General features: G+C 44.6%; 104 protein-coding genes, 3 tRNA genes and 1 other annotated feature (2 of these 108 only partly in view). Of the genes, 43 read left to right on the top strand and 64 right to left on the bottom strand.

What is annotated here, in order from left to right; translation table 11 throughout:
• On the bottom strand, window positions 1–509 hold the 5' portion of the coding sequence (gene nrfB, locus L1D60_RS08515) for a cytochrome c nitrite reductase pentaheme subunit (protein WP_239840692.1). 76 nt of this gene lie to the left of the window's left edge; only the first 509 of its 585 coding nucleotides appear in the window; it begins with the start codon at window positions 507–509; its stop codon lies off the left edge, out of view.
• Window positions 510–991: 482 nt separating this feature from the next.
• On the opposite strand from nrfB, the gene nrfA reads away from it, so the two are divergent.
• Window positions 992–2,422: an ammonia-forming nitrite reductase cytochrome c552 subunit gene (gene nrfA, locus L1D60_RS08510; RefSeq protein ID WP_239840691.1), complete on the top strand. Its 1,431-nt coding sequence runs from the start codon at window positions 992–994 to the stop codon at window positions 2,420–2,422.
• A 169-nt stretch (window positions 2,423–2,591) separates the two neighbouring features.
• Window positions 2,592–2,936, top strand: a complete 345-nt coding sequence (locus tag L1D60_RS08505) for a rhodanese-like domain-containing protein (protein ID WP_239840690.1) — start codon at window positions 2,592–2,594, stop codon at window positions 2,934–2,936.
• Between the two features lie 94 nt (window positions 2,937–3,030).
• On the opposite strand, the gene L1D60_RS08500 is transcribed toward L1D60_RS08505, so the two are convergent.
• On the bottom strand, window positions 3,031–3,657 hold the full coding sequence (locus tag L1D60_RS08500; protein WP_239840689.1) for a tetratricopeptide repeat protein: 627 nt from the start codon (window positions 3,655–3,657) through the stop codon (window positions 3,031–3,033).
• 161 nt (window positions 3,658–3,818) lie between these two features.
• A complete protein-coding gene (gene gyrA, locus L1D60_RS08495; RefSeq protein ID WP_239840688.1) occupies window positions 3,819–6,464 on the bottom strand; it encodes a DNA topoisomerase (ATP-hydrolyzing) subunit A in 2,646 nt (881 codons plus the stop codon).
• Between the two features lie 258 nt (window positions 6,465–6,722).
• Here gyrA and ubiG point away from each other — a divergent pair, with 258 nt between their 5' ends.
• The 4 genes from ubiG to yfaE all read left to right on the top strand — a co-directional run bounded on the left by ubiG (window position 6,723) and on the right by yfaE (window position 11,760).
• Window positions 6,723–7,466: a bifunctional 2-polyprenyl-6-hydroxyphenol methylase/3-demethylubiquinol 3-O-methyltransferase UbiG gene (gene ubiG, locus L1D60_RS08490; protein ID WP_239840687.1), complete on the top strand. Its 744-nt coding sequence runs from the start codon at window positions 6,723–6,725 to the stop codon at window positions 7,464–7,466.
• A 505-nt stretch (window positions 7,467–7,971) separates the two neighbouring features.
• Window positions 7,972–10,248, top strand: a complete 2,277-nt coding sequence (gene nrdA, locus L1D60_RS08485) for a class 1a ribonucleoside-diphosphate reductase subunit alpha (RefSeq protein ID WP_239840686.1) — start codon at window positions 7,972–7,974, stop codon at window positions 10,246–10,248.
• Between the two features lie 100 nt (window positions 10,249–10,348).
• Entirely contained in the window at window positions 10,349–11,482 is a 1,134-nt protein-coding gene (gene nrdB / locus L1D60_RS08480; RefSeq protein ID WP_032549288.1) for a class Ia ribonucleoside-diphosphate reductase subunit beta, read from the top strand.
• Window positions 11,482–11,760, top strand: coding sequence for a class I ribonucleotide reductase maintenance protein YfaE (gene yfaE, locus L1D60_RS08475; protein ID WP_239840685.1), 279 nt, complete (start codon window positions 11,482–11,484; stop codon window positions 11,758–11,760). The genes nrdB and yfaE overlap by 1 nt, the downstream gene beginning before the upstream one ends.
• A 114-nt stretch (window positions 11,761–11,874) precedes the next feature.
• On the opposite strand, the gene L1D60_RS08470 is transcribed toward yfaE, so the two are convergent.
• Window positions 11,875–13,110 (bottom strand): CinA family nicotinamide mononucleotide deamidase-related protein, encoded by a 1,236-nt coding sequence (locus L1D60_RS08470; RefSeq protein WP_239840684.1) that lies wholly within the window; start codon window positions 13,108–13,110, stop codon window positions 11,875–11,877.
• A 210-nt stretch (window positions 13,111–13,320) separates the two neighbouring features.
• On the opposite strand from L1D60_RS08470, the gene L1D60_RS08465 reads away from it, so the two are divergent.
• The 4 genes from L1D60_RS08465 (at window position 13,321) to L1D60_RS08450 (ending at window position 17,341) form a co-directional block, all read left to right on the top strand.
• Window positions 13,321–14,229: a DUF3943 domain-containing protein gene (locus tag L1D60_RS08465; RefSeq protein WP_239840683.1), complete on the top strand. Its 909-nt coding sequence runs from the start codon at window positions 13,321–13,323 to the stop codon at window positions 14,227–14,229.
• A gap of 217 nt (window positions 14,230–14,446) precedes the next feature.
• Window positions 14,447–14,959 carry an ACT domain-containing protein gene (locus tag L1D60_RS08460; RefSeq protein ID WP_239840682.1) on the top strand — a complete coding sequence of 171 codons (513 nt, stop codon included), beginning with the start codon at window positions 14,447–14,449 and terminating at the stop codon, window positions 14,957–14,959.
• A gap of 223 nt (window positions 14,960–15,182) precedes the next feature.
• On the top strand, window positions 15,183–16,799 hold the full coding sequence (locus tag L1D60_RS08455) for a Calx-beta domain-containing protein (protein WP_239840681.1): 1,617 nt from the start codon (window positions 15,183–15,185) through the stop codon (window positions 16,797–16,799).
• Complete coding sequence (locus L1D60_RS08450) at window positions 16,799–17,341, top strand: DUF1566 domain-containing protein (protein WP_239840680.1); 543 nt, start codon at window positions 16,799–16,801, stop codon at window positions 17,339–17,341. Before L1D60_RS08455 ends, L1D60_RS08450 begins: the two co-directional genes overlap by 1 nt.
• Window positions 17,342–17,397: 56 nt before the next feature.
• On the opposite strand, the gene nspC is transcribed toward L1D60_RS08450, so the two are convergent.
• The 8 genes from nspC to uvrY form a co-directional block, all read right to left on the bottom strand.
• On the bottom strand, window positions 17,398–18,537 hold the full coding sequence (nspC, locus tag L1D60_RS08445; protein WP_239840679.1) for a carboxynorspermidine decarboxylase: 1,140 nt from the start codon (window positions 18,535–18,537) through the stop codon (window positions 17,398–17,400).
• Window positions 18,538–18,738: 201 nt separating this feature from the next.
• Window positions 18,739–19,992: a carboxynorspermidine synthase gene (locus L1D60_RS08440; protein ID WP_032549298.1), complete on the bottom strand. Its 1,254-nt coding sequence runs from the start codon at window positions 19,990–19,992 to the stop codon at window positions 18,739–18,741.
• A gap of 8 nt (window positions 19,993–20,000) precedes the next feature.
• The gene (locus tag L1D60_RS08435) at window positions 20,001–22,922 is read right to left on the bottom strand and encodes a pyridoxal phosphate-dependent class III aminotransferase (RefSeq protein WP_239840678.1); all 2,922 of its coding nucleotides are present in this window, start codon (window positions 22,920–22,922) and stop codon (window positions 20,001–20,003) included.
• Between the two features lie 1,184 nt (window positions 22,923–24,106).
• Window positions 24,107–24,182 (bottom strand) — tRNA-Gly (locus L1D60_RS08430).
• A 25-nt stretch (window positions 24,183–24,207) separates the two neighbouring features.
• A tRNA-Cys gene (locus tag L1D60_RS08425) sits at window positions 24,208–24,281 on the bottom strand.
• Window positions 24,282–24,550: 269 nt separating this feature from the next.
• Window positions 24,551–25,108, bottom strand: a complete 558-nt coding sequence (gene pgsA, locus L1D60_RS08420) for a CDP-diacylglycerol--glycerol-3-phosphate 3-phosphatidyltransferase (RefSeq protein ID WP_032549299.1) — start codon at window positions 25,106–25,108, stop codon at window positions 24,551–24,553.
• 46 nt (window positions 25,109–25,154) lie between these two features.
• A complete protein-coding gene (gene uvrC, locus L1D60_RS08415; protein ID WP_239840677.1) occupies window positions 25,155–26,987 on the bottom strand; it encodes an excinuclease ABC subunit UvrC in 1,833 nt (610 codons plus the stop codon).
• Window positions 26,988–27,002: 15 nt separating this feature from the next.
• Window positions 27,003–27,647 carry a UvrY/SirA/GacA family response regulator transcription factor gene (gene uvrY, locus L1D60_RS08410; protein ID WP_032549301.1) on the bottom strand — a complete coding sequence of 215 codons (645 nt, stop codon included), beginning with the start codon at window positions 27,645–27,647 and terminating at the stop codon, window positions 27,003–27,005.
• 439 nt (window positions 27,648–28,086) lie between these two features.
• Here uvrY and L1D60_RS08405 point away from each other — a divergent pair, with 439 nt between their 5' ends.
• Window positions 28,087–30,450, top strand: a complete 2,364-nt coding sequence (locus L1D60_RS08405; RefSeq protein WP_239840676.1) for a DNA polymerase II — start codon at window positions 28,087–28,089, stop codon at window positions 30,448–30,450.
• 114 nt (window positions 30,451–30,564) lie between these two features.
• Here L1D60_RS08405 and L1D60_RS08400 read toward each other — a convergent pair whose 3' ends face one another.
• Window positions 30,565–31,332 carry a nucleotidyltransferase domain-containing protein gene (locus L1D60_RS08400; protein ID WP_239840675.1) on the bottom strand — a complete coding sequence of 256 codons (768 nt, stop codon included), beginning with the start codon at window positions 31,330–31,332 and terminating at the stop codon, window positions 30,565–30,567.
• 137 nt (window positions 31,333–31,469) lie between these two features.
• Between L1D60_RS08400 and yeiP the strand changes: the two genes are divergently transcribed.
• The 3 genes from yeiP to L1D60_RS08385 all read left to right on the top strand — a co-directional run bounded on the left by yeiP (window position 31,470) and on the right by L1D60_RS08385 (window position 32,959).
• Entirely contained in the window at window positions 31,470–32,039 is a 570-nt protein-coding gene (gene yeiP, locus L1D60_RS08395) for an elongation factor P-like protein YeiP (RefSeq protein ID WP_239840674.1), read from the top strand.
• Window positions 32,040–32,048: 9 nt separating this feature from the next.
• The gene (locus L1D60_RS08390) at window positions 32,049–32,378 is read left to right on the top strand and encodes an HI1450 family dsDNA-mimic protein (RefSeq protein WP_032549305.1); all 330 of its coding nucleotides are present in this window, start codon (window positions 32,049–32,051) and stop codon (window positions 32,376–32,378) included.
• Window positions 32,379–32,476: 98 nt separating this feature from the next.
• Window positions 32,477–32,959, top strand: a complete 483-nt coding sequence (locus L1D60_RS08385; protein WP_032549306.1) for an RNA methyltransferase — start codon at window positions 32,477–32,479, stop codon at window positions 32,957–32,959.
• 168 nt (window positions 32,960–33,127) lie between these two features.
• Here the strand turns inward: L1D60_RS08385 and rluB are convergent, their stop codons facing one another.
• The 3 genes from rluB to L1D60_RS08370 all read right to left on the bottom strand — a co-directional run bounded on the left by rluB (window position 33,128) and on the right by L1D60_RS08370 (window position 35,866).
• Window positions 33,128–34,168, bottom strand: coding sequence for a 23S rRNA pseudouridine(2605) synthase RluB (gene rluB / locus L1D60_RS08380; RefSeq protein ID WP_239840673.1), 1,041 nt, complete (start codon window positions 34,166–34,168; stop codon window positions 33,128–33,130).
• Window positions 34,169–34,328: 160 nt separating this feature from the next.
• Window positions 34,329–34,949, bottom strand: coding sequence for an L-threonylcarbamoyladenylate synthase (locus L1D60_RS08375; protein ID WP_239840672.1), 621 nt, complete (start codon window positions 34,947–34,949; stop codon window positions 34,329–34,331).
• Window positions 34,949–35,866, bottom strand: a complete 918-nt coding sequence (locus tag L1D60_RS08370; protein ID WP_239840671.1) for a PHP domain-containing protein — start codon at window positions 35,864–35,866, stop codon at window positions 34,949–34,951. Before L1D60_RS08370 ends, L1D60_RS08375 begins: the two co-directional genes overlap by 1 nt.
• 118 nt (window positions 35,867–35,984) lie before the next feature.
• On the opposite strand from L1D60_RS08370, the gene L1D60_RS08365 reads away from it, so the two are divergent.
• From L1D60_RS08365 to trpA, 7 genes are all read left to right on the top strand, one after another.
• Window positions 35,985–36,110, top strand: coding sequence for a Trp operon leader peptide (locus L1D60_RS08365; protein WP_239840670.1), 126 nt, complete (start codon window positions 35,985–35,987; stop codon window positions 36,108–36,110).
• Window positions 36,057–36,171 (top strand) — a sequence feature (Trp leader region). Its footprint overlaps the gene before it by 54 nt.
• A gap of 125 nt (window positions 36,172–36,296) precedes the next feature.
• Window positions 36,297–37,892: an anthranilate synthase component 1 gene (locus L1D60_RS08360; RefSeq protein ID WP_239840669.1), complete on the top strand. Its 1,596-nt coding sequence runs from the start codon at window positions 36,297–36,299 to the stop codon at window positions 37,890–37,892.
• A gap of 2 nt (window positions 37,893–37,894) precedes the next feature.
• Entirely contained in the window at window positions 37,895–38,503 is a 609-nt protein-coding gene (locus L1D60_RS08355; protein WP_239840668.1) for an aminodeoxychorismate/anthranilate synthase component II, read from the top strand.
• Window positions 38,504–38,512: 9 nt separating this feature from the next.
• Window positions 38,513–39,511, top strand: a complete 999-nt coding sequence (gene trpD, locus L1D60_RS08350) for an anthranilate phosphoribosyltransferase (protein WP_239840667.1) — start codon at window positions 38,513–38,515, stop codon at window positions 39,509–39,511.
• 24 nt (window positions 39,512–39,535) lie between these two features.
• Window positions 39,536–40,963, top strand: a complete 1,428-nt coding sequence (gene trpCF / locus L1D60_RS08345) for a bifunctional indole-3-glycerol-phosphate synthase TrpC/phosphoribosylanthranilate isomerase TrpF (protein WP_239840666.1) — start codon at window positions 39,536–39,538, stop codon at window positions 40,961–40,963.
• Between the two features lie 141 nt (window positions 40,964–41,104).
• Entirely contained in the window at window positions 41,105–42,295 is a 1,191-nt protein-coding gene (trpB, locus tag L1D60_RS08340) for a tryptophan synthase subunit beta (protein ID WP_239840665.1), read from the top strand.
• The gene (gene trpA / locus L1D60_RS08335) at window positions 42,295–43,101 is read left to right on the top strand and encodes a tryptophan synthase subunit alpha (protein ID WP_239840664.1); all 807 of its coding nucleotides are present in this window, start codon (window positions 42,295–42,297) and stop codon (window positions 43,099–43,101) included. Before trpB ends, trpA begins: the two co-directional genes overlap by 1 nt.
• Before the next feature lie 103 nt (window positions 43,102–43,204).
• On the opposite strand, the gene L1D60_RS08330 is transcribed toward trpA, so the two are convergent.
• Complete coding sequence (locus L1D60_RS08330; protein WP_239840663.1) at window positions 43,205–44,002, bottom strand: slipin family protein; 798 nt, start codon at window positions 44,000–44,002, stop codon at window positions 43,205–43,207.
• A 70-nt stretch (window positions 44,003–44,072) separates the two neighbouring features.
• Complete coding sequence (locus tag L1D60_RS08325; protein WP_239840662.1) at window positions 44,073–45,491, bottom strand: nodulation protein NfeD; 1,419 nt, start codon at window positions 45,489–45,491, stop codon at window positions 44,073–44,075.
• A 529-nt stretch (window positions 45,492–46,020) separates the two neighbouring features.
• Here L1D60_RS08325 and L1D60_RS08320 point away from each other — a divergent pair.
• The gene (locus L1D60_RS08320) at window positions 46,021–47,220 is read left to right on the top strand and encodes a dicarboxylate/amino acid:cation symporter (RefSeq protein ID WP_239840985.1); all 1,200 of its coding nucleotides are present in this window, start codon (window positions 46,021–46,023) and stop codon (window positions 47,218–47,220) included.
• Between the two features lie 114 nt (window positions 47,221–47,334).
• Here the strand turns inward: L1D60_RS08320 and L1D60_RS08315 are convergent, their stop codons facing one another.
• From L1D60_RS08315 to hisC, 6 genes are all read right to left on the bottom strand, one after another.
• Window positions 47,335–47,916 carry a TetR/AcrR family transcriptional regulator gene (locus L1D60_RS08315; RefSeq protein WP_239840661.1) on the bottom strand — a complete coding sequence of 194 codons (582 nt, stop codon included), beginning with the start codon at window positions 47,914–47,916 and terminating at the stop codon, window positions 47,335–47,337.
• Window positions 47,917–48,198: 282 nt separating this feature from the next.
• Complete coding sequence (locus tag L1D60_RS08310) at window positions 48,199–48,594, bottom strand: phosphate ABC transporter substrate-binding protein (RefSeq protein ID WP_239840660.1); 396 nt, start codon at window positions 48,592–48,594, stop codon at window positions 48,199–48,201.
• 11 nt (window positions 48,595–48,605) lie between these two features.
• Window positions 48,606–49,856: a hypothetical protein gene (locus tag L1D60_RS08305; RefSeq protein ID WP_239840659.1), complete on the bottom strand. Its 1,251-nt coding sequence runs from the start codon at window positions 49,854–49,856 to the stop codon at window positions 48,606–48,608.
• Between the two features lie 12 nt (window positions 49,857–49,868).
• A complete protein-coding gene (locus L1D60_RS08300; RefSeq protein ID WP_239840658.1) occupies window positions 49,869–51,488 on the bottom strand; it encodes a methyl-accepting chemotaxis protein in 1,620 nt (539 codons plus the stop codon).
• A gap of 272 nt (window positions 51,489–51,760) precedes the next feature.
• Complete coding sequence (locus L1D60_RS08295) at window positions 51,761–52,534, bottom strand: ABC transporter substrate-binding protein (RefSeq protein ID WP_239840657.1); 774 nt, start codon at window positions 52,532–52,534, stop codon at window positions 51,761–51,763.
• A 10-nt stretch (window positions 52,535–52,544) separates the two neighbouring features.
• Window positions 52,545–53,669, bottom strand: coding sequence for a histidinol-phosphate transaminase (gene hisC, locus L1D60_RS08290; RefSeq protein ID WP_239840656.1), 1,125 nt, complete (start codon window positions 53,667–53,669; stop codon window positions 52,545–52,547).
• A 181-nt stretch (window positions 53,670–53,850) separates the two neighbouring features.
• Between hisC and L1D60_RS08285 the strand changes: the two genes are divergently transcribed.
• From L1D60_RS08285 to L1D60_RS08260, 6 genes are all read left to right on the top strand, one after another.
• Window positions 53,851–54,738: a LysR substrate-binding domain-containing protein gene (locus L1D60_RS08285; protein WP_239840655.1), complete on the top strand. Its 888-nt coding sequence runs from the start codon at window positions 53,851–53,853 to the stop codon at window positions 54,736–54,738.
• 329 nt (window positions 54,739–55,067) lie between these two features.
• Entirely contained in the window at window positions 55,068–55,316 is a 249-nt protein-coding gene (locus tag L1D60_RS08280) for a hypothetical protein (protein ID WP_239840654.1), read from the top strand.
• Between the two features lie 109 nt (window positions 55,317–55,425).
• Window positions 55,426–55,992, top strand: coding sequence for a septation protein A (locus L1D60_RS08275; RefSeq protein WP_239840653.1), 567 nt, complete (start codon window positions 55,426–55,428; stop codon window positions 55,990–55,992).
• A gap of 118 nt (window positions 55,993–56,110) precedes the next feature.
• The gene (gene yciA, locus L1D60_RS08270; RefSeq protein ID WP_150871970.1) at window positions 56,111–56,506 is read left to right on the top strand and encodes an acyl-CoA thioester hydrolase YciA; all 396 of its coding nucleotides are present in this window, start codon (window positions 56,111–56,113) and stop codon (window positions 56,504–56,506) included.
• Window positions 56,507–56,710: 204 nt separating this feature from the next.
• Window positions 56,711–57,007 (top strand): YciI family protein, encoded by a 297-nt coding sequence (locus L1D60_RS08265; protein ID WP_032549334.1) that lies wholly within the window; start codon window positions 56,711–56,713, stop codon window positions 57,005–57,007.
• A 1-nt stretch (window position 57,008) separates the two neighbouring features.
• On the top strand, window positions 57,009–57,404 hold the full coding sequence (locus L1D60_RS08260) for a GspS/AspS pilotin family protein (RefSeq protein WP_239840652.1): 396 nt from the start codon (window positions 57,009–57,011) through the stop codon (window positions 57,402–57,404).
• Between the two features lie 123 nt (window positions 57,405–57,527).
• Here the strand turns inward: L1D60_RS08260 and metE are convergent, their stop codons facing one another.
• The gene (gene metE / locus L1D60_RS08255) at window positions 57,528–59,843 is read right to left on the bottom strand and encodes a 5-methyltetrahydropteroyltriglutamate--homocysteine S-methyltransferase (protein ID WP_239840651.1); all 2,316 of its coding nucleotides are present in this window, start codon (window positions 59,841–59,843) and stop codon (window positions 57,528–57,530) included.
• 271 nt (window positions 59,844–60,114) lie between these two features.
• Between metE and L1D60_RS08250 the strand changes: the two genes are divergently transcribed.
• On the top strand, window positions 60,115–61,026 hold the full coding sequence (locus L1D60_RS08250) for a LysR substrate-binding domain-containing protein (protein ID WP_239840650.1): 912 nt from the start codon (window positions 60,115–60,117) through the stop codon (window positions 61,024–61,026).
• 122 nt (window positions 61,027–61,148) lie between these two features.
• On the opposite strand, the gene L1D60_RS08245 is transcribed toward L1D60_RS08250, so the two are convergent.
• Both L1D60_RS08245 and L1D60_RS08240 read right to left on the bottom strand, forming a co-directional pair.
• Complete coding sequence (locus L1D60_RS08245) at window positions 61,149–61,349, bottom strand: DUF4250 domain-containing protein (RefSeq protein WP_239840649.1); 201 nt, start codon at window positions 61,347–61,349, stop codon at window positions 61,149–61,151.
• Between the two features lie 161 nt (window positions 61,350–61,510).
• A complete protein-coding gene (locus tag L1D60_RS08240; RefSeq protein WP_239840648.1) occupies window positions 61,511–62,191 on the bottom strand; it encodes a hypothetical protein in 681 nt (226 codons plus the stop codon).
• 247 nt (window positions 62,192–62,438) lie between these two features.
• On the opposite strand from L1D60_RS08240, the gene L1D60_RS08235 reads away from it, so the two are divergent.
• On the top strand, window positions 62,439–64,808 hold the full coding sequence (locus L1D60_RS08235) for a YgiQ family radical SAM protein (RefSeq protein ID WP_239840647.1): 2,370 nt from the start codon (window positions 62,439–62,441) through the stop codon (window positions 64,806–64,808).
• A gap of 134 nt (window positions 64,809–64,942) precedes the next feature.
• Here the strand turns inward: L1D60_RS08235 and L1D60_RS08230 are convergent, their stop codons facing one another.
• Genes L1D60_RS08230 through L1D60_RS08220 form a run of 3 tightly spaced genes read right to left on the bottom strand, consistent with a single transcriptional unit; the run spans window position 64,943 to window position 67,873 of the window.
• Window positions 64,943–65,404 (bottom strand): GtrA family protein, encoded by a 462-nt coding sequence (locus L1D60_RS08230; protein WP_239840646.1) that lies wholly within the window; start codon window positions 65,402–65,404, stop codon window positions 64,943–64,945.
• Complete coding sequence (locus tag L1D60_RS08225) at window positions 65,382–66,857, bottom strand: glycosyltransferase family 39 protein (protein WP_239840645.1); 1,476 nt, start codon at window positions 66,855–66,857, stop codon at window positions 65,382–65,384. The genes L1D60_RS08230 and L1D60_RS08225 overlap by 23 nt, the downstream gene beginning before the upstream one ends.
• Window positions 66,854–67,873: a glycosyltransferase family 2 protein gene (locus tag L1D60_RS08220; RefSeq protein ID WP_150895080.1), complete on the bottom strand. Its 1,020-nt coding sequence runs from the start codon at window positions 67,871–67,873 to the stop codon at window positions 66,854–66,856. The genes L1D60_RS08225 and L1D60_RS08220 overlap by 4 nt, the downstream gene beginning before the upstream one ends.
• A 129-nt stretch (window positions 67,874–68,002) precedes the next feature.
• On the opposite strand from L1D60_RS08220, the gene L1D60_RS08215 reads away from it, so the two are divergent.
• The 4 genes from L1D60_RS08215 to L1D60_RS08200 all read left to right on the top strand — a co-directional run bounded on the left by L1D60_RS08215 (window position 68,003) and on the right by L1D60_RS08200 (window position 71,869).
• Window positions 68,003–68,680: a response regulator transcription factor gene (locus tag L1D60_RS08215; protein ID WP_239840644.1), complete on the top strand. Its 678-nt coding sequence runs from the start codon at window positions 68,003–68,005 to the stop codon at window positions 68,678–68,680.
• On the top strand, window positions 68,677–69,966 hold the full coding sequence (locus L1D60_RS08210; protein WP_239840643.1) for a HAMP domain-containing sensor histidine kinase: 1,290 nt from the start codon (window positions 68,677–68,679) through the stop codon (window positions 69,964–69,966). The genes L1D60_RS08215 and L1D60_RS08210 overlap by 4 nt, the downstream gene beginning before the upstream one ends.
• A 127-nt stretch (window positions 69,967–70,093) precedes the next feature.
• The gene (locus L1D60_RS08205) at window positions 70,094–71,020 is read left to right on the top strand and encodes a pyridoxal-phosphate dependent enzyme (RefSeq protein WP_239840642.1); all 927 of its coding nucleotides are present in this window, start codon (window positions 70,094–70,096) and stop codon (window positions 71,018–71,020) included.
• Window positions 71,021–71,131: 111 nt separating this feature from the next.
• The gene (locus L1D60_RS08200) at window positions 71,132–71,869 is read left to right on the top strand and encodes a dienelactone hydrolase family protein (protein ID WP_239840641.1); all 738 of its coding nucleotides are present in this window, start codon (window positions 71,132–71,134) and stop codon (window positions 71,867–71,869) included.
• Between the two features lie 107 nt (window positions 71,870–71,976).
• Here the strand turns inward: L1D60_RS08200 and L1D60_RS08195 are convergent, their stop codons facing one another.
• The 12 genes from L1D60_RS08195 to L1D60_RS08140 all read right to left on the bottom strand — a co-directional run bounded on the left by L1D60_RS08195 (window position 71,977) and on the right by L1D60_RS08140 (window position 84,276).
• The gene (locus L1D60_RS08195) at window positions 71,977–73,230 is read right to left on the bottom strand and encodes a D-amino acid dehydrogenase (protein ID WP_239840640.1); all 1,254 of its coding nucleotides are present in this window, start codon (window positions 73,228–73,230) and stop codon (window positions 71,977–71,979) included.
• 249 nt (window positions 73,231–73,479) lie between these two features.
• Entirely contained in the window at window positions 73,480–74,469 is a 990-nt protein-coding gene (locus tag L1D60_RS08190) for a DHH family phosphoesterase (RefSeq protein ID WP_239840639.1), read from the bottom strand.
• 56 nt (window positions 74,470–74,525) lie between these two features.
• Window positions 74,526–75,332: an ETEC_3214 domain-containing protein gene (locus L1D60_RS08185; RefSeq protein ID WP_239840638.1), complete on the bottom strand. Its 807-nt coding sequence runs from the start codon at window positions 75,330–75,332 to the stop codon at window positions 74,526–74,528.
• A gap of 2 nt (window positions 75,333–75,334) precedes the next feature.
• Window positions 75,335–75,505, bottom strand: a complete 171-nt coding sequence (locus L1D60_RS08180; protein ID WP_239840637.1) for a hypothetical protein — start codon at window positions 75,503–75,505, stop codon at window positions 75,335–75,337.
• A 78-nt stretch (window positions 75,506–75,583) separates the two neighbouring features.
• Window positions 75,584–77,077: a transglycosylase SLT domain-containing protein gene (locus L1D60_RS08175; protein ID WP_239840636.1), complete on the bottom strand. Its 1,494-nt coding sequence runs from the start codon at window positions 77,075–77,077 to the stop codon at window positions 75,584–75,586.
• A gap of 84 nt (window positions 77,078–77,161) precedes the next feature.
• A complete protein-coding gene (locus L1D60_RS08170; RefSeq protein ID WP_239840635.1) occupies window positions 77,162–77,773 on the bottom strand; it encodes a lipoprotein in 612 nt (203 codons plus the stop codon).
• Between the two features lie 3 nt (window positions 77,774–77,776).
• The gene (locus L1D60_RS08165; RefSeq protein ID WP_239840634.1) at window positions 77,777–78,766 is read right to left on the bottom strand and encodes a hypothetical protein; all 990 of its coding nucleotides are present in this window, start codon (window positions 78,764–78,766) and stop codon (window positions 77,777–77,779) included.
• 71 nt (window positions 78,767–78,837) lie between these two features.
• Window positions 78,838–79,821: a hypothetical protein gene (locus L1D60_RS08160; protein WP_239840633.1), complete on the bottom strand. Its 984-nt coding sequence runs from the start codon at window positions 79,819–79,821 to the stop codon at window positions 78,838–78,840.
• A 761-nt stretch (window positions 79,822–80,582) separates the two neighbouring features.
• Window positions 80,583–81,368 carry an HAD-IIB family hydrolase gene (locus L1D60_RS08155; RefSeq protein WP_239840632.1) on the bottom strand — a complete coding sequence of 262 codons (786 nt, stop codon included), beginning with the start codon at window positions 81,366–81,368 and terminating at the stop codon, window positions 80,583–80,585.
• A 35-nt stretch (window positions 81,369–81,403) separates the two neighbouring features.
• Window positions 81,404–82,687 (bottom strand): TRAP transporter large permease, encoded by a 1,284-nt coding sequence (locus L1D60_RS08150; RefSeq protein WP_239840631.1) that lies wholly within the window; start codon window positions 82,685–82,687, stop codon window positions 81,404–81,406.
• A gap of 9 nt (window positions 82,688–82,696) precedes the next feature.
• Window positions 82,697–83,161 carry a TRAP transporter small permease gene (locus L1D60_RS08145; RefSeq protein ID WP_239840630.1) on the bottom strand — a complete coding sequence of 155 codons (465 nt, stop codon included), beginning with the start codon at window positions 83,159–83,161 and terminating at the stop codon, window positions 82,697–82,699.
• 101 nt (window positions 83,162–83,262) lie between these two features.
• A complete protein-coding gene (locus tag L1D60_RS08140; protein WP_239840629.1) occupies window positions 83,263–84,276 on the bottom strand; it encodes a C4-dicarboxylate TRAP transporter substrate-binding protein in 1,014 nt (337 codons plus the stop codon).
• A gap of 244 nt (window positions 84,277–84,520) precedes the next feature.
• Between L1D60_RS08140 and L1D60_RS08135 the strand changes: the two genes are divergently transcribed.
• Both L1D60_RS08135 and L1D60_RS08130 read left to right on the top strand, forming a co-directional pair.
• Window positions 84,521–85,225, top strand: coding sequence for a glycerophosphodiester phosphodiesterase family protein (locus L1D60_RS08135; protein ID WP_239840984.1), 705 nt, complete (start codon window positions 84,521–84,523; stop codon window positions 85,223–85,225).
• A gap of 9 nt (window positions 85,226–85,234) precedes the next feature.
• Window positions 85,235–85,987, top strand: a complete 753-nt coding sequence (locus tag L1D60_RS08130; protein WP_239840628.1) for a DeoR/GlpR family DNA-binding transcription regulator — start codon at window positions 85,235–85,237, stop codon at window positions 85,985–85,987.
• 3 nt (window positions 85,988–85,990) lie between these two features.
• Here L1D60_RS08130 and L1D60_RS08125 read toward each other — a convergent pair whose 3' ends face one another.
• Window positions 85,991–86,923, bottom strand: a complete 933-nt coding sequence (locus L1D60_RS08125) for a LysR family transcriptional regulator (RefSeq protein ID WP_239840627.1) — start codon at window positions 86,921–86,923, stop codon at window positions 85,991–85,993.
• Window positions 86,924–87,192: 269 nt separating this feature from the next.
• On the opposite strand from L1D60_RS08125, the gene L1D60_RS08120 reads away from it, so the two are divergent.
• Complete coding sequence (locus tag L1D60_RS08120; RefSeq protein WP_239840626.1) at window positions 87,193–87,864, top strand: DUF1826 domain-containing protein; 672 nt, start codon at window positions 87,193–87,195, stop codon at window positions 87,862–87,864.
• 75 nt (window positions 87,865–87,939) lie between these two features.
• Here the strand turns inward: L1D60_RS08120 and L1D60_RS08115 are convergent.
• From L1D60_RS08115 to L1D60_RS08105, 3 genes are all read right to left on the bottom strand, one after another.
• Window positions 87,940–88,027 (bottom strand) — tRNA-Ser (locus L1D60_RS08115).
• 154 nt (window positions 88,028–88,181) lie between these two features.
• On the bottom strand, window positions 88,182–88,631 hold the full coding sequence (locus tag L1D60_RS08110) for an L-alanine exporter AlaE (protein WP_239840625.1): 450 nt from the start codon (window positions 88,629–88,631) through the stop codon (window positions 88,182–88,184).
• Window positions 88,632–88,878: 247 nt separating this feature from the next.
• Window positions 88,879–91,314, bottom strand: a complete 2,436-nt coding sequence (locus L1D60_RS08105) for an ATP-binding protein (protein WP_239840624.1) — start codon at window positions 91,312–91,314, stop codon at window positions 88,879–88,881.
• Between the two features lie 138 nt (window positions 91,315–91,452).
• On the opposite strand from L1D60_RS08105, the gene L1D60_RS08100 reads away from it, so the two are divergent.
• Window positions 91,453–92,022: a YecA family protein gene (locus L1D60_RS08100; RefSeq protein ID WP_239840623.1), complete on the top strand. Its 570-nt coding sequence runs from the start codon at window positions 91,453–91,455 to the stop codon at window positions 92,020–92,022.
• 109 nt (window positions 92,023–92,131) lie between these two features.
• Here L1D60_RS08100 and L1D60_RS08095 read toward each other — a convergent pair whose 3' ends face one another.
• The 18 genes from L1D60_RS08095 to aspS all read right to left on the bottom strand — a co-directional run bounded on the left by L1D60_RS08095 (window position 92,132) and on the right by aspS (window position 109,871).
• Window positions 92,132–93,178 carry a potassium channel family protein gene (locus L1D60_RS08095; protein ID WP_239840622.1) on the bottom strand — a complete coding sequence of 349 codons (1,047 nt, stop codon included), beginning with the start codon at window positions 93,176–93,178 and terminating at the stop codon, window positions 92,132–92,134.
• A gap of 142 nt (window positions 93,179–93,320) precedes the next feature.
• Entirely contained in the window at window positions 93,321–94,382 is a 1,062-nt protein-coding gene (gene nadA, locus L1D60_RS08090) for a quinolinate synthase NadA (RefSeq protein WP_032549402.1), read from the bottom strand.
• 117 nt (window positions 94,383–94,499) lie between these two features.
• On the bottom strand, window positions 94,500–95,282 hold the full coding sequence (ybgF, locus tag L1D60_RS08085; protein WP_239840621.1) for a tol-pal system protein YbgF: 783 nt from the start codon (window positions 95,280–95,282) through the stop codon (window positions 94,500–94,502).
• A 31-nt stretch (window positions 95,283–95,313) separates the two neighbouring features.
• Complete coding sequence (gene pal, locus L1D60_RS08080) at window positions 95,314–95,856, bottom strand: peptidoglycan-associated lipoprotein Pal (protein ID WP_239840620.1); 543 nt, start codon at window positions 95,854–95,856, stop codon at window positions 95,314–95,316.
• Window positions 95,857–95,962: 106 nt separating this feature from the next.
• Entirely contained in the window at window positions 95,963–97,318 is a 1,356-nt protein-coding gene (gene tolB, locus L1D60_RS08075; RefSeq protein ID WP_239840619.1) for a Tol-Pal system beta propeller repeat protein TolB, read from the bottom strand.
• 17 nt (window positions 97,319–97,335) lie between these two features.
• Window positions 97,336–98,403 (bottom strand): cell envelope integrity protein TolA, encoded by a 1,068-nt coding sequence (tolA, locus tag L1D60_RS08070; protein ID WP_239840618.1) that lies wholly within the window; start codon window positions 98,401–98,403, stop codon window positions 97,336–97,338.
• A 13-nt stretch (window positions 98,404–98,416) separates the two neighbouring features.
• The gene (gene tolR / locus L1D60_RS08065; protein WP_239840617.1) at window positions 98,417–98,860 is read right to left on the bottom strand and encodes a protein TolR; all 444 of its coding nucleotides are present in this window, start codon (window positions 98,858–98,860) and stop codon (window positions 98,417–98,419) included.
• Window positions 98,861–98,863: 3 nt separating this feature from the next.
• A complete protein-coding gene (gene tolQ, locus L1D60_RS08060; RefSeq protein WP_239840616.1) occupies window positions 98,864–99,547 on the bottom strand; it encodes a protein TolQ in 684 nt (227 codons plus the stop codon).
• Window positions 99,537–99,974 (bottom strand): tol-pal system-associated acyl-CoA thioesterase, encoded by a 438-nt coding sequence (gene ybgC / locus L1D60_RS08055; RefSeq protein ID WP_150872871.1) that lies wholly within the window; start codon window positions 99,972–99,974, stop codon window positions 99,537–99,539. The genes tolQ and ybgC overlap by 11 nt, the downstream gene beginning before the upstream one ends.
• 166 nt (window positions 99,975–100,140) lie before the next feature.
• Window positions 100,141–100,443: a cyd operon protein YbgE gene (ybgE, locus tag L1D60_RS08050; RefSeq protein WP_032549411.1), complete on the bottom strand. Its 303-nt coding sequence runs from the start codon at window positions 100,441–100,443 to the stop codon at window positions 100,141–100,143.
• Window positions 100,436–100,543 carry a cytochrome bd-I oxidase subunit CydX gene (gene cydX, locus L1D60_RS08045; protein ID WP_000270284.1) on the bottom strand — a complete coding sequence of 36 codons (108 nt, stop codon included), beginning with the start codon at window positions 100,541–100,543 and terminating at the stop codon, window positions 100,436–100,438. The genes ybgE and cydX overlap by 8 nt, the downstream gene beginning before the upstream one ends.
• Window positions 100,544–100,574: 31 nt before the next feature.
• Window positions 100,575–101,711 (bottom strand): cytochrome d ubiquinol oxidase subunit II, encoded by a 1,137-nt coding sequence (gene cydB, locus L1D60_RS08040; protein ID WP_239840615.1) that lies wholly within the window; start codon window positions 101,709–101,711, stop codon window positions 100,575–100,577.
• 13 nt (window positions 101,712–101,724) lie between these two features.
• Window positions 101,725–103,311, bottom strand: coding sequence for a cytochrome ubiquinol oxidase subunit I (gene cydA, locus L1D60_RS08035; protein WP_239840614.1), 1,587 nt, complete (start codon window positions 103,309–103,311; stop codon window positions 101,725–101,727).
• A 652-nt stretch (window positions 103,312–103,963) separates the two neighbouring features.
• Window positions 103,964–104,974 (bottom strand): Holliday junction branch migration DNA helicase RuvB, encoded by a 1,011-nt coding sequence (gene ruvB, locus L1D60_RS08030; RefSeq protein WP_239840613.1) that lies wholly within the window; start codon window positions 104,972–104,974, stop codon window positions 103,964–103,966.
• A 120-nt stretch (window positions 104,975–105,094) separates the two neighbouring features.
• Entirely contained in the window at window positions 105,095–105,706 is a 612-nt protein-coding gene (ruvA, locus tag L1D60_RS08025; RefSeq protein WP_032549415.1) for a Holliday junction branch migration protein RuvA, read from the bottom strand.
• A 91-nt stretch (window positions 105,707–105,797) separates the two neighbouring features.
• Window positions 105,798–107,258 carry a methyl-accepting chemotaxis protein gene (locus L1D60_RS08020; protein ID WP_239840612.1) on the bottom strand — a complete coding sequence of 487 codons (1,461 nt, stop codon included), beginning with the start codon at window positions 107,256–107,258 and terminating at the stop codon, window positions 105,798–105,800.
• A gap of 152 nt (window positions 107,259–107,410) precedes the next feature.
• Entirely contained in the window at window positions 107,411–107,932 is a 522-nt protein-coding gene (gene ruvC / locus L1D60_RS08015; RefSeq protein WP_032549418.1) for a crossover junction endodeoxyribonuclease RuvC, read from the bottom strand.
• A gap of 154 nt (window positions 107,933–108,086) precedes the next feature.
• On the bottom strand, window positions 108,087–109,871 hold the full coding sequence (aspS, locus tag L1D60_RS08010) for an aspartate--tRNA ligase (RefSeq protein WP_239840611.1): 1,785 nt from the start codon (window positions 109,869–109,871) through the stop codon (window positions 108,087–108,089).
• Between the two features lie 306 nt (window positions 109,872–110,177).
• On the opposite strand from aspS, the gene L1D60_RS08005 reads away from it, so the two are divergent.
• The 5 genes from L1D60_RS08005 to L1D60_RS07985 form a co-directional block, all read left to right on the top strand.
• Window positions 110,178–111,062 (top strand): DUF72 domain-containing protein, encoded by an 885-nt coding sequence (locus L1D60_RS08005; protein WP_239840983.1) that lies wholly within the window; start codon window positions 110,178–110,180, stop codon window positions 111,060–111,062.
• 145 nt (window positions 111,063–111,207) lie between these two features.
• The gene (gene cmoA, locus L1D60_RS08000; protein ID WP_239840610.1) at window positions 111,208–111,936 is read left to right on the top strand and encodes a carboxy-S-adenosyl-L-methionine synthase CmoA; all 729 of its coding nucleotides are present in this window, start codon (window positions 111,208–111,210) and stop codon (window positions 111,934–111,936) included.
• 210 nt (window positions 111,937–112,146) lie between these two features.
• The gene (gene cmoB, locus L1D60_RS07995; RefSeq protein ID WP_239840609.1) at window positions 112,147–113,118 is read left to right on the top strand and encodes a tRNA 5-methoxyuridine(34)/uridine 5-oxyacetic acid(34) synthase CmoB; all 972 of its coding nucleotides are present in this window, start codon (window positions 112,147–112,149) and stop codon (window positions 113,116–113,118) included.
• Window positions 113,119–113,375: 257 nt separating this feature from the next.
• Window positions 113,376–114,113, top strand: a complete 738-nt coding sequence (locus tag L1D60_RS07990; protein ID WP_239840608.1) for a RimK/LysX family protein — start codon at window positions 113,376–113,378, stop codon at window positions 114,111–114,113.
• A 17-nt stretch (window positions 114,114–114,130) separates the two neighbouring features.
• Window positions 114,131–115,343 carry the 5' portion of an inactive transglutaminase family protein gene (locus L1D60_RS07985; protein WP_239840607.1) on the top strand. Its footprint extends 293 nt past the window's final position, so 1,213 of the gene's 1,506 nt are visible here — the first part of the coding sequence; it begins with the start codon at window positions 114,131–114,133; the stop codon falls past the right edge of the window.

The raw sequence follows: 115,343 nt of genomic DNA, 5'->3' as shown, positions 1-115,343 counted from the left end.
CTCAATACCTTAGATTTATTAGCGTGCACATCATGACAATTCGAACAAGTTAAGTTTTTGGCATGAACATCATGCGTCCAGTTATCTTCCTGCAAATATTCAGGTTTATGACAATCTGTACACCCACTATTTGCCTGTAAGATCTGTTGAGGATCCAAAAATACTTTATTTGTTCCTTCTTGCGACTGTGCAGATCGATATTTGATCACCTCTGGTGCCCCTTCTCGGTGATCAGGACTTATATTACTGTGACAATCAGTACAGTTAATTTCTCGTCCAACAATATTATGTGCATCTACGCCATGTGAACCCAATAATGTTTCTTTGGAATCTTTATGACATTGAACGCACTTATAATCTTTATCGCGAATTAATTCGACTTCATGTCTATTTGATTCCGCTGGTGTTATTTCAACGGATTCGGCAACAGCATGAATGGAATAACCATAGAGGCAGAATGCTAGAAGGGATTTAAGCATTATGACTATGGCCAATTTTATATTGCCCATTTTATCCTTTCCTTATATCGGATTTATTTAACTCTCAACTAAATAAAAATCCGATTAAACAAAAGTATCCTTAAACAGCACTATTACCGTCTAAATGATATCAATTCTTATTTTGGAAAAGCCACAACGCTTTCTATTAATAAGGATATACCTCTAATGGGTTAAGTTGAATTTTGCATCGGTGATTATGTGACCAAAGTCACCACATTTATTTTATGGTTATATGCGTAAGTTATTGTTCTTTAATGAGAATAATTCTTATAACTCACCTACAAAAAACCACCCACCTACCCCTTTAGGGTTATTGTTGAGTTAGCGTGATTTATATCACTAGTGATAATTGATCTAAAACAACAATGCCTCAAGACGTAACAAAATGTGTTTGTTTATGAATTAATATAAACAGGAATTCTCCAATTCTTAATTTGAAATAGCAAACTCACAACGCTTGGTATAAAAATCAGTATATTGGAGATATCACTGTGAAAAAGCACTGGATACGTAATTCTGTCACAGCCTTATTGTTGGTGAGCGCTTCTTTAGTAAGTGCAGCTAGCCTTGCTGCGTCAGAACAAAAAACAATTGGTGACCCTCGTAACGATCAATTCGAGCAAAACCACCCTGACCAATACCACTCTTGGCGACAAACGTCAGAGAGTGAACACATTGAAGACGCGCTACATGAAGACCCTAATATGGTGATCATGTGGGCGGGTTATGGCTTTGCAAAAGATTACAACAAGGCCAGAGGCCACTTCTATGCACTCGACGACGTAAGACAAACACTTCGTACTGGTGCACCAATGGACGAAGGATCTGGCCCAATGCCAATGGCGTGTTGGAGTTGTAAAAGCCCAGACGTCGCTCGTGTTATCGAAGAGCGTGGCGAAGATGGTTACTTTGAGGGTAAATGGGCGCGCTTAGGTGAAGAGATCGTTAACCCAATTGGTTGCTCTGATTGTCATGATACTCAAAGCGAAGGCTTTAAAAACGGTGAACCAGCTTTGAAAGTCACTCGACCTTACGTTGAGCGTGCATTCGAAGCCATCGGTAAAAAGTTTGATGAGCAGAGTCGACTCGATCAACAAGCGTCTGTATGTGCTCAGTGTCACGTTGAGTACTACTTCACCGGTCCAAACAAGAGTGTTAAGTTCCCTTGGGATCAAGGTACAACCGTTGAAGATATGGAGCGCTACTACGATGCGCTTAACTTTAAAGATTGGACACACAAAGTTTCCAAAGCACCGATGTTGAAAGCACAGCACCCTGGCTATGAAACATGGCGTGAAGGCATCCATGGCAAAAACAAAGTTGTTTGTGTCGACTGTCACATGCCTAAAGTGACCAAGGAAGATGGCACAGTTTATACCGATCACAAAGTCGGCAACCCGTTCGACCGCTTTGAAGACACTTGTGCAAATTGTCACACTCAAAGCAAAGAGACCATGCAGAACATCGTTTCTAGTCGCAAAGCGCAAGTACTGAACATGAAGCTAACAGCCGAGAAGCAGATCGTTGCCGCACACTTTGAAGCGGGCGCTGCGTGGGATGCGGGTGCAACTGAAGAAGAAATGCAGCCTATCCTACAAGACATTCGTCATGCTCAGTGGCGTTGGGACTATGCAATTGCCTCTCACGGTGTACATATGCACGCTCCTGAAGTTGCACTAGAAGTACTAGGCACCGCGGTTGATAGAGCTGCAGATGCTCGTACTAAGTTGGTTCGTCTACTCGCTAAGAAAGGAATCACAGATCCTGTAGAGATCCCAGATATCTCAACCAAAGCAGCTGCACAAAAAGCATTGGGAATGGATATGGATAAGATGAATGCTGATAAGAAGCACTTCTTAGATACTGTCGTTCCAAAATGGGATGAAGCGGCTGAGAAACGTGAAGCAAATTACGACTACTAATTAGCGGCACCAATAAACGCTGACGACAGCTCAAGCTGAGACTATCCATACTCTATGATCAAAAGCTGCTTTTTAACGCTTTAAAATAGACGTCATTATCAAATCAAGCCACACTCTATGTGTGGCTTTCTTTATTTTATCAATCCACTTGAGAGCCGATGGAGAATCAATGAAAACAACACTCGTCATCACTGCACTGTGTGTAAGCTTAACCTGTGGTATTGCTCAAGCTTCAGAGCGAGCAAAAACGGGATGGGAATGGATAGAACAAGGCGCCCTGGTTGTCGATGTCAGAACGCCACAAGAGTTCGCAGACGGTCACTTAGATAATGCGATCAACTATCCTCTGTCAGAGATACAGCAGCATTTTGCAACAATCGATAAGGACACTCAAATCGTCTTGTACTGTCGCAGTGGCAATCGTTCAGGCCAAGCTTATCAATGGTTAGAAAGGCAAGGCTTTACCAATCTACACAATGCTGGTGGCTTGGTGGAGATGCAACAAAACAAATAAGCTCTCACCTGTTCTCAAATTTCAGACCGAGAGCACAACCCTCAAGCAAGATCGCAAATTGATCCTGACAAGCTAATCAGTATTAGGCTTTTTCTTAAAGCATCTGCTTAGCTTGGTTAATCGAGTGGATGATTGAAACTCTGTCGAGCCCTTGTTGGTTCGAGTCCAGCAACTGAGTCCAGACATCGATCGCTTGTTGATATCGCATACTAATGAAGTGATCGCTCGCAATCAGCATTAAAGCTGTGCGATCATTTGGATCCAGATCCAACGATCGATCAAGCAGCGAAGTAACCTCCTCCCCCATCAATTGCTTATTCGCGTAGTATAATGCCGTGGCTTTCGCTGCAAACAGGCGCGCTACAGGGGTATTCTCTAATCGGATGGCATAATCATAGCTTGTTACTGCTGCTGAAAATTCACCTTGCTCTAGGTAGACACTGCCAAGTTTAAACCAGATTTCCGCTTGGTTAGGATCTTGCTCTAGCTTACTCTGCAGTTCGCTTTGATAGTTCGCGAAGGTAACGGGTTGTGAGTCGGAAAGCTCAGGTTTCGGTACCTCTTGTTTCATTAAGTACCACAGAGCAACGGTTCCCAGAACAGCGAGCAATCCCAATCGTATGTTTATATGGCGTACCTTCTTGCTGCGACTGCTCATAATGATCATCGAAACGATAAAGAGGCTTGTAAGTAGGATCGAGATCAGCAACCAGTTTTCCATGTAATTCTCCTAGGCTAGAAGTCTTACTTTACCTATTTATCCAGCGAGATACTTTGATCGAGTTTACGAACTTTCCTGACTTTGGTATTGAATTCAGAACACAAAAAAACCGAGCACTAAGGCTCGGTTTTTATTCATAAAATCACGTTAAACGAAAGATTTTATTCTGCGTCTTGCTCATCTGAAGATGCGTCTGCAGCTGGTTGTTCAGCTGTTGCTTCTGGCACTTCGCCTTCTGCAACTTCACCTTCAACAACTTCGCCTTCAACAATCTCAGCTTCTTCTACTTCGTCGATGCGCTGTAGACCAACAACATTCTCATCGTCAGAAGTACGGATTAGCGTCACACCTTGCGTATTACGGCCAACTTGGCTTACTTCCGCTACGCGAGTACGTACTAACGTACCTGCGTCGGTGATCATCATCATCTCATCGCCTTCTTCAACTTGAACAGCACCAACAACAGGGCCGTTACGCTCAGAGACTTTGATAGATACAACACCTTGCGTTGCACGACCCTTAGTTGGGTATTCTGCTAGCTCAGTACGCTTACCGTAACCATTTTGAGTCACAGTTAGAATGTCACCTTCATTAGAAGGAACAATCAACGACACAACTTGGTCATCTTCTGGAAGCTTCATACCGCGAACACCCGCCGCTGTACGGCCCATCGGACGAACTTTGTCTTCGTTGAAACGAACGACTTTACCCGACTTCGAGAACAGCATGATATCGCTATCGCCAGTTGTGATGTCTACGCCAATTAGCGAGTCATCATCACGTAGGTTAACTGCGATTAGGCCGTTAGCACGTACGTTTGCGAACTGATCCAGAGATGTCTTCTTAACAGTACCGTCACCTGTTGCCATGAAGATGAACTTATCTTCAGAGAACTCAGAAACAGGTAGGATTGCCGTAATACGCTCACCTTCTTCTAGAGGAAGAATGTTCACGATTGGCTTACCACGAGCGGTACGGCTTGCTAGTGGTAATTGGTAAACTTTCAGACGGTACGTCTTACCGCGAGTCGAGAAACATAGGATGTTATCGTGAGTATTAGCAACAAGCAGACGCTCAATGTAATCCTCATCTTTCATCTTAGTCGCACTCTTACCTTTACCACCACGACGCTGTGCTTCGTAGTCGCTTAGGATTTGGTACTTAACGTAACCTTCGTGTGACAGCGTCACAACAACGTCTTCTTGAGCAATCAGCTCTTCCATGTCGATATCGTGGCTAGCTGCAGTGATCTCTGTGCGACGTGCGTCACCGTAGATATCGCGAACTGCTTCCAACTCTTCACGGATCACTTCCATTAGACGCTCAGTGCTTGCAAGGATGTGCATTAGCTCAGCGATTTCGTCTAGAAGTGCTTTGTATTCGTCTAGAATCTTCTCGTGCTCAAGGCCAGTTAGGCGGTGAAGACGAAGTTCTAGGATTGCTTGCGCTTGCGTTTCCGTTAGGAAGTATTGACCATCACGGATGCCGTATTGATCTTCCAACCAATCAGGACGAGCCGCGTCAGTACCTGCGCGCTCAAGCATTGAAGCAACGTTACCTAAGTCCCAACCACGTGAAACTAGGCCAACTTTTGCTTCTGCTGGCGTTGGCGCGTTCTTGATGAGTTCGATAACTTCATCAATGTTCGCTAGAGCCAGAGATAACGCTTCTAAGATGTGTGCACGATCACGTGCTTTTCTTAGTTCGTAGATAGTACGACGAGTCACAACCTCACGGCGGTGATCTACGAAGCACTTAAGCATGTCTTTCAGGTTAAACAACTGTGGTTGGCCGTTGTTTAGAGCAACCATGTTGATACCGAAAGTCGTTTGCAGTTGAGTTTGTGCGTATAGGTTGTTTAGAACCACTTCGCCCACTGCATCACGCTTACATTCAATAACAATACGCATACCGTCTTTATCAGACTCATCACGTAGTGCACTGATGCCTTCTACTTTCTTATCTTTAACCAGTTCAGCAATCTTCTCGATCAGACGAGCTTTGTTTACTTGGTAAGGGATCTCAGTAACGATAATGGTCTCTTTACCATTCTTCTCTACTTCAATATCCGCTTTTGAACGCATGTAAATCTTGCCGCGACCTGTCTTATAAGCATCTACGATGCCTTTACGACCGCTGATCAGCGCTGCTGTTGGGAAATCTGGACCAGGAATATAGTCCATTAGCTCATCAATCGTGATCTCTTCATTATTGATGTAAGCCAAACAGCCATCAACAACTTCACCTAGGTTATGAGGTGGGATGTTGGTCGCCATACCTACCGCGATACCAGAAGCACCGTTTACCAGTAGGTTAGGAATTTTCGTTGGTAGAACCGCTGGGATCTGTTCTGTACCGTCGTAGTTAGGTACGTAGTCCACCGTTTCTTTATCAAGGTCAGCCAAAAGCTCGTGAGCAATTTTCGCCATACGAACTTCGGTATAACGCATTGCAGCCGCGGAGTCGCCATCGATAGAACCAAAGTTACCTTGGCCATCAACTAGCATGTAACGCAGTGAGAACGGCTGAGCCATACGAACAATAGTGTCGTATACAGCGCTATCACCGTGCGGGTGATATTTACCGATTACATCACCTACTACACGAGCAGATTTTTTATATGGTTTGTTCCAATCATTACCTAGTACATTCATCGCGAATAGAACGCGGCGGTGTACTGGCTTTAGGCCATCACGCACATCAGGAAGGGCACGACCAACGATGACGGACATCGCGTAGTCTAGGTATGAACCTCTAAGCTCATCTTCAATATTTACGGGCGTGATCTCTTTCGCTAGATCGCTCATAGAGCCATTTTCCCTCTATAGTCAGATCGTATTTTTGAATACGTATAAGACCGAAAAATATAACACAAATTTACCTTGTGAGGCATCACTTTCCCTATCCTTTTATCATCTTGTGAGCCTTGTAGCCAATCAATTGATGAGAAATTGCACGTCATCATCATATCTTGCTGAAAGATGGTTACTTTGCATCCAACAAATTCGCAAAATTGTAGATCTTCTGGTCAGAGACGAAAGCCAAGTTATAATGCTCTCAATTTCATGGATGCATTATTTAACTTGGAAATGCCGATTATGACCAAATCACAGAACGTCGACCCAGCAGAAATCAAAAAATTCGAAGACATGGCGTCACGCTGGTGGGATCTCGAAGGCGAGTTTAAGCCTCTTCACCAAATCAACCCTTTACGCCTTAACTACGTGCTAGAAAAAACAGAAGGCCTGTTTGGAAAAAAAGTTCTCGACGTAGGTTGTGGTGGCGGCATTCTTGCTGAGAGCATGGCAAAAGAAGGTGCGGTTGTAACCGGTCTAGACATGGGTAAAGAGCCTCTAGAGGTTGCTCGTCTACACGCCCTTGAGACTGGCACTAAGCTTGATTACATTCAAAGCACCATTGAAGATCACGCAGAGCAAAATCCACAAGCTTATGACGTAGTCACTTGTATGGAGATGCTTGAGCACGTTCCCGACCCTCAATCAGTGATCACAGCTTGCTCTAAGTTAGTGAAGCCTAACGGACATGTCTTCTTCTCAACGCTAAACCGCAACTTTAAGTCTTACTTGTTCGCTATTGTTGGCGCAGAGAAGCTATTGAAGATCGTCCCAGAAGGTACTCACGAACACGAGAAGTTCATTCGTCCTGCTGAACTAATCAAGATGATCGATAACACGCCGCTTCAAGAACTCGGTATCACTGGCCTGCATTACAACCCACTAACGGACACGTACCGTTTGGGAAGTAACGTAGATGTTAACTATATTGTTCACACAAAGAATTTTGTGTAAATCCTGCCAATAACCCCATAAAAAATAATTTAATTTAGACCAATGAAAAAGGTTGCAATTACCATAAGTTTGCGACTTTTTTCAGTCTAAATTTCGTGCTCCCGATTCCATTTTGACCATCTCGATTCAATTTTGACCTTTGAAAATCCGCCTCCTCTTTTGGCCAAAGATCAAGGAATTTTTTTTTATGAGCGCGCAAAATTAAACCATCATTAAAAAGCCAATTTTCTACAATCAAGTGAGAGCTATCCTCATCAGTTAGTGGTCACTTACAGTTTTTTTTCAATTTAGTAGTTATCCACAAGAACTCCCATTTCTTTGCCTTGAAAAATCTCCGGCCTAGCACTATCTTGTAACCCAACAAACAAATGACCCCTATATGTTGTGTTTGAACTACAATATATGGGTAGACCAAGATCACAAAGCCGCCATGTAATTTACAAAAATTACACAGAAATAGACAAAAACACGGCTTTAATCAGTTTTGTTAGGGAAATTAAGCAGAATGAACCAACAACTTACTGTTACTAAGCGTAACGGTCGCAAAGAAACGATTGATCTAGAAAAGATCCACCGCGTGATCACATGGGCAGCAGAAGGCTTGCACAATGTTTCTGTATCACAAGTAGAATTGAAAGCTCACATTCAATTTTATGATGGCATCACCACGACTGACATCCATGAGACAATCATCAAGTCAGCTGCGGATCTGATCTCAGAAGAGACTCCTGATTACCAATACCTTGCAGCACGTCTAGCGGTATTCCACCTACGTAAGAAAGCGTACGGTCAATACGAGCCGCCAGCACTGTTCGACCACGTTGCAAAACTGGTTGATATGGGTAAATACGATAGTCACCTACTGGAAGACTACACGCCAGCTGAGTTTGCTGAACTGGATCAATACATCGATCACAAACGCGACCTAGATTTCTCTTACGCAGCGGTTAAGCAGCTTGAAGGTAAATACTTCGTGCAGAACCGTGTAACGAAAGAGATCTACGAAAGTGCTCAGTTCCTGTACATCTTGGTTGCTGCTTGTCTATTCGCTAAATACCCGAAAGAGACACGTCTTGATTACATCAAGCGTTTCTACGATGCAGCGTCGACATTTAAGATTTCCCTACCTACACCGATCATGTCTGGTGTACGTACGCCTACCCGTCAATTCAGTTCTTGTGTACTGATTGAGTGTGGTGACAGCCTAGATTCAATTAACGCAACGGCAAGCTCAATCGTACGTTACGTTTCTCAACGTGCTGGTATTGGTATCAACGCTGGCCGTATCCGTGCTCTAGGTTCTGAGATTCGCGGTGGTGAAGCATTCCACACAGGTTGTATCCCATTCTACAAGTACTTCCAAACAGCCGTTAAGTGTTGTTCTCAAGGTGGTGTGCGTGGTGGTGCTGCAACAGTATTCTACCCACTATGGCACGGTGAAGTTCAGTCTCTACTTGTACTGAAAAACAACCGTGGTGTAGAAGAGAACCGTGTTCGTCACATGGATTACGGCGTACAGCTGAACAAGCTTATGTACTCTCGCCTAGTTCAAGGCGGTAACATCAGCCTATTCTCACCATCTGATGTACCTGGCCTCTACGATGCATTTTTCGAAAACCAAGAACGTTTTGAAGAGCTGTACGTGAAGTACGAGAACGATCCATCAATCAAGCGTGAAACAGTCAAAGCGGTAGAGCTATTCTCTCTACTCATGCAAGAACGTGCTTCTACTGGTCGTATCTACATCCAGAACGTAGACCACTGTAACACTCACAGCCCATTTGATGCTGAAGTAGCACCAGTTCGCCAGTCAAACCTATGTCTTGAAATCGCGCTTCCAACTAAGCCGCTTACAAACGTGGAAGATGACGAAGGTGAAATTGCACTATGTACGCTTTCTGCATTCAACCTTGGCGCGATTGAGTCTCTTGATGACCTAGCAGAGCTTTCTGACCTAGTGGTTCGTGCACTTGATGCACTTCTTGATTACCAAGACTACCCACTACCAGCGGCATACAAGTCAACAATGAACCGTCGTACTCTGGGTGTTGGCGTTATCAACTACGCATACTACCTAGCGAAAAACGGTGTTAAATACTCAGATGGTAGCGCAAACGGTCTAACTCACCGTACATTCGAAGCTATCCAATACCACTTGTTGAAAGCATCGGTTGAGCTTGCGAAAGAACAAGGTAAGTGTCCTTCGTTCCACGAAACGAACTACGCGAAAGGCCTATTGCCAATCGACACTTACAAGAAAGACATTGATCTTGTATGTGAAGAACCTCTTCATTACGACTGGGATGCACTACGTGAAGAGATCGTTGAACACGGTCTACGTAACTCAACACTAACAGCGCTAATGCCTTCTGAGACTTCTTCTCAGATTTCTAACGCGACTAACGGTATTGAGCCACCACGTGGTTTCGTTTCTGTTAAAGCATCAAAAGACGGTATTTTGAAGCAGGTTGTGCCTGATTTCCTAAATCTAAAAGATAACTACGAACTACTTTGGAACATCGGTTCTAACGATGGTTACCTGCACCTAGTAGGTATCATGCAGAAGTTTGTAGACCAAGCGATTTCAGCCAACACAAACTATGATCCAAACGTATATGAAAGCGGTAAAGTACCAATGAAGAAACTTCTTCAAGACCTACTGACTGCTTACAAGTACGGTGTGAAGACGCTTTACTACCATAACACTCGTGATGGCGCGAAAGATGAGCAAGGCGCAGTAGCACAAGAAGACGATTGTGCAGGCGGCGGTTGTAAGATCTAAGCATAAGTAACAAACATAAGAACCCAGAGAAGCCTTCTTCTCTGGGTCTAAAGCATTAACGAGGCCTGTTATATAGGTCTGGAAAGGATTTGAGGCATTCATGGCTTACAGTACTTTTACCCAAACAAAAAATGACCAACTAAAAGAACCTATGTTCCTTGGTCAATCTGTAAACGTAGCGCGTTACGACCAACAGAAATTTGAAATCTTCGAAAAGCTTATCGAGAAGCAACTGTCTTTCTTCTGGCGTCCAGAAGAAGTTGACGTATCTAGCGATCGTATCGACTACAACAAGCTGCCAGAGCACGAGAAGCACATCTTCATCTCAAACCTGAAGTACCAAACGCTTCTTGACTCGATTCAAGGTCGTAGCCCGAACGTAGCGCTTCTACCATTAGTTTCTCTTCCAGAAGTAGAAACTTGGATTGAGACTTGGTCTTTCTCTGAAACGATTCACTCTCGTTCATACACGCACATCATCCGTAACATCGTGAATGACCCTGGCGTTGTATTTGACGACATCGTTGAAAACGAGCACATCCTAGCGCGTGCAAAAGACATCGCACACTACTACGATGAGCTAATCAAGCTGACGTCTGACTACCACCGCTACGGTGAAGGTACACACAACATCAACGGCGAAGAGATCAAAGTATCTCTATACGAGTTGAAGAAGAAACTGTACCTATGTCTGATGTCTGTAAATGCTCTGGAAGCGATCCGTTTCTACGTAAGTTTTGCATGTTCGTTTGCATTTGCAGAGCGCGAGCTAATGGAAGGTAATGCGAAAATCATCAAGCTAATCGCTCGTGATGAAGCACTTCACCTGACGGGTACTCAGCACATGATCAACCTGCTGCGTAACGGCCAAGATGACTTCTCATTCATGCAAATCGCTGAAGAGTGTAAGCAAGAGTGTTTCGACCTATTCAAAGATGCGGCTGAGCAAGAGAAAGAGTGGGCAGAATACCTGTTCAAAGATGGCTCTATGATCGGTCTAAACAAAGACATCCTGTGCCAATACGTTGAGTACATTACCAACATCCGTATGCAAGCGGTTGGCCTAGGTACTGCTTACCCAGAAGCAACGTCTAACCCTATTCCGTGGATCAACGCTTGGTTGTCTTCAGACAACGTTCAAGTTGCACCACAAGAAGCAGAAATTTCATCTTACCTAGTTGGTCAAATCGACAACGAAGTAAGTGCTGACGACTTCGAAGGTTTTGAACTGTAATGCCGACTCTCAAAATCAACAAACTCATCAGTATTGAGTCTAATCCTTCTAACACTTTGTTAGAGACCATGGAGCAAGCAGGACTTGAGCCTGAATACAACTGCCGTGATGGTCACTGTGGCGCTTGTCGTTGCACGTTAGACTCAGGTGAAGTTGAGTATGTTGGTTTTGCTATGGCTTACACACAGAGCAACGAAATCTTGCCTTGTATTTGTAAGGCTAAGACCGAATTGTCGTTGAGTAATGTTATCCATCGCAACAAGCAAAAACGCGCTTAAAGATGAAATAACTCAGCACCGATAGCAAAATACAAAGGGCCCGATAATTGATATTATCGGGCCCTTTTTACATACTGATATTCGTTTTAGATACTGTGGGTCGCTGAGCGTTTGTTATAAGACAGCGTTGGGAATGAACAGCTCTTTAATGCGTTTAAGTGAAGTGAACTGGCCAAACATCGGTTTGTTTTCCAGGTGTCTTCGAAGCATGTCTGCGGCCACTGTTTTTATTACCGTTCTAGAGTCTTCTCGGTTATATGAGCGATGGAACTCAAACACTTGCCCCCACTCTCCTGCTGGCGTCGATAGTGCAACACTAAAGGTTTTATCCTCAAGTTTGCCAGTGACGAGAGCCAGGTCAGTAGAACATTTCTCTCTTGTTGCTCCTGCCAAAGCTAATGTCGCCGCTAAAGGATCGCTCTTATCAATCTCACTGCCTTTGCTTTCGGCCATTACCCAAGAATGCCCAAAGCAGTTTTCAAGGTTTTCATCCGACTGTAGCCATGCTGACAGCGCGCCCTTGGTCGACACTTCTGATACCGATAAGGTTTTGTGTTTCTCGCTCAACAGGTGTCCTAAATGTTCAATCATCGGCTCATCAACACTCACAACATTGCCTTCTAGCAGCTTATGCACCATCTGAAGCAACTTAACACGAACCTCGAGACCCGATTTAGGCCCAAACAGTTTTACCTCAATAAAGGGCAAGTAAGAGCGGTAGCCTAATTCATAACCTTCAGGCAGTTTAAGCTGGTCTAGAATATCGGAGATCCCCGACTCAGAAAGCCCAAAGGTGTAGAGGCGGCTGCACTCAAAGGCACTGATTTCCGGATAGCTTCGAGCCAAGTCAGGCAAAATTTGGTCTTTAACCATCTTTTTAAACTCACTCGGAACACCAGGAGTAAAGTAAAATGTCGCATCGTTGATTTTAAGTTTGAAACCACAAGCGGTACCAACAGGGTTATCTACGATTTGTGAATGTTCCGGCAGCATAGCTTGTTTGAGGTTACTGTCTGGCATCTTAGCGCCACGAGCTTCAAACATACTCTCCATACGTTGTAACCAGTCAGGGAAAAGAACTAGCTTTTGATCAGCAGCACTTGCAGCCGCTGCGTCACTCATGTCGTCCGTCGTTGGCCCTAAACCGCCATTAACGATGACCACATCATAGTTAAAGCTCAGCATCAAAAGTTCTTCCACCAGCGCACTCATTTGATCACCGACAGTCGAACGCTTTGCCAAAGCGAAACCATGTTGATAAAACTCAGCGGACATCCAAGCGGCATTTGTGTCTACAATGTCTCCGTGAAGAACTTCTTCACCTGTACTTAACATTGCGATTTTGGTCATATTTTCATCCCTTGCTGTCATATAAAGACGCTGCATTATTTTTAAAGTGGTCTATCTTCTATGTTTAGGCGTTTAACTCATTTCACAAGTATTAATGATGTGAAATTTAAGATTATCTTTCTGAAAGCGCACAATTATTAGTTCCATAAATCAGGTAATTAATGGATAATTGTGACTTTGCTCAACCTACCAACTCTTATGGAGACCCTTGTGGCCAAATCACCGTTATTAGCAAAGGTTACTGCTGCATTTTCACTACTAATGTCAGCGAACTCGGTTGCAAGCCAGTACGATTTCGACCAACCATTCAACCTTTCATATGCGGATGATTGTACTCAAGAGTACTGCGTAAATGAAAACTTGTACACTTACAAGCCTAGTATCAATTACGCACTGAGCGAGTCAAACGAAGAGTACGATTTCTCAATCCAGCAACCAAAGCACCTTTTGGTGAGTGAAGAGAAAGATTGGGATTACCTAATGGGGCAAACTTACACCATTCTCGGTCTGAGTGTTGCGACTGTAGGTTTAATGACATTTCTTCCTGAATCCATCACGAAGTGGGATGATGACCAACGTGACTTAAGTAAGCTTGGTCAAAAATGGAAAGACAACGTATCTAGTGGCCCAGTATGGGACCGCGATGAGCATTTCTTGAACTATGTAATGCATCCGTACTTTGGTGGTGTTTACTACACGGCAGCGCGACACGCTGGCTACAATGAGTTTGAATCTTTCATGTACTCATGGACTATGTCGACTTTCTTCTGGGAGTACGGTGTTGAAGCATTTGCAGAAATCCCATCTTGGCAAGACCTTTTCATCACACCATTCTTCGGTGCGGTTGTCGGTGAGCTGATGTTAGAGGCCGAACAAGACATCGTTATGACTGGCGGCGAAGTCATGGGCTCAAAAACCATGGGTGATGTGTCTCTGTTCTTCTTGAACCCTGTTGGCCATATTCACTACTGGGTAAGTGATGCTTGGGGTGGCGATGCGGAAGTAAATCTGAACACTAACCCTTGGTGGGGTAACCAAGACGCGGCTAAGTTTGCATACGATGCTGGCGCGCCTTACGACTCTCAATTTGTGGGTATGAACTTCAAAGTGACCTTCTAAATCACTCAATAGATGTAATTCTTTCTAAAAAGCGACTCTCGAGTCGCTTTTTTTGTGCCCGACTCTTCATTAACTTGTTTTGCGTTGCAGCTTAGTTTCAAAAATTGACGCAGGTCAAATATTGTTCTTATCCAGCTTCTAAACTGTATGTAAGACAGATTATCTCGTTATTTCAAACGCTTATTAATGGCGTTCAATTGAATCTTTGGGGGCTGATATGAATAGTACATTTATCGTTAACTTTATTGGTAAAGCATCGCCTGCAACCATTAAACAACTCGCTGCAGTCACTCATGAAAACGGTGGCAAATGGCTTATAAGTAAAGTGAACTTCATTGAGGACCAAGTTGCCGGAGTCATCAAAATAGAACTCCCTGCGATTAATGAGTCCGCAGTTAAAGAAGCATTTAGTGCCAATATGGACCTAACAGTACAATTCGTTGATGCCGACCACTCTCCACAAGTACAAGATACTATCCATCACCTTCGTCTAGATTCGAATGATCGCGCTGGTATCGTCAATGAAGTCACTCATGTATTAGATGGACAAGGCATCACGATTCTGGATATGGATTGTCATCGAGTCTTCATCGCAGGAGGTGGAGGTGTCAGCTCCAGCCTATTTACCGCCAAAATTGCCGTAAAACTCCCACTAGAGCTACCAATCCAAGACGTAGCCAACGAACTTGAGACGCTGAGTGAAGATACACGCGTCATGATCGAGAGTTAATTGCCCCCTTTCCTCCGGTTAAGCAATTTTCCGGAGGAGTATCCCCTTCCCTCTCTTCCTTCTAATACATCCGATAAATCGCTTTCAACTCTTACATTACTTACAAAATTTCCGTATTAATTCTACGTAAATCATAATTTTAACTAGTGAAACAGGGCTACTTGGCTATGTTTTTTTGTTACCATACGGTCACTTTCATCAACTTAGTCACTTAGGTTCATACATGGATAGAAACAAGCCGAGTTGGCCTCTGAATGCCGTCTCAGTAATCCTTCTAACTTCACTTTTCACCGGCTGCCAAAGTGGCCATGAAGATAGTGGTGATGGTTCCACTAATCCGACTGCCGTTAGTATCTCGATCCCAGAGACGCTTAGCGTGACCGAACCAACGTCAGGTTCAAGCACCGAGGCCGTCACTGTTACACTTTCAGAAGCGCTCACTAGCGATGTAAACCTAACTATTACGACTTCCAATGTCACCGCTCGTTCTACTGGTGAGTTTAGAAATTATGACCCGCTAAGTAGCTCAGTAGTAACTATTCCGGCAGGCTCAACAACAGCTACTCTGCCGCTTAATGTACTACACAATAACGTCTTTGAAGGCGCTAAGACGCTCCAATACTCGATTACAGCCCCTTCAAGCTCGTCGTACACCATTACCAACAATCAGACGACTGTTACTATCAATGATGCCAATGCTCAACCAACTATCGGATTTAGCAACAACCTAAGTACCGTCGTTGAAGGTGACAGTGTGGTGCAACAAATGGTACTAAGTAACTATTCGAGCCAAGATGTCACGATTACCTTGGTTCAAACAGGTATTGCGGCATCAGATGACTACACAGTTGATATGGCCAGCCTCAACGTTACGCTCTCTGCAGAAACCCTAACGTCAGACATTACTTTCTCTGCTAAAGATGATGGCTTTAACGAAGGTGGTGAATCGGTCATCTACACCATGACTGAAGTCGGGAATGCAACGATTGACTCAGCAAAAAACACGCTGGCTTTCTATATTCCTGGCCAGAAGAATTTCAACGACACTGGCTACGTAACCTATTACGACGGAACTGCTTTTGACAGCACAACCCCACCAACGAGTCATCCAAATCAAGATGCGGACTATGGTTTAGATAAAACTAACGGTACCGAGCATTCAGATGGCGAATATGGTTTTCGCTATACCAAAATCGATGCTCACGGCAACCCAATGGATCCAAGTGCAACAAGCTGGCGCTGTGTAAAGGATGAACACACAGGCCTTTACATCGAAGCAAAACAAGATCCAACAGCTCTACCAAGTCAATCTGATATCGACACTTGGGTTGAAAACCACAAAAACGATCCAGATGCTTACCCTTACCCATATGGTACAGAGTCTTCGATGTGGCGCAGTTCATCGTATACTTACACTTGGTACGACGCAGATGGCACAACCAATGGCGGATATGCAGGCGCACCCAACGACGCACTATATAGTGAAGGCCCAATTTCGTCTGAATGTGCATACCCTGACGACAACTCGGGGACCCGAAACTGCAATACCAGTAGCTATATTTCAAGTCTAAATAGCTACGCAATATGTGGTATCACCGATTGGCGTCTACCTTCACCGGTTGAGGCGCGTTCATTCATTAATTTCAACGTTGGCGCATCACCGAGTGGCTCAGTGAACTTCTTCCCGAACCTTGGTTCTAGACTTTTCACTCACTCTAGTTCTGTCAAACAAGACGGTAGTGCGAGATGTATCGACTCTCAAACTGGTGAGTTGGAACTGTGTAACAAAAACATCACAGGCTCAACAGGTATTGTCGCTGTAAGTGGAGGAATCGAGTAATGAAACTGAAATTATGCTTAGGTGCTGTTGCCACTCTGCTAAGCGCGAATGCTATCGCTCAAACTTGTGTAACGACTCAAACTGCTTCTCATCAAGATGGGCAGTTTATCGATCGTAAAGATGGGACTCTGTTAGACGTAACCACTAACTTGTTATGGTCAAAGTGTAACCTAGGTGAAACTTACAATGCCTCGACAGACACTTGTGATGGGACTGCCCTAAAGTACCAAAACTGGAGCGATGCATTAGTTGCCACGCAAAATACCACGCTAACAACGATTGCAGGTCAAACTGGCTTTAGGCTTCCAAATATCAAAGAGTTGAGCTCAATTGTGGATTACCGCTGCACTCGACCAGCGATCAACCTGACCTTCTTCCCAACGACAACAAATGAACCTTACTGGACGAATACGCCAGATGCTCATAGCGTCAATAGTCACTACGAAGGCCTCATTATCGACTTTGACGAAGCCTTGGAAGTGATTACGGATCCAGACAATGTCCCTTCCCCGCTTGTCCGGTTGGTAAAAGAGTTTAACTAAGACTCAATAGTCGCATACAAAAAGAGCAACCCATCGGTTGCTCTTTTTATTTCAAGCTACTTTACTGACCACTGTGACAGTGAGCGTTTAAAGTCTGAATAATCGAATTCGTTTAGCTTCTGTACTTCACCGCTTGAGCGTTCGCAGTAGACAGAAGGCATACGCAGGCCATTGAACCAATTCAGTTTCACCATGGTATAGCCAGCACTATCTAAGATATGCAGACGTTGGCCAATCTCTAGTGGTTCATCAAAGCTTGCTTCACAGAACTGATCACCAGCAAGGCAAGAACAAGAACCAATCACGTAGTCATGCGTGCCATTTTCCGACGCTTCCAGAATCGATGCTGGCTCGTCATAGATCAGAGTATCTAAACGGTGTGCTTCTGTCGCTGAATCAACAATCGCCGTTTTCTTAACGTTCTCTACGATATCAACCACGGTCGCAACAAGATCCGTAGTCTTAGTGATGATCGCTTCACCCGGCTCAAGGTACATTTGAACACCGTGCTTTTCAGAGAAAGCTTTTAGTGCCAAACCGAGCTTTTCAATGTCGTAACCCGGCCATGTAAAGAATACGCCACCACCCATACTCACCCAATCCAGCTTGTTTAGGTATTCACCGAACTGCTCAGAGATAGAGTCAAGTAGACCAATAAAAGCATCCACATCTTTGTTCTCACAGTTCATGTGGAACATCACACCATCAATATCTTCAAAGACTTCTGGTTGGATATGGTCAGCTTGAACGCCTAGGCGAGAGAACTGACGCGCTGGATTCGCCAAATCTTGACCAGCATAGCTAACACCTGGATTAAGACGTAGGCCAATCGATGCCTTGCCTTCAATAATGTGTCGGTAAGCTGCTAATTGAGACTGTGAGTTGAAGATCATCTTGTCACAAATATCTGCTACTTCACGTACATCATCTTCGCTGTAACCAACGCTGTATGCATGCGTTTCACCACCGAAGGTTTCATGACCTAGCTTTACTTCAAACGGACCAGAGCTGGTCGTGCCGTCTAGATAAGGCTTAATGATGTCGAATACGCCCCAAGTAGAGAAGCACTTCAAGGCTAATACAAGCTTAACGCCTGAAATCTCTTTAAGCTGTTTAGCTTTCTCTAGGTTCTCAATCAACTTATCTTCGTTGATCATAAAGTATGGGGTTTTAAGTTCTTCGTTCTTAAATGTCATTTTCTATACGCGCTCAAGCAGCATCTAAAGATGGAAAGGTAAATTAAACAAGTTTGGTGTGATTTATTTTGATTTTGTCCTGTTCGAACGCAGTGAGTTACAAAATCAAAATAAATGATACCAAAGCTTTAAGGAGATCATCATCGAAAAGGGAACAATCCATGTCCCCTTTAACTAGCAATCAAAACAAGAAATCAGTTCTTATTTTTTCAGCTCATGAATCACAGGAAGGCCTTGGCCTGCTTCAAGCTCTTGAACATGCCAGTCAAGACCGATACCCGGCATAGTTTCTAGGAATGGGTCTGGATTTAGCTGTTCCATGTTGAATACACCTTTGTCTGCCCACTCGCCACGGAAGAACTGAAGTGCAGCCGTAATAGCAGGAACACCAGTTGTGTAAGAGATCGCTTGATGCTCTACGTCTTCGTATGCCACTTCGTGGTCAGCGTTATTGTAGATAAATACGCTACGCTCTTTGCCATCTTTCTTACCTTGAACCCAAGTACCGATACACGTTAGACCCGTGTAGCCCGGCGCTAGTGATGTTGGGTCAGGTAGCAAGGCTTTAAGTACGTGTAGAGGCTGAACTACAGTACCATCATGCAATGTTAGCGGGTCTGGGCTTAGTAGACCGATGTCACGCATGCAATTGAAGTAGTTTAGGTACTTGTCGCCAAAGCCCATCCAGAACTCGATACGCTTCGCTGGAATGAACTCTTTCATTGAGCGAACTTCATCGTGTGCCATTGAATATACTTTGTGAGAACCACAGTTCGGGAAATCAAACTCTAGCATGCGTGAGTGACAAGGAACCTGTTTCCACTCTTCGTTTTCCCAGTAGAAAGAATCACCTTGAATCTCAAGCATGTTCGTTTCTGGGTCGAAGTTAGTTGCAAACTTCTTACCGTGGTCGCCAGCGTTAACGTCCATCACATCGATAGTATCGATCTCATCGAACAGATGTTTAACCGCGTAAGCAGCAAATACAGAAACCACACCAGGATCGAAACCAGCGCCAAGAATACCTGTGATGCCTGCTTCTGCAAACTTCTCACGGTAGCCCCATTGCCAATCGTACGCTTGTGGTACCTGCTGACCTTCAGAACATAGGTCAACCGCTACTGATGTATCTAGGTAAGATACTTTTGCTTGGTAACACGCTTCCATGATAGCCATGTTTACCCACGGAGGACCCGCGTTGATCACTAGGTCTGGCTGAACTTCTTTAATTAGAGCAACAAGCGCATCAACGTCATCTGCGTTTACAGCGCGCGCCTCTAGTTTCTTAGTTGAATCTTTTAGGTTGTTTTTGCCCTTGATAGATTCGATGATCTTCTCACACTTCGCGATAGTTCGAGATGCAATAGTGATGTCACCCAGTACGTCGTTGTTCTGTGCTGCTTTATGTGCAACAACCCAACCTACGCCGCCTGCACCAATTTGTAGAATTGCCATAATATTTATTACCCTTGTTGTTCTGCTAGCTCAGCCGCTAGATTCTGAATTTTTGCAATGAGAGACTCGAAATCCGCCATATCTAAACACGGATTAAGGATAGTGAACTTTAATGCGCTCTTTCCATCGACCACAGTTTCGCCCAAAACAGCGACACCGCGAGTTAATGCCTCTAATCTTAATGTTTGGTTAAATGTGTCTAAATCCGTGACATGGCTATTAACGGCTCTAAACAGCACTGTCGACAATGCTGGCTCAGCCAATAGCTCAAAACCTTCGTGGTTTTGAATAAGGTCGGAGACCTGAAGTGTTTGTGCCAATAGGTGATCATACATCTCACCCAATTGTGCCTGCCCTACGCTTTGCATCGTCATAAAGACTTTGAGCGCATCAAATCGTTTGGTTGTTGCAATCGACTTATCAACTAAGTTTGGCAGCTCATCGTGCTCACGGTTCAAGTAGTCAGCATGATGCAGTAGGAACTTGAAGTTCTGTTTGTCCTTAAGCAGCAATGCACCACAACTGATTGTTTGATAAAACAGTTTGTGGAAATCGACACTTACTGAGTCTGCTTTTTCAATGCCCTTAAGACGTGCTTTATGACTGCTCAAGATCAGAGCACCACCATACGCACTATCCACATGGAACCAAAGCTGTTGTTGCTGAGCGATCTGAGCAATAGAGTTTAGGTCATCAATCGCGCCATGATCCGTCGTTCCTGCCGTACCTACAACAGCAAATGGGATCAAACCTTCTTGTTTCAGCTCAGTAATTGCTTGCTCAAGCAGTTCCGTTTTTATGGTACCGTTATCGTTAGCATCAACACAGCGTACTGCATTTTCGCCTAATCCTAACAAAGAAGCCGATTTTTGGACAGTGAAGTGAGACTTTTTAGAGCATAGAATACGCAATTTTTTCGCGTACTCTGGAAGACCAAGCTTTTGAATCGAGTGGTTATCGACTTTATCCGCGATCCAATCTCGTGCTAGCAACAGCCCCATTAGGTTACTTTGAGTACCGCCACTGGTGAAAATGCCATCGCTATCCGCACCTAGCTCGTACTTGCCACACATCCAGTCGATGACCTTCTGCTCGACATAGGTTGCAGCCGACGCTTGATCCCATGAATCCATAGACTGGTTAAGCGCTGCAATCATAGACTCAGCAGCGACAGAAGCCATTAATGGCGGAGTATGTAGATGTGCAATACAGTCAGGGTGTTGTACAAAGATGGAGTTTTTAGCAACTAAGTCGGCTGTATCTTCGACCACATCAATCAATGAACCTTGAACGTTATCAAGATCCACTGCATTAATTGCAGCCTCTAGTCGTTTAGGTTCTAGCCCAGAGTATGGTGCGTCAACTTGCTCAAATACTGACTTCATCGCTTGAGTGGTTTGATTTAAAACCTTCTCAAACTCGTCGCTACCACCTACGCCAGTATGGATGAAGTGTTTCTTCCACTCACTGTTCACACTATCACTTTCGACATGACTACCGCCCGCAGCAAGAATCGCTTCTTCCATCACGCGCAGAGCAAAATCAATTTGTTCGAAAGTAATGATCATCGGAGGAAGGAAACGAATAACAGAACCTTCACGTCCACCTTTTTCTACCATCAAGCCGCGTTCAAGTGCTGCACGTTGGATTTTAAGGGTTAGGTCACCATCAGCAATTGGCTCACCAAAGCTGTTCTTCTCACCGTTAGGGTTTTGAATCTCAACACCTAACATCAAGCCTTTACCACGAACTTCAGCAATACAATCAACACGTTGTTGAAGCTTTTCTAAACCGTGGCGAAGATATTGACCTGCGATATTCGCGTGTTCAACAAGGTTATCTCGCTCGATAATTTCTAGTGCTTTCGCGCCAGATACCATTGCTAGCTGATTACCACGGAAAGTACCGGTGTGTTCACCTGCTTTCCATGTATCAATACTTTTATCGAATACAAGCAGTGACATCGGTAAGCCACCACCAATCGCTTTCGATAAGCATAGAATGTCTGGATTGATTCCTGACTCTTCAAATGCGAATCGGTGTCCAGTTTTACCAACACCACATTGGATTTCATCAAAGATAAGTAGGATGCCGTGCTCATCACAGATACGTCTTAAACCACGTAACCAAGATGCTGGAGCAGGAATCACACCGCCCTCGCCCTGAACAGGTTCGACAATCATTGCTGCAGGTTTCATTATGCCGGCTTCATCATCAGCAAGGAGACGTTCAATATAACGAAGGCTTGCTTGAGCACCTTGTTCACCACCTAATCCAAATGGGCAGCGCAGGTTGTATGGGAATGGCATAAAGTGAACATCAGACATCAAGCCGCTACGGCGCGCTTTTGTGCCTAAGTTACCCATCATGCCCATCGTACCGTTAGTCATACCATGGTAAGCACCACGGAACGCAAACATGGTGTTACGACCTGTTGTTTGCTTTGCTAATTTTATCGCGGCTTCAACCGCATCGGCACCAGAAGGGCCACAGAATTGAATCACTGAGTTCTCAGCAAAATCCTGTGGTAAAAATGCTTTAACGCGATTAATAAACGTCTCTTTGGCTTGAGTCGTAATATCCAGCGTTTGATAAGGTAGACCTGAATCCAACTGAGCTTTTAGTGCTTGGTTAATTTCTGGGTGGTTATAACCCAGAGCCAGCGTTCCTGCTCCAGCAAGACAATCTAGGAAGATTTGTCCACGGGTATCTTCAACCAGAGCGCCATATGCGCGCTTTATTGCAATCGGTAGACGTCTTGGGTAAGAGCGCACTGCCGATTCGTTCTGCTCTTGTTCAAGCAAGATAGCATCTGGAGTAAGATCATAAGTGCCTTCAACAACAGGGACTGAAGTTGAAAACGTGTGTGCGATAGTATTTGTATCGACTTCAAAGGCGGTAGTCATAAAAAATCCCTTGAATGTATTCATACTCCCTCCTAACAGCACATTGTTAGAAGTGAGGTATAGCTGTACGCCCGCGTAAGTCAAATGACAAACACGACAAAGTGCCGTCTAACGACAGCAAAATTTACTTAGCGCAAAATCAAGGTTCAGTAATGCTACTGTTTTGAAGGATCGGGCAAAGGTGGAGTACCGGCCCAATTGGATGTGAAAAGCTGATTCGCAGTGTTGTGTTAAGTGAGTTCAATGTTGGGTTTCCCATTAACATGGCATCAAGCGCCATAAGTATCCCGTCTATCAGTTAAAGAACTAACTGATACCTACCCTACGCAGTGTCACAATCAGCCTGAATGGTCACTGCGCGTATCCCCCAGAAGCAATCGTTGCCCATTCCGAGATTGGGCGGGAAGGTAACATAGTTTTTAACACACTATCAATAGTTTTTAATATCAGCTTTATAAATACGAGGGATAGGATGAGAGTCACCCGCTTAAACAGATCCCCGGCTCGTTCGTCCCTCACGCCCGAGGATGACGAAAATAGCTCACAATTTCAGCCGTCATTCCGTAGAGTGAAGGCGACGGAATAACTCCCAATCAATCCGTCCGTCATTCCCCCTAGAGCGAGGAACGAGCTCATAAGGAATCTCATAGAACATAAGACAGCATCCTATATTAAAGAACTAACCAGAAAGGATGTAACGAGTAATTGGATAGAAGATCCCCGGCTCATTCGTTCCTCACGACCGAAGATGACGAAGATAACTCCCAGTCAACCGTCATTCCCTAGAGCGAGGAACGAGTTCATAGGGAATCTCAAACAGCTCGTGAATTTTCAAACATCCGAATACAAATAAGCCCGAACATTTCTGTTCGGGCTTTACAATATTTCAGACGCAAAAAAGGCTCATCACTTCTGATAAGCCTTTTTTAAATTGGAGCGACGCGGCCGGCTAGGACACGGGGTCAACTCGTGACCTGATGGCTCAAATAGCTTTACGATATTCCAGATGCAAAAAAGCTCATCGTTTCCGATGAGCTTTTTTTTGATTTGGAGCGACACACGAGGTTCCGGCACAGCGCGAACGCCGAGGGATTTTAAATCCCTTGTGTCTACCAATTCCACCACCAGGGCACGCAATTCTTTATTGCGATGCCGTTACGATTCGTAAACACCATCTTAATGTCGATGCCAATCAACATTACAAAATTTGGAGCGACACACGAGGTTCGAACTCGTGACCTCAACCTTGGCAAGGTTGCGCTCTACCAGCTGAGCTAGTGTCGCATAGTATTCAAACTCAAGGTTTGAATGGAGGCGCCTCCCGGAGTCGAACCGAGGTCCACGGATTTGCAATCCGCTGCATAGCCACTCTGCCAAGGCGCCTTAGTAACTCCAATCGAATCGCTCGTTGCCATCCTCTTGGGTACGGGATGCATTCTACGGAATCACACGATTGAGTCAACACTATTTTTGTATTTTTAATTCGTTTGAATAGTATTTATACGAAAAGGGCTAAATAGCTAACTTAATGTACAAAAAGGTCTAAGGAATAGGCGATTAAAGTTGATCACCATCACACTGTCACGTCATATGGTTACGTTGATAGTCAAATTCAAAGATCAAAAAAGCGAGCCTAAGCTCGCTTTTCTCAATTAATGATGTTGTTCATCCAACAAATCATCTTTGGCTGCCATTAAGTATTGGGCCATTGACCAGTATGTCAGAATGGTTGCGATATAAAGCGCAGCGTAACCAACCCAAATCATCCAGTCATCGTAACGCCAAATGAGTACCCACAAAGCAAACATTTGAGAAACGGTCTTTACCTTGCCGACCCAAGAAACGGCGACACTTGCGCGCTTGCCAATTTCAGCCATCCACTCTCGAAGTGCTGAGATGATAATTTCGCGAGCAATCATGGTGACTGCGGGAATTGTCACCCAAATTGAGTGATAGTGTTCAGTAATCAAAATCAGTGCTGTCGCCACCAGAACTTTATCTGCAACAGGGTCGATAAAGGCACCAAAACGGGAAGTTTGGCCTAGCTTACGCGCTAGCATACCATCGAGCCAGTCAGTAAATCCGGCCACCCAAAAAACCATCGCAGCTGCAAAAGGAGCCCATTGATAAGGTAGGTAGAAAACGATAACGAATACTGGGATTAAGAAAAGTCTCAGTAGGGACAAAATGTTGGGTATATTCAAACGCATATTATTAGGCTCTTATCCATTGCGCGTTTATGGTGCGGGATTTTTACTATTGTTTCAATGCTTGATAAATGTTTTCTGCCAAAGAATGACTAATGCCCGGCACTTTGGCTATTTCTTCTACACTTGCACGCTTAAGCTCTTGCAATCCACCCATATATTTCAGAAGTGCTTGGCGACGCTTCGGCCCTACCCCTTCAATTCCTTCAAGTGCACTTGTGCGACGTGTTTTACCACGCTTCGCTCGGTGACCGGCAATTGCATGGTTATGGCTCTCATCACGGATATGCTGAATCAGGTGTAAAGCAGGCGCATCTGTCGGCAGATTAAACTCTTCACCTTCTAGAGTGATTAAGGTTTCAAGACCAGGTTTACGAGTAACCCCTTTCGCAATACCCATCATTCTTGGTCGAACAGGCCAATCCCCCCAATATTGAGAGATAATCTCGTGAGCACGGTTCAGTTGGCCTTTACCGCCATCGATAAAGATTATGTCTGGAATCTTGTCCACATCGAGTTGCTTGGAGTAACGACGCTCTAACGCTTGCCCCATTGCTGCATAATCATCGCCTCCGGTGATACCCGTGATGTTGTAGCGACGATATTCCTGCTTTACGGGCCCTTCTTGATTGAACACCACACAAGACGCGATGGTGCTCTCACCCATGGTATGACTGATATCAAAACACTCCATGCGCTTGATGACGTCCATAGACAAGACATCTTGAAGCTCTTTGAAGCGCTGATTAATCGTCATTTTATGATTAATCTTGGTGGTAATCGCCGTCAACGCATTGGTGTTCGACAATTTAAGATAGCGCCCCCGGGTGCCGGAAGGGTTAGTATTGAAGTGGATCTTTCGCCCCGCAACTTCACACAAAGCTTGTTGAATTGGCGTAACGTCTTCCATCAAGTCAGCATTGAGGATCAAACGAGTAGGAATAGTTCTTGCTTCATTGTGCGCAAGGTAGTATTGGCTCAAAAAGCTTGAAAAGACCTCTTCTCTAACCGTGTTATTTGGGATCTTTGGAAAATGACTTCGACTGCCAAGGACTTTCCCCTGACGAATCATCAAAATATGAATACATGCGACGCCATTTTCTTGCGCAAAGCCAAGCACATCCATATCTTCCATTGAGTCGTCAGATACGTACTGCTGCTCCTGCACACGGCGGATAGCCTGAATTTGGTCACGAAATGTTGCGGCCTGTTCAAACTTAAGTTGCTGACTCGCTTGTTCCATTTTCTGGACCAGAGTTTCCAAGACCTGATTGTCTTTCCCGTGCAAAAACAAACGCACGTAGCCAATCAATTCTGCATACTCTTCATCAGAGATGATTGAACTGACACAAGGCGCGGCGCATCGGCCAATTTGATACATCAGACATGGACGAGTACGATTGGCATAGACGGTATCTTCACACTGTCGGGCTGGGAATATCTTTTGCAGTAAGTGCAAGGTTTCTCGCACGGCCCCAGAATCAGGATATGGCCCGAAATACTCACCCTTTTTCTTCTTTGCACCACGGTGCATTGACAGTCTTGGGTGCTTATGACCGCTGATGAAGATATAAGGGTAAGATTTATCATCGCGCAGCAAAACGTTGTACTTAGGTAAGTACTGCTTAATGTAGTTGTGCTCGAGGATTAGGGCTTCTGTCTCGGTATGTGTGACCGTTACGTCTATCTTGGCAATATTGCTGACCAAGGCGCGCGTTTTCTCGCTATCTACTTTTTTACGAAAGTAGCTAGTAAGGCGCTTCTTGAGGTTTTTTGCTTTGCCGACATAAATAACAACAGCCTCGGCGTTATACATACGATAAACGCCAGGCTGTTCTGTTACGGTCTTTAGGAATGAGACTGAGTCAAATGAGGATGTCACTATATAATCTCAGTGCTAGAGGGTCTCGGTGTCTAGCATTCCGTGTCTAATCGCTAAGTGAGTAAGCTCCACATCACCGCTGATGTCTAGCTTACTGAACAGTCGGTAGCGGTAGCTATTCACTGTCTTAGGGCTTAGATTAAGTTGTTCTGAAATGTCCGTTACTTTCTGACCTTTGGTGATCATCATCATAATTTGAAGTTCACGCTCAGAGAGATCAGCGAATGGGTTTTCAGAGGCAGGCGAGAATTGGCTTAGTGCCATCTGCTGCGCAATTTCTGGTGAAATGTAACGCTGACCGCTGTTTACCACGCGAATTGCATTAACCATTTCGTCCGGACCTGCTCCTTTAGTAAGGTAACCAGCAGCCCCAGCTTGCATCACTTTAGTTGGAAACGGATTTTCCGTATGAACAGTTAAAACGATGATTTTAATGTCTGGGTTAAAGCGCAAAATCTTCTTGGTTGCTTCTAAGCCACCAATACCAGGCATATTCATATCCATCAAAATGACGTCTGTATTGTTAGTACGACACCATTTTGCAGCTTCTTCACCGCTTTCAGCTTCCCCTGCTACGTTCATTCCACGGACGTCTTCAATAATACGTCGTATCCCTGTGCGAACCAGCTCGTGATCATCTACAAGGAAAACATTTATCAAACTTGTATCTCCACACTATTAATTGGCTCTGCAACCACCGCATTGATTCATCTAATTGAAACAATTGAATAAAGGAACAGTGGATCGCAGCATTGCTGTACATCTTAACGTAGATCGTTAAAAAAAGCTCTGTTGAATATGTGCTGAAACACGAACTTTAGCAAGTACTTATTTACAAGAACCACAGTTATTCGACTAAGCTTTATTAAAAAACAATCAGTTAAGATGCCGACCATTTAATTTACACAAGATAAATATATTTTCAATACCGCGATTTGAACAATTGTTACAAATTCACCTTTTTGCTCTATAAGTCCCGTTATCGAGTCGCTAAAAGCAAAAAAAACTGGCTATTTTTAACGACTTTTGTATCAGCATCTGCACTAAGTGCTAGAATCGCATCTTGTTTCAAGAGCAGTAAATATTACAGGCGACGATATTGGATATTCAGCAAGGCTTTGTGCTGACAAGACAAGCAAGGGACTTCTCAGGTCAGACTCAAATTGATATTTGGGTCAGCACCCCGAATGGACCCACCCTACTCACCGTAAAAGGTGAACGCCCAATTTTCTTCATCGAGCAATCTAATATCGAGATTTGCCGCACGCTCGCAAAAGAAGCAGGTATTGAGTGTGAGATAAAAGCCTTGGAGCTCACCAACTTCTCGCACACACCACTCGCAGGTTGCTACACTCAACTAGTCCGTGAGAGCAACGCTTTAAACCAAGCCTTCAATCAAGAATCAATCACTACGTTCGAAGCCGATATTCGTCTTGCTGATCGCTTCTTAATGGAAAGGTTCATCAAAGGCAGCATTGAGTTTACGGGTAACGTCACTTCTCGAGCTCAGCATCAGCGTGTTACTAACACCAAATGTAGAGCGGGCGACTACTTACCTACCCTTTCCGTCGTCTCACTGGATATCGAGTGTTCAGAGAAGGGAATTCTCTACTCTATCGGCCTCGACAGCCCAATGGACAGTCGCGTCATTATGGTCGGCCCAGAGCAAGAAGCCGATACGGCTATTCAATGGGTAAAGGATGAAGCCGCCCTATTAGAAGCGATGATTGATTGGTTTAAACGCTACGACCCAGATGTCATTATTGGTTGGAACGTGATCGATTTTGACTTTCGTTTGCTTAACAAGCGGGCTGAATGGAACAAAATCAAGCTCAATATCGGCCGTGACAATCAACCGAGTTTTTTCCGCAGTTCAGCTCAAAGCCAACAAGGTTTTATCACTATCCCTGGGCGTGTGGTTTTGGACGGCATCGATATGCTCAAAACCGCAACCTATCACTTTAGATCTTGGTCTCTAGAATCCGTTTCCCAAGAGCTACTCGGTGAAGGTAAAGACATACACAACGTTCACGACCGTATGGATGAGATAAATCGAATGTTTAAGTTCGATAAGCCCTCTCTGGCCAAATATAACCTTCAAGATTGTGTTTTGGTTAATCGCATATTTGAGCAAACTCACTTAATAGAGTTTGCTATCGAACGTTCTCGCCTAACCGGTGTTGAGCTTGATCGTGTTGGTGGATCAGTGGCTGCCTTTACTAATCTATATTTGCCTCAAATTCATAGAGCTGGTTACATCGCTCCCAATCTACAGCCAGAAAACTGGATTGCCAGCCCTGGTGGATATGTGATGGACTCCATCCCTAATCTCTATGATTCAGTATTGGTTCTCGACTTCAAGAGCCTTTACCCCTCTATTATCCGCTCTTTCCTAATTGACCCAATGGGTTTAATCGAAGGGTTAAAACAAGACATCGGTCGCGAAGAACATCAGGCTGTTGAAGGTTTTCGCGGTGGTCAGTTCCATCGTAGTAAACACTTTCTACCTGAGATGATCGAGACCTTATGGGCGGCACGTGATGTCGCTAAAAAGAACAATGAGAAAGCCTTCTCCCAAGCCATCAAGATCATCATGAACTCGTTCTATGGGGTTTTAGGCTCGTCCGGTTGCCGCTTCTTCGATACGCGTTTGGCCTCTTCGATTACCATGCGTGGCCACGAGATCATGAAACAGACCAAAGTTCTCATCGAGGATAAGGGCTATCAAGTCATCTATGGGGATACTGACTCGACCTTCGTCTCTCTAAATGGCAGCTACAGCCAAGAAGATGCGGATGAGATAGGTCAATCACTGGTGGCTTACATTAACGAATGGTGGACCCAGCATCTCAAAGACAAATACAACCTAACTTCTATACTCGAACTGGAGTACGAGACTCACTATCGCAAGTTCTTGATGCCGACCATTCGAGGTTCAGAAACAGGCTCAAAGAAACGCTATGCTGGACTGATTGGTGAAGTGGGTAACGAAAAAATCGTATTCAAGGGGCTCGAAAGTGCCCGCACCGACTGGACTCCACTAGCGCAGCGTTTTCAGCAGACTTTGTATGAGATGGTTTTCCATGACCAAGACCCAACCGACTATGTTCGTCGTTTTGTTGATGAAACGGCTGCTGGAGAACACGACGACCTACTAGTTTATCAAAAACGCTTGCGACGTAAGCTCCACGAATATCAAAAGAACATTCCGCCTCAAGTAAGAGCGGCACGCATGGCGGATGAGATAAACGATAAATTAGGCCGCCCTCTTCAATATCAAAACAAAGGTCGCATCGAATATTTGATCACCCTGAACGGCCCTGAGCCCAAAGAGTATTTGAAGAGCGGAATCGACTATCAACATTACATTGATAAGCAGCTAAAACCCGTCGCAGAAGCGATATTGCCGTTTATCGGACTCGATTTTGAGCAAGTCAGCGGTCAACAGCTAGGGTTATTCTAAAAGTTAGTCTTGCTCTAAAAGTTAGATTCGCTCTAAAGCTACTGCCAACAAACCAAACGCAAAAAAGCAGAAGCCTCAGACTTCTGCTTTCTATTATCTGCTGGAACGTAAAAACTAGCCGATTCTAAATTCAGTTTTTTGGTACTGTTTAACCAACCACTCGCCAAAGCCGTCTAATATGCCAATCACGGAGCGTTTCGGTACAGGTCTGCCTGCAAGCAAAATCCCTAAGCGCTGAATTTCTACTTCTCTGTCTGGGTGGTATTTCAAAAACTGTTGGCCACACTCTAGCGGATCGTCATACCAATATTTATCTCGGTACATGATCAGTGAGTAACTGGCTCTGAGTAGCTTTTTAGTGATGATGACTTGTGCGGCAATCTGCTCTTCAAGCGTCGCAGCTCTGGCAATCTTATTGCGATAGACCGCTAGCCAGTTTTCGACATCCATATTCCAGTGTTTAGCGATCTCCCAACTGGTTTCAAAATCACCATAACAGTCAGACAGATCCTCACCATGCACACAAACGGCGAGGTGTTTAAGCATAAAACCCCAAGTAAAGATGTTCTCGAAATCGACAATTTCACTGACTAGAGCCGTCTTTATAGAGACTTGAGTTACCTGAGGAAAACTTTTTTGGAAGCGCCACTTAATGGTGTTAAGCAGTGTCGTTCTTTGATCAGAAAACGAACGGTGTGTAACGACAACAACATCAAGATTCGATTTCCCTGGCGTTGCCGTTTTCTTTGCCACACTCCCATAGATGTAAATGCTGTGAAGGTTCGAACCTAAACCACTTTTTAAAAAAGTAATCAGGTCGTTTACCACAGGTTGAAACTCAGGCTGGAAAGGCACTTTCGGGTCAATAACAGGTAACTGCATAAGTGAGTTCGTCAATAAATTGAGTGATTTAACTATTTCCCTATGATCGCTTAGGAGACTTTATGATTCAAGCTATTCCTATTTATAGGTTCTCCGAGATATAATCAGCGGATAGAACCAATAAGGATAAACACAAAATGCCTAGAGCAAGTGAAATTAAAAAAGGTTTTGCGATCGACGTTGATGGCAAAACACTTCTAGTTAAAGACATCGAAATCACGACACCAGGTGGTCGTGGTGGTCAGAAGATCTACCGTTTCCGTGGTAACGACGTAGCAACTGGCGTAAAAGCTGAAGTTCGTCATAAGGCTGATGAGATCGTTGAAACTATCGACGTAACTAAGCGTGCAGTCATGTTCTCTTACGTTGACGGCAACGAGTACATCTTCATGGATAACGAAGATTACACACAATACATCTTCAACGGTGAAATGATCGAAGACGAGCTACTTTTCATCAACGAAGAGACTCAAGGCATGTACGCTATCCTAATCGACGGCAGCGCTGCAACACTTGAACTACCAACTTCTGTTGAACTGGTTATCGAAGAAACAGACCCGTCAATCAAAGGCGCTTCTGCATCAGCTCGTACTAAACCAGCTCGTTTCGCTACTGGCCTAACAGTTCAAGTTCCAGAGTACATCGCAACAGGTGATAAAGTTGTGATCAACACTGCTGAACGTAAATACATGAACCGCGCAAGCTAAGATACTGATATGACTGAAGCTAATGACTTAATGTCTTATGATGATGCAATCGATACTGCATACGACATCTTCCTTGAGATGGCACCGGATAACCTTGAGCCTGCAGACGTGATTCTATTCACTGCACAGTTCGAAGACCGTGGTGCTGCTGAACTTGTTGAAACGGGTGACGATTGGGTCGGTCATGTTGGCTTTGAAGTCGACAAAGAGATCTACGCTGAAATTCGCATTGGTCTAGTAAACGAAGAAGACGATGTACTTGATGACGTTTTCGCTCGTATGCTAATCAGCCGCGACCCAGACCATAAGTTCTGCCACATGCTTTGGAAGCGTGACTAGAACTTAAGCTTGTGCTGCTCTATTTAACGAGCAGGCCAATATCTTAGCCGAGCTCTGTGCTCGGCTAATTTTTGTCACCGATTTCACCGCGATACATTATGACCAAAGCTAAAACTGATACTCAGTCAAAAGGCTATGCCTGTATTGGCTTAGTAAACCCAAAGACACCTGAAAATGTTGGCTCCGTTATGCGTGCCGCTGGCTGTTACGGCGCAAATTCTGTGTTTTACACAGGTACACGTTACGACCACGCGCGTCAATTCCATACCGACACAAAAGAGAAACACTTAGAGCTTCCACTGATTGGTGTTGAAGACCTAAAAGACATTATTCCTGTTGGGTGCGTACCTGTAGCTGTCGATTTGATTGAAGGTGCCAAGCCTCTGCCTGAGTACAAACACCCTCCCCGCGCTTTCTACATTTTCGGACCTGAAGATGGCACGCTGAAGAAAGAGATCACCGACTTCTGTCGTGAGACGATTTATGTTCCAACCAATGGTTGTATGAACCTCGCCGCTGCAGTGAACGTGATTCTTTATGATCGCATGGCAAAAGGCGACAACTTCTCGAATCATAAATAGTCAAAGAGACGGGTTAAGAGATAAGAGATGCGAAGAGCACGCTTACTGTCGATTACAGCAATATGTTTGCGTTACTCGATTACTCGAATCCAGCACCTTTACCTTCTTCTAGATGTAAAAAAACCTGCTAAGTTAGCAGGTTTTTTAGTATTCAAAAGAAGTCGTTAATTACTGACGAGTTCTTGGCTTAGCTGGCTTGTTCGGGCGGTTTGTGTTGTTGCCACGAGAACCGTTGCCTGAGCGAGAGTTACTTGGCTTGCCCTTGCTGCTTGGTGCGCTGCGACCTGCATCTGGCGTCGTTGTACCGCGAGTCGCTGGCTTCTTACGCTTAGGCTGGTTACTGCGGCCTTTTGGCGCATTTGCGCGCTCTTCGTGACGCTTAACTGCGCGACGAATCTTCTGGCTACGAGAACGCTCACGTTTACGTGATGTGTTTGATGGATCAAGATCCAGTAGCGTCTCTTTTTCAGGTTTCAGCTCTACCAATTGACGTAGGTAGTTAACCTCTTGAAGGTCTAGCTCTTTCCAACCACCACGAGGCAGTTTCTTGTCTAGGTAGATATCACCGTAACGAACACGTTTTAGACGGCTTACTGTCGTTTCTTGGGATTCCCAAAGACGACGAACCTCACGGTTACGACCTTCGTTGATCGCTACGTAGAAAGTATGGTTCATACCTTCACCGCCCGCGTAAACAACATCTTCGAAGCGAGCCATACCATCTTCAATCTCAACACCGCGAACAAGGTTCTTAACCTTCTGCTCTGTCACTTCACCGAATACACGAACCAGGTATTCACGCTCAACTTGACGGCTTGGGTGCATTAGACGGTTCGCCAATTCACCATCAGTAGTGAACAGCAGTAGACCTGATGTGTTTGCATCAAGACGACCAACCGAGATCCAACGAGAACCACGGATCTTAGGTAGACGATCAAACACAGTACGACGACCTTCTGGGTCGTGGCGAGTACAAAGCTCACCTTCTGGCTTGTAGTAAGCAAGTACGCGACAAACCACTTCTTCAGACGCTTTACCTGATACAGTGTGACCATCAATACGAATCACTGAATTTTCGTCTTCTAGACGCTCACCCAATTTCGCGACTTGGCCGTTAACACTAACACGACCTGCTCTGATTAAAGCTTCCAGCTCGCGACGAGAACCGTGACCAGCTCGCGCTAAAACCTTCTGTAATTTTTCGCTCATTTACTCTTTTCTACCTAATTGTCGTCTTCACAGACGTCGAATGAAATATACGCGACCAAAATCGCGGTCGCGCATTATCGCAAAGAACCTTTGAAAAATCACTCGTTATTTACACATTACCGTAGAACACACAGTAACATGATGTGAACGAGTATCCGGCTTATTCGAACGGTTCTGGGTCGCCTGAGCCTACTCGAAGTACCACAGGATCGTCATCGCTAAAATCAATAACCGTTGTTGGCTGCTCACCTAAGTAGCCCCCGTTTAGAATCACATCGACTGCGTGTTCTAGACGATCGCGGATCTCCTCAGGATCAGACTCTGTTGTCTCATTTCCCGGTAAAATCAACGATGTTGACATCAAAGGCTCACCTAAAGCATCTAAAAGGTCTAAGGCAATTTTGTTGTCTGGGACACGAATACCAATCGTCTTTCTCTTCGAGTTCATTAGACGACGTGGTACCTCTTTCGTTCCCTTAAAAATGAACGTGTATGGGCCCGGCGTATGCGCTTTTAATAGACGAAATGCAGTGTTATCAACACGTGCATAAAGAGAAAGCTCAGAAAGGTCACGACAAAGTAACGTGAAGTTGTGCTTATCGTCGATTTTACGAATTTGACAGATACGATCTAACGCTTGTTTATTTTCAAGCTGACAGCCAAGAGCATAACCCGAGTCTGTTGGATAAACCACAACACCACCGTTACGAACGATAGCTACGGCTTGATTAATCAAACGAGCTTGTGGGTTATCTGGGTGTACATAAAAAAACTGGCTCATTATTTTTCCTCATTATCGAGTCTCTCGACTCTATCTTCAGAAGGAGCTTGTTCGTCTGGTAATGTTTCAGGTGACGAAACCGTTTGAAACTCCCAATCTTTCCATACTTCTTCGACCCCAGAAGGCAGCCAAAGATTGCGCCCTAACTCCATCCACGGAGACGGGTAATGAAAATCGCTGCCTTGAGAGGCTAATAGTTTGTATTGTATAGCATAATCAGCAAGAGTGCGTCTTTCTTGTTGCGCTTGTTGTGGCTGGGCAACTTCCATCGCATCACCATTCGCTTCAACAAATGCAGTCAATAGACGTTTTACCCACTTAGCGGTAAAACCATAACGCCCTGGATGAGCGAGCACCGCTTGTCCACCAGCTGCGTGAATAGCCGTCACCGCATCGCTCATACTGCACCACGTTGGTGGCACGTAACCTGGGTTATTGCGAGTCAGAAACTTCTTAAACACTTGCTGCATGGTTTTCGCATAACCATTATCTACCAGCCATTTAGCAAAATGAGCACGAGTAATAGGCGCATCACCCGCTATCGCTTTCACTTCCTCTAATACGCCTTCACGCGTCGCTTTCTCAAGTCGCTGAGCGATCAATTCCGCGCGTCCAATGCGATGCTGCTTCTGTTGTTCAATCAACGCATTGAGCTCTGGTGATTCTGGGTCGACATTCAAACCCACGATGTGGATGTCTTTGTTCTGCCAAACGGTCGAAATTTCGATACCGTTAATCAATTGGATCGGCAGCTTATTATCAAGGATATAACGATGCGCCTCTTCAAGTGCATCAACTGTGTCATGATCGGTAATAGCCAGAACTTCAATATTGAAGCTTAACGCACGGTCAATCAGCTCAGGTGGTGTCAGTCGTCCATCTGAAGCTGTGGTATGGCTATGTAGATCAATTCTCATATTTTCTGTTCATTATTTTTGCATTTAACACGATATTTGCTTTATTGGGCTTGACTTGCGAGCCCTGAACTAGTTAACTAGTACACAAATACGAAGTACCTTTATTTATAGGCTCACTATGTTACAAGAATTTAACCAGCACCATAAAGATAAAGTTTTAGAACTTTCTTCAGTAGAAGCAAGTTCAGAGCTTAATTGGTGGCGCACTTGGACAAGTTCTTGGTGGGCTAACGTGTACTTCTAATTAAACAGTTTGTTTATAAAAAGTTTATCACTAAGCCCGCTTTCATAGCGGGCTTTTTAATTTGTCGGACATCTCACATTCAACTGACTAACAAATCAACGAATTGACCAGATTCTAGATTGGGCGAACGGTATCTTTATGCGACTATGTACGGCAGGAAATTTAAAGAATCATAAAGGAGGTCTTGTGAACAAGGCCATTGAAATCAAAAAGCTGGGAACGATTGATGTCATCAATGCGACCGTTCCTTACTCGCAAGATCCAACAAGCGTATTCCACACACTGTGTGAAAATAAAACAGACAGCTTGTTGCTAGAGTCTGCCGAGATTGAGTCAAAGCAAAACCTCACTAGCCTACTGCTTATCGATTCTGCCGTGCGTATCGTATGCGAAGGTCATCAGGTCACTTTCCAAGCTCTAACAGACAACGGTCAACACCTGATCGAACATCTAAACGCAAACGTGAAGTCAGACATTGAATCTCAACTAAAAGACAATGTACTGACTCTAACCTTTACCCAACCAAGCATTAACCTAGACGAAGACTCTCGTTTAAGAGAAGCGTCTTCATTTGATGCACTTCGCTTGGTTCAACACAGCTTCAAACAAGATCCAAACAATAAACACGCGCTATTCATGGCTGGTCTGTTCGCTTACGACATCGTGGCAAACTTCGAACCACTTGGCGATGCAGAAGCGACAAACAACTGCCCTGACTTTGTCTTCTATGTCGCCGAAACACTACTGCGTTTTGACCACCAACAAAACGAAGGTCTGCTTCACGCGAGCGTTTTCTCAGAAGACCAAGCAATCAAGACTCGCCTAACTGAGCGCTTAGCAGATATCCAAACTCAATGTAAATCGCTAAAAGAGATTGCCGAAGTCACCCCTCTTGATAACGTTGAAGCTGTACCAAGTGTCTCTGACGAAGATTTCTGCCAAACGGTTCGTGACCTAAAAGAGTACGTGGTGAAAGGCGACGTATTCCAAGTGGTTCCTTCTCGCCGCTTTACTCTGCCTTGCCCTGCACCACTCGCGGCATACAAAGAGCTAAAACAGAGCAACCCAAGTCCTTACATGTTCTACATGCAAGATGAGCTATTTACTCTGTTTGGTGCCTCTCCAGAAAGTGCCCTGAAATATGAGAAAGAGACCAACCAAGTTGAGATCTATCCTATCGCAGGTACTCGTCGTCGCGGCAAACGCCCTAATGGACAAATCGACTTCGACCTAGACAGCCGAATTGAATTAGAGCTACGTACAGACAAAAAAGAGAACGCCGAGCACATGATGTTGGTTGACCTAGCGCGAAACGACGTTGCTCGAATCTCCGAAGCTGGCACTCGCCACGTTGCCGACCTTCTTAAGGTAGACCGCTACAGCCACGTGATGCACTTAGTCTCTCGAGTTGTTGGCCAACTTCGTGAAGACCTTGATGCCCTGCACGCTTACCAAGCTTGTATGAACATGGGCACGCTAACTGGCGCACCTAAGATTCGTGCTATGCAGCTGATTCGCGATGTTGAACAGACGCGTCGTGGCAGCTATGGCGGCGCGGTAGGCTACCTAACCGGTGAAGGCACGCTAGATACTTGTATCGTGATTCGTTCTGCTTATGTAGAAAATGGGATTGCCCAAGTTCAAGCTGGCGCCGGTGTGGTCTTCGATTCAGACCCACAAGCAGAAGCAGATGAAACGCGCGGTAAAGCGCAAGCAGTCATCTCCGCAATTCAAGCGGCTCATAGTGCACCTAAGCAAACATCAAGTAAGCAGGAGTCTTAATCATGGCTGATATCGTATTTATTGATAACTTTGACTCTTTTACTTACAACCTTGTTGACCAGTTCCGTTCATTGGGCCACAACGTAAAAATCTACCGCAACAATATCCCTGCAGAAGCGGTAGAAGCAGCGATCAATGAACTAGACAATCCTGTCGCCCTACTTTCTCCAGGTCCTGGGGCTCCTGCTGATGCGGGCTGCATGCCAGAGCTGATTCAACGCCTAAAAGGCAAAGTGCCGATGATTGGTATCTGCCTTGGTCACCAAGCAATTGTCGAAGCGTATGGCGGTACAGTTGCAGGCGCTGGCGAAATCATTCATGGTAAGGTGTCGATGATGGAACACGACAATCACGCTACTTATCAAGGCTTGCCATCTCCACTTGCGATTGCACGTTACCACTCTTTGGTTGCGACACACGTACCAGAAAGCCTAACCATCACTGCAGAAGTAGACGATTTGGTGATGTCAGTGGTTCAAGAGCAAGACAAAGTGTGTGGTTTCCAATTCCACCCTGAATCCATCATGACCACATACGGCGCAACTCTATTGGCAAATGCCATTGAGTGGGCGTTAGAAAAGAACACGACTCTTGAGAAGAATGGAAAATAGGACACGATCATGGAACAGATTATTAATAAGCTTTACGACCAACAATCTCTTACTCAAGAAGAAAGCCAACAGCTTTTCGACATCATCATTAAAGGCGAACTTGACCCTATCTTGATGGCGTCAGTGCTAACCGCACTCAAAATTAAAGGCGAAACACCAGAAGAGATTGCAGGTGCAGCAAAAGCATTGCTAGCCAATGCCAACCCTTTCCCTCGCCCTGATTACGACTTTGCTGACATCGTTGGTACAGGTGGCGACGGACATGACACAATTAATATCTCTACGACTTCTGCTTTTGTTGCTGCGGCTTGTGGTCTAAAGATCGCAAAACACGGTAATCGCAGCGTTTCAAGCAAATCGGGTTCATCGGATCTTCTCGACAAGTTCGGCATTAACCTAGCGATGAGTGCAGAAGACACTCGCACTGCCGTTGATAAGCTTGGTGTTGCTTTCCTGTTTGCACCGCAATATCACGGCGGTGTGCGTCACGCGATGCCAGTTCGTCAAACCATGAAGACTCGCACTATCTTTAACATCCTTGGTCCCCTGATTAACCCAGCTCGCCCGAACATCGAACTGATGGGTGTTTACAGCAAAGAGTTGGTTCGACCAATTGCTGAAACCATGCTGCAAATGGGCATGAAGCGCGCAGCTGTTGTTCACGGCAGTGGCCTAGATGAAGTGGCGATTCACGGCGAAACGATTGTTGCAGAGATCAAAGATGGTCAGATTCACGAGTACACGGTATCGCCTGAAGATTTCGGCCTGAATCAACACCCGTTAGAAGCTATCAAGGGTGGCACGCCGGAAGAGAACAAAACAATCACAACCGATATCCTTACAGGTAAAGGAACTGAAGCTCAAGCTGGTGCTGTTGCAGTAAACGTTGCTCTATTGATGCGCCTGTTTGGCCATGAAGATCTAAAAGCTAACGCAGCGACAGCACTAGAAGCGATGAACTCAGGCAAAGCGTATGAGCTTGTACAACAACTTGCCGACCACGCATAACGAACGAGATTTGAGACTAGAAAGATGACACAGACAAACGAAAAGTTATCAACTCACGTTTCTGTCAAAGAAGCAGAAATGGCCGAAGTATTAGCAAAGATCGTTCGCGACAAATACCAGTGGGTGGAAGCGCGTAAACAGCAGCAACCGCTAAATGAGTTCAAAGATACGCTAACGGCTTCAGACCGCAGCTTTTATGATGCACTAAGCCAAGAGCAAACCGTATTCATCACCGAGTGTAAAAAAGCGTCGCCTTCTAAAGGCTTGATTCGTGACGACTTCGATCTTGAATACATTGCATCGGTATACAACAACCATGCAAACGCGATTTCAGTACTCACTGATGAGAAGTACTTCCAAGGCGATTTCGAATTCTTACCTAAAGTACGTAGCATTGCTAAACAACCAATCCTATGTAAAGACTTCATGGTCGATACCTATCAGGTTTACTTAGCTCGTCACTACTCAGCAGACGCTATCCTACTGATGCTGTCTGTACTGAACGATGATGAGTACCGTGAACTAGCGGAAGTTGCTCATTCACTAGGCATGGGTGTGCTAACTGAAGTCAGTAATGAAGAAGAACTGCACCGCGCTGTGGGATTAGATGCGAAAGTAATTGGTATCAACAACCGTAACCTTCGTGACCTAAGCACCGACCTAAACCGTACCAAAGAGCTGGCACCATTGCTTCGTGAACTGGCACCAAACGCGGTCGTGATTTCAGAGTCTGGTATCTACACTCATCAGCAAGTGCGAGACCTAGCGACATTTGCTGACGGCTTCCTTATTGGTAGCTCATTAATGGCTGAAGAAAACCTAGAGCTTGCAGTTCGCAAAGTAACACTAGGTGAAAACAAAGTTTGTGGCTTAACGCACCCTGACGACGCCGCTAAGGCTTACCAAGCAGGTGCTGTTTTTGGCGGTCTCATTTTTGTTGAAGCGTCTAAGCGTTGTGTCGACCTAGAGGCAGCACGCTTAACCATGAGTGGTGCGCCTCTGAAATACATTGGCGTATTCCAAAACCATGACCAATCTAGCGTTATCAATGCCGTGAAAGAGCTTGGTTTATATGGTGTTCAACTGCATGGTGATGAGTCACAACAATACGTCACAGAGCTTGCAGGCCAGTTGCCAGAACATGTCGAGATCTGGAAAGCGTATGGTGTCGAAGACTCACTACCAACACTGCTTGATAGTCACGTATCTCGCCATCTACTTGATGCAAAAGTCGGTACTCAAACGGGTGGAACAGGTCAAGTATTCGACTGGCAACTGATTAACGATCAGAGCTCTGTGATGTTAGCGGGTGGTTTGAACCCAGACAACGCACAGCAAGCCGCCGCTTTAGGTTGCTTAGGGCTTGATCTCAATTCTGGTGTTGAGACTGCTCCGGGCAAAAAAGACGCCGAGAAACTGAATCAAGCATTTGCTGCAATTCGCCACTACTAAGCGATTAGCACCCAAGCTTAAGAGTTAAAAACTCACTGTAGACAGACTACAGACCCTATTTCAGAGCATTGCATTGAGGTGCTCTACACGATTAAAGATATTGGTATGCAGACATACCAAGCAAATTGAAGGAATAACACGATGGCTAAACTTGATGCCTACTTTGGTGAATACGGTGGTCAATACGTACCGCAGATTCTAGTGCCAGCCCTAGAGCAACTGGAACAAGCGTTTATCGACGCTCAAGCTGACCCAGAATTCCGCAGTGAGTTCATGACGCTGCTTCAAGAGTACGCTGGCCGTCCAACGGCGCTGACGCTTACTCGTAACCTAACGAAAGGTACAAAAACTAAACTGTATCTAAAACGTGAAGACCTACTTCACGGTGGTGCGCACAAAACCAACCAAGTGCTTGGTCAAGCTCTGCTTGCAAAGCGTATGGGTAAAGAAGAGATCATCGCTGAAACTGGCGCAGGTCAACACGGTGTAGCAACAGCGCTGGCTTGTGCACTGCTTGGTCTTAAGTGTCGCGTTTACATGGGTGCAAAAGACGTTGAGCGTCAAAGCCCGAACGTATTCCGTATGAAGCTAATGGGCGCAGAGGTTATCCCTGTGCACTCTGGTTCTGCAACCCTAAAAGATGCATGTAACGAAGCGCTACGTGACTGGTCTGCAACTTACGAAGACGCGCACTACCTACTTGGTACCGCTGCAGGTCCTCACCCATTCCCAACTATCGTTCGTGATTTCCAACGTATGATTGGCGAAGAGACTAAGAATCAAATCCTAGCTCGTGAAGGTCGTCTACCTGATGCGGTTATCGCTTGTGTAGGTGGTGGCTCAAACGCAATCGGTATGTTTGCTGATTTCATCGAAGAAGAGAGCGTTCGTCTAATCGGTGTTGAGCCTGCGGGTAAAGGTATCGACACCGACCAGCACGGTGCACCGCTTAAACACGGTAAAACGGGCATCTTCTTTGGTATGAAAGCGCCACTCATGCAAGACTCTAACGGTCAGGTTGAAGAGTCTTACTCGGTATCAGCAGGTCTAGACTTCCCATCTGTTGGCCCTCAACACGCGCACCTTAATGCGATTGGCCGTGCAGAATACGACAACGTAACCGACGATGAAGCACTAGAAGCTTTCCAAGAGATCGCGCGCAACGAAGGTATCATCCCTGCGCTTGAATCTTCTCACGCACTAGCACACGCACTGAAAATGGCTCGTGAGAATCCAGAAAAAGAACAACTTCTAGTTGTTAACCTATCAGGTCGTGGTGACAAAGACATCTTCACCGTACACGCCATCTTAGAAGAAAAAGGAGCTATCTAATGAACCGTTATGAGAAGATGTTTGCGCGCCTAAACGATAAAAACCAAGGCGCATTTGTACCGTTCGTAACGGTTTGCGATCCAAACGCAGAGCAGTCTTACAAGATTATGGAAACTTTAGTCGAAGCTGGTGCTGACGCACTAGAGCTAGGCATTCCATTCTCGGATCCGCTGGCAGATGGCCCAACTATCCAAGGTGCAAACATTCGTGCGCTAGATTCAGGTGCTACCCCAGATATCTGTTTTGAGCAGATTGGTAAGATTCGAGCGAAGTACCCGGATTTGCCTATCGGTCTTCTAATGTATGCAAACCTTGTCTACTCCCGCGGTATTGAAGACTTCTACGAGCGCTGTTCAAAAGCTGGTATCGATTCTGTTCTGATTGCTGACGTTCCAACTAACGAGAGCGCAGAGTTTGTTGCGGCTGCAGAGAAGTTCGGAATTCACCCTATCTTCATCGCACCACCAACAGCAAGCGATGAGACACTGAAGCAAGTGGCTGAGCTTGGCGGTGGCTACACTTACCTACTATCACGTGCCGGTGTAACGGGTGCAGAGACAAAAGCAAACATGCCAGTTGGACACATGCTTGATCGCCTAAACCAATTCAACGCGCCACCAGCACTACTCGGTTTTGGTATTTCAGCACCTGAGCAAGTGAAAGAAGCGATTGAAGCAGGCGCTGCAGGTGCTATTTCTGGTTCAGCGGTTGTTAAGATCATCGAGCAGAATATTGAGCAACCAGAGCTAATGCTTGAGAAGCTGGCTGAGTTCATCACACCAATGAAAGCGGCAACACAAAAGTAGTCGCCAGTATTGGTTAACCCCCCCTTTAACAAGCAAAAGCGCCCGACTTTGGGCGCTTTTTTCGTTATTCTCAACACGTATTTTTTCTCTTACCGCTAAGCAACTAGTCGTCAGATTTCATCGCCTTTTTAATAGCGGCTTCATTCAGTGTTGCTTTAAGGGGATCGGTAATTTTGTCCACTAAGTCGACTGGCATTGGAAACACAATCGTTGTGGTTCTCTCGTTCGCCACTTCTGTTAACGTCTGCATATATCGCAATTGAATCGCATTCGGTGACTTATTCAATACATCTGCTGCTTCTTGGAGCTTAGTCGATGCTTCCAGCTCACCCGTGGCATGTATCACCTTAGCACGACGAGCACGTTCTGCTTCCGCCTGCTTAGCGAGCGCTCTCACCATGCTGTCATCAAGGTCGACATGTTTAATTTCTACATTGGCTATTTTGATGCCCCAATTGTCGGTGTGCTGATCCAATATCGCTTGAAGGTCTTTGTTGAGTTCTTCCCGCTCTGATAAAAGCTCATCCAACTCATGCTGCCCTAGCACCGAACGCAGCGTCGTTTGAGAGAGTTGGCTTGTCGCTTCCAGATAGTTCTCAACATTGTTGATCGCCATCTTAGGATCTAATACGCGGAAATAGACCACGGCATTCACCTTCACCGACACGTTGTCTCTGGTGATCAAGTCTTGTGTAGGGACATCCAAGACGATGGTTCGTAGATCGACCCTTACGATTTGTTGGATAAACGGGATGATGACGATCAGACCCGGCCCTTTGACGCGATAAAAACGCCCGAGGAAAAAGACCACTGCACGCTCGTACTCGCGCAGCACTTTAAACATGCTCGCTATTAATAAGATAACGAGCACAACAACAATACCTATTGTGTGTATAAACATAACCGCCCCCTTACTAGTAACGATAACGAAGGAGATTTCAACTAAACCATCGAGCTTGGTATTGCAGATATCAAGACTTAGTCGACGATCCTCCAACATGGTCTTCAACGTCCAACGCTTCTACATCTAACAAAAGTCCGTCTAGCTTAGTGACTCTAATGCTCTGTCCTACTTGCAGTTCACTGATACATTTGGCTTGCCAGACTTCTCCTTCAACTAAAACTCTTCCAGAGCCAGGGAAACCGCTAACCACTTTGCCAGTTTCCCCCACAACGGCTTCCATCCCTGTTGTGACAGGCTTGTTCCTCACACGAACTAACATAGATATCGTCATGACAATAAACGCCACAGAGAACAAACTAATACCGATGATTAGTGGCAGAGCAATTTGATAACCCGGTACCTCAGTATCCATCAACATGATTGAGCCAAGTGAAAACGCCGCTACACCACCTAAACCGAAAATACCGAAGCTTGGACTGAAAGCTTCAGCAATCATCAGAGCAATCCCGAGCAGTATTAACGCAAGTCCAGCGTAACTGACAGGCAGCATTTGCAAAGAGTACATCGCTAACAGCAAGCAAATACCCCCAAGTACGCCCGGCAGACCCACTCCAGGGTTATAAAATTCTAGGAGCAAACCGTAGATGCCAATAAGCATGAGAATGTAAGCCACATTCGGGTTGGTGAGCACCGAGAGCAAACTAAAGCGCCAATCTTGCTCACGCTCTACAAAGGCAACGTCGTTAAGCTGTATTTCCTGACTCACGCCATTAATGGTGACATTACGTCCATTGGTCATCTCGATTAATTGCGGTAAATCACTCGCCATGAAATCAATCACGTTGAGGGCAAGTGCATTTTCAGAGTCCAAACTCGCGGCTTCTCTGACAGCCTTTTCTGCCCACTCTTCATTGCGATTATGCAGTTTGGCCAAACTCACAATATAAGCAGCGGCATCATTAATAACTTTCTTCTCCATCGCCGTCGTTGCTTTTACTTGTTCAGAGTTCTCTTGGTTTATATCGCCCTGCTCGCTCTCATTCGCTTTATCCTCTTGATTAGAGTCATCTTGCGGGGATAGAGGGTCAGAAGGCGCTTTCCCGCCACCAAGAGATACCGGTGTAGCGGCGCCTAGATTCGTTCCGGGTGCCATAGAAGCAATGTGGCTGGCGAGTAAAATATAGGTTCCGGCACTGGCGGCTCGTGAGCCTGCAGGCCCAACCCAAGTCGCGATGGGAACAGGTGAAGTGGTAATGGAACGAATAATGTCACGCATCGACGAATCCAACCCGCCGGGCGTATTCATTTTCAATATGACGAGCTTGGCTTGCTCATCATGAGCTTGTTCTATTTCTCTCGTGAGGTAATCACTGGTCGCGGGGCCTATGCCTCCATTCACCTCTATAACCCAAACCTCATCAGCTTGAGAAAATGCAGAGCTGAACAGCAGAAGAAACGCAAACAGGCACTTTAATATAAAAGTCATGCCTCTCTCCTTACAACTGAGATGCTAGATAGACGTTTTATTGAAAGCGCAGAGGTAACATCTTGGTAATAACTCGATACCTTAAGCATAGTTCAGGCTAAATTTCGCACAACAAACATGCTGGCATCTCCTCGAACCATAACGAGTAAAAAAAGCGCAAAAATGAAAATCAAATGTTAATAAACGTGAGTCAGATACCGAAGTTTGAAAGCATTCACAAAACACACGCCTGTAATGGTTTTATAAATTAAACAAATAGCATCACTTCAAAAAACCAAGGCAAACGTTTGCTTTAGTGCAAAAGATCGCCAAACAACATTCTCGTCACGTTTTTTGACGGACTTTCATCCCTGCTCATATTGATAAATGTAACAGATACGTGTAAAACTCTTCACGAAATATTCATCCAATGGTACGACGTACATTGGCATGTAGTTCTGGGAATTTTACATTTTGTAGCACAGAGGTAACGGAAGTGTTAAAAGAAAAGAGTTTACTAGGCAATATCGGCATTCAAGTCGTTATTGCTATGATCGTAGGTACTGTAGTGGGTGCCATGATGGGCGAGAGCGCAACCATGTTCGCTCCTCTAGGTGCGATCTTTATTAATTTGATCAAGATGCTGGTTATCCCATTGGTAGCTGTTGCACTGATCTCTGGTGCAGCTGGCCTAGGTAATAGCTCATCAGCAGGTAAAGTAGGTATCACTACTTTGGGTTACTTTGCAATGACTTCTGCACTGGCTGTTGCCCTTGCATTAATCATGGGTGAAGTATTCGAACCAGGACGCGGTATCGACGTTTCTGGTGTTGAAGGTATGTTCTCATCTGAGTATGCATCGAAAGGCGAACTTCCAACTTTCTGGGCTACCATCACAGGTATGATCCCAACCAACGTTTTCCAGTCTTTAAACGAAGCAAACATTCTTCAAATCCTTGTATTCTGCCTATTCTTTGGTATCGCAATCTCTAAGCAAGCGAAAGAGAAGCGTGAGCCAATCATCAATGGTGTAAATGCGATCGTTGACGCTATGGTTTGGATGATCAACAAAGTAATGATCATCGCTCCTCTTGGCGTATTCGGCCTAATGGCTGAAGCGGTTGGTACGTTTGGTTTCGGCGCACTAATGGTTGTGTTCAAGCTATTCGTTGTTTACGTTGCTGCAATCCTAGTATTTGGCTTCGTTGCTTACCCACTGATGATTCAAATCTTCACAAAGACATCAGCGAAGAAATTCCTAACTGCGATGAAGAAACCTCAAGCTGTTGCGCTTTCAACAGCATCTTCAATGGCAACGCTGCCTGTGACTATGGATACTGTAGAGAACGAGCTAGGTGTTCGTAACTCAACGGCATCATTTGTTCTGCCTCTAGGCGCGACAATCAACATGTCTGGTAATGCGATTTACTACGGCCTAGTTGCTATCTTCTTTGCACAACTATTCAACATCGACCTATCAATGGGCGCGTACATCGCAATCATCGTAACATCAACTCTTGGCGCTGTCGGTCAAGCTGGTGTTCCAGGTCCATCATTCCTAGTTGTAGCAGTACTGCTAGCGGCTGGTATTCCGATCGAAGGTCTACCACTACTGTTCGCTCTTGACCGTATCTTCGACATGATTCGTACAGCGCTGAACATCACTGGTGATGCAGCATGTGCAGTGATCGTTGACTCTCTGATCAAAGACGAAGAGAAAGAAGCTGAGCTACAGAAGCAGCAAGCGTAATTTCGATTCCACCGATAAGCAAAAAGCCACTCCATGAGTGGCTTTTTCGTTTTCTATAGAAGAGCTTTACGAGAACGACTTTAATAGGTTTTGCGCCTTGCCATTCGAAGTGGCTTAATATGAATAGCTACTTTCGTTCTTTAGTAAGTTCGCTATCACTTCCTGATATTGATTTAAATTAAAATTTGAGCTTTCAGAATTAAGTTTCTTCTTCCTTGACTCTAAATAAGGTTGAGAAACCAGTGAGTTCATCAACATTTGGTAATAATGAAAGTTGGATTCGTTACAGCCATCAACTAAATAAAGGAGGTTTTCAAGGGTTTTGTGATAGATGAAGCCAAACTTTGATTCTTTTAGTCTCTGTACATTTTCGTGATTAAACGAACTACCACCGAGAGTAAAAAACAAAAAAACATTGGGTGCGCTTTCCCAAAAATCAATAAGCTCAGAGATTAACTGTTGTAGTTGAACCCCTTCTACTCTTTGGTACTTTGAAAATTGTTCTTCAAAACGATTCGTATGCTCTTCAATGAGCTGATCAAAAAGCTGTTCTTTATTATTGAAGTAATACAGAATTAATGCAGGACTTACCCCTGCTGACTTTGCAATAGAGCGAATTGATACTTTATTATAAGGCTGAGAAATAAATAATTTTTCTGCTGAATTTAATATTTCTTCTCTTTTCTCATTTGGCATCAGATTGTATTCCACCCGCTTGTTTACATATACAACACATCTTATAACTCGAATAAACAATCTCAATATGGAACAAACACATTTAGGACACCGCTAAATAACCGGCAAGATGAAGGCTACAATTAATAGGTGTTCTTGAAATGTAACTAGATCGAACTGAGTAATTACTCAAACAAACAATAACATAGAAGTTTGCGATAACATGTAAGGGTTCAGTAAGAGCCGCTAGCCGTACGTAAGCTAATGTAAGAGTGGCGCTCATGTTGAGCGCCACATATAAGTCTAGAGTTTTAAGATGACTTTAACAGAGCTATCAACTAAAGATTCATCGATATAAGCAATCGTATTCGAAGAACTAGCAACCATATCTTTTGCTAGACTTTCCTGCCCTACAGCTTTAGGTGGTTGGCCTTTACCTGTAAATACTCGTTTAGCCCAGTATGCTTGTAATTGTGCTTCTGTCTTTTGAGTGATGGCTTGGTGGAACTCACTTTTCATTGGATGTCCATCCTCCAACTCAACGGCTTCAATTTGAAGCGATTTAGCCTTACCTAAATACAACTTCTTCACTGTCGATGCATCAAGTTCACTCATCGAAGGGCTTCCGACCACAACTATACCTGCGAACGCATTTACGCTGCTAAGAAGAGCAGCTGCTACTAATGTTTTTTTCAACATGATTCTCTTCCTTAAAATACTGCGTCAACTTTTATTGTGTACAAGATGTTGTCGTCGTTCTTATATTCCGATGCCACGCCACCATTCGTTGAACCAAAGCCAGTTAGGTAGCTAATGTCACCTTTGAGCGCAATATTTGGTAAGAAGTCCCAACGCGCACCAATGCTATAGGTAGTGCGTTGTGTGTTTAGCTTATCAGCCAGCGCTTTCGCGGAGCCGTATGCGTATCGAGCTTGGATGCTACTAGGATTTTGAAGTAGATTTGCAAGCTGACGGTTTACCGTTGCATTTCTCTCGTCATCGTCCTGTGTTTCCATATGTGAAACTGTCACATATGGCGTTACTTCATCCAGACGGTATGCCGCAGTTAGGTAAGCAGCATCCACGTCGTAGTAAAAACCTTCAACAGTTGTGCGAGTGACTTCAGAAACCAGCATTAGATTGCCATTTTCGTATCGACCACCCACACCGTAGAACTTGGCTTTGTCATCATCAAACGTTGAATTTAGCACTGACTGGTTGTTTTCATTCCAGTTTGTAGAAGAGCTAATCACCGACTGAGCGTACACGGCACGGAGCATCCAAGTATCGTCAGTCCAATTCACTACACCACCAGCGATGTCATCAAACTGAGTATCAGCGTTGTAGCTATGCTTTGATGCCGACAGCTTCTGTGAGCCAGCAAAGCCTTGGAATGAAAGCGTGCTGTCTTCCAGTTCCATATCGTAAATGAAGTCACCACCTGTAAGAGAGGTTAAAACCACTGAGCCGTATACTTCATTAGGAACTCTCACGCCAACTTGCGCATAACCAACTTCTAAGTAGTCAGAGTACATAAACAGTGGCAAACGTAGCTTACCGCCGCGAACCGTCAAGTTAGGTGTCACTTTGTGGCTTAGGAATGCCCACTCTATATCTGGAGACCAGTTCTCTTTTTTATTACCACGAGCGACCATTTGAACTACTGCTGAAGTCGAATCGTTGACTTCGAACTCACCTTGTAAACCGAACAAAGAACCTTCATCAAAACGCACTTTGTTTTCCGACTTCATAAAACCATGGTTTTGATTACCTAATTGCATGTTTAAAGACGCGAAGCCATTGAAACTAAATTTATCAGCCATTGAGTTTTGTTCTTTCGCTTCAAGGATCGCGACCTTTTTCTCTAGCTCTGCCAATTTTTGCTCATCTGCAGCATGTGTTGCGAACGACGCCGCAAGCGCTACTGCTACAGGCAATAAGCGAAATGGGGAGTTAGTCATTATTGTTCTCCGTTATACTTTGAATTGTGAAGTTGATTTACTTAGCTCTGTAACGATGTCACTGAGTTGGTGACTCAGAGCTTCTAATTGATCGGTAGACTGAGATACTTGGTGAGAGCACTGTCTAAAATCATCCATATGGGTATGAATTTGTTTTGAAGCGCGAGCCTGATGTTCAGTCGTACTCGCTATTTGGCGATTAAGTTCGGTGATTTCCTCAACCTGACCGCTGATTTCTAGTAGGTAGTCCCCTGCGTTCTGTGCATCTCCAACAGCTTGAGAGGAGCTTGCAAGACCTTGATCCATCGCACCTACTGCAGCATTAGAGCCAGACTTGAGCTCACCAAGTAGTGCATTAATCTCTGTTGCAGATTGCTGGGTATTATTGGCTAGGACACGAACTTCATCTGAAACAACAGCAAAGCCACGTCCATGATCACCCGCTCGAGCGGCTTCAATGGCAGCGTTTAGTGCAAGTAGGTTGGTTTGCTCCGCAACGCTTTGTATCGTGCTCAATATTGAGCCGACGTTGCTCGCATTCTTGTCTAACTGTTTTAATTTGGTCGCCGTATCACGAATGTTGCTTGCCAATTCTTCTATTTCTTGGCTTGTTTTCAATACAACTTGAGTACCCGTTTGTGCACTTGTATTCGCCTTCTGTGCTTGTGAATCAGCATGTGATGCAAAGCCTACAACTTGCTCTATGAGAGCTATGATGTTGTTAACCGCTTCCGTAACTTCTTCGATATGGTCACGTTGAGTGCTGTTTAACGCCAAGGTTTGATGGGATTCACTGCGAATCTTATCGCTAACAACTTCCAGCTCCTGACCAATGCTCAAGGTGCTTGCGATGATCCCCTGAAGCTTCTCGATAAACTGATTAACGCTTTGTACTAAAATAGCGATTTCATCTTTACCGGAATAATCGATACGAACAGTCAGGTCGCCATCACCCGTCGCGATGGCTTGCATTTTTTCGGTTACCAATGAAATTGAATTGATAACGGACTTAAAGATTGCATAGCCGACGGCAAATACAGACAAGATAAAGAAAATGCCAAGCCATACTGATTGTTGAGCAGCATCATTTGCAGCGTTCTCTGAGTGAAAAATGGTGTCAACAACGTTTTGGCTCGCTGAAGAACGCAACGCATCACTTAACGCGAGCAATGCATCGTATTCAGCACTTAACTTATTTGACCTAGCAGTGAGGTTGTCAAAGGAGTCATTTAAATTAATGAAATCCAGACTTAGCGCATACGCAGATTCCGTGTATTTCTTTAATGCAAGTGACAATTGATTAAACGAATAAGCCTGTGAAGGTAGGACCTTCGCTCCTTCATTGGCTTCAACTTGTAGATCAGCGGATATTTGGCGTGCGTAATCGATGGCCTGTTCATCTTCCATGATCACAGCGGCTTCAAATTGCTGTCGCACATTTGGCAACAGAGAATTTATTTTAGTGGCGTGCTCTAACGCAGGGTAATAACTTAACTCTAATTGGGTGAGTCGTTGGCTATTATCACGGTGGATAAATACATTGATGGTAATTATCGCCGCTAAACTGAGCGAGATAATTGATAAAAGAACAACAAATTGTACTTTTATATTGATATAACGAGACAGCAGCATAATGTTCTATTTAATTATCGCAAATTGACAATTATGTTACCGTTAGATCATTTTTTTGGTGAATGGATTCACTAAACAAATGACACGTTATGTTTAAACATAGCTCAACTAATAAATATATTCCTCTATAACCTTGTTCACCTGGCTCCTAAACAAAAACCCCTAGAACTTAAGATCTAGGGGTTTATTATTAATCAATATTAAACTACTAGCATTTCTATTATGCTCATAATTCGTCGTTTAATTTATTTTCCAACATCGGTACTTCGAATTTACAAATCACTACCATAGATATCAAAAGAGAAATACTTAGCAGCGATCTTATCGTAGGTGCCGTTTGCTCTGATCTCTTCGATAGCATTGTTAAACTGCTCCGCTAACTTTGCGTCTTGTTTTCTTAACGCGAGTGCCGTGCCTTCACCGATATAAGCTTTATCGGTTACCGCTTTACCTTCAAATTCAAAATCTGCACCCTCTGCCTTATCCAAGAAAGCGAGCGATAACTGATCTGAGTTACCAAAAGTGACATCTAAGCGACCGTTCTGAAGATCAAGATAGACTTCATCTTGGCCAGTGTAGCGCTTAATGGTTGCAACACTGCCGAACTTATCGGTTACATATCGATCATGAATAGTGCCTTGCTGCACGCCGATGGTCTTACCCGCTAAGCCATCTTGGTTAATATCGAATGTCGCACTTTTAGCAGCAACGAATACTGCTGGGGTTTGGTAGTACTTATCAGTAAACAGGATCTTACGCTTGCGCTCTTCTGTAATGCGCATTGATGCCATGATCACGTCTGATTTTCTGGCCAACAAGCTAGGAATAAGTGAATCCCAACTTTGAGATACCCAAGTACAATCCAGTTTTGCTTGTTCACATAGGGCATCAGCAATTTCGATGTCGAAGCCCACCGGCACACCTTCACTGTTTTTGTAATTAAATGGCGGATAAGTAAAGTCTGACGCCAAACGAATCTCTTTCGCTTGTACGGTGGTACCAAGTAAAGCTGCAGCGCAAGTGAGTCCTAGTAATATCTTTTTCATCATTGCCATCCTAGATATGATTTTTATCAAGTTGAAATTGAGGTTCTTTAGTTTGAGCTTGTTGTCTCTGATGTAATTCTTTTTGGTAGTGATTAAGTGACGCGATCACTTCATCCATACTCTCTTGGCTGCCAATACTGATGCGAACGCAGTTACGTAACGCTGGCTCATGATGTTGGTTCCTCGTCACAATGCCATTTTTTGCCAACACACTAAACAATTGGTGTTCAGGCTTGTGCTTTAACAATACAAAGTTGGTCGACGACGGGTAAACCTTCTCAACGAAATCGAATTGCGCCAGTTGAGCTGCGAAATGGTTACGCACTTCAATCAACTGTCGTGCGGCGTCTTGCATTACAGAAACTCGTTCACCTGATAACGCCTCTAATACGATTTGTGATGAGCAATCTGGCATTGGATACGGCGGAATCAGTTTGGCTACATACTGCATTACATTTGGGCTCGCTAAGATAAACCCACAACGTACTGCTGCAAGCCCAAACGCCTTGGACAAAGTACGAATCACCACTAAATGAGGGTAACGCTCAATCAAGCTCACAGCCGATGTTTGAGGTTCGAACTCTATATACGCTTCATCTACGACCACCAGCGATTTACCTTGAGTCCCTTCTATTACCTCGATCAACTCCGCTTTAGGAATCACATTACCGGTAGGGTTGTTGGGAGAGCATAGAAAAACAATGTTCGCCAACTCCGCTTTGTTCACCAAATCAGGAACATTTAAACAGAAATCCTCTTTCAAGGGTGAATCGAGCGTTTCAATCGCCAGCGCATCGGCACAAAACTCATACATTGCGTAGGTTGGCGAGCAGATCAGTATTTTGTCTTGAGCGGGCTTGCAGAATGTTCTGATTATTAAATCAATCGCTTCATCAGCACCGCGCACGGCAACCGCCGCCGCATCAGTTTCACAATACGCTTGGTATGCCTTCGCTATATCTTGCGGCAAAAAGTCTGGGTAACGGTTATGCCCTACTTCCCCCGGAAACAGAGTGCTCTCTAGTTCGTTTGCATTTAACCAAACACGCCCGTCACCACCAATTCTTCTTGCTGATTGATAAGGTATTAATTTTTTTACGGCCTGAGGCACTAAGTTATCGATAAAAGATATCAAGAGGCGATCCTTTCTAAATAATCAAAATATCTTCACCATCGCTTTCATATTCAATTTATGTGACATATACACATATTGAATCACAAATGATGATTAAGTATTTACATTCAAACAGAACACTATTGATAAATGAATCGAAATATTTACATAATAGCCATGATAAAAAATCATAGGTAAACATATGAACCACACACTCCCTTCAACCAAAACCTTGCTTGCCTTTCTATCTACGGCAAAGCACTTAAACTTTACACGTGCTGCTCAAGAGCTAAATGTCACTCAAGGTGCTGTTAGTCGTCAGGTTTTGTCTTTCGAAGATAATTTGGGGTGTGATCTTTTTTATCGTCATGCTCGTGGGCTGTCGTTAACACCAAAAGGCGAAGAGTTAGTTCCGCTTATTCAAGCAACCATTCAACAACTGCAGTCGGCTCTCAATCAGGTATCGAGCTCGCCCTCGAAGATTAAACTCAATGCCCCGAGTTGTATTACCTCCTGGCTGTTACCCAAACTCATGTCGTTTCAACAGGCTTATCCTGAGATTGATGTCGAGCTAACATCGACTATCAAGCATGTTTTTGAGCCTAGTTTTGACCCATTTGATGCCGTTATTACCTATGGTAAAAAGCCCAACCAACATTCAATTGTTAGCCAGCTCTTGTTTAACGAGCAGTTGGCTCCGATATGCCAATCGCAGATCATTGTGAACGAGCATCTCATAGACTCCGAGTCAAACCTCATCAAGCCACACAAGCTGTCCCAGTACACTTGGTTGCACGCCAATAATGAGCAGAGTGATTGGCGACTATGGCTTGAGCATATCGGCAGTAATGAACTTTCAAGCAAGAACAACCAGCAATTTGCAACGCTCGATCAAGCAATGAACGCCGCGATGCAAGGCTTCGGCATCGCCATCGGTGATATCACCCTTGCTAAGCAAGACATCGATTTAGGCAGGTTAGTAAAAGTGAGTGAAGGCAGTGTGTTCTCGGGGAATGGTTATTTCCTTCTACAACCCAAGAATCGTCAAAATACGTCATTATCAACTCTGGTTGATTGGTTGGTGGATTAGCCACCAATGGAAAGCCAAATACCTTTGAGGCAAAGCTTTTCCGTTCACGGCAACCACATTTATCAATTTGAGAATCAAGTTATTCCTAAATTGATGTGCAAAATTGCCTCTCAAAATAAAACTATTCTTCTCACAACACGTATTGTTTTAGTGAAAGCAGACTAAGCATTCTTTTAACTGAATGAAAAGGTGGGACAAATTAGTGCTCTGAGTTGAAAGTTCCACCTTCTATATGAAAATGGCATTCGAATTGCTTTGTCATAGACAACCCAACCAATATTAAGCAGGTTGCATTTTTTCTCACTGCAGCTTGTCACGGAGGATAGGCTATGACCTTACAAAGACACACGTATTACGGCTTAATTCACCATGGAATCAAAACACTACTCATGGATCGTATCGGCCACTTCACAGAACGTGAATATCACGAGTATTTGGACCTAACGACAGGTAAGTCGACATGCTTCACAATGAGTGAAGAAGAGCTGGAGCAAACCCTTGATAACCTTAAAAGTGAAGGTTATTTGGAAGACATTAAGCAGCTTATCCCACGCTACCAAACTTCATGCACTCGGTGACAAGCCGCTCAATCAAACATTTCATTTTTCAAGTGCTTCCTTCTATTTTGAATCGAAGCACTTTTGGCTAGACTGAATGGAGGTATCTCAACAGGATGTTCGGTTCAAAATGAAGCAAATCATCGACTTTATCCCACTCATCATCTTCTTCGCCCTGTACAAGATGTACGACATCTATACGGCCACTGGCGCATTGATTGCTGCAACCGCCATTCAAATAGCACTCACCTACCTACTGTTTAAAAAAGTAGAAAAAATGCAAGTTATCACTTTCGCTATGGTGGCGGTGTTTGGTGGTATGACAATCTTTCTGCATGACGATGACTTTATCAAATGGAAGGTCACCATTGTCTATGCGCTGTTCGCTATTGGGTTAACCGTCAGCCAACTGATGGGTAAGCCGGCAATTAAAGGAATGCTTGGAAAAGAGATCACGCTACCTGATTCTGTATGGAGCAAGATTAATTGGGCATGGACAGCGTTTTTCACACTATGTGCCGCTCTGAACATTTATGTCGCGTTCAACTTATCGCTCGATGCTTGGGTGAACTTCAAAGTGTTCGGTTTGTTGATCGCCACGATCACATTCACGCTGTTAACTGGCCTATACATTTACAAAAACCTACCTGAAGAAAAACACCACTCGGTGTCTGAAAAAAATAGAGACGATGGGTAATGGTCGAATGAGATCTCAATCTCATTTTTTGTTACAATCTTGCACATAATTTCGTTCACAGTGGCCAATAGGATAAACGCTGGCCACTGACTTATTGATGTTTTGGGAATCCCTTATAATGAGTCACACTTCTGATGCGCCAAAAGGCCAACTTCTTCTTCGCACCCTTGCTATGCCTGCCGACACCAATGCCAATGGCGACGTGTTCGGTGGCTGGATCATGTCTCAACTCGATTTAGCGGGTGGTATTTTAGCGAAAGAAATTTCATGCGGCCGCATCGTAACCGTATCGGTTTCAAGTATCACGTTCAAAAAGCCAGTGAAGGTAGGTGACGTAGTATGTGTTTACGGTGAGTGCACAAAAATCGGTCGCACTTCAATGAGCATTGACTTAGCGGTATGGGTTAAGCCGGTTCGTGACCACGGAATCGAAGACCGTTTCATGGTATGTGACGCAACTTTTAACTATGTTGCCATTGATTCTGAAGGTAAACCTCGCGCTATTGCCAAATAAGCCATTCGCTAAACAGACGAATAGCCTTCTAATTTCGGGTCTTTAGAGCGTTTTCCACTCAGCTTTTAAAGACCCAGCCTCTTCGACGCGCATCAATTCACACTTTCTTGTTTTTCCCCCTTCCAAATACGATTAGTTCGCGTAAATTAGCTACATAGCTCACCGAGCCTCTTTTTTGTGAAGTATAAATAAGGATATACCAATATGTGGTACGTGATTTTTTCTCAAGACGTCGAAAACTCATTGGAAAAGCGCCTGAGCGTTCGCCCTCAACACCTAGAACGCCTACAAACACTTCACGATGAAGGCCGCTTATTAACAGCAGGACCAATGCCAGCTATCGATTCAGATAACCCTGGCGAAGCGGGTTTTACTGGCTCGACAGTCATTGCAGAATTTAACTCACTAGAAGAAGCGCAAGCTTGGGCTGATGCAGACCCATATATTGAAGCTGGCGTCTATGCTAATGTGATTGTAAAACCATTTAAGAAAGTATTTTAAAGTGAAAAAGTGGATTATCGGATCACTGGCTGCACTCGTTCTTGCGGGTTGTAGTTCAAGTGACCAAGACCAACAACGTCAATTAGAGATGATGGCGCAACACCGAGCTGGTGTTCTATCAGCGGGATTACCGATCGAATACGGCCCGTTGAAAGTCATGCGTGTCTTGGCAAAGAACACCGTGATTGAAATCATGATGATCTACAACCAAGATGCTCAAGGTGCAAAGCCACTCAATCAAGTATTGAAAACCAGCGTTAATAGCTACTGTACCAACTCTGAAGTACGTGCCAACTTAGACATGGGCTTGGCATACAACATCAAGATACGTAATACTCGTGGTCAATTGATGGTTGAGCAGCTCATAAGCAAGCAGACCTGCGAAAGCGGTAGCTAGTTAGAGATTCGAGATTCGAGATTCGAGATTCGAGCAAGATGAAAAGCCAAAGCCTCGCGAGTGCGAGGCTTTTTTACGCCAGTAAGGCATCAGATACAAAGCCTTATTCAAGCTTTACTTGTCTTACACTCCCTCAGCTTCCCACTCTTTACGCAGTGTTTTGGTTGCCGAGACAAGGTTGGCTAGTGCTGCTTCGGTTTCTGACCAATTGCGTGTTTTAAGACCGCAGTCAGGGTTCGCCCAAAGACGTTCTGCCGGGATCTTTTCTGCTGCTTTCTTAAGAAGTCCTACAATCCACTCTTCTGATGGGATGTTTGGAGAGTGAATATCATACACACCCGGTCCAATCTCATTCGGATAGTTAAACTCTTCGAACGCTTTAAGCAATTCCATATTCGAGCGAGAGGTTTCAATCGTAATCACGTCTGCATCAAGTGCCGCAACAGATTCAATGATCTCGTTAAACTCGCTGTAACACATGTGAGTGTGGATCTGCGTTTCAGGCTTGGCGCTCGCGGCAGCAACTTTAAACGCATCAACCGCCCACTCCAAATACTCTGCATGAGCTGCTTTCTTTAAAGGTAATCCTTCTCGAATCGCAGGTTCATCGATCTGAATAATATTGATGCCTGCATCTTGCAAATCTGAAACCTCGTCACGCAGCGCGAAAGCTAATTGGTTAGCTATCTCCTTGCGAGAGATGTCTTCACGCGGGAACGTCCAACACAAAATCGTTACCGGCCCTGTTAACATGCCTTTCATCTGCTTTGAGGTAAGTGACTGTGCGTAAGTCGACCACTCAACGGTTACTGGTTTTTCTCGCTCAATATCCGCAACCACAATGGCAGGTTTTACGCAGCGAGAACCGTAGCTTTGCACCCAACCGAACTTGGTGGTTTGAAAACCTGCTAAGTTCTCAGCGAAGTATTCAACCATGTCATTACGTTCGGCTTCTCCGTGTACCAGCACATCAAGATCGAGCGCTTCTTGACGTTTTACGGCGTCGGCAATGTGCCCTTTCAATGCTTGTTTGTACTCACTCTCATTGAGCTTCCCTGCGCGATAAGCACTGCGCTGTACACGAATCTCACCCGTTTGAGGGAACGATCCAATGGTCGTTGTTGGTAACAATGGCAAACCTAACACCTCAGACTGGTGAGCAGCACGCTCGGCATAAGGCGCGCTTCGTTCCCCTATCGCTTTCGTCAGCGTTTTCAATCTTGCTTGAACATGTGGTTTGTTAACGTGGGTCGCTTGTTTGCGAGCTTCAATCGGTTGGCTATAAGTTTCACACGCTAAGATAGCGTTATCGTCCCCATCTAGCGCAGCTCCCAACAGGCTTACTTCCGTGACTTTTTGCTTAGCAAAGGCGAACCAGCTCTTCACTTCTTCTGTTAGTGTTTCTTCAAGATCTAAGTCCACAGGACTATGTAACAGTGAACAAGAGCTCGCGACCCACAGCCTTTCTCCTAACGTCTCTTTTACAGGTTGCAGCAACGCAAGTTGTGTCGCTAAATCCGCTCGCCATACGTTGCGCCCATTGATGACACCTGCAGACAGTACCCAATCTTGAGGCAGCTTTTCGACAACCTCATTCAACTGCTGTGGAGCCGCTGCTAAATCAATGTGTAAGCCGTTAACTGGAAGTTCGATGATCTTATTTAGTGTTTCATTCACTGAATCAAAATAGGTCGTTAAGAGGATCTTTACATCTCCCTGAATGACTTGATACGCAAGTTTGAATGAATCTGCCCACGGTTTTTCAAGCTCTAGCGATAAGATAGGCTCATCAACTTGCACCCACTCCACACCAAGCTTCGCCAATTTCGCCAAAATTCCCTGATACGCGGTTAGCAAGCGAGGTAAAAGGCTCAAACGGTCAAAACCTTCTTCTACCTCTTTACCTAAGTAGAGGTATGACAGCGGCCCTAGCAGTACAGGCTTTACTTTGTGACCCTCTTTTATCGCTTGATTCACTTCATCAAATAGTTGCGGCCAACTCACTTCAAATGAATCGTCTTTGCTGAATTCAGGCACTATGTAGTGGTAATTGGTGTTAAACCATTTGGTCATATCTGACGCTGCCGCTCCGTCCTGATCGTGGTGGTGATTCGAGCCGCAGCAAGTACTCTGAGATTGGCCACGGCCTACACGGAAAAGCGTATCCAAATCTGGAAAGCCATTGTTGTGGCGTTTTGGTACATGCCCCAGTAGTAACGTAGTGGCAAGAACATGATCGTACCAAGCAAAGTCCCCTGCAGTAACAAAGCTAAGATTAGCGTCGGATTGTGCTTGCCAGTTACGCTGACGCAGTTCGCTACCGACTGCTTTCAGTTCAGTTTGATCGATTTCCCCACGCCAATACTTTTCTAATGCAAATTTGAGTTCTCGTTTTTCGCCGATACGTGGGTAGCCTAAAATATGAGTCGTTGTTGTCATGAGCCTATTCCTTAATCACTATTTTAAAATCCGGTCAGACGCTGATTAATTTCATTCAAAGGCGTCTGGATGGCTAAACTATCTCGCCAAACGCCTTTGTGAACAATCTCCAAATATTCAACTTGTTTATTAGAAAACCTCATGTTGGCGAATTCACATATGAGAAAACCGAAAACATTTAGACGTCCAGATGTTTACACATCCACAAAAACGACGTAGGGTAGTTATTAAGAAATATTAAACATCAGCTTAGGAACTATGAGGATCACTCATGATAGAGCTCAAACACCTGCGAACACTGACCACATTGCGTGATAGTGGATCTTTAACAGCGACGGCGACATCACTACACCTGACGCAGTCTGCGTTATCGCACCAACTAAAGGATCTCGAGGCTCGTGTGGGTGGGCAACTGTTTTTGCGTAAAACTCGCCCAGTTAAGTTCACGTCAGAGGGTGAAATCCTGCTGAGGTTGGCGGATGAAGTGTTGCCTAAACTGGCCAAAGCAGAGAACGAATTGGCCAGTCTCAAAGAGGATGTGAACGGCCGACTTCATATGGCGATCGAGTGCCACTCCTGTTTTCAATGGCTGATGCCTGCTCTCAAGGAGTATCAGGTCACTTGGCCAAGCGTGACCCTCGATTTCTCATCTGGCTTTGGTTTTGAGCCTTTACCGGCATTGATGGCAGGAGAACTGGATCTCGTGATTACTTCGGACATCCAGCCTCGATCGGAAGTTCATTACGAACCACTGTTTGACTTCGAGATGCGACTGATCACGGCAATTAACTCGCCTCTTGCAGAAAAAGAAGCAATCCAGCCGGAAGATTTGCTCGATCTGACCATGCTCTCTTATCCTGTTCAGAAACAGCGCCTCGATGTCGTGAAACACTTCCTTCAACCTGCTGGCATCGAACCTAAAAAATGGAAGCAAGCTGATAACACATTGATGCTAGTACAAATGGTATCTGCAGGATTAGGCGTAGCAGCTCTGCCCAACTGGGCAATCAGTGAGTTTTCAAGACAAGGCTTGATTGCTAGCAAGCCGTTAGGGAAAGGTTTATCTCGTCGACTGTTTGCAGCTGTAAGGAACTCGGATAAAGATAAGCGCTATTTACAAGCCTTCTTCAGTACCGCAAGGCAGCAGAGTAAAAGTCATCTCGATGGAATCAAGGTTGTCTAGCAGTAGCAACCCTATTTTAAAGATGCATCAGATTTAGAAGTGCCAAAAACAACAAAGCCACAGACTGTTAATCTGTGGCTTTTAACTGTGATATTTAAATCCTTTAAGCTTCTGCTAAGCAGCTATCGGGCATAGGATTTGAATTGATTGGTCAATGGATCGTACTGGTAACCGAGCATATCTAGTTTGCCCACCACACTTTCGATATCCATTTCATACATGCTGACAAGCTCTTCAAAACTATCACACTCAAGACGCAACTTTTCGTTGACGATTCCCAATAGAATAATGCTATCTAGGCTTTTGACGTTGCTTAAATCCATCTCGTACTCCTTACGAACACATCGACTGATTTAAGTTTAGAACGACAATGGTAAGCCCGCTTACTAATAGATCACATTTCTCGCTCAATCACAGCACAATTCGCAGCTTTCTGAAGTTCCCAAATTGCTATAGTGCCTAAATAGCGATGGCGCCTAAATAGCTATAGCGCCCAAATTGGCTCTAAGCCAACAACAGAAGCAATCAGCATTAGCAAAGCAACCGCAAGCTGGATTTTTTCAGGCGTTTTTGCGAAGAGCAAATGCCAACACCAAACAACAATCGATGAAATTAGAAGCGCAAAGCTAAACAACAACGACGGCACCATAGGTTCCAATACTTCTTCAGAAAGCGAGTAGGCGCCCAGTACTGTGGTCAACACCACCAGCATTCCGCTTAGAATACCCGCAACAGGCAAGATTCGGTGGAATGCCTGAAGACGTGTTCGTGCAATGGTCAGAAGTAGATGTGAGAACGCGCTACCGAGTAAGGCTGTTAGAAGCAGTGATGAGATTAGGCCAACTAGAGTCGCCTTCTCGCTTGCTTGAATCCCAACATAAGAGAGCGCCAAACCACAGGCTAAATACATCACCCAAATCGGTCCGGCATCGCGAGTCTTCTTCGTCTGAACTTGAGAGAAGAAATAGAAAATGGCAAATACGACTAAGAAAGCTTCGACCTTAAGTGACGCCACTGCCAACCAAAGTACACCAATCGCTGGTAATACCTTATGAATACGACCACGCTGGCCTGGGCAGATATCACCTTTCACTAAGATCAGCGTTAGTACGAGTTGTGCACCCAATAACATAGGTGCGAATTGAAGTAATACAGATTCGATCATCGGGATCTACTTATATGGACTTATTTTCGCAGAATGATATCAAAAACTGCTTGGAACACTAATCAAAATCATCAATTTGCTCACTGTCTCGTATCCTTGGTCTATGCTGTTTCCAAGAATCACTTCTCAATACAGCTTTGCATCGCTTATTGGGGGGAAAGACACTAGAACTATCAGGGGCATGTTCTACTGGCTAGTCTGGGCGCATGCCGCTATAATTCCCGCCTCAAAAATCAGAGGTCGAAATATGTACAGCGATATCACTCCTATTCACGAACACAAAAAATACTGGGCCGAATGCTACGGTACAGCTCCCTTTTTACCGACCAGTAGAAAGGAAATGGATGCTCTTGGATGGGACAGCTGCGACATTATCATCGTAACGGGCGACGCTTATGTCGATCACCCAAGTTTTGGTATGGCGATCATTGGTCGTTTGCTTGAAGCGCAAGGTTTCCGCGTAGGTATTATTGCGCAGCCAAAATGGGACAATAAAGACGCCTTCATGAAGTTAGGTAAACCTAACCTATTCTTCGGTATCACCGCGGGTAACATGGACTCCATGATTAACCGTTATACCTCTGATCGTAAATTACGCCACGATGATGCTTACACACCAAATAATGAAGGTGGTAAGCGCCCTGACCGTGCAACTCTGGTTTACTCTCAACGTTGTCGCGAAGCTTACAAAGGCACACCTATTGTTCTTGGTGGTATTGAAGCAAGTCTTCGCCGCGTAGCTCACTACGATTACTGGTCTGACAAAGTTCGTCGTTCTGTTCTTTTCGATGCGAAAGCAGACATTCTTCTTTTTGGTAACGCAGAGCGTGCACTGGTTGAAGTAGCACACCGCCTAGCCGATGGTGAAGAGATTGCGAACCTGACAAACATTCGCGGTACTGCTGTCAACTTGCCTGCTGCACCTGAGAACTTCAAAATCATCGACTCTTCACGTATCGAAAAGCCGGGTAAGGCTTACGTGCCGGTTAACCCGTATGAGGTTGAAACCCAGTGTGATACTAAGAAAGACGAAGAACCTAAAGCACAGCCAATTACTATTCGCCCTTCTCGCCATGACGCGAAAACAACGGCGGTTCGTATCCCTGCGTTTGAAAAGCTAAACAACGACCGTATTCTTTACGCTCACGCTAGTCGTATCCTGCACTTAGAGACGAACCCATACTCGGGTCGCGCTCTGATTCAACGTCACGGTGACCGCGAGCTTTGGGTAAACCAAGCACCGATCCCTCTGACCACAGAAGAGATGGATTACGTATTCGGCCTTGCGTACAAGCGTGTGCCTCACCCTATGTACGGCAAAGCAAAGATTCCTGCTTACGACATGATCAAAACGTCAGTTAACATCATGCGTGGTTGTTTCGGTGGTTGTTCTTTCTGTTCAATTACCGAGCACGAAGGTCGTATCATCCAGAACCGCTCAAAAGAGTCTATCTTGGATGAAATCGAAGACATTAAAGAGAAAGTACCTGGCTTTACAGGCACTATCTCTGACTTGGGTGGCCCAACTGCGAACATGTACCGCTTAGGCTGTTCGGACCCGAAAGCGGAAGTGAACTGTCGTCGTCCATCGTGTGTGTTCCCTAAGATCTGTGAGAAATTAAACACAGACCACAAACACACTATCGACCTGTACCGCTCTGCACGTAAAGTGGAAGGCGTTAAGAAGATCATGATCGCGTCTGGCGTTCGTTACGACTTAGCGATTGAATCACCAGAGTACGTGCGTGAGTTGGTTACACACCACGTTGGTGGCTATCTGAAAATCGCACCAGAGCATACTGAAAAAGGCCCTCTTGATCTGATGATGAAGCCGGGTATGGGTACTTACGACCGCTTTAAAGAAATGTTCGAGAAGTACAGCGCTGAAGCAGGTAAGAAACAGTATCTGATCCCTTACTTCATCTCGGCGCACCCGGGTACAGAAGATGAAGACATGCTTAACCTTGCGCTTTGGCTGAAGAAGCACAACTACGAGTGTGACCAAGTTCAGAACTTCTACCCATCACCAATGTGTAACGCAACGTCAATGTACTACTCAGAGACCAACCCTCTGAAACGCGTTAAGTACAAGAAGCGTGAAGATATTCCAGTGCCAAAAGGTGACCGTCAACGTCGCCTGCACAAAGCACTATTGCGTTATCATGATCCAGAGAACTGGAAACTGATCCGTGAAGCGCTGATCGACATGGGTAAGAAGCACCTAATCGGTGATAAGCCGGGTTGTTTGGTGCCAGAAGAAGACTTTGATGCACAAACACCAGCGCAACGCCGTAAGTCTGGTCGTCACGGTGCTCACCGTTTCGCGACCAAGCACAGCAAGTCTCAACCAGGTCTAGGCGGCGAGAAGCCACGTAACCATTCAGGCAAAAAGCCAGGTGGTAAGAAGCCTAACAGTAACAACGGCCAAGGTAATGGTCATCAGGGCAACGGAAATGGCGGCGGCAACGGTCGTAAACCAGCGAGCGGCTTTATTAAGAAAGGTCCGGGCGGCCAATCTCAAGGAAACGGCAAACCAAACCGCAACAAAGCAGGCAATGGCCAAGGTGGCAAACCTTCTGGTAACGGAAAGAACCGCCAACGTACGGCGCAGCGCTAACTCTTAATAACAACGAGAGCTTTCAGTAGCGACGTTAACTTTAAGTAGTTAAGCGACAACCCTTCGCTTTAAATGACGAAAGTCCAAGTGATTTCCCCACTTGGACTTTTTTGTTTCTGTGGCTAGATGAGTGGCTAAGCTTGAGTTTGTTTAAACACCCAAGCCTTGCTGAGTAAGTAGTTACTGACCATTCCAACCAACACCCCGACCGCCATAGCCAAAAACAGCGAGCCATAAAATTCAGGCAGTATTAATGTGAGAGCCTTGAAACATATCAAATTGGGTACAGCCGATATCATTGCGGAGGTCATGAACTTTTGCCACTGCTTAAAATCATCCCTGCGTGACCCTGTCCCTTGGTATTCGAACGTTAGTACTCTGTTACCTATCCAAGTGCTGGTTGCCGCGACTAGAAAGGCCAACATTCTTGCCCACATCACCGACAAATCACCCACAAAATGAAACAGTGCAAAAGCGGCACAATCAACGACAAATCCACCAGCACCAACACATGCAAACTTAATTAGCTGATGATGAGGCCTCAATACTCTTTCGATACTTGAGGTCATCGTTCTAAAGTGAAATGGCATTTTCATCGAGAATTTTTACGGCAACGGGCTCTGCAACTGCTGTCGGACTCATTGGCTTACAACTGAATAGCGCGCGCTTCTGTTTCTCAACGGGTTCTCGCACACAGCTCAATGCATTCTGTGCAATGACCGACTCAACTTCTGCCTTCTTACCAATCAAGTAGAACTTATCACTCGTATCAGCCTCTGAGATGTCGGTGATTTTTTTGGCTTGCCCTAAGCTATAGAACTGACCTGAGAATGGACGCTTACCTATGTAATAACTTGGAGCGTCGTCCTCAATATGGTTGAAGATAATGCGGTCACTCTTTTCATTCGCCTTACCAAGGTTCAAATACACCATCGCAATCATCAATAGCACAGGTAGAACTAGCGCGACACTTGAGAACCACTTCTTATCTTTCTCTACCACCAGCATTGCTACTAACAAACCTAACGCTGGAATCCCCGGTAACACGTAAGCAGGGAGAATATTTCCCGCCATAGTGAACAGCAGCAGTGGTGAAATCAGCCAACAAATTAGGAACGAAAATAAGCCACTGTTGGTTTGATTTTGCTCTTTGATCTTCTGGCGACGAGCAAATGCCAGTATTGGCAGTACAATCGACCAAGGTGCTGCAGCTTGAATCCAAAACACCCAGATCATGCCTCGAGCTTCGTCGTGAGCGGAACCATACAGGTCGCCTTCCCAACCGCTTACAACAAAACGCTTGAAATGTTCGCCAACGATAAAGTAATCGATAAAACCCGGTGTCGCCATTTCTGCCATGATGTACCAAGGCAGAGCAATCGCCATCATTAACACTAAACCAGAGACAATTGGAAAACGCTGCCACAAGGCTTTGAATGCACCAATCAATCCATGTTGTAAAGCAAGCCACGGGAAAACCGCGATAACCATGATTACAATCGCGACAGGACCTTTGGCAAGCAGACCGCAAGCAAGACCAATGAAACCGACATAGCCCCAAGCATTATTAATACGCTTGCTGCCCTCTCCTTTCCAACACAGGTAGAAGCCGAGCATAGCGATGGTCATAGCCAACGTCAGGGCAATATCCGTCATCACCGCACCCGCAGCAATCGAGAAAATGCCACACGTTGCCAATACCACAGCAGCAACCAATGCGCTCTGTCCGGTACGTTTAGCAAAATAGGCGATCAATAAGATAGTGAATACGCCCGCTAGCCAATGAGGAGCACGGACTGCGAATTCACTCAAACCAAACAGCTCGATGCCAGCAGCGCTCATCCAAGTAAACAGTGGCGGCTTACCCCAAAAAGGCACACCGTAGTCAAATTGCGGTGTAAGCCAGTTGCCTGTTTCAACCATCAAGCGAGCCATTTCGCCATAACGTGCTTCAGTAGTATCCATCAACGGATACGTCGCCAGTGACAGCAACCTAAGAATTAGCGCGAAGGCTAATAAATACCACAGGTGCGTTCTGTTCAGGCTCATGCTGATTCCTCTAATTTATACGTTGTTTTGAGTGCCGGTTTATCGACAACAGATTGAATGAGATATAAAGGGCGATTCTTGGTTTCGATGAAGATACGGCCAATGTATTCGCCCATCAGGCCAATACTAAGAAGCTGGATACCACCAAGCGCCAACTGGACAACCATCATCGATGGATAACCCGTAATCGGCTCACCAAACATCAAGGTTTTAAAGATGATAAACATACCGTAAACAAAGGCACTGAGAGCGACCATACTGCCCAGCGCGGTTGCGATACGTAGTGGTCGAATAGAGAAAGAGGTGATGCCATCCATCGCCAAGCCAAGTAGCTTGAGGTAGTTCCATTTGGTCTCACCACAAAAGCGTGCATCGCGTTTGAATTGAACTGTGGTTTGTTTGAAGCCAGGCCAAGAGAAGATGCCTTTCATGTAGCGGTTACGCTCTGGAAGCTGATTGATGTGATCGACAACTTCACGGCTTAGCAGACGAAAATCTCCAACGTTCTCAGGTACATCGATTTTTGCTGCGGCGTTCATTACGCGATAAAAGCTTGCTGCTGAGAACTTCTTAAACCAAGTCTCGCCATCGCGCTGACTGCGCTGCATATTGACAACGTCATAACCTTCTCGCCACTTAGAAACCATATCTGGAATCAGTTCCGGCGGATCTTGTAAGTCCGCATCCAATAAGATCACCGCTTGACCACGGCAATGTTCTAAACCTGCGCTCATCGCAGACTCTTTACCAAAATTACGTGATAGACCAATAACTGAAATAGAGCTCGCAATTGACTTAAACGACTCCACCAAAGCCAAGCTATTGTCTTTGCTACCATCATCGACATAAACGATCTCACTCGAGATGGGCAATTCATCAAGAACCTTAGTTAAGCGCGAGTGAAACTCGGGCAGTACTTCCTCTTCATTAAAAAAAGGCACAATGATAGACAACGAGATTGCTGGGCTAATTTGAGCCTCGCTTGAGCGGCGCGAATTGATGTGAAGTTCAGTCATAATACGGTCTTCTATTTTTTGATTCCGAAGCAGACTAGCTTCCCATCCATGAAAGTTATGTTATTGACATATTTTTCACGTCAATTCAGGATGATCGCTATAACAAAATAAGTGCTTATGGGTAATAAAATGAAACGTGTTCTGTTGGTTGAAGATAACCGTGAAATCGCTGGTGTGCTGTTCGACTATTTTGAGTGCATTGGTATGGAGCTCGATTACGCCGATAACGGTGAGCTTGGATTACAACTCGCCACGGATAACTCGTTCGACATCATTATCCTAGACCTGATGTTACCGCGCATGGATGGCCTAACCGTATGTAATAAACTGCGTGAGAACGGTAACACGACCCCGATTCTAATGCTGACAGCCCTAGACAGCCGAGATGATATGCTCGCAGGTTTTGAACATGGGGCCGATGATTACCTCACCAAACCCTTCGACCTCGATATTCTTGAAGCAAGAATGAAAGCCTTGGTTCGCAGGTACCACGGCACGGTGGCATCCAGCAAATTGGTATTTGGTGAAATCAGCATTGACCAAAAGACACGTAAAGCTTATCGACAAGACAAATTATTAGCCCTCAATCCAACCACTTACACCATCCTTGAGATGCTGTGTAAACGTGCGCCGGATGTCGTTACTCGCGAAGACATCTCTTATAAACTATGGGAAGAAGACGAGCCAAACAATGACGTGTTGCGTAGCCACATCTACCAGTTAAGAAATCAGTTAGACAAACCCTTTGACCAACAAATGTTGATTACCGTGCCTAAAGTCGGTTTTAGATTGGAGTCGAATTCGTGATCCTCAATGTACTCAATAGCACCAAAAGTCTAACTGGTCGTCTAGCGCTTTTCTTTGGGTTGATGGCCGTGATCATCACCGCCTTCGTCTATGCGGTTTTTCTTGTTGCTATGTACCAATCGGAAGACCGCGTTGGTGAACGACGTATCCTTATTGACCGTAATTATGCAGTGAGTTTATTTGAAGCAGGAGCGAATGGGAAAATACGCATTGACGACCTAACCATCGCTTACAATGACCGCAGTCTCATTCCTGAACGCTATCAGCGCTTTATCGGAGATAAAGATACATTTCTTGGTGAAGTGGGTGACGAACCCCATTCGCGTATGGTGTATGTGGGCGAGTATTCGCATGAAGGCGTCACCTACCCACTTATATTACTCTCCGAGATTGATCGTATTGAGTTTGATGTCACAGAGTTATTTTATGCAACCACTCTGGTTCTCACCTTGTTAGCGGTTTTGATCTTCAGCTTCGGCGCTCTTTTATACCGACTGTCTCAACGTCTCATTGAGCCCTTCAACTCTTTGGCAAGACAACTAGAGAGCAACAAGAGTAACCTAAACCAAGAGTTTAAAGTTCAAGACAGTGCAGCCATTGAGTTTCGTCAGCTCACCAATCAACTTAATGATTATCGAAGTGAAATCAATGCACTAGTAAAACGAGAACAAGCTTTTGCTCGCTACTCTAGCCACGAATTGCGCACACCGCTTACGGTTGCGCGAGGCTCTAACAAACTACTTCTACGCAGCCAAATGACTGAGTTCCAACATCGCCAAGTAAAACGCGTTGACGATGCCGTTGCTCAGATGTCAGAAATGGTCGACGCCCTTTTAGGGTTGGTACGCTATGAACGCAATCAAGATGACGCACCAATTCGACTCTTTACTCAGCAAGAGTTAGAGCAGATCATCGCTAAAAACTCCGCACAAGCGAATGAAAAACAAATTAATGTTGAACTAGAAGTGGAAGGTGAACCGAGTGTTCGTGCCACCAGTGCGATTCTTAACATGTTGATTGGAAATCTGCTGAGAAATGCCATTGCTGCCACCAATCATGGCAAAGTGACAATCACCCTGACCCAACATTTGATCAGTATCCATGACCAAGGAGAAGGCCTCACCGAACAATACAACCCAAGTGGACATGGCCTAGGTCTACTGATCGTCGATGATTTATGTAGTCGATACAACTGGGACTTTGAACTCATCAATCATCAAAACGGTGGCTGTGTGGCACTGGTAGTGTTTGACCAACCTGCGAACACCTCGTCTCACTTAGAATAAACACAAGTTTCAATGTTTGGGTGGCTCATCCACCCAAACTTTGATTCAATCGGTTTACTTGCTCAATCAGTTGCCGGATACTGCGCGTCCCAAATGTTCAACAAGTGTCCCTTGGCACCTACTCAACATGAAACTCAACAACAGCCCTATCACCCAACACCAGTTTAATGGCCGCACTTTCTTCTTAAAGCGTGATGACCAATTGCACTCACATTTCTGCGGCAACAAAGCTCGCAAATTCATGCAATTGCTCGAAGAAGAGCACTCAAACATAGATACCTTGATCTGTTACGGCTCAGCGCAAGCAAACTCGCTATTATCGTTGGCGGCATTAGCGAAAATTAAAGGGTGGAAGTTGGAGTTTTACGTTGACCATTTACCCCAATGGCTCATTGATAAACCGATAGGAAACTACCGGGGTGCATTAGACCTTGGTGCTAAAGTGATCAGCATGCAAGTGGTCGCTAGCGATCTTCATCCAAGAGCGTACATCGAGCAAATCAGACAGCCAGGACCGGAATGTATCGTACTGCCCGAGGGAGGGCGCAGTAAAATGTCCGAATATGGCGTCAAACAGCTCGCTATGGAGATCTTAAGTTGGACACGCTTCGAACCGAAACACAATTTTGTCGTTGCGCTACCGGCTGGTACTGGGAGTACGGCTCTTTATCTTCATAAACACCTTAAAGTGCACAATATCCCAGTCATAACCTGTGCTTGTGTTGGCGGTAATGACTACCTGACAAAACAGTTTGACGAGTTAGGTGAAGACGACCATCCTCAGATTCTACCTTTAGAGTCTAAACATCACTTTGGAAAACTCTATCAACGAGATTACCAAATGTGGCTCGACCTTCTAGAAGAGACCGATGTGGAGTTTGATCTACTCTACGACCCTTTGATGTGGCACTGTTTGGAACAGTGGCAACAAGACAACCCTGACAAAACACTCATCTATATTCATCAAGGCGGCTTGCTCGGCAATGAATCTATGTTGCCCCGCTATCAGCGTAAATACCCAGATATCACGGCCAGTCAGACGCTAGATTGGTAGTCATTCTAGGCTTAGCGGTAGAAGTAATATCTCGTTTTTATCTCATCCGTCATGCAGCCATAAAGTTCTTTTCTATACTTTCCAATAGGAAAATACCGACAGGAAGGAACTATGCAAATTCGAACCGCTCTATCTTTACTCAGTGCAGCTCTTTGTGCCCCTCTAATGGCCGGAGAAAATATACCTTATACGGTGGATGGTCTTGAATACGAAGGCTATTGGAGTGAATCCAGTGACAATGCACCATTGGTGCTACTTGTGCATGATTGGGATGGCTTGACTGACTATGAAAAAAAGCGAGCAGAGATGCTCAATGAACTTGGTTACAACGTATTTGCTGTAGACCTTTTCGGTAAAGGCATTCGTCCTACCGAAGTGAAAGACAAGAAACAACACACGGGTGAGCTCTACAAAGACCGTGAAAAGATGCGTTCATTGCTCATTGGTGCGGCCGCTCAAGCAGAGAAACTAGGTGGCAACCTCGATAACAATGTCATGATGGGGTACTGTTTTGGAGGTGCTGCTGTATTAGAAGCCGCCCGAGCCGCCATTCCATCTAAGGCTTATGTCTCTTTTCATGGTGGGCTATCTACACCCGAGGGACAAGACTACTCCCAAACGCCATCTCAGGTTGTCATTTTCCATGGTACTGCGGATGCTATGATCTCAATGGCAGATTTTGGAAATCTGGCTGAGCAACTGGAATCGGCGAATGTCGAACATGAAATGCTGACGTATAGCGGCGCTCCTCATGCATTCACAGTGTTTGGCTCTATGAACTATCAGCTCGAAGCCGACCAAAAGTCTTGGGCTCGCTTTACCGACGTGCTTGCTTCCGCTACACAATAACTCAATGTAAGAGCCGCAAAATACGAAAAACGCCTTCACATATATTGAAGGCGTTTTTTATATCTCATTGTTTCACCGAGTTTTTCGAATCGCGTATCTACAAGATTTTACTGATATCGAGATACACTCAGATCGCCACTTTCAACTTCTGGTACTTTTCCACTCACCACACTCGCAAGAATTTTTCCTGAACCACATGCCATGGTCCAACCCAAAGTCCCATGACCGGTGTTGGTGTACAGGTTGCCTACCGGCGTCTTACCTATGATTGGCGTGCCATCTGGCGTCATAGGTCTTAACCCAGTCCAGTATTCGGCTTTCGCGTGATCGCCAGCCTCTGGAAAGAGATCTTTAATAACCATATCAATGGTGGCTTTACGCTTCTCTGGTATATCGAAGTTGAAACCGGCCAGCTCAGCAGTCCCTGCAATACGAATGCGGTCATCAAAGCGTGTCATCGCAACTTTGTAGGTTTCATCCATCACGGTTGAGGTTGGCGCTTTGTCTGCGTTGATGATCGGCAGTGTTAATGAATAGCCTTTCACAGGGTAAACAGGCACATCAATATCGATCTGTTTCAAAAGCTCAGTCGAATAGCTTCCCGTCGCCAAAACAAAAGCATCTGCTTTCAACTCGCCAGCACTGGTGTTAATACTGGTTAACGATGAGCCTTGACGGTTCAGCGAGTGCACTTCAGTATCAAACTTAAATTCAACACCCAAGGCTTTGGCTTTTTCAGTCAGCTCAATACAAAACTTGTGGCAATCACCCGTTTCATCTCCCGGTAAATACAGCCCACCTACAAGCTTATCTTTAACGGATTCAAGCCCCGGTTCGACCTTAATGCACTCATCAACACTCAACAAAGAGTGCTCAATACCGCTCTCTTTGAGCAGTTTCATGTCTTGTTGAATCGCTTCTAGCTGCTTAGCATCACGGAATACTTGAAGCGTTCCTTGCTGACGGCCTTCATAGTCAAGGTTTTCCGTTTCACGCAGCTCCGTTAAACAATCTCGACTGTAATTTGCAATGCGTAACATGCGTGATTTATTGATCGCATATTTTGCTGGGCTGCAGTTAGACAACATCTGAGTTGCCCATTGAATCAAAGCAGGCGAGAGTGAAGGTTTCACTTTCAGCGGTGCATGTTCTTGCGTCAACCATTTAAGAGCCTTAACGGGAATCCCAGGAGCAGCCCAAGGGGAAGAGTAACCATAAGAGATTTGACCTGCATTGGCAAAACTGGTCTCTTTACCACTGCTATCTTGGCGGTCGATCACCGTTACCTTGTGCCCTTCTTTGGCCAAGTACCAAGCACTGGTCAATCCAATTACACCACTACCAATTACAATCACTTCCATTGCCCTGCCCCTGTTTTAGCAACATTTTCGTAACTTGGGGACACTTTATGAATCAGATGTTGATTTGACAAGCTTGATAGCGTTGACTAAAAGTCATTTAGAGATATTAACCACCTAATACACTGATTATGGGGCTTTTTCCTACACAAAATTACGGTTTCAGAATACAAAAACACCGCTGAAGTTTATGTTATCAGCGGTGTCAGCAAACTTAGCAAGGTAACAATAAAGACAGTAAAGAACGTAAAATTATGATGCTTTAGCGGCATCCAGAACAAGGCTCGGACGAATTAACTCATACAGGCAATCAAGCTCTTCTCCCGTTCGAAACTTCCTTGGAATCATCCCCGCAGCCATATGTGGATGCCCACCACCAAAACCAATGCCTTTTTCATTCAAGGCTTTTTGAATAACCTTGGCGACATTATTTTCCGAGCACTCCGAGCGAAGTGAAATAAACGTTTTATCGCTCGTTCTCGCGGTAAGCACAATAATATCAAGCTCATCAACGCTCAAAAGAAAGTCACCCAGTACACCTAGCATGTTTTTAGGACATCCTTCAGGCAGTACAGCAAAAGCAGCATTTTTCTCGCGACGCATACCGGCAAGCATCGAATTGAACAGCTGCAGCTCTTCAAATTGAACTTGGTTTCGACAAATCTTATTTACGATCGCGTTGTCGGCTTTGGCTTGCAGGTACGCAAGCGCCTTAAGATCTGAAGCCCCTACGCTTCGGGTGAAGTTGGCGGTATCAAAACTCAAACCGACCAACAATGCAGTCGCCACACGCTTAGGCATATCAATGGAAAAATATTGATAGTACTCAACCATGATAGTGGCAGTAGCACCATAATTAGATCGAATATCGCTATACCAAACCGACTCCGGCGCTTCCACCTGATGATGGTCGATAACACCGACTTCCTCACCAGTGAAATCAGTAATGTTCTTCTCACCAATACAACCATCAACCACAATGATTTTATCGTCCGGCTTCAAACGTAGATCTTCGGGTTTAGATACTGGTATTTCGAGCCAATCGATAAGATTTCTCAGTGACACTCTATCGATGTGCCCTTTAAAGGTGATGAACGGATTCAAGCCTTGGTTTTTAAGCAGATAAGCCAACGCATAAGCAGAGGAGATCGCGTCATGGTCTGGAAAATCATGAGCCTGCACAATCACTCTTTTATTCGCTTTCAGCTTGTCTAAGAAAGCTTCAAATTCAATATTTGCCATTTTGAAATCGCCCATTGAAAACTAGCCTCTGAAGAGGCTAGAGAAAATAAGAGGTTCTAAATCTTATGAATTAGTCGATACTCAGTATTAGATAGAATCGCTTCTTCTAAAGCACCCACACCTAAGGTGCTGTATCCGTAAAAATTCGGCTTCGCATTTTTGCGCAAAGATTGTACGCTTTCGACAATGTTATCATCCATTGTCAGTGCATCCACCACTTCAGAAAGTAACTTCCTGTTTTCTTGTGACATAGGTGAGATAAACTCACTTGCACCACTGATAGAAGAATACAAGTAGCCAAATTCGCCACCATTATTCTCTTCAATGTAGTAGTTACCTGTTCTTGCAAACGATGCGCGGATCTCATTCACACTCTCGATTGAACTAAACGTTTGAGCAAAGAACTCCGAACCACCCGCATGCTCTAGCGTTTCTGGCGCGAAGCCTTCATTTGGGAAAACAAGATAAGCGACGATCGCATTGTCTCGGGTAATGGCAGAAAGGATGAAATTATCGTCTTGGTAGTACTTAATGACGTCATCCGTTGACGCTCGTTTAATATAAACTGGCGCACCAAATGTTTGATCTAACGTCTCAGCAGATGAACGAATATAAATTTTATCTAGCTTTCTATGTGACGGGATATCTGTCATTTGAGACAGACCAAAATCGAACATCTTCTCCAATGCATCAAAACTGTCATTGAAGCCGCCCAAAGCAATGGAAATCACCGACACTAGACCAATAGTGCGAGCTATACCGCCCTTCTTCTGCTCTTCCAACAGAGACTCTTGAGTGTCTTGAAGCTCTTGTAACTCTTCCTGAATATCTTTTTGAATTTCCTTGTTTTGTTCTTCAGACATTTTTAACCTTTGATCTCATCGATTTTGTCCATTAACGCATCTGTACCGTCTTCAGCTTTCTCTTGTACTCGCTCAAACGCATCGGTATCCATGATACTTTCAATTTCATCGCTGTAATTAAGACCTAAATAAATGCCGAAACAGATGAATACTAAAGCGAAAATTTTAAACATTGTTACTCTCAATTCTTAATTGGTAGACAAAGTACATGCCGGGTGACATGTACTTTGTTGTTTTACTTACCTGATTTATTACTTATATAACGCGATACGACTGTTTACTTTCTTCAAGTAATTTTTGGTTTCGTCGTACGGTAGATTCACCACGAGATGGTCATAAACTTGTTGAGGTGTCATCTGGTTGATGACCTTCGAAGCTTTGCCAATACTGGTAGAACGGTCTTTGTTAAACGCTCTTGCCACATTACCCGCACCAGTGTTGTAAGCCGCAATGACACAATACAAACGACTTTCGTCATTCTTGATCTTGCGAAGATATTTACTGTTCAAGATATCTAAGTAAGCCGTACCCGTTTCTACGTTGATAACCGGCTGATATAGGTCTGCCACTTTCATCGGCGCATCGATGTTGCGAACTTGTTTATTCACGTCGTGACCAGCACTCGTCGGGACGACTTGCATCAAGCCAAACGCAGGCACATGTGATTTAGCATCCGGACGGAAAGCCGATTCCGAGTGCATGATTGCCATGATCAACGCCGCATCAACTTCCCAGTTTTTACTCTCTTTTTCAGCTAAGGTGCTGTACTTGCTCGCACGTGCCTTAAGGCTGTTTTCAGGAAGCTTAACTTTATAGCTAATGACTTTTTTCGGTTTAACCGGAGCTGCTGCAACTTCAACAACCGGTTTAGGTTTTACAACTTCTGGCTGTGGCGATTTTTCAACGACCTGTTCAACTACTTTCGTTGGCTGCTTTTCTGTAGGCGTTGGCTCTAGCTTGGCGACCTCTTTTGGTACTTCGACTTTTTCAACGGGTTTCACCACCTCAACGGCCGGCTCTGGTCGCTTCACTTCAATACCATGTTTTGCACGCATTTCATCATACAGTTTGGTTTGCGCAGCAATACGCTCCTGAGCTTTTGCCAGTAGTGCCATTTTCTTGTTGTGAGCACGCTGGTAAATGAAAGAGTCAGGAATGCCGGTATTAGACAAAATCAGTCGCTCAGCTTGCACATCCAGCTCATTCATCTGGCTCTGCGTCTGCTGGATAACGAAGTTTTTCTCTTCTTGCTCTTTCTCCAACGAATAAAGCACGGCGTGGTCTTCCGCCTTGAGTTTGGCGAGTTCAACATTTTGACCCGCAACCTCAACAGGGATATTTTTTACCAGTGCTTCGATCTCTTCCGGAGTACTATCTTCATCCACCAACACAGAGACTGTTGCTGTATTGGTTTCGTAATCGACAGCCGTTTTTACTTGATCGTCTTGAGAATAATCCACCTGTTTGGTTTGAGACGAAACTTCCCCCTCACCCCATGTCTTGATGAGGTCGCTTCGACGTTCATCAAGATTATTGGTGTATTCATCACGCCACGCTTCGTATTCATCCAAGTAGGCATTAACGTAAGCATGAAACTCTTTGACCTTGTCGTCTTGAGACTGGCTCGCCTTAGCAACAGCGCTGTTTAGCTGCTGCTTTTGATCTTCTGATACAGCAAGCGCCTGAGAACTGATAGCTGCTGAGATAACGACAGCTAAAACAGTCTTATTGATCATTTTGTACATAGTTCACTCCCAGAGTGTATAGAGACAAAAGGCCACACAAATGGCGGCCTTTTTCACTAATACTAATCGCGGTTCCGTTCGCGGTTATTTTTTCAATGCATCGAACGCTGCAGCAAGGTCCGCTGCCGCTTTTTCGTTGTTGAATTGATCCCAAAGAGCAGAATCTTCACCACCAACTTCATCGATTACTTTATTCATGTTCGCGTCGTATGCGGCTTGGTCCATACCCACTAGAACGTATAAACCACCGGTTGGGCTTGCTTGACTTACGATAACGCGGCTGTTGGTTAACGTTTTATTCACGACTGTCTTAGTGATGTTTTCGAATGTCTCTTGAACATCTTCAGTCACTAGCGTTACACCTTCTGCAGCTGATGTCGAAGTCACGCCTTCAGTCGCTGCTTGGAATAGGTTACTCACGTCAGTTTCAAACTCGGCAGCTAGGTTTACGCGAGCATCATTCACAGCAATTTTGCGCATCACGCTCATGCCTGCAGCACTCTTCTTAGAGTACCCTTTAGCGGCAACAGCGATATCACTAGGAATTACATCACAGATCCAACCCGGTGCTGATACCGTAGGTGCATCTGGGAAAGTACATGGTGCAAAGTTTTGCGCTTCTTTAACCGTTGCATTGTTGCTCTGACAACCAGCCAGTACTGTTACCAATGAGGTTGCAATAAGTAGTTTTTTCATAAATTAAAAGCTATTCCTAAGGTTTTGTTCATGACACTCTAAATCAGTGATATCGCATTGAAGACTTGATGCATCCACCTTACTCATTGTGCCTCTCTTAACTTTTAGTGAGACTTCTTCATCAATCATTACCCAAGAATACTTGTCAGTTACAGCATTGATTTCGTTGTTTACAACGTAGCCTTCACCAATTGGGTAAATCTCTGTTTCCCCTTCTAAAGACTTAACAGCGTTTGAGAATATAATATCTGCACCTGGTTTAATTTTGTGCTGCTTACCCATCGCAATGCGTACCTGAGTACCCACTTCACATTGGCGCATCTCTAAAACCGGAGCACTTGCAGCTAACATTTTGTTAAGTTCAGTCGAGTGATTTACCGCTTCCGCTGCAGCTTTAGCCGCCATCGAACCATAACCTGATTCGCTCACAGGACAGCGAGAGTTACTAGTCTCTGTTGATGAGTAAAAGTCGCCCTCTAGTTTGATGCGTTTCATCACTTCCATACTAGGCAGTGCCACAACTTTTGCTACAGCTTCAACATCAAAGTCGTAGCTACATGACGGTGGAATTTCTTTAGTTTCACCGTCTTTATTTTTATAGGTATCGCGCTCACTGAATTTCGTAGTTAAGTCAGCGTGAGTAATCTCGGTAATAATCGCGAAATCAGCAATTGGCACACCTTTGGTACTCATACGACCGCTCTGTTCAGCCAATTTAATCTCGCTTTTCGCTTTATTGGCAATTTTACGATCAACAAGGTTTGCACCTGTTTCATCAATTTGTGTCTCTAATGCATTACGCATAGCAGACTGCATTTTTTTCGATGCAGAGTTCTTAAATTCAAGATCAACAGGAAGCACAACAACCTTCAAGTTATCTGAAGACGGTAACTGGATTTCCGCAGTTTCAATCTCAACGCGCGTGTCAGGAGTACAAACAACATCCTCCTTAATAACACAGCCACTCAAACCAGTAATTATTGCACTAGCCATTAACGTTTTCTTTAACATCTATTCGCTCCGAATATATTTATTTTATTTATTTTTCTAGGACTAGAAGATCGCTATTTGAGTAAGCCTAGCGCAGTCCAAATCCCTTTCTCTTTTATTTGCTCATCAAAGTGGCGAGCTGCCCCTTCGTCGGCATATTTGTAGCTAGTAACAGAGTTACCCGTAGAGATAATTTCACTACGTGACACTGTTTTCGACTTGCTATTTACAATTTTAATATTAGAGACCAAGGTTGAAATATAAGCATCACCGACTTTGTTTCTTCGACGCTCAGAATCCACTTTCAACACATGAGTTTGGTTTTTATTCTTTGAAGTAGATGTCGCAATATTGAACTCTGATAATTGATTCCCTAGAAGTTCAATTGCTTTTCTTGACTCTCTGTCTGACGAGAGGCGGATGTTAATTTGACTGCTTAGCTTTTGGTGCGTAATAGTCAGCTGTTCAATTGCGTTGATGTCAGCTTTATAACTAGGCTTCAGAGATGAAAGCATTGCAATACGCACTGAAGCATCGTGCTCGGTTTGATAAACACTACGGTTGTCTAACCACCAAAGTAATTTATCTTCGTGAGAGAGCGCATCAAGCTCTATTTGAGCCTTACGGTTAAGATCATTGATTTCGCGAATCAACTGTTGAGTTACGAGAGAACGTTTAACACGCACTTCGACAAATGCACCAAGATCGTTCTCTTCCATTTGTACATATTCAATACCGTTAAGCGTCAATGACTCAGTCTTAGTATTAACTTTGTTGTCAACTAGGCTATTTGAAAAACCCTTACCGTTGGTTTCTCGAACTGTGTCTCTCATGTAGAAAGATGACTCAACTTGGGTCCATAACTTTTCGTTGATGTTGTTTACAGCAATTTTCTTGGCATGAGACAGAGTTCGCGCTTGAGAAACCGCATAAATGTACTCGCCACTGTCAGCCTGAGGCTTCAGGTACCACTCAGGCTTTGTCGATTGACAGCCAGAAAGAACAAGCAACGCGAATAGCGCTATGAAAAAGCGAACTATTTTTTTATTTGAAGACATTTGGAACCAATATCGAAAAATTTTGTCGCAATGTTATATCTACAAAATTAAACATTCAAATGACCAAATTTATATTTCGATTCATTTTCGAGCGAAATATGTTTATTTTTTATAGATTTCCAGTATCAAAAACACACAAAATCTCCAGTAATTAACAAAATAAACAATACAAAGTCTTGATTTTGAGACAGTTAGTTTAAATTACAAATCACACAATAACCCTTTAATTTTCATTGATAAAAACGTGAACAAAGTCTTAAAAAAATTGAATATCAGTTCAGAAAAATCACATATTTTTAACTAAATACGTGATATTTATTCAATTAAAATGAGACATAAAACTCAATAACAACTTAGCTATTGACAGCTGATTTGGCACCATTGATTAAAATAAATGATCAACATGAACACGATAATGTTTAAAAAAACATCACTACTTACAACTTTGTAAATAATTGGTGTGGTGGGATTTATGAGAACGTGATGTCTATTTTTTGTTCTATTAATGATATAAATGAAATTAATATCAAACCAAATGACATTTAAAATAAGTATGCGTAATAATGAATTTAGACGGGAATATAGTTCTCGTGAGAAGGTTAATCATCAGTAAGTTCTATTTAAATCGAGACAAGCAACCTGGTAAAACACCAATAGAAAATGAACTTTTCAGCTAAATATTCCTTCATAGACAGAAATTACAGATACCACCTTAAGGGTAGTTTTACTTTTGCCTATGAAGGGGTGAGCATGTCTACCTACTATTTTAGCACGAGTAACTTGTCCGTAAACTCCGCAAAACCATAACCGCCAGGTTGAGTCATCACAACAACAGGATGGTGTTCAAGGCGTTGCCAATAGTGTTGAATATTAGCGACACCGACGCTGTTTGGTAAGGCTTCAAACATGTATTGGTCGTTCATAGAGTCTCCCACATAACAGCTGTGTTTGAGTATCTCCTCGGCTGACAACCCTTTCTGCTTGAGGAAAGCCGTCGCGGTCGCTTTTTTAGAGTGTTCGCCATACCAGGCATTGATATGTATCGAGCTAGCGGTGGCATGGGCTCCTAATGCATGGATTTTGGCAACGACGTCTTCAATAACACGCTCACTGACACGCGCTCTATTCTGACCAATGTCAATCGCTACCTCACACAATCGATAAGACTGATCCAATGTTAATTCCAAGTCTGGGTAGTCTTTCAATATATCCAGGACTTGTTGTTTCAGTTGTTGTTGTTTCTCACTTATCACTGTCATTGGAACATCTGAGCGCAGTGTTAAATAACCACCCTTCTTTTCCATAATGAACGCGCCGTTCTCACCAAGTACCGCATCGACAGGCCAAAGCTGAGCAATATGATCGCACCACCCTGCACAGGCACCGGTTACAGCAACCACTTTTTTGCCCGAATCTCGAAGCTTTTTTAGTGCGATGAGGGTTTCTGGCGGCAGCTCGCCTTTCCACGTCAATGTGTCATCGACATCTGTCAAAACCCAATCTACGTTTTTCCAACTCTGGTTTAATTCATTCGTGACCGAATTCATTTTTACACCTCTAAATAATGATTAACGAAACAGTGTTAAAGCAAATTCGGCAGGAACATCACCACGCTCTCAGAGAACGTCAGCAACATCAATACCGCTAATAGTGCTAGCAACAGGGGAACCACTTCTTTAACGAAGTCGACCATACGGACTTTCAATATCGAGCACACCGTAAACATCATGGAGCCAAATGGAGGAGTTACACCACCGATCATAATGTTCACGATCACGATAATGCCGAAGTGAACCGGATTGACACCCAGATTCAATACAGCAGGAAGTAATAAAGGCGTCAGGATAATCATCGCAGCACCGCCTTCGATGAACATACCGACCACCAGCAGTAACACGTTGATCAATAGCAGCAGTACCAGTTTGTTATCTGTTAGCTCTATCAATGCCGATGCGACGTTATGTGGGATTTGCTCCAGCGTCATGTAATAGCCAAAGACCATCGCACCAATGATGATGAACATTACACTACTGGTGCCTTGAACCGTCTCTCGCATAATTTGTGGAATGTGTTTGAAGCTCAACTCACGGTAGATAAATGCACCAATGATGACGCAAAGTAGAACCGCAATAGCGCCAGCTTCCGTCGGTGTAAAGAGTCCAAAGCGCATACCAAGAATGATCCCGAACGGGATCAACAGAGCGGGTACAGCCTTAAAGAAGTAATGAAAGCGTTCTTTTGCTGTCGCTGGTTTCGAGCGTGAAGGTTTGTAGTTGCGCTTACGAGAAATAAACCAAATGGTGACCATCAAAGACAGAGCCATCAAAAACGCGGGTACATAACCTGCGATAAACATTTGATGAACCGAAACGTTCGCCAACAGCGCGAAAATAATCAAGTTGATACCAGGTGGAATCACTGGGCTAATACTTGAAGATGCGGCAGTCACAGCCGCAGTAAACGGTAAGTCATAGCCGCGCTTGGTCATCTCAGGCGCTAAGATTTTTGACTGCATTGCGGCATCGGCGTTCGCAGAACCGGAAATACCGCCCATCAAGGTACTCAATGCCACGTTAACCTGAGCCAAGCCGCCCGTCTTATGGCCAATCATTGAGTCGGCAAACGCGAGTAAACTCTTGCTGATACCCGCGTAGTTCATCACCGATCCCACCATGATGAAAAAGGGGATCGCCAACAGCGGAAACGACTCCGCCGAACTGATGAACCTTTGCATAACTAAGGTTACGGGAATCGAGTTGTTGATAAACAAGAAATAGACCATTGCTGACGATATCAGAGAAAATGCAATTGGAATATTTAGTAGGAAAAGAACAAAAAGAATAATAATTGGAAGATAGCTTTCCATTGAGATTACCTACTGCTTAGAACTTTTTAAAGAAGCTACATCGTCCACAATAAACTTAACTGTGTGGATAGCCATCAAGGAAAAACTGAGCACTAATACCCCATTGATTGCAAAGTAAGACATGCCCATCACTGGCGTCACTTTGCTAGAAAGCATCAAATACTGGTAACTAAGCACTGACATTAAAATGTTGATACCTAATAGAAATACAGAGACTCCCAACTTAAAAATGCGCTTAGGTCGCGTAGGTAACATGGCGACTATGACATCTACGCCCATGTGAAGTTTGTGCTTGTAGCATGAGCTGATGCCTAGATACACAGCCCAGATAAAACAGATCACTGAGAGCTCTTCACTCCAAGGTACAACAAAGCCGAATCCATAACGCAAAACTACGTTTACAATCACTACAAGCACTGTGATTGAAATAGAGATCGACGCTAAGATTTCTTCAAGATTTCTTAATAAAAACAAAAGCCCCTCCTAGATATGCTCACCATACATACTGCGAGCACATAGGAATAAAGCGCCCCAAACCTTTGGGGCGCTAGTATTAACAAATGGAATTCTAGTCGTTATTGAGCCGCACGAATCGTCTCAAGTTCTTTCATGATGGTCGCGTGAACGCCTTCACTCCAAGTTGGGAACTGGTTGTAAACGTCTGCCGTCAGCTGGTTAAACTCTTCAGAGTTCACCTCATTGAACGTCACACCCAGTTCTTCCAGCTTCTGCTTATACTCTTCATCAAGCTTAACCAGTTCTTGAGTATTAGATTCAACACCCGCTTCTAGCTCTTCGTTGATAATCGCTTGTTGCTCTGGCGTAAACTTGTCCCACAAAGTTGGGGAAATGTAGATGCCAACAGAGCCAAGGAAGTGCTTAGTGAGCGACATGTTCTTAGCAACTTCATAGATCTTCGTTGAGTACATCGTCAGAATAGAACCTTCTAGACCATCAACAACGCCTTGTTGAACACCAGCGTATGTTTCTGGGAAAGGAAGAGAAGCTGGTGCTGCCCCCATTGCTGAGAGTGTACTAATGAACAGTTGACTTTGTGGTACGCGAATACGCATCCCCGCCATGTCTGCAGAATTAACGATCTCTTTATTCGTGATCATATGACGGAAACCAAACATATAGTCCGCGTTTAATACCTTAATGCCCTTCTCTTCAGCTTTTTGTTTAAGGCCTGCGACATATTCAGTGTCCATCATCGCTAGGTATTCATCGTAAGAGTTGTACAACATAGGGCCAGCAAGTGCAGCAAAGTCAGGAACGTAGTCACCAAGGTAAGTCAGATCTTCAACAGCAATCCAGTTCGCGCCGTTGACAACTTGCTCCAAGTTATCTTTGTAAACTGGCAGTTGGCCTCCAGGGAAGACTTTGATGTTAACCGACCCATCCGTACGCTCACGAATCTTGTCCGTCACCTTTACTAGCTCCTGCGTTAGAAGCTCATTCTGAGTGAACACCAAGCTCATATTGATATCAATCGGTTCAAGCTTTGCTTCTGTTGTGGCTTCATCTGCTTGACCACAACCGACAAGAAGCGCTGCGGCCGTCATTACTGTTCCTATTAGCTTTTTCATTTTGAATCCTTTGTTTTGGATGTGTTACTTCAATTGAGTATAGAAGGCTAAATTTGGGTTGAGTATGCGATTCAATTATTACATTCATATGAACATAAAAATGTTTATTTGAACATTACAGGAAATATGATCTTGTCCATAAAATGCGACTTTTGTGTTCGAAATTTCATCTGGATAGTAATAAATCTGTAACGAGAGAACGATAATGTTCACTCAAATTTCAAATGAACAATTAGACATTGATATGATCACAGGCCATCGAGGTGCAGCCCTTTTAGCACCGGAAAATACAATCATCGGTATTGAACGCGCAGCTCAAGCAGGTGCAAAGTGGATAGAAATTGATACGCAACTAACCGCCGATAAAATCCCAGTCGTTATCCATGATGAAACCGTTGACCGTTGTACCGATGGCGAGGGTAAGCTTTCGGACCTCACACTAGACGAAATTAAGAAGTTAGACGCAGGTAGTTGGTTTGATCACAAATTTGTGGGAACCACCATTCCCACTTTGGAAGAAGCCATGCTCAAGTGTATGGAGCTTGGAGTAACCTTAAACCTTGAATTAAAAGTCTATAACCAACACTCAACTCAAGCTCTAACCGATGAAGTACTTGCGACCGTTGAACGTATCAATTATCCGTTAGGCAAATTGCTGTTTTCTAGTTTCAATCAGGACGTATTGGCACAATGTAAAACACACTATCCCGAAGTAAGACGTGGTTTTATCTGCGATAAATGGGATCAACAAAGCCTAAATAACCTTTTAAGTTTGGAGCTTTATAGTATTCATATCGACCACCAGCTACTCGATATTTCCATCGCCAATGAGATAAAAGAATCGGGTATAATTCTGAAGATATGGACACTCAACGAGCCATCGAAAGCGAAAGGATTCTATGAGATGGGTGTCGATAACATCATTACCGACATGCCAAACCAATTTTAGTGAAACGATATGGAATTAAACCAGCGCCAAAAACTGATACTTGCCACTCTTAAAACCAATCAAGATGTTCAGATTGACCACCTTGCGGAGCAGTTTGAAGTCACGACACAAACGATCAGACGCGATGTAAACCAACTTTGTGAGCAAGGGTTAGCGCGACGTGTTCATGGTGGTGTGAGCCTCCCAACAGCACTCACCAATACCAGTTATCGTTTCCGTACTGGTGTCGAATCAGAGAGTAAAGACAGCATCGCGATGGCTGTCGCTAAAGCGATTCCGGAAGGCGCTACCATAATGATGGGCATTGGAACAACGGTCACCCGAATTGCTCAATATTTGCTTGCGAAGCCCTCACTGCGTGTTATTACCAACAACCTGCAAGTTGCACGTATATTAGAAGCCAATGAGCAGATTGAAGTGTACTTGGCAGGCGGACTTTTGCGACGAGAGCATCAAGACTTGGTTGGCAGTAGTGTGGTTAAATTCTTCTCAGATTTTGAAGCCGACATTGGCATCTGTGGTTGTGGCTCTATAACAAGTAGCCACTATGCGATGGAGCATGAGCAAGTAGAGGCAGATCTTTCCAAAGCCATTATCACCAACAGTCGTGAAAGCTGGCTAGTGGCAGATGCAAGCAAATGGGACCGCTGCGCAGCTCTAAAAGTCGCATCTCTAGATAGCTTTGATCGCGTCTATACCAATAATCGTAATCTTCCAGAAGAACTAAGCGTGCACCTCATCGAAGACACAACTTCAGCTTAGATACTATCGGACCAACCCACTTGCATCGCTTCGAAGGAAGTGGGTGTTTTCAACTAAGAAATCAAGCAGCGTACTCGCTTGAGGGCTTAACGCTCGACCTTTTAGTGACTGAACTTTAACTCGGGCTTTAGATAAAATCTCAAGATCAGTTGGTACGACCTCAATCTCACCCGATTCAACCTCATCTAAAACCGTTAGCTTAGGCATAAACGTGACACCCAGCCCAGCTGATACAAAGTTCTTCAATGCACTCACTGAATTAGTCTGTAGCTTTGGTGATAGGCTCACGTGAGACACCTGTTGCGCGTGATGGACAAGCCTCCCCATACCGGTCGAATTATCGATGAGCGCTAGAGGTAAAGCTTGCAGATCTTGCAGTGTTGTCGGCTCATCTTTTAAAGTTAATAGGTGTCCTTTGGGAACAATGAGCTCTAATGGGTGACTTCGCTCAACATGAGTATGTAACTTGGGATGTGGTGCAGCAGCGTACGTTATAGCAAAATCGATCTGCTGATCTTCAAGAAGTTTAACTGCGTCTAGTGCGCCAGCGATTTCAATCGATAGGTTAATATCTGGGTAACGAGTCATAAAGGTTTCCATCGGCTTAGAAACCAAGTTCGTAATGAAGCCCTCTCCGATTGCGATACTAACACTACCACCCGTTAAGTTTTTCAATTTCGTTAGCTGAGAAAGTACCGCCGCTTCACTTCGAATTATGTTGCGATAGTGATTGAGCAACTCATTGCCAGCCTCAGTCAAATACGATTGGCGGTTGTTACGCTCCCACACTTTCATTTCAACCTGAGCTTCCAGTTGCCCCAACATACGACTCATCGCGGCAGGGTCGACATTGAGCATTTTCGCCGCCTTACGCAGTGAACCATATTTCGACAATCCGTTGAGATACTCCAAAGCGCGTATATTGAAATGATGCATAACTAATCCTTGTACTACAGCTATTCGCTAAGGGTCTCATACTTACTGCTATCTAATCTCGACAAATATTCCTGTTATTGATGTAAGGTGGAAAATCTGTGCTTGAAATCACCTATCTCTATTCCTATCCCAAAGCTATCCCAACTCTACTCAATCGCAGCATTTTGATTGCAACAATTGTTATGATATAACATCTCACTATTAACTTTGTAATAATACTGCGAGATGCAATACACGCTTTAACGGATTTAGACACTGGGGATGACACCATGAACACTGCGACTACTGAACGACTTTCTGCGGCTACCGAAACGAGCAATACACCTTCGTACAGCACAGGGGAATTGCCAACAGTGCTGACAGATATCTATCAAGACCATATCAATATGGTGGTTTGGGAGCGCACATTCAGTGATGAGTTAGCACAAGCTATCGAGGAGTTTGTTGCCAATAACCCTGATTTCAGCAAGTCAGTGAATGTGTCTTCTGAAAGCGCTTATCAAGAGTTACAACGATCACTCGACGACTTGCCGCCAGCTTTAGTTCAGAATATTGCAGAGCTTGTCGATATGTTCTGTTGTTTATTCGATCTCAAAGATGCGGGTGTGCGCTTAGCAACACTAAACAGTGCCATGTGTCCCCGCTTCCACGTAGATCGAGTTCCATGTCGATTGGTCACCACCTTCTACGGAACAGCAACACAATGGCTACCTAATCATGTATTGGATCGATCTAAGCTTGGTCACGGTAGCAACGGGCAACCTGACCACCTATCAGGCTTATACCAAGATCAAAGTGACGTTCAACAGTTGTCGTGCGGCGATGTAGCGTTGTTAAAAGGTGGAGCGTGGATTGGCAATGAAGAAACAGCATTAGTACATAGATCACCAATGGTCTCTGCCCAAGAGAATCGACTACTTTTGACGTTGGATTTTGGCTAACGCAATTCTAAATGAGTCTTTCAAAACGCCCTAAAACGACGAAAGCCTAGCATTGCTGCTAGGCTTTCTAGAATATGGCGGTGAGGGAGGGATTCGAACCCTCGATACGTTTCCGTATACACACTTTCCAGGCGTGCTCCTTCGGCCACTCGGACACCTCACCAAATTTTGTTGTTAAGCTATGTTGCTCAACGAGGCGCTACTTTATTGATTCTGCTTGCTTTGGTCAAGGGGCATTGTCAAAAAAGTTAGCTTAACTGGTCTGTTCGCTTACAAATTAACTGATTCGTTTGAAAACAGACCAAATATCAACAGGGTTACGCTTGTTGATAGTAACCCGGTACACGGAACCACTTGCGGCACATATCTAAGAAGTAGCCATATAACACACCCATACCGCATGAAATTACGGCATTACTGGTTACCGCTGTAATAATTTGATCCGTTGAGGCACCTACCGCGAACAAGATACCCGCATAAACCGGAGACTGAAACAGAACATATGCAACTAGATCAGAAAAATTTTTCGCCAATGAACTGTCTGATAGCTTTGCGCCATTACGCAAAACCCAATCACGAAAAACACCGTAAGGCCATGCGATTGCAATATTGACAGGAATAGAGAGCGTTCGTGATGCAAGAGACTGTTCAAAAGACATGCCCGAGATAAAGATTTCAACGATCATGCCAGAAATAAAACAGAAAACTACCATAGCAAAAGTGTCCGCTGCTGCGTTACGGATACAAAATGGTCCACGAGATTTCATTGATTAAAACTCAAAATATATCACTGCAAATACAGCGATTTAGTAACACATAAAAAGGGTAAAACCTTACCCATCCAGATTATGCCACTATTAAACCACAAGATTTGCAGTGATAGATTTCAAATTTAAAATAAAGTTGTAAATTTACAACCAGAATTTACAGTAAAACCAGTTACTTCCACCAGAAAAGCAGATCAAGTTCAAATTTTACCCAAATCGTACTTTACTTACTGTAATTAAAATACAGCTACTCTACGGGAATATTGACGGTTATTGAATTGATGAGCTCTTGCGTAGGGAAACGCCCTTTAGAAAGCTCTTGGATAGCTTGGGTCAGTAACGATGGAAGCAAAGAATCATCCGTCGGTTCAATGTGAATCAGTAGGTTCTCTAGCGCAAATGTCGCCAATTCAATACTCTGATCCTCAAGAGCGATATACAAGGTCACCAGTAATTCCTCAGCGTTGTCTGGTGCTTTAATCACAGGCTCTTTATTCGCTTCCGGCTGAGAGTCATGGTATTGGTATAGCTTATTCGAGAATCTAAACAGGGCGTCATCGAGCTCTCGCTCGTCAATTGGCTTAGCGATGATGTAATCGACCCCTGCCCCAGTCATTCGCTCTCGAGTCTCTTTAAAGACGTCTGCAGTACAACCAAAAATAAGCACTGAGGACATCTCATCAGCCAGAGCGCGTATCGCGGTTGTTGACTCTACGCCATCCATGACAGGCATGTGGTTATCCATCAGAATTAAATCAAAGCGCTCCGATGCCACGGCTTGAATAGCAAGCTCACCGTTTTCAACGCTCTTACAACTGAAGCCTTTATTATTCATAAAGGTTTCAATAATTACGGTATTGGTGCGGTTATCTTCAACAATGAGCACTTTTAACCCCGAATAGTTTAGCTTGGAGTGAGGCAAGCTCTCTATCTCTCCGGGCTCTGTTGGCTCAATTCTCAAATTCACGTCAAAACTGGTACCAATTCCCTCTTCACTGGTCACTTGGATATCACCATCCATTAACTCAGTAATTTTTTTGACTATCGCTAACCCAAGGCCAGTACCGCCAAAGCGTCGCGTCGTTGAAGATTCCGCTTGCTCAAATGGGTTGAAGATCCGCTTCTGAGCCTCTTTAGAGATACCAATACCCGTATCACGGACTCGAATGTTCAAATAGGTGTGACCATTTTGGTTTATCTCTTTGAAATACACCTCAACAAAACCACGAGACGTAAACTTAACGGCGTTATTAAGTAAGTTGAATAGAACTTGACGCAGGCGCGCTTTGTCAGAGAAATACCAGCGACCTGCAGGTACTTCAGTATAAACCTTGAACTGAAGGCCTTTCTCAGTGGAGAGTGTGTAATAGACACTGTTAATGCTGCCGATTAGAGAATCGAGTGGGAAACGGGTGTTATCTAAGCCCAACTTACCCTGCTCTATTTTCGAGAAGTCCAAAATCTCATTAAGCAAGGTCATCATATGATCACCCGATTCATATAAGCTGCGCAGGTGTTTCTCTTGCTCTTTGTTTAATGGTGTTTTTAATAGGATCTGTGCTGTCCCTAACACCCCGTTCATTGGCGTTCTTATCTCATGAGAAAGTGTTGCTAAGAATGCCGTCTTCGCATTAGTCGAAGCCTGTGCCTTCACTTTTTCCGCTTCAAGGTATACCGTTTTTTCATTGAAGGCTTTTATCAGGTGTCCTATTTCATCTTGGCTATGATAATTAACATCGATAATACCGCCCGCTTTCGAGCCGTCGACCTTGGCTGCGATGGTCGTAATTGGGCTAATGAGATAACGATTCAGAAGGTAATAACCGGCCATGACACACAAAAGTAGAAACGGGACAATCCCCCCTTCAATACTCATCACTTGCCTAAACACTTCATCAGACACTAGCAACTTAGAGTTAACCACATCAACCTGCCAATCAAACTGGCCAAATTTATGGTTACTGATGTAGATACCTTCAACCAAGTTAAAGTTATGCGACACTAAAATTTGCTGATGCTGATCTCGCAGTGTTATACCTAGATCGTACTCTTCTGCGTGGCTTTTAATAAAGTTGAGTAGCTCGGTTAAGGACAGATCGACGGTCGCGACGCCCGAGAACTTACCGTCCAAATAAAACGGGGCTGAAGCCGTGATCATTTGAATTTGTGTGTATGGGTCAAGGTAGACATCACTCCAAGACACTGTGCCAATAGGCTTATCGACAACGGACGTATACCAAGCCTCTTGGTGGTACAGCATGGACTTAGGGTTATTGTAAGAGAAGAGCTGATCTATTTTTCCATCATCAGCCTTATTAAAGAAATAACTGTCTCGTTCTCGGTCAACCTCATACACATAAGGCTCAGGCCAAATACCGGCACTGATAATGGTCTCGTCGCTGGTAGCCAGAACTGACTTAAAATGGCGCGCAAGTAAATTGGAGTCGGGTTGAGCTTGTGCTAGACCAACAATACTATGCAAGAACCCCTCAGAGCTAGTGAGCGGCGCTTCAATCAATGAAGAAAGGATCTCTGCTCGTAAGTCCAAATTTTGTTGGAGCTTTGCACGTACCGGGGATTCAACAACGAAATAGGTCACACTACCAATAATGGCAATGAAGGTGGCAAGGTACAATCCAAGTGCAACCTTACTTTTTTTCTTAAGAGATGAACGTATCTGCATATTATTGTGTTGTTGCTTTTTTATTTAAGCTAGCGATTATATTCAGTTACATCAAGCCTTTTTAGATTGGGTTTTGATTGCGGCAACAACATTGATACTATAAGCGTCAATTTGTTTCACCTACTACGGTACTTCAGTTTGACACTACAAGAAATTCTTGCGCTTCCTGAGTTGGAAGGAAAACTCATCACAGAACACAAAACTCTTGGCTTTGTAACTGCAATGGCAGCTGCGCCAAACGTGTTAACGCCGCACGAATGGCTTCCATTCTTATGGGGTGGTGAAGAAGTTGCTCCTTTCGCTGATGGCGAACAACTCGAAAGCTACATTGAGGCGATCATTGCTTTGTGGAATGAAACACGCCCAGCTTTAATGGAAGGCAACTGGACTTGGCCTGAGGCTTGCCAACTCGATGAAGAAGAAGTAGTGAACGAAGCAACTCGTGACTTCTGTGAAGGTCTACTGCAAGGCTGGCAGATTGCTCGCAATGATTGGGAAACCTTGATGCCTGAAGACAGTGAAGACAATGCATTAGTTGGCGGCGTTCTACTATCAATCAGCATGCTTTATGATCCAGAGACGTCTATCGCGACATTAGCGGAACAAGGCGTTGAAGGGTTAGAGCAGTTTGAAGAGATCTTCAATGCGGTACCTGCGATGCTATGTGGCCTAACACAGCGTGGTATTGCACTGGCTGAAGCTCAGTAGTCTAAATTTCGTTCATACATCGCTTGATGACACCCTGAGCGAAAAAGTTAAAGGCTTCCCATCGGAAGCCTTTTTTGATCTCGCTAGAAAGAAAGTGAGCGAGGAACCGTTATCGGTCAGTAATGGTTGCCCAGTTAAACTCTGGGATTCGCTCGTCCGCGATATAAAAGAGTTTTGATCCTCCAGTGACTTCAACATCCAACTCAGGATTAAGCTCGATCCCCTGCCCTTTACCGTGATCGATCGCGATCAGCGTCGCTTGATAACGCTCTTTGAAAACACTAAAGATCGGCGCGACCGTTATCGGCTCTGCACCCTCTGGGTAATAGGTGGAATACTGAGTCATACCACGTGTCGAACTAAGCAACTCTTGGTGCAAGGCACTTGAGCCTGGGTCAACCGCCGCTTTAGCCAGCATTTCCGCTCCTACGGCCGGAATACACTCTGAATTTGGACAATGTTTATGGAGCAGGTCACTCAAGGCTTCGTCTTTAAAGTAAACCAATAAGTGGGCATCAGGGTTTCGGTTTGCGCAATAAAGGGCCGCAGAAAGCGTAATGTCATCTTCTGGGTTATCAATCAAAATGCAGCTTGCCGATTCGATGCCAGTCTTTTCCATCTCTTTGCCATCGGTGTAACTGTTCACTTTAACGAAGTTGATCTCGCCTGGAAGTGGGTTTTCGATATCTGAACGAGTACACAACACAATAGGACGCTTACCCGTCTCTTCGTGTTGCAGCATTCTTATGAGATGAATTGTTCTTTGCTCATTCCAACCTAGCATTAAAATGTGGTTTTCCACTCGAATTCTCCTTTTGCCCAATAGGCCAGCACGCCAATACTCAACACCCTCAGTAGCTACTTTACCCAGGAGAGCAGCAAACAAACTTAAACCTCCAGGGATCACAAATAGAATCACAACCCACTGCCCAAGCTCAGTGGTTGGCGACAGATCACCATAGCCCACCGTAGACGCCGTCACGACCAAGTAATACGCGAAAGTCGTCAAGGAAGACGTCAAATCGTGCTCGTCCGCTAAGAGTAACAGCAGCCATGCCGTTACCACGTACCCAGCAAAAGCGAACAACAAATTTTTGCCATCTAGTACGAATAAGTTCGCCTGAAGCCAACGCTTGAGTTGTAACCAAATAACCATCGGCACCTCAATTAACTATTTTGTTAATTACATGCTAGGAAAAATTTGCCTTATCAACAAGATATCTGGTGCAAAACCCGAGGAATAGGTACAAAAAAACCAGCACGAATGCTGGTTTTAAAAATTAAAGTGAAGAACTTGCTTACGCGTTGCCTTTCACTTGCATGTTCAGTTGCTCTGCGAAATCAAGCATGCGGTTCAGTGGAATAAGAGACTTAACACGTAGCTCGTCAGAGACGAAGATTTCATGTTGCTCACCGCCGTTCTCTAGTGCGTTCTCAATCGCTTCTAGACCGTTCATCGCCATCCAAGGACAGTGTGCACAGCTACGACATGTTGCGCCAGCACCCGCTGTTGGAGCTTCAATGAGCTCTTTCTCAGGAACCAATTGCTGCATCTTGAAGAAGATACCTTTATCGGTCGCCACGATCATTTGTGGGTGTGGTAACTCTTTAGCTTTTTTGATCAGTTGGCTAGTAGAACCAACCGCATCCGCTAGCTCAACCACACTTGCTGGAGATTCTGGATGCACAAGAATTGCAGCTTCCGGGTAAACAGACTTCATTTTTCTTAAGGCGTCAGCAGAGAACTCATCGTGTACGATACATTCACCCTGCCACAGAAGCATGTCTGCGCCAGTTTGGTTAGCAATGTACGAACCTAGGTGACGGTCTGGACCCCAGATGATCGGCTTGCCTTCAGCATCTAGGCTTTCAACGATCTCAAGTGCAATACTCGATGTTACGACCCAATCGGCGCGTGCTTTTACTGCCGCAGATGTGTTGGCATAAACGACAACAGTATGGTCTGGGTGTGCATCACAGAACTCTGTGAATTTATCGGCCGGACAACCTAGATCCAGTGAACACTCAGCCTCTAATGTCGGCATTAAGATGCGCTTTTCAGGTGTCAGAATTTTCGCAGATTCACCCATGAATCGAACACCACCGATGATCAGTGTACTCGCTGGGTGACGGTTACCAAACTTAGCCATCTCTAGCGAATCACCTACGAAACCACCCGTCTCTTCTGCAAGAGCTTGGATTTCAGGGTCCGTGTAATAGTGAGCGATCAAAACAGCATCTTTTTCTTTTAATAGCTTTTTGATGTTCGCTATGTGAGCCTGCTTTTGAGCATCGTTCAATGGAACTGGCTTCGGTGGGAATGGGTAAACAGTGTCGATTTTATCTAATATATGGCTCATTGCTCTTGCTCTACGCAACTTCTTCCGAGAATTAGAGCATTCTACACAGTACAACGATTGGGATCAAAAAGGATTGGGCATAAAAAAAGGCGCTGATGCGCCTCTTTTACTAAAGAACTATAAATGAGTCTTGGCTACTTTTGCCGATGCACTGTTCGGGTATTCGGCAACCACTTGTTCGTAGTACTTTTTCGCTTGCGCAGAGTTGTTATTACGTGCAGCAATATCACCAAGCTTCACTAACGCATCAGCGCGCTTGTTTGAGTCTTTGTAAGACACAACAGCTGCGAAACTCTTCACTGCCTCTTTATCTTGCTTCTTAGCAAAATAGAGCTGACCTAACCAATAGTGTGAATTAGGTGTGAACGTAGAATCTGGGAAGTCTGTTTGAAACTTCTGGAATGCAGAGATTGCACCCGTGTAGTCTCGCTGTTTTAGGATCATATCCACAGCGTTTTGATAAGCAGTTTGCTCATCAACATCAGTACTGAAAGTACCTTCAGCGCCCTTCGCTTCGGCTGCTGGAACTGCAGCGGCGGCAGACCCTGATGTTTTCACTTCACTTCGTACTTTATCAAGCTCAATAAACAGCTCGCGCTGACGCTCTAACATCTGTTTCATGTCGTAGCTGTTGCGCTCAAGTTGGCCACGTAGCTCACTGATTTCAAGAGCCATGTCATCCATTTGTTGCTGCATTTGAAGTTGAACGCGATTGCGGTTTTGTAGCAAGCGCTCTAGACGCTCGATATCGGATTCGTTTGAAGCCGCTCGAGTAGAAGAGGAGGTTGAATTGGTTGCGGTGCTATTAAGATCGGATACTGGAGCTGGTGCAGCGAGCGCGGTGCTCGCTGCACTTGCCAGTAACGAAAGCATAATGACACGCTTTTTGTTACTGAACATGAGGCTATTCCTCAATTAAAAAGTCTACTAATTAGTAAACTAGTACTGCACGACGGTTTTTAGCGTACACATCTTCAGATTGACCTAGAAGAAGTGGCTTCTCTTCACCGTAGCTTACGATAGAGATTTGGTCAGCTTGAACACCTAGCGCTTGTAGGTACTTAGCTACAGCTTGTGCACGACGCTCACCTAGAGCGATGTTGTACTCTGGAGTACCGCGCTCGTCAGCGTGACCTTCGATAGTCACTTTCATGTCAACGTTTTTGCTTAGGTAAGCTGCGTGAGCTGCTAGCATCTCTTCGTAATCACCCGCGATTGTAGAGTTGTCGAATGCGAAGTAGATAGTTTGAGTTTCGCGTAGTGCTTGCTCTTTAAGCTCTTGCTCTGACAGTTGACCGTTCGCGTCAATTGGTGTCACAACCGTTGTGTCTACGTTGTTTTCTGTACCTGAAGTTGCTTGGTTAGTTTCAGTACCAGAAGTCGCAGATGTTGCATCATCACTTGAGCTACATGCTGTTACTGCCATCACTGGTAGTGCAATCATCAAGCCTTTAAGAACTTTATTAAGTTGCATCTTATTTTCCTTACGTTATCAAACTTAGTTTCTACAGCCGATAAATTGCTATAGATAGTTACTTGCTACAATAGTGATTACTATCAATAGCTAATTTTAAGCGTGGCTACAGAAACGGCGACCAGGCTGGCGCTCTTACGCGTCCGTTAGTTGCCGGTAATCTAGCTTTAAAACGACCATCGATTGAAACCATCGACAGTACATTTGTTTGGTTGTAAATAGAGCTATAGATAACCATACCTCCATTTGGAGCGATACTTGGAGACTCGTCCAGTAAGGTCTTTGTTAGTACCTGTACTGCGCCGGTTTCCAAATCTTGCTTAGCCAAGTTAAATCCAGAGTTGCTGCGATTCACCATAATTAGGAATCGACCGTCAGGGGTAATTTGACCACCTAAGTTCTGGCTGCCTTGCCATGTAATTCGTTGGGTAGAATTATTTGACAAATTTACATTATAAATCTGGGGTTTACCACCGCGATCAGACGTAAAAATGAGAGACTTGCCATCCGGATGCCAGAAAGGTTCTGTATTGTTGGCACGTCCGCGCGTAATTTGCGTCAATTTGCGAGTTTGTAGATCAAGTGTATAAACCTGAAGGCTGCCTGTCTTCGACAACACGAGCGCAAGTTTCTTACCATCAGGAGAGAATCTTGGCGCACCATTGTGACGAGGGTATGACGTCACCTTTTCACGTTCACCGGTATAGATGTTCATGATGAAGATTTCCGCTTGACCATTTTGGAAGCTCACGTAAGCGAGTTTCTTACCGTCTGGCGACCAAGCTGGTGACATAAGAGGCTGTTTAGAACGCAGCACTAAGCGCTCGTTGTAACCATCGTAATCCGCTACGCGCAGTTGGTACGGGTACTTGTCTTTGTCATTCACCACAACGTAAGAAATACGTGTCAGGAATGCGCCTTTTTCACCCGTTAGTTCTTCATAAACAAGGTCTGAAATACGGTGTGCGTATTCACGTAAACGTGGACCTGGTACGGTTGCTTTCTTATTGAAAAGAACGTGGTCTTTCGACAAAACCAATTGACCTTCATCGCTCAAAGCGCGGCTTTGGCCGTTAGTTAGCTGACCACGAACAATATCAACCAGTTGGTAGTTCACTACGTATTGACCTTGCGCATCTTGAGTAATGCTACCGGTCAGCAGAGAATCAACACCTAGGTTTGTCCACGCATCGAAGTCTACATTCGCTTCGTTGTACGGCGTTTGTGGCATTTTGCTGGTTGCTACTGGGCTGAATTTACCACTGCGCTGTAAGTCTGATGCGATAACAGCAGAAACATCGTGTGGCAGTTTCTCTTTGCCTTCCCATTTAAATGGCACAATCGCAATTGGTCGTGCCGAGTTGATACCATCGGTAATAACGATTTCAAGCTTGGCAAAAACCGAGCTAGAAAAAAGCAGTACCAGCATAAAAACAATTTTTCGAAGATTTCCTTTAAACATAGTTAATCCATTTTTGATTATGGGATAAATCGAAAATCAAAATCACGAAATATCTTTTGTAATGAAGCATCTGCTGGAAAATCGAATTCACGAGCTTTAACCGTTGCTGACTTCGCAGCAGAACAGAGCTGACGATTTCCTTCTAGTACATCAACACTTTTAACCACAGCCTTGTTACCTCCAGTCGGTATCAGCTGAATATTTAGTAAGCATTCTTCTCCACGAAAAGAATCCTCCATTAACAGGTGTTGCTCTACAGTACTTCTGATTAAACTAATATACCGCGCTTTTTCATCTTCTAAATGTTGACTTAAAGCCGCATTATTATTGCTTTGTTCACTTTCTAAACCCGCAAAGATATCGTTGAGTGCTGCTTCTTGCTGCTCACGTTCCTCTTTAAGTCGCTTTAAACGCTCTTGCTCTTTACGAGCTTTCTCTGCTGCTTCTTTTGCCGCTTTCTCTTTTGCTAAACGCTCTTTTTCAGCACGTTCAGCCGCTTCTTTCTCTTTACGTGCTTTTTCAGCGGCTTCTTTAGCAGCCTGCTCTTTTGCCAAGCGTTCCTTTTCTGCTTTAGCAATCGCCTCTTCTTTCGCTTTACGCTCTCGTTCCGCTTTTACTAAGGCAGCTTCCTTAAGCTTACGATCGGCTTCGGCTTTAGCAGCACGCTCTTTCTCTTGCTTAAGACGAACTTCTTCCGCTTTGCGCTGCTTCTCTTGTTCAACGCGTCGCTTCTCCGCTTCACGAGCCGCTTTTGCCTCTTTAGCTTGCTTCTCTTTCAGCTTGCGAATGTTCTCTTCTTCCGCCTTACGGTTACGCTCTAGGCGTTCACTTTCACGGCGCAATTTATCAAGACGTTCTTGCTCTTTTTTACTCGCCGCTTCACGCTGTTGACGAATCTGCTGCGCTTGTTGGCGAACCAATTGTGGATCAATAACAACCGCTTGAACCATTTGGCCACTTGGCTCGGGCTCAGACATGGTAAAATCTGCACCCACAATCAGCACAACGAATAACACCACGTGCAGCGCGAGCGACACGATAAGTGGTGTACTTAAGCTATTCGATTTAGTCTTTTTTGTTTTCATGAATGCTACGGAGTTATTCCCTTATGTCCGTCAGTAGGCCAACCTTAGGCACACCTGCTCGGCTCAATTCATCAAGTAGTAAAACAACTTCAGCATAAGGCGTTGCAGCATCGCCACCAACAGCCACTGGTGAGTTTGGTTTAATCGAAAGTTCTGCTTTCACTCGCACAATGATCTCTTCTAGTGATAAGCCACGTTGAACTTCTTCATTGTTCACGCTTAAACCGAGCTCGCCCTCTTTATTCACCTCAACGATGATAAAGCTGGCGTTGTCGTCACCAAGAAGATCTTGAGCCGATTTAGCCGTTGATGCTTGTGGCAACTCTACGTCCACACCTTGAGTAACGAACGGAGAGGTCACCATAAAAATAATCAGCAAAACCAGCATAACGTCGATGTAAGGTACAACGTTAATCTCTGCGGTCATTTTGCGTTTTTTAGGTTGGTATCCTGCCATTGATTATTCCCTGCCAGCCATCGCTTGACGGTGAAGAATGCTGTGGAACTCTTCCGAGAATGTCGCATAGTTGTGCTCAAGCTTACTTACACGGCTACTGAAGCGGTTGTACGCCATTACTGCTGGAATTGCCGCAAATAGGCCCATCGCGGTTGCGATAAGTGCTTCTGCAATACCTGGAGCAACCATTGCTAATGTAGCTTGCTTCACTTCACCTAGCGCGATGAATGAGTGCATGATCCCCCAAACGGTACCAAAAAGGCCAATGTATGGACTGATTGAGCCAACCGTTGCAAGAAACGGCAAGTTGGTTTCCAGTTCATCGACTTCACGAGCAACGGCAACACGCATCGCACGACCCGTACCTTCCATAATGAAATCTGGTGACGCTGCGTTAGATTTACGCAAGCGTGCAAATTCGGTGAAACCAGCGTAGAAGATCTCTTCTGTACCCGACAGTTCATCTTTACGCTTGTTGCTTTCTTGATATAGCTTAGACAGATCAACACCTGACCAGAATTTATCTTCAAAGGTCTCTGTGTGTTTCGCAGCTTGAGAAAGCACTTTACTTCTTTTTATGATCATCGCCCAAGAGACGACCGACATACCCATTAGGGTAAGCATTACCAGTTTAACCAGTAGGCTGGCTTCTAAAATAAGGCCTAAAATTGAGATTTCAGCAGTCACTGTTTGTCAGCTCCGTAAGAATAAAAGTCGGCATAGCCTTAGGTTTCATTTTCTGATTGTCGATACATGCTACCTTAACCATTGCTTTACACAATGCTTTGCCATCAGGATTTACGATCTCCTGACAGAATACTAAGGAAGCACGTTTCAGTTCATAAATCTTTGTAATGACTTGTAAAGCATCATCAAGGCGCGCACCTTGGATAAAATCGATATCCATGTGTCGGACAACAAAACCGATGTTTTGTTCTAAAAGGACTTGCTGAGATACCCCAATTGAGCGCAGCATCTCGGTTCGAGCGCGTTCAAAAAACTTCAGGTAGTTGGAATGATAGACAACGCCACCTGCATCTGTGTCTTCATAATAGACGGTAACAGGCCACGTAAATGGCTTAGATGATCCCTGCAAACTCATACCACAATACAAAAACGTTAAAGATATCACTATAACTCAACTCTTTGACATTAATAGTATAACGGCATGAAATATTTGATTTGTGTGGTGAAAAAAAAGGCCATCTGTATAAGATGACCTCTTTTCGGCTAAAAACCAAACAATGCTATAAAGCCAGTACTCACGGGCATTGACGCCACTATATGAACCTTAACACTGTTAGGTAGAGCAAAATTGTGAGTGAAGCATAAGGGCTAAACAGCAACTGCCATACCCATGCTCTAGGCTTAAAACCAACCCCGAAAACCATGCTTGAACACACTGCCCAAATCAACATTGGGCCAATAACGGCATTAAAACCGCCAATGCTTTCAGCGTAGGCTTCAGGATCCCACATAACCAAGCCAACATGCACGAAACCCAGTACTAGGGACAAAACTCGCAGAAGAGTCTTGTCCATAGGTTGGTGCAGCTTAGTCACTTGCTCAGTGAGATTACTCACTGTCTTTATCCATCATTTCAGAGTGCTCTAACCAAAGAGCATTAATGATGCCGAATGCACATGCTAGAAGTACACCCAAAATCCATGCGAAATACCACATAAAATTTCTCCTAAGTTATTTAACTTCTAGCTTAGTAAGCTGAAACGTCGTTATCTTCGATGTGTTTCTTATCTAGACGACCAAACATTTTGTAGTAAGTCCAAGTCGTGTAAGCAAGAATCACAGGTACCATTACCGCCGCTACCGCAGTCATCAGGCCAAGTGTTAATTCACTCGCCGTTGAATCCCACATTGTTAAGCTGTGGCTTGGGATTAGGCTTGATGGCATCACGAATGGGAACATCGCAAAACCAGCCGTTAGGATAACACCAGCGTTCGACAAGCTTGAGAACAAGAATGCAAAACCACCACGCTCCAAACGAGACGCTACAACCGCTAGCAATGGCATTACCACACCTAAGATAGGTGCTGCCCACATTGCTGGGTAAGTTTCAAAGTTTGTCATCCAAGCACCCGCTTGAACTGCGACTTCTTTGTTTAGTGGGTTTGAATCCGCCATTGTGTCTAGCGTACTTGTAATCACGTAACCATCGATAGATTGAACCCAGAAGCCACCTGCTACGAATAGCGCAACAGCAATTAGACCTGTGATTTGAGCAACACCGCGAGCACGCTCGTGTAGTGACTCAGTGGTCTTCATTTGTAGCCAAGTAGCGCCTTGCATAACAAACAGCATCAGGCTTAGTACGCCACACAGTAGAGCAAATGGGTTCAACAGAGCGAAGAACGAACCTTTGTACTCAGACATCAGCAGGCTGTTTAGTTCAAATGGAACACCTTGTAGTAGGTTACCAAAAGCAACACCAAAAATGATTGGTGGAACTGTGCCACTGAAGCAAAGTGCGTAGTCCCAAGCTTTACGCCATTTTGGCTCTTCAATCTTAGAACGGTAGTCTAACGCAAGTGGACGTAGCCAAAGTGCGGCTAGTGTTACGTACATTGCTAGATAAAAACCAGAAAACGACGTTGCGTAAACTAGAGGCCATGCAGCAAACAGAGCACCACCAGCTGTGATTAACCAAACTTGGTTACCATCCCAATGAGGAGCAATGGTGTTCAGCATAATACGACGTTCAGTGTCGCTCTTACCGATAACAGGAGACAGAGCAGCAACACCCATATCGAAGCCATCAGTCACGGCGAAACCAACCAGTAGAACACCGATTAGAACCCACCAAATAAGTCGTAAGCTTTCGTAATCAAACATAATATTCCCTCACTTATACTTCTACTGAACGGCTAACTTTGTCTTCAACAGAGTTGTCGTTTTGTTCGAAGTGGTAACGGCCTGTCTTAAGGCTACTTGGGCCTTTGCGAGCAAATTTAAGCATTAGGTAAACTTCTGCAATCAAGAACACTGTGTACAGTGCAAGGATAGCGAATAGAGAAGTCCACAGCTGTTCAAGAGTTAGTGCAGAAGCAGCAACGTTGGTCGGTAGGATTTCACCTACTGCCCAAGGCTGACGACCGTATTCTGCTACGAACCAACCTGCTTCAATCGCAATCCAAGGAAGTGGGATTGAGAATAGAGCCGCTTTAAGAATCCATGGTTTCTGTTCGATTTTCTGACGACATGTTTGTACAAACGCAGCACCAAATACGAATAGCATGATGAAGCCACACGCAACCATGATACGGAACGACCAGAATAGAGGCCAAACTGTCGGAATAGAATCATCCGCTGCCATTTGGATTTGCTCTTCTGTTGCGTCAACCACGTTCTCTGTGTAGCGCTTAAGAAGTAATCCGTAACCTAGGTCACCTTTCACTTCATCAAATGCTGTCATGTTTTCTTCAGACTTATCGCCTGCACGCAGTTTTTCTAGAAGTTCGTATGCGTACATACCCGTGCGGACACGATCAACGTGTTCATCACGTAGGTCACGTAGGCCTGTTACTTCTTTGTCGAAAGAACGCGTTGCAATGATACCCATTACGTAAGGGATCTTAATTGCGTAGTCAGTGTGCATTGTTTCTTGGTTTGGAATACCAAACACAGTAAATGCTGCTGGTGCTTCTTCTGTGTGCCATTCAGCTTCTACCGCTGCTAGCTTCACTTTCTGAACTTCACCTAGCTCGTAACCTGATTCGTCACCTAGAACGATTACAGATAGAATCGCCGCCATACCAAATGATGCTGCAATCGCAAAAGAACGACGCGCAAAGGCAAGGTCACGACCTTTAAGAATGTAGTATGAGCTGATACCAAGGATGAACATTGCACCCGTTGTGTAACCAGACGCCACTGTGTGTACGAATTTAACTTGCGCTACTGGGTTTAGGACAACTTCAGCGAAGCTCACCATTTCCATACGCATTGTTTCGAAGTTAAATTCAGCACCCACTGGGTTTTGCATCCAGCCGTTAGCAACCAGAATCCATAGCGCTGAGAAGTTAGAGCCTAATGCGACTAACCATGTTACCGCTAAGTGCTGACGCTTTGACAATCTATCCCAACCGAAGAAGAAAAGGCCAACAAAAGTAGACTCTAGGAAGAATGCAACAAGCGCTTCGATAGCTAGCGGAGCACCAAAGATGTCGCCAACATAGTGAGAATAGTAAGACCAGTTAGTACCAAACTGGAACTCCATGGTTAAGCCTGTCGCTACACCAAGGGCAAAGTTAATACCAAACAATTTACCCCAGAACTTGGTCATGTCCTTGTAAATTTGCTTGCCAGTCATTACATAAACAGACTCCATGATGGCAAGTAGGAATGCCATACCTAAAGTCAGTGGAACAAATAAGAAGTGATACATCGCTGTCAATGCAAACTGCAATCGCGACAGATCAACAACATCAATCATGGTAACTCCTTTGTGTCGGCTGAATGACACTTGTGTGATTATTCACCGCAAAAATCCATGTTAAAACAATTAACGTGATTGTTATTACAAGTTGAATTTTGTAGCAAAAACGTACCGTTATAGTTAGATTATTGTTAAGCATGAGCTAATATAGCTGGCGCTAATATTACTGGTAAAATCAGTATGTTTCAAAAGGTTTATAGGAGAACCCTGCGTTGATTTGTATCAAATTTCTACGAGCAATTTAGGGTTATTTTTAACCAATTATGATTAAAATCACACCAATTCTCGGTTTGGTGATAACGACACATGATATCTGTGACATGCCGCTATCACTCACTCAACATTTGAATTACAAATACCCATAAAGTATTAACAAGAAATATGAAGACTTATTTCAATTTTTGTTATCGACGTCAAATTTGAAATCAATGTTTTCATTTTTGAAGTGGCATATCGACAGCTAATATCGATTCGCTCAAAGAGTTGTTATTCTATAAAAAACTAAAAACCCCGGCGCTTATGCAACCAGGGTTTATAAAATGCGATGATTAATTTGCTTACATTTATATTAATGCCGTCACCTTTTCGTCTCGAGTACAAAAGTACTCAAAAATGAGCGACCTCATTTCACGTTTGCAACATCAAAAGACTAACTTGGCTTATCGATACCAAAATGAAGATATGCTCGATCTGTCGCGATTCTTCCTCTTGGAGTACGCTGTAGATAGCCTTGTTGAATCAGATACGGCTCTAATACATCTTCAATAGTGTCACGCTCTTCACCAATGGCTGCCGCCATATTGTCGATACCAACCGGACCGCCACCAAATTTCTCCATGATCGCCAACAGTAGCTTTCTGTCCATGTAGTCAAAGCCCTTGGCATCAACATCGAGCATATTCAGCGCCTTGTCAGCAACATCCGCACAAATATGACCGTTTCCCTTCACTTCAGCAAAATCACGTACACGACGTAGAAGACGGTTAGCAATTCGAGGTGTACCACGAGCACGGCGCGCCACTTCAAGCGCACCCTCAGGGTCCATAGAGAGCCCCAAACAGTCAGCGCTACGTTGAACAATGTTCTGTAGATCGTCCACCTTGTAGTATTCAAGGCGCTGGGTAATACCAAAACGGTCACGTAACGGCGAGGTTAAAGAGCCCGCTCGGGTTGTCGCACCAATTAAAGTAAACGGAGGTAGGTCGATTTTGATCGAGCGAGCCGCAGGGCCCTCACCAATCATAATATCCAACTGGTAATCTTCCATCGCTGGATACAGCACCTCTTCAACCATTGGGCTTAATCGGTGAATCTCATCAATGAAAAGTACATCGTTCTCTTCAAGATTGGTTAGCAGAGCCGCTAAATCACCGGCTTTCTCTAACACAGGACCAGAAGTGGTTCGGATATTCACATCCATTTCGTTAGCCACAATGTTCGCAAGTGTGGTTTTACCCAAGCCCGGTGGACCAAAAATCAATAGATGGTCTAGCGCTTCATTACGCAATTGCGCAGCTTTGATGAAGATCTCCATCTGATCACGTACGTGATCTTGACCCTGGTAATCCGATAACGCTTTTGGTCTTATCGCACGGTCGATGACGTCTTCATCTTTGAATACTGGGTTATCCGGCGCTATTAGGCGATCCGCTTCAATCATAGGTCATTCCAACTTAAGAGTGACGAGCTCTTACTCTATTTAATTTTGTATTTCACTCTCCAATATTTAGCCTAAAGCTAAGCATTGTGAAGTGTTGTTTATCTAAATAACTATATCGACTTAGACCATCGATTTCAGTGCTTCACGAATCAGCTGCTCACTTGTCATGCCATCTTTCGCAATTTGTGACACAACTTTCGATGCTTGAGTCGGTTTATAGCCTAGAGCCAGAAGCGCGCTTACTGCCTCTTCCTCTGCATCGTGTGCATTCGGTGTTGAGTCGATAGGAGCTGCATCCGTTGCTGGAGTAAACAGGTCACCGGCACCCCAACCTTTAAGTCGGTCTTTCATTTCAACAACCAAACGTTCTGCGGTTTTCTTACCCACGCCCGGCAGTTTAACCAGCGTTGAAATGTCTTCTCGCTCTACACTTTGAACAAACTGACTTGCTGTCATACCCGAAAGGATACCGAGGCCAAGTTTAGGGCCAACGCCATTTGCCTTAATAACTTCACGGAAAAGAGCACGCTCTTTAACGGTGTTAAAACCATAAAGTAGCTGGGCATCTTCACGCACAACAAAGTGAGTATAGATAATCGCTTCTTCGCCTACTGCAGGTAGTTCATAGAAACAACTCATTGGCATTTGTACTTCATAGCCAACGCCACTCACTTCAATTAATAATTCTGGTGGCTGTTTTTCAATTAAAATACCGCGAAGACGTCCGATCACAACTTACTCTCTTGATGGAAAATTATTTGATGGACAGAATATAAAAGAACTGGATGCTTATCCAGTTCTTTCTATTTGATTGAGGAATTAATTAGGCGTGTTTGGCGTTTGAGACGGCGCTGTTCAGACTTGTGACTAATTGCTTAACAAGATCGACTTGCTGATTCAGTTGTATACCGTTTGACGCGACTTGCCCAGATACGGTTTTGGTCTCTGCGACACTCTTTGCCACTTCGGTACTCGCCTGATCAAGCTCATGCAAAGATCCCATCTGCATGGTCATAATGTCAGTTAACTGATTAACGTCTGAAGAGATGGTCTGAACCTCGGAAATAATGCCATTCATTTCAGCTTCCGTGGTTTCAATGATGGTTCGCCCGTGCTCAACTTCTTCCTTACTACGATCAAGCAGTGTTCGGATCTCAATCGCTGAGTGACTACTCTTGGCTGATAGCTCACGTACTTGATCAGCCACCACAGCAAAGCCTCTGCCCTGCTCTCCTGCTCTCGCCGCTTCTATCGCAGCATTGAGTGCCAGTAGATTGGTCTGTTCGGCCACTGACGTAATAAGATCGGCGACTTTCATGATCTCTTGGTTACTTTGAATAATCTGGCTGATGGCATTGGTCGACGCCTCCAAAGACTCAGAACTTTTCTGGGCTTTGACTCCCACCGCTTCGCTGCGTTCTTTAAGCTCATTCACAAACGAATTGGACTCTTCTAACCCTTCCGTCATTTGGTGCAGTTGTTGGCTCATCTGTTCGGCAGCACTGGCCTGTGATTCACAGTTCATATTGAGCACTTCTACCTGTGAATGGAGGTCATTCGATTGTTGATCGAGTTGAACAGAAACGCCTTGTAAACTCTGTGAGTTTGTATTTGCTTGCTCCAGTACCACGGACAATTGCGCCTCGCTCTGCGTTGCCTGCGCTGCCACACTTTGGCTCTGAGTACGCGCTAATTCCGCTTGTTCAATCGCAATCTCTTTTTGCTTTGCGGTAAAGGCTTGAGCAATACAAATCACGACTAAAGGCATTACGACGCCAGACCATGTCTCTACAACCATAGCCTGTTCGTTCAAAGCAATATTTGGAAATACTGCGCCGTTAAGGTGCATAGAAGTCATCACTACTGCGACGCCTATCACCAAAGCACTCCATGTAAGAGCAATGATTCGAGTGCCCGATAAGAAGAAAGCGACCACCAGCAAGGGAACCCAATAAGCCTGAGTAGAGTCCACTACCCCACCACTCTGGTAGATGATATTTAGTGCGTGAACCGCCATACCAACAAAACCGAAATTGAGAGCCAAAATTGGATTTTTCGACAGTTTCAAGACAACAGCAGAAACCAGTTCAAGAACAATGAGGAAAATAGAGGTTGCAATCAGCAGTTGCTCGCCATGCTTGCTCCACTTAATCAGGCTATACAGCCCAACGATAAACGCAATGAAAGTAAACAGTAATAAAATGTCCGCTTGTCGCGACTCACTACTTCCCCAATGATGAGTTTTGGGTAGAAAGAGCGATCGCCACCATGTAATTGGGTTCATCGATAATCATCCTTGATTGACTTGTAAGACCTCCGACCAATGTTAGTTAAATGTTAAATAGAATGCGAATCTATTTAACAAAAACTGTTTTTGAAGTCTCATTTCATATCAAAAATAAGTGATTGATGGCGATTCGATTGTAGGAGAAGGAGTTAGCGGTAACGACCACGTCTCGCGGTGGTGGCTTTACCTGCGAGCGCAATGAGTGTTTTGTTGGTATTAGCGTGACAGATCGCCACACCCAATGCATCGGCAGCATCCGCTTGTGGCTTGGCTGGAAGCTTGAGCATACTCATCACCATATTCTGAACCAATGATTTATCTGCGCCGCCATTGCCTGTTACCGCTTGCTTGATTAAACGCGCTGCGTACTCGTGTACAGGAAGATCTGCATTCACAGCCGCCACAATCGCGCTACCACGAGCCTGACCGAGCTTAAGAGCCGAGTCTGCATTTTTCGCCATAAACACCTGCTCTATCGCAAACACGTCTGGCTGAAACTGAGTGATGATCTCACTCACCCCCGCATAAATTTGCTTCAAGCGACCTGGAAGCTCTTTTTCTGACATACGAATACAGCCACTACCTAGATATTGTAGGTGACGGCCGTTTTGACGAATAACACCATAACCAGTGATACGAGAGCCGGGATCAATCCCAAGAATAATAGACATAACTTAAAATACTGATTATTTATACATACTTTTATTTATGAGCTTAGTATATAGAAGCATAAAAAAAATGCCCGTTAAATTAACGGGCATTTCAATTTACATAAACAAAAAGTCACTCAAAAGAAAGAGTCATTTAAAGCAAAGTAGAATTTGCTTATTCAGCTGATTCTTCTTTCTTCTCAGCAGCTTTAACCGCGATTGCTAGCTCTTCAAGCGCAGCTGGGTTAGCTAAGCTTGGAGCGTCTGTTAGTAGACAAGAAGCGTTCGTTGTTTTCGGGAATGCGATAACGTCACGAATGTTCTCAGTACCACATAGCAGCATCACTAGGCGGTCAAGACCGAATGCTAGACCTGCATGCGGTGGAGTACCGAACTTAAGCGCGTCTAGTAGGAAGCCAAACTTAGCTTGTTGCTCGTCTGCTTCGATACCTAGGATATCGAATACTGCAGATTGCATTTCAGCGTTGTGGATACGCACAGAACCGCCGCCCACTTCGTAGCCGTTCAGAACCATATCGTATGCGTTTGAGTTAGCAGCCGCTGGGTTCGCTTTTAGCTCTTCCGCAGTCACACCTAGAGGCGATGTGAATGGGTGGTGCATTGCGTGTAGGTTACCTTCGTCGTCTTCTTCGAACATTGGGAAATCAACAACCCATAGCGGAGCCCATGCAGACTCGTCTGTTAGTTCTAGGTCTGTACCCAGTTTCAGACGTAGTGCACCCATTGCTTCAGACACTGTGTTTGCTTTGTCAGCACCGAATAGGATGATGTCGCCAGTCTCAGCACCAGTGCGCTCAAGAATTCCGTTGATCACTTCTTCGTTTAGGAACTTAGCAACTGGAGATTGGATACCTTCCATGCCAGCAGCGCGGTCGTTAACCTTCATCCATGCTAGACCTTTCGCACCGTAGATACCAACGAACTCACCGTAGCTGTCAATCTGCTTACGAGTCAGCTTAGCGCCACCTGGTACTCGGATCACTGCAACGCGACCTTTCTCGTCGTTTGCAGGGCCAGAGAATACTTTGAACTCAACGTCTTTCACTAGGTCAGCAACGTCAACTAGCTCTAGTGGGTTACGTAGGTCTGGCTTGTCAGAACCGAAACGACGCATCGCTTCAGAGAATGGCATAATTGGGAACTCGCCTAGATCTACATCTAGAAGCTCTTGCCACATGTTACGAACCATCTTCTCAGTTGTTGCACGTACTTCTTCCGCGCTCATGAACGATGTTTCGATATCGATTTGAGTGAATTCTGGTTGACGGTCAGCACGCAAGTCTTCATCACGGAAACACTTAACGATTTGGTAGTAACGGTCAAAACCAGACATCATTAGCAGCTGTTTGAATAGCTGTGGAGACTGAGGAAGTGCGTAGAACGAACCTTTATGAACACGGCTAGGTACTAGGTAGTCACGTGCACCTTCTGGTGTCGCTTTCGTTAATACAGGTGTTTCGATATCTAGGAAACCGTTGTCATCTAGGAAACGGCGAACAAAGCTAGACGCTTTAGCACGTAGCTTGATGCGGTCGCTCATCTCTGGACGACGTAGGTCTAGGTAACGGTACTTTAGACGCTGCTCTTCTGAGTTCTTCTGGTTGAAGTCTAGTGGCAGAACGTCAGCACGGTTGATGATTTCAAGGCCTTTAGCGATGATCTCAACTTCACCCGTTGCCATGTCTTTGTTTACTTGGCTGTCTGGACGAACGCGTACTTCACCCGTTAGTTTGATACAGAATTCATTACGAAGTGTGTTAGCTACTTCGTACGCATCTGCCATATCTGGGTCTACAACTACCTGAACGATACCTTCACGATCTCGCATATCGATGAAAATAAGACCGCCCAAATCACGACGACGGTTTACCCAGCCGCAAAGTTCTACAGTTTGTCCCGCCAGGGACTTGTTCAGGTTACCACAGTAATGGGTACGCATAATGAATTTCCCAATCTCTTAATAATTACTAATTTCTATGCTGTAACTAGACCAAATCTAATTACAATTCAAAGATCCATTTATACGCGGAAACTTGTCTAAAATCGACCTTTCCCACGCCTATTTGTTGTGTTTTATTCAGCTTTGACGCTTTATAGCTCACGAAACAGCCAAAGCGGCACAAATCTCGAACAAATATTCATCAACACTGAAAAAATTGCGCTAATTATATATTGAAAGTACCCAAGTCAGCAAAAGTCTCGTAGAGTGTTTTTGACTCAAACAACCAAAGCACTTTTAGATACCATGACAAGACTACCTTTAAGACTCGGACTGACTATGTGGTCGCACTCAGAGTGGCAGAGCCAATTCTATGGAAAAGGAACCAAACCAGCTGAAAGGCTAGAGAAATATTGTCATGTTTTTCATACTGTTGAAGGCAATACTACCTTTTACGCAACACCTTCTATCACCACTGTAAACAACTGGCGCAGCGCAAGTCACGATGATTTTCGATTTACGTTTAAGTTGCCTAAATTCATTACTCATCAGCAACAGTTGAGGCATTGTCAAGCAGAGCTAAAAGAGTTCCTGCAAATCATGTCTCCACTGCACGAACGAATAGGTCAATGGACGATTCAACTGCCCCATCAATTTGAGCCAGAATCACTGCCCGCACTGCAACAATTTTGTAAGCTTTTCCCCAAAGAGATGAAGCTTGGTGTGGAAGTGCGTCACCTTGGATTTTTTGATAAAGGCGACGACGAAAAGCGCTTTAATCAATGGTTGGTCGAAGAAAACATCAACCGCATTATTATGGACAGTCGCCCTGTGTTTGCCGCAGCTCCAACCACAGAAGCGATCATTGATGCGCACAAGAAGAAGCCTCGCGTACCCGTTCATGCCATTGCGACATCTGATAACCCTATGATTCGTTTTATCGGTCAACACGACGAGCAACCTAACCTTGCATTCTTCAAACCTTGGTTATCTAAGCTACCCACATGGATTGCGGAAGGAAAACAGCCCTATTTGATGATTCATACGCCTGACAACGACCATGCCCCTGAACTGGCAGCGACGATATACCAACAACTCATCGAACAGAGTCACCAGCTCCATAACATCGAGTTGCCAGCACTCTCCGAATTCCCAGCCAGCAAAGGCGATACACAAATCAGCATGTTCTAACTCACTTCAGCTAAGAGGTTTGCTCCGTTGCTTCATAGTGAAACCTGAGTTTTCGTGACACAGTGACATTTTTTACGTAAAATACGCCCCCTTTTATTTAGCACGCTAAATCGCGCTAATTTGCTGACTGTCGAGAGAGAACGTTATGAGCAACAAAGACACTATCTTTTCCGCTCCTATTGATAAAATTGGTGATTTCACCTTTGACGCAAGGGTTGCTGAAGTATTCCCAGATATGATCCAACGCTCCGTTCCTGGCTACAGCAACATCATTTCGGCGATCGGCATGATGGCAGAGCGTTTCGTTAAACCGCATTCAAACATCTATGACTTAGGTTGCTCTTTGGGTGCAGCGACACTGTCTATGCGTCGTCATATTCAGCAAGAAGGTTGCACTATCTACGCAGTAGACAACTCCGAAGCCATGGTAGAGCGTTGTAAGCTTCATGTTAATGCTTACCGCAGCGATACTCCGGTCGAAGTTATCGAAGCGGATATTCGTGAAATCGACATTACTGACGCATCAGTGGTTGTACTCAACTTTACGCTGCAGTTTTTGTCTCCAGAAGATCGCTTTGCGCTGCTTGAAAAGATTTATGCAGGCCTTCGTCCAGGTGGCGTGCTTATTTTGTCTGAAAAGTATGTATTCGAAGATGAAAATGCCAACGAGCTACTCATTGACTTGCACCATGACTTTAAGCGAGCAAATGGTTACAGCGAGCTAGAAGTGAGCCAAAAACGCAGTGCCATCGAGAATGTCATGCGTCCAGACTCTATTAAAACCCACAAAGAGCGTTTTGATAAGATTGGTTTCTCTAGCCACGAAGTTTGGTTCCAATGCTTTAACTTCGGCTCAATGTTTGCGGTTAAATAGTTGTCTATTTGGCGCTACAATTTTGAAAGCACAACACAAATAACTCGTATCAAAGCGTCATCCTCAAGAGCGAGGAACGAGCGAGTTGGGGATCTCAAACCCGATACGATATAACCGAGATTCCCTATCATGTTCGTCCCTCATTGTAGGGAATGACGAATTTAATTTTTACTTTAGGGTTATCGACCCTAATTAACTCAGTGAAAAACTATGTTTAATTTTGCCAATTTTTATCAACTCATTGCTCAAGATACGCGCCTGCAACCTTGGCTGAATATTCTTCCTCAACAGTTAACGGATTGGCAAAATGCAGAACATGGTGATTTCGACCGCTGGGTTCGAGCTTTAAATAAGATCCCACAAGGTGCACCGGATCAAGTTGACCTTAAGAACTCTGTAACGCTGACGAACGATACTCCTTTTCATGAAGGAGAACTGAAGAAGTTGGAAAACCTGCTGAAAACATTCCACCCATGGCGTAAAGGTCCATACACCGTCCACGGCATTCACATTGATACAGAGTGGCGCAGTGACTGGAAGTGGGATCGTGTTCTTCCACACATCACACCATTGAAAAACCGCTCAGTTCTCGATGTTGGTTGCGGTAATGGCTACCACATGTGGCGTATGTTGGGCGAAGGTGCTCGACTAACTGTAGGTATCGATCCTTCACATCTGTTTCTGATTCAGTTCGAAGCGATTCGTAAGCTAATGGGTGACGATCAACGTGCACATTTACTGCCACTCGGTATTGAACAACTACCAAAACTGGAAGCGTTCGATACGGTATTTAGCATGGGTGTGTTATATCACCGTCGCTCTCCTCTTGATCACCTAATCCAGCTGAAAGATCAGCTTGTTTCAGGCGGCGAGCTGGTGCTTGAAACTCTGGTTATCGAAGGCGATGAAAATGCAGTGCTAGTGCCAGTTGACCGTTATGCACAAATGCGCAACGTGTACTTCTTCCCGTCTGCTCGTGCTCTAAAACGCTGGCTCGAGCAAGTGGGCTTCAAAGATGTGCGTATTGTCGACGAAAACGTAACCACAGTAGGCGAACAACGCACAACCGAGTGGATGACTCATAACTCACTGCCTGACTACTTGGATCCGAATGACCCAAGCAAAACGGTTGAGGGGCATCCTGCACCACGTCGTGCCGTTCTAGTTGCAACAAAACCATAAGCGTTTTGGTTACGACGCGAGCATAAGCGTTGAAAAAGCCAAGACGCTGACAAGCATTTGACGAAAGCAGCCTAGAGGTCGGATAAAATCCACTGCATGCTCAATGAATGAGCTATTTCGTCGAATGATAATTGGCGCTTGGCTCACATAGCCTGTCAATATGACCGGACGCTAACATAAGGATGCTTCACGCATCCTTTTTTGTGGGCTAAACTATTCAATAGTCTGAACTATTTTCTAATTTCAAAGGTTTTTATATGTTTAAGCGATTATCGCCTATTCTGGCGGTTGGTTTGCTCTCTGGCTGTACTCTCACTAATGGCGCGGCTTATCATCAGGAAACTCTGGATGCTATCGCAAAATCAGAGACAAACATCGCAAATAAAGTTCAAAACTTAGAGCTTCAACTTAGTAATCAAAGTGACTACATCGAGAGTCTAGAAGAAGAAATCATTGCCCTGTCCAATGAAGTTGAAGTCCACCTCACTACCCTCGAAAAACAACAAGTCGAAGAGATCGAAGAGGAAGAAGTGGTTGTCACTAAAGCCCCTGCTATTTCAAATGATCAGCAAACCATTCTTGGTGCCATTGAAAAAGTGACGATTGAATCGATTAAACAGAAGTTCGATGCACGCGTTGATACTGGCGCGACAACGTCATCATTGAATGCGGTTGATATCAAAGAATTCGAACGCAATGGCAAGAACTGGGTGAAATTTCACTTAGCCGATAAGTCGCAACCTGCAGAAGAACAAAAGTGGATTGAAGCACCCGTTGTACGCTACGTGAAGATTCGCCAATCGACCAGTGACGAGACAGAACGTCGAGCTGTGATCGAATTATGGGTGAAAGTTGGAAAAATCCATGAAAAAGCGCAATTTACATTGGCGGATCGCTCTCAAATGAGTCACCCTGTATTACTAGGGCGAGAGTTCATTAAAGATATCGCTCTAGTGGATGTAAGTAAAAAGTACGTACAAACGGAAGATAAATAACAATAGTAGGGTAAGCTATGACGTCAAGAATCCCATTTTATATTTCGATCGTGCTACTCATCGTAGCCGGCATTGCATTGAGTGTATTCAGACACACGACCTATGGCGTGCCATGGACGCCAGGGGAAACCAGACAAGTGTGGGACGTTGAGGCTCGAATCGAGTTCAACGCAATGGATCAAGAAGCGAAAGTTTCACTGGCCGCACCTCACACACAATCAAATTACACGCTCATCGGAGAGTCTGCATCTTCACCTGGTTACGGTATCTCTTACGTAAATACTGATACAGGTCGCCGCGCAGAATGGTCTATCCGCCATGCAAGTGGCGCACAAACCATTTACTACAAAACCCAATTTCTCGTTGATCCTCAAGCTCAGGTGAACGCCGTTCCGCCAGAAGGCGAAGTCGCCACGCCAAGCTTCGATGGCCCAGAAGAAGCGGCAGCAAAAGCCCTTATCGACCGCGCAACACAGCGCTCAGCAGACAACCTGACCTTTACTCGTGAGCTTATCAAAACGCTTAACGATCCAGACAGTCAAAACTCAGCACTTATCTTAAACAACATGAACAAAGTGGAAGCAGCACACAAGCTACTTTCTTTTGCCGAAATCCATAACAAAGTTGTTGGTGTTATCGAGTTAGAAGACGGTCGTCGTCGCCAATCTATCCAACATATGATTCAAGTTTGGGATAAAAACCAGTGGGTACTTTTCTCTCCTGAATCTAGCCAACAACAAGTTCAACCAAACCTTTTGATCTGGGATGAATCGAACGTATCACTGCTTGATGTTGTCGGTGGACAAAACAGTAAAGTTCACTTCTCTATGATTGCTCAAGAGGTGTCTCCAACTGAAGCCACCAACAGCAAGATTTCAGCTGACCAACTACTAAACCTATCGATTCATAGCTTGCCACTGGAAGAACAAGCGATGTTTAAGACCATCATGCTGATTCCAATTGGTGCGCTTATCGTTGTGTTCTTGCGTGTTATCGTCGGTTTGAAGACATCAGGTACCTTCATGCCAGTACTGATTGCAGTAGCTTTCGTACAGACGCAACTGGTAACAGGTATCGTCGGTTTCCTACTGATCGTTGGTACGGGTCTGGTGATTCGTAGTTATCTATCCAAACTCAACCTACTTCTGGTTGCGCGGATATCAGCGGTGATCATCACCGTAATCATGATTATCTCCGTCTTTACGGTTGTTGCATTCAAGGTTGGTTTGA

Origin of the sequence: Vibrio sp. Isolate30 (assembly GCF_022397975.1) — a bacterium.
Lineage (GTDB): Bacteria > Pseudomonadota > Gammaproteobacteria > Enterobacterales > Vibrionaceae > Vibrio > Vibrio fortis.
Note: the sequence above shows the minus strand (reverse complement) of the source record. Positions and strands in the feature narration are given on the sequence as shown.

What these genes read in the sequence shown, in the direction of transcription:
- L1D60_RS08505 (WP_239840690.1), top strand. Translation starts at nt 2,592, where the DNA reads ATGAAAACAACACTCGTCATCACTGCACTGTGTGTAAGCTTAACCTGT.
- L1D60_RS08500 (WP_239840689.1), bottom strand. Translation starts at nt 3,657, where the DNA reads ATGGAAAACTGGTTGCTGATCTCGATCCTACTTACAAGCCTCTTTATC.
- gyrA (WP_239840688.1), bottom strand. Translation starts at nt 6,464, where the DNA reads ATGAGCGATCTAGCGAAAGAGATCACGCCCGTAAATATTGAAGATGAG.
- ubiG (WP_239840687.1), top strand. Translation starts at nt 6,723, where the DNA reads ATGGATGCATTATTTAACTTGGAAATGCCGATTATGACCAAATCACAG.
- nrdA (WP_239840686.1), top strand. Translation starts at nt 7,972, where the DNA reads ATGAACCAACAACTTACTGTTACTAAGCGTAACGGTCGCAAAGAAACG.
- nrdB (WP_032549288.1), top strand. Translation starts at nt 10,349, where the DNA reads ATGGCTTACAGTACTTTTACCCAAACAAAAAATGACCAACTAAAAGAA.
- yfaE (WP_239840685.1), top strand. Translation starts at nt 11,482, where the DNA reads ATGCCGACTCTCAAAATCAACAAACTCATCAGTATTGAGTCTAATCCT.
- L1D60_RS08470 (WP_239840684.1), bottom strand. Translation starts at nt 13,110, where the DNA reads ATGACCAAAATCGCAATGTTAAGTACAGGTGAAGAAGTTCTTCACGGA.
- L1D60_RS08460 (WP_239840682.1), top strand. Translation starts at nt 14,447, where the DNA reads ATGAATAGTACATTTATCGTTAACTTTATTGGTAAAGCATCGCCTGCA.
- L1D60_RS08455 (WP_239840681.1), top strand. Translation starts at nt 15,183, where the DNA reads ATGGATAGAAACAAGCCGAGTTGGCCTCTGAATGCCGTCTCAGTAATC.
- L1D60_RS08450 (WP_239840680.1), top strand. Translation starts at nt 16,799, where the DNA reads ATGAAACTGAAATTATGCTTAGGTGCTGTTGCCACTCTGCTAAGCGCG.
- nspC (WP_239840679.1), bottom strand. Translation starts at nt 18,537, where the DNA reads ATGACATTTAAGAACGAAGAACTTAAAACCCCATACTTTATGATCAAC.
- L1D60_RS08440 (WP_032549298.1), bottom strand. Translation starts at nt 19,992, where the DNA reads ATGGCAATTCTACAAATTGGTGCAGGCGGCGTAGGTTGGGTTGTTGCA.
- L1D60_RS08435 (WP_239840678.1), bottom strand. Translation starts at nt 22,922, where the DNA reads ATGAATACATTCAAGGGATTTTTTATGACTACCGCCTTTGAAGTCGAT.
- pgsA (WP_032549299.1), bottom strand. Translation starts at nt 25,108, where the DNA reads ATGCGTTTGAATATACCCAACATTTTGTCCCTACTGAGACTTTTCTTA.
- L1D60_RS08400 (WP_239840675.1), bottom strand. Translation starts at nt 31,332, where the DNA reads ATGCAGTTACCTGTTATTGACCCGAAAGTGCCTTTCCAGCCTGAGTTT.
- yeiP (WP_239840674.1), top strand. Translation starts at nt 31,470, where the DNA reads ATGCCTAGAGCAAGTGAAATTAAAAAAGGTTTTGCGATCGACGTTGAT.
- L1D60_RS08390 (WP_032549305.1), top strand. Translation starts at nt 32,049, where the DNA reads ATGACTGAAGCTAATGACTTAATGTCTTATGATGATGCAATCGATACT.
- L1D60_RS08385 (WP_032549306.1), top strand. Translation starts at nt 32,477, where the DNA reads ATGACCAAAGCTAAAACTGATACTCAGTCAAAAGGCTATGCCTGTATT.
- rluB (WP_239840673.1), bottom strand. Translation starts at nt 34,168, where the DNA reads ATGAGCGAAAAATTACAGAAGGTTTTAGCGCGAGCTGGTCACGGTTCT.
- L1D60_RS08375 (WP_239840672.1), bottom strand. Translation starts at nt 34,949, where the DNA reads ATGAGCCAGTTTTTTTATGTACACCCAGATAACCCACAAGCTCGTTTG.
- L1D60_RS08370 (WP_239840671.1), bottom strand. Translation starts at nt 35,866, where the DNA reads ATGAGAATTGATCTACATAGCCATACCACAGCTTCAGATGGACGACTG.
- L1D60_RS08365 (WP_239840670.1), top strand. Translation starts at nt 35,985, where the DNA reads ATGTTACAAGAATTTAACCAGCACCATAAAGATAAAGTTTTAGAACTT.
- L1D60_RS08355 (WP_239840668.1), top strand. Translation starts at nt 37,895, where the DNA reads ATGGCTGATATCGTATTTATTGATAACTTTGACTCTTTTACTTACAAC.
- trpD (WP_239840667.1), top strand. Translation starts at nt 38,513, where the DNA reads ATGGAACAGATTATTAATAAGCTTTACGACCAACAATCTCTTACTCAA.
- trpCF (WP_239840666.1), top strand. Translation starts at nt 39,536, where the DNA reads ATGACACAGACAAACGAAAAGTTATCAACTCACGTTTCTGTCAAAGAA.
- trpB (WP_239840665.1), top strand. Translation starts at nt 41,105, where the DNA reads ATGGCTAAACTTGATGCCTACTTTGGTGAATACGGTGGTCAATACGTA.
- trpA (WP_239840664.1), top strand. Translation starts at nt 42,295, where the DNA reads ATGAACCGTTATGAGAAGATGTTTGCGCGCCTAAACGATAAAAACCAA.
- L1D60_RS08330 (WP_239840663.1), bottom strand. Translation starts at nt 44,002, where the DNA reads ATGTTTATACACACAATAGGTATTGTTGTTGTGCTCGTTATCTTATTA.
- L1D60_RS08325 (WP_239840662.1), bottom strand. Translation starts at nt 45,491, where the DNA reads ATGACTTTTATATTAAAGTGCCTGTTTGCGTTTCTTCTGCTGTTCAGC.
- L1D60_RS08320 (WP_239840985.1), top strand. Translation starts at nt 46,021, where the DNA reads ATGATCGTAGGTACTGTAGTGGGTGCCATGATGGGCGAGAGCGCAACC.
- L1D60_RS08315 (WP_239840661.1), bottom strand. Translation starts at nt 47,916, where the DNA reads ATGCCAAATGAGAAAAGAGAAGAAATATTAAATTCAGCAGAAAAATTA.
- L1D60_RS08310 (WP_239840660.1), bottom strand. Translation starts at nt 48,594, where the DNA reads ATGTTGAAAAAAACATTAGTAGCAGCTGCTCTTCTTAGCAGCGTAAAT.
- L1D60_RS08305 (WP_239840659.1), bottom strand. Translation starts at nt 49,856, where the DNA reads ATGACTAACTCCCCATTTCGCTTATTGCCTGTAGCAGTAGCGCTTGCG.
- L1D60_RS08300 (WP_239840658.1), bottom strand. Translation starts at nt 51,488, where the DNA reads ATGCTGCTGTCTCGTTATATCAATATAAAAGTACAATTTGTTGTTCTT.
- L1D60_RS08295 (WP_239840657.1), bottom strand. Translation starts at nt 52,534, where the DNA reads ATGAAAAAGATATTACTAGGACTCACTTGCGCTGCAGCTTTACTTGGT.
- L1D60_RS08285 (WP_239840655.1), top strand. Translation starts at nt 53,851, where the DNA reads ATGAACCACACACTCCCTTCAACCAAAACCTTGCTTGCCTTTCTATCT.
- L1D60_RS08280 (WP_239840654.1), top strand. Translation starts at nt 55,068, where the DNA reads ATGACCTTACAAAGACACACGTATTACGGCTTAATTCACCATGGAATC.
- L1D60_RS08275 (WP_239840653.1), top strand. Translation starts at nt 55,426, where the DNA reads ATGAAGCAAATCATCGACTTTATCCCACTCATCATCTTCTTCGCCCTG.
- yciA (WP_150871970.1), top strand. Translation starts at nt 56,111, where the DNA reads ATGAGTCACACTTCTGATGCGCCAAAAGGCCAACTTCTTCTTCGCACC.
- L1D60_RS08265 (WP_032549334.1), top strand. Translation starts at nt 56,711, where the DNA reads ATGTGGTACGTGATTTTTTCTCAAGACGTCGAAAACTCATTGGAAAAG.
- metE (WP_239840651.1), bottom strand. Translation starts at nt 59,843, where the DNA reads ATGACAACAACGACTCATATTTTAGGCTACCCACGTATCGGCGAAAAA.
- L1D60_RS08250 (WP_239840650.1), top strand. Translation starts at nt 60,115, where the DNA reads ATGATAGAGCTCAAACACCTGCGAACACTGACCACATTGCGTGATAGT.
- L1D60_RS08245 (WP_239840649.1), bottom strand. Translation starts at nt 61,349, where the DNA reads ATGGATTTAAGCAACGTCAAAAGCCTAGATAGCATTATTCTATTGGGA.
- L1D60_RS08240 (WP_239840648.1), bottom strand. Translation starts at nt 62,191, where the DNA reads ATGATCGAATCTGTATTACTTCAATTCGCACCTATGTTATTGGGTGCA.
- L1D60_RS08235 (WP_239840647.1), top strand. Translation starts at nt 62,439, where the DNA reads ATGTACAGCGATATCACTCCTATTCACGAACACAAAAAATACTGGGCC.
- L1D60_RS08230 (WP_239840646.1), bottom strand. Translation starts at nt 65,404, where the DNA reads ATGAAAATGCCATTTCACTTTAGAACGATGACCTCAAGTATCGAAAGA.
- L1D60_RS08225 (WP_239840645.1), bottom strand. Translation starts at nt 66,857, where the DNA reads ATGAGCCTGAACAGAACGCACCTGTGGTATTTATTAGCCTTCGCGCTA.
- L1D60_RS08220 (WP_150895080.1), bottom strand. Translation starts at nt 67,873, where the DNA reads ATGACTGAACTTCACATCAATTCGCGCCGCTCAAGCGAGGCTCAAATT.
- L1D60_RS08215 (WP_239840644.1), top strand. Translation starts at nt 68,003, where the DNA reads ATGAAACGTGTTCTGTTGGTTGAAGATAACCGTGAAATCGCTGGTGTG.
- L1D60_RS08205 (WP_239840642.1), top strand. Translation starts at nt 70,094, where the DNA reads ATGAAACTCAACAACAGCCCTATCACCCAACACCAGTTTAATGGCCGC.
- L1D60_RS08200 (WP_239840641.1), top strand. Translation starts at nt 71,132, where the DNA reads ATGCAAATTCGAACCGCTCTATCTTTACTCAGTGCAGCTCTTTGTGCC.
- L1D60_RS08195 (WP_239840640.1), bottom strand. Translation starts at nt 73,230, where the DNA reads ATGGAAGTGATTGTAATTGGTAGTGGTGTAATTGGATTGACCAGTGCT.
- L1D60_RS08190 (WP_239840639.1), bottom strand. Translation starts at nt 74,469, where the DNA reads ATGGCAAATATTGAATTTGAAGCTTTCTTAGACAAGCTGAAAGCGAAT.
- L1D60_RS08185 (WP_239840638.1), bottom strand. Translation starts at nt 75,332, where the DNA reads ATGTCTGAAGAACAAAACAAGGAAATTCAAAAAGATATTCAGGAAGAG.
- L1D60_RS08180 (WP_239840637.1), bottom strand. Translation starts at nt 75,505, where the DNA reads ATGTTTAAAATTTTCGCTTTAGTATTCATCTGTTTCGGCATTTATTTA.
- L1D60_RS08175 (WP_239840636.1), bottom strand. Translation starts at nt 77,077, where the DNA reads ATGTACAAAATGATCAATAAGACTGTTTTAGCTGTCGTTATCTCAGCA.
- L1D60_RS08170 (WP_239840635.1), bottom strand. Translation starts at nt 77,773, where the DNA reads ATGAAAAAACTACTTATTGCAACCTCATTGGTAACAGTACTGGCTGGT.
- L1D60_RS08165 (WP_239840634.1), bottom strand. Translation starts at nt 78,766, where the DNA reads ATGGCTAGTGCAATAATTACTGGTTTGAGTGGCTGTGTTATTAAGGAG.
- L1D60_RS08160 (WP_239840633.1), bottom strand. Translation starts at nt 79,821, where the DNA reads ATGTCTTCAAATAAAAAAATAGTTCGCTTTTTCATAGCGCTATTCGCG.
- L1D60_RS08155 (WP_239840632.1), bottom strand. Translation starts at nt 81,368, where the DNA reads ATGAATTCGGTCACGAATGAATTAAACCAGAGTTGGAAAAACGTAGAT.
- L1D60_RS08150 (WP_239840631.1), bottom strand. Translation starts at nt 82,687, where the DNA reads ATGGAAAGCTATCTTCCAATTATTATTCTTTTTGTTCTTTTCCTACTA.
- L1D60_RS08140 (WP_239840629.1), bottom strand. Translation starts at nt 84,276, where the DNA reads ATGAAAAAGCTAATAGGAACAGTAATGACGGCCGCAGCGCTTCTTGTC.
- L1D60_RS08135 (WP_239840984.1), top strand. Translation starts at nt 84,521, where the DNA reads ATGATCACAGGCCATCGAGGTGCAGCCCTTTTAGCACCGGAAAATACA.
- L1D60_RS08130 (WP_239840628.1), top strand. Translation starts at nt 85,235, where the DNA reads ATGGAATTAAACCAGCGCCAAAAACTGATACTTGCCACTCTTAAAACC.
- L1D60_RS08125 (WP_239840627.1), bottom strand. Translation starts at nt 86,923, where the DNA reads ATGCATCATTTCAATATACGCGCTTTGGAGTATCTCAACGGATTGTCG.
- L1D60_RS08120 (WP_239840626.1), top strand. Translation starts at nt 87,193, where the DNA reads ATGAACACTGCGACTACTGAACGACTTTCTGCGGCTACCGAAACGAGC.
- L1D60_RS08110 (WP_239840625.1), bottom strand. Translation starts at nt 88,631, where the DNA reads ATGAAATCTCGTGGACCATTTTGTATCCGTAACGCAGCAGCGGACACT.
- L1D60_RS08105 (WP_239840624.1), bottom strand. Translation starts at nt 91,314, where the DNA reads ATGCAGATACGTTCATCTCTTAAGAAAAAAAGTAAGGTTGCACTTGGA.
- L1D60_RS08095 (WP_239840622.1), bottom strand. Translation starts at nt 93,178, where the DNA reads ATGGTTATTTGGTTACAACTCAAGCGTTGGCTTCAGGCGAACTTATTC.
- nadA (WP_032549402.1), bottom strand. Translation starts at nt 94,382, where the DNA reads ATGAGCCATATATTAGATAAAATCGACACTGTTTACCCATTCCCACCG.
- ybgF (WP_239840621.1), bottom strand. Translation starts at nt 95,282, where the DNA reads ATGTTCAGTAACAAAAAGCGTGTCATTATGCTTTCGTTACTGGCAAGT.
- pal (WP_239840620.1), bottom strand. Translation starts at nt 95,856, where the DNA reads ATGCAACTTAATAAAGTTCTTAAAGGCTTGATGATTGCACTACCAGTG.
- tolB (WP_239840619.1), bottom strand. Translation starts at nt 97,318, where the DNA reads ATGTTTAAAGGAAATCTTCGAAAAATTGTTTTTATGCTGGTACTGCTT.
- tolA (WP_239840618.1), bottom strand. Translation starts at nt 98,403, where the DNA reads ATGAAAACAAAAAAGACTAAATCGAATAGCTTAAGTACACCACTTATC.
- tolR (WP_239840617.1), bottom strand. Translation starts at nt 98,860, where the DNA reads ATGGCAGGATACCAACCTAAAAAACGCAAAATGACCGCAGAGATTAAC.
- cydX (WP_000270284.1), bottom strand. Translation starts at nt 100,543, where the DNA reads ATGTGGTATTTCGCATGGATTTTGGGTGTACTTCTAGCATGTGCATTC.
- cydB (WP_239840615.1), bottom strand. Translation starts at nt 101,711, where the DNA reads ATGTTTGATTACGAAAGCTTACGACTTATTTGGTGGGTTCTAATCGGT.
- cydA (WP_239840614.1), bottom strand. Translation starts at nt 103,311, where the DNA reads ATGATTGATGTTGTTGATCTGTCGCGATTGCAGTTTGCATTGACAGCG.
- ruvB (WP_239840613.1), bottom strand. Translation starts at nt 104,974, where the DNA reads ATGATTGAAGCGGATCGCCTAATAGCGCCGGATAACCCAGTATTCAAA.
- L1D60_RS08020 (WP_239840612.1), bottom strand. Translation starts at nt 107,258, where the DNA reads ATGAACCCAATTACATGGTGGCGATCGCTCTTTCTACCCAAAACTCAT.
- ruvC (WP_032549418.1), bottom strand. Translation starts at nt 107,932, where the DNA reads ATGTCTATTATTCTTGGGATTGATCCCGGCTCTCGTATCACTGGTTAT.
- aspS (WP_239840611.1), bottom strand. Translation starts at nt 109,871, where the DNA reads ATGCGTACCCATTACTGTGGTAACCTGAACAAGTCCCTGGCGGGACAA.
- L1D60_RS08005 (WP_239840983.1), top strand. Translation starts at nt 110,178, where the DNA reads ATGACAAGACTACCTTTAAGACTCGGACTGACTATGTGGTCGCACTCA.
- cmoA (WP_239840610.1), top strand. Translation starts at nt 111,208, where the DNA reads ATGAGCAACAAAGACACTATCTTTTCCGCTCCTATTGATAAAATTGGT.
- cmoB (WP_239840609.1), top strand. Translation starts at nt 112,147, where the DNA reads ATGTTTAATTTTGCCAATTTTTATCAACTCATTGCTCAAGATACGCGC.
- L1D60_RS07990 (WP_239840608.1), top strand. Translation starts at nt 113,376, where the DNA reads ATGTTTAAGCGATTATCGCCTATTCTGGCGGTTGGTTTGCTCTCTGGC.